Annotated in this window: 113 protein-coding genes and 1 pseudogene; 11 read left to right on the top strand and 103 right to left on the bottom strand. The window is 57.6% G+C overall.

The window, feature by feature from the left end; translation table 11 throughout:
* Nucleotide 1 precedes the first annotated feature (1 nt).
* Nucleotides 2-919 (bottom strand): dihydroorotate dehydrogenase, encoded by a 918-nt coding sequence (locus ACSEXW_RS22185; RefSeq protein ID WP_438448394.1) that lies wholly within the window; start codon nt 917-919, stop codon nt 2-4.
* Nucleotides 920-939: 20 nt separating this feature from the next.
* A complete protein-coding gene (locus tag ACSEXW_RS22180) occupies nt 940-1,716 on the bottom strand; it encodes a dihydroorotate dehydrogenase electron transfer subunit (protein WP_438448365.1) in 777 nt (258 codons plus the stop codon).
* A gap of 242 nt (nt 1,717-1,958) precedes the next feature.
* Here ACSEXW_RS22180 and ACSEXW_RS22175 point away from each other — a divergent pair, with 242 nt between their 5' ends.
* Nucleotides 1,959-2,960, top strand: a complete 1,002-nt coding sequence (locus tag ACSEXW_RS22175; protein WP_438448364.1) for an alpha/beta hydrolase — start codon at nt 1,959-1,961, stop codon at nt 2,958-2,960.
* A 71-nt stretch (nt 2,961-3,031) separates the two neighbouring features.
* On the opposite strand, the gene ACSEXW_RS22170 is transcribed toward ACSEXW_RS22175, so the two are convergent.
* The 7 genes from ACSEXW_RS22170 to ACSEXW_RS22140 form a co-directional block, all read right to left on the bottom strand.
* Nucleotides 3,032-3,877 (bottom strand): DegV family protein, encoded by an 846-nt coding sequence (locus ACSEXW_RS22170; protein ID WP_438448363.1) that lies wholly within the window; start codon nt 3,875-3,877, stop codon nt 3,032-3,034.
* A 110-nt stretch (nt 3,878-3,987) separates the two neighbouring features.
* A complete protein-coding gene (locus ACSEXW_RS22165) occupies nt 3,988-4,593 on the bottom strand; it encodes an HD domain-containing protein (RefSeq protein WP_438448362.1) in 606 nt (201 codons plus the stop codon).
* Between the two features lie 38 nt (nt 4,594-4,631).
* A complete protein-coding gene (locus ACSEXW_RS22160; RefSeq protein ID WP_438448361.1) occupies nt 4,632-5,138 on the bottom strand; it encodes a metallophosphoesterase family protein in 507 nt (168 codons plus the stop codon).
* 49 nt (nt 5,139-5,187) lie between these two features.
* Nucleotides 5,188-5,937 (bottom strand): anti-sigma factor domain-containing protein, encoded by a 750-nt coding sequence (locus tag ACSEXW_RS22155; protein WP_438448360.1) that lies wholly within the window; start codon nt 5,935-5,937, stop codon nt 5,188-5,190.
* Entirely contained in the window at nt 5,909-6,508 is a 600-nt protein-coding gene (locus ACSEXW_RS22150) for an RNA polymerase sigma factor (RefSeq protein WP_438448359.1), read from the bottom strand. The genes ACSEXW_RS22155 and ACSEXW_RS22150 overlap by 29 nt, the downstream gene beginning before the upstream one ends.
* Before the next feature lie 162 nt (nt 6,509-6,670).
* Complete coding sequence (locus ACSEXW_RS22145) at nt 6,671-7,930, bottom strand: plastocyanin/azurin family copper-binding protein (protein WP_438448358.1); 1,260 nt, start codon at nt 7,928-7,930, stop codon at nt 6,671-6,673.
* Nucleotides 7,931-7,949: 19 nt separating this feature from the next.
* Nucleotides 7,950-8,156 carry a c-type cytochrome gene (locus ACSEXW_RS22140; protein WP_438448357.1) on the bottom strand — a complete coding sequence of 69 codons (207 nt, stop codon included), beginning with the start codon at nt 8,154-8,156 and terminating at the stop codon, nt 7,950-7,952.
* Between ACSEXW_RS22140 and ACSEXW_RS22135 the strand changes: the two genes are divergently transcribed.
* Nucleotides 8,143-8,550: a hypothetical protein gene (locus tag ACSEXW_RS22135; protein WP_438448356.1), complete on the top strand. Its 408-nt coding sequence runs from the start codon at nt 8,143-8,145 to the stop codon at nt 8,548-8,550. The two genes, ACSEXW_RS22140 and ACSEXW_RS22135, sit on opposite strands and share 14 nt — an antisense overlap.
* Before the next feature lie 82 nt (nt 8,551-8,632).
* On the opposite strand, the gene ACSEXW_RS22130 is transcribed toward ACSEXW_RS22135, so the two are convergent.
* The 12 genes and pseudogenes from ACSEXW_RS22130 to ACSEXW_RS22075 all read right to left on the bottom strand — a co-directional run bounded on the left by ACSEXW_RS22130 (nt 8,633) and on the right by ACSEXW_RS22075 (nt 21,605).
* The gene (locus tag ACSEXW_RS22130; protein ID WP_438448355.1) at nt 8,633-9,355 is read right to left on the bottom strand and encodes an amino acid ABC transporter ATP-binding protein; all 723 of its coding nucleotides are present in this window, start codon (nt 9,353-9,355) and stop codon (nt 8,633-8,635) included.
* Nucleotides 9,348-10,058, bottom strand: a complete 711-nt coding sequence (locus ACSEXW_RS22125) for an amino acid ABC transporter permease (protein WP_438448354.1) — start codon at nt 10,056-10,058, stop codon at nt 9,348-9,350. Before ACSEXW_RS22125 ends, ACSEXW_RS22130 begins: the two co-directional genes overlap by 8 nt.
* A 92-nt stretch (nt 10,059-10,150) precedes the next feature.
* Entirely contained in the window at nt 10,151-11,023 is an 873-nt protein-coding gene (locus ACSEXW_RS22120) for a transporter substrate-binding domain-containing protein (protein ID WP_438448353.1), read from the bottom strand.
* A 564-nt stretch (nt 11,024-11,587) separates the two neighbouring features.
* A pseudogene (locus tag ACSEXW_RS28585) lies at nt 11,588-11,941 on the bottom strand (response regulator); the annotation flags it as partial.
* A 45-nt stretch (nt 11,942-11,986) separates the two neighbouring features.
* Nucleotides 11,987-14,926 carry an ATP-binding protein gene (locus ACSEXW_RS22110; RefSeq protein WP_438448351.1) on the bottom strand — a complete coding sequence of 980 codons (2,940 nt, stop codon included), beginning with the start codon at nt 14,924-14,926 and terminating at the stop codon, nt 11,987-11,989.
* Complete coding sequence (locus ACSEXW_RS22105) at nt 14,916-16,220, bottom strand: adenylate/guanylate cyclase domain-containing protein (RefSeq protein ID WP_438448350.1); 1,305 nt, start codon at nt 16,218-16,220, stop codon at nt 14,916-14,918. Before ACSEXW_RS22105 ends, ACSEXW_RS22110 begins: the two co-directional genes overlap by 11 nt.
* The gene (locus ACSEXW_RS22100; RefSeq protein WP_438448349.1) at nt 16,217-16,981 is read right to left on the bottom strand and encodes a response regulator; all 765 of its coding nucleotides are present in this window, start codon (nt 16,979-16,981) and stop codon (nt 16,217-16,219) included. Before ACSEXW_RS22100 ends, ACSEXW_RS22105 begins: the two co-directional genes overlap by 4 nt.
* Before the next feature lie 224 nt (nt 16,982-17,205).
* Entirely contained in the window at nt 17,206-17,943 is a 738-nt protein-coding gene (locus ACSEXW_RS22095; RefSeq protein ID WP_438448348.1) for a VanW family protein, read from the bottom strand.
* Nucleotides 17,944-18,133: 190 nt separating this feature from the next.
* Entirely contained in the window at nt 18,134-19,021 is an 888-nt protein-coding gene (locus ACSEXW_RS22090; RefSeq protein WP_438448347.1) for a TIGR01777 family oxidoreductase, read from the bottom strand.
* Nucleotides 19,022-19,139: 118 nt separating this feature from the next.
* Complete coding sequence (locus ACSEXW_RS22085) at nt 19,140-20,033, bottom strand: flagellar motor protein MotB (protein ID WP_438448346.1); 894 nt, start codon at nt 20,031-20,033, stop codon at nt 19,140-19,142.
* Nucleotides 20,011-20,814 carry a flagellar motor stator protein MotA gene (gene motA, locus ACSEXW_RS22080; RefSeq protein WP_438448345.1) on the bottom strand — a complete coding sequence of 268 codons (804 nt, stop codon included), beginning with the start codon at nt 20,812-20,814 and terminating at the stop codon, nt 20,011-20,013. The genes ACSEXW_RS22085 and motA overlap by 23 nt, the downstream gene beginning before the upstream one ends.
* A 125-nt stretch (nt 20,815-20,939) precedes the next feature.
* The gene (locus tag ACSEXW_RS22075; protein ID WP_438448344.1) at nt 20,940-21,605 is read right to left on the bottom strand and encodes a trimeric intracellular cation channel family protein; all 666 of its coding nucleotides are present in this window, start codon (nt 21,603-21,605) and stop codon (nt 20,940-20,942) included.
* Between the two features lie 91 nt (nt 21,606-21,696).
* Between ACSEXW_RS22075 and ACSEXW_RS22070 the strand changes: the two genes are divergently transcribed.
* On the top strand, nt 21,697-21,960 hold the full coding sequence (locus ACSEXW_RS22070) for a DUF2533 family protein (protein ID WP_438448343.1): 264 nt from the start codon (nt 21,697-21,699) through the stop codon (nt 21,958-21,960).
* Nucleotides 21,961-22,051: 91 nt separating this feature from the next.
* Here the strand turns inward: ACSEXW_RS22070 and ACSEXW_RS22065 are convergent, their stop codons facing one another.
* The 8 genes from ACSEXW_RS22065 to ACSEXW_RS22030 all read right to left on the bottom strand — a co-directional run bounded on the left by ACSEXW_RS22065 (nt 22,052) and on the right by ACSEXW_RS22030 (nt 27,594).
* The gene (locus tag ACSEXW_RS22065) at nt 22,052-22,837 is read right to left on the bottom strand and encodes a TIGR00266 family protein (RefSeq protein WP_438448342.1); all 786 of its coding nucleotides are present in this window, start codon (nt 22,835-22,837) and stop codon (nt 22,052-22,054) included.
* Between the two features lie 64 nt (nt 22,838-22,901).
* Nucleotides 22,902-23,525 (bottom strand): uridine kinase, encoded by a 624-nt coding sequence (gene udk, locus ACSEXW_RS22060; RefSeq protein ID WP_438448341.1) that lies wholly within the window; start codon nt 23,523-23,525, stop codon nt 22,902-22,904.
* A gap of 24 nt (nt 23,526-23,549) precedes the next feature.
* Nucleotides 23,550-23,861, bottom strand: a complete 312-nt coding sequence (locus ACSEXW_RS22055) for a thioredoxin family protein (protein WP_438448340.1) — start codon at nt 23,859-23,861, stop codon at nt 23,550-23,552.
* 23 nt (nt 23,862-23,884) lie between these two features.
* The gene (locus tag ACSEXW_RS22050) at nt 23,885-24,616 is read right to left on the bottom strand and encodes a phosphonate ABC transporter ATP-binding protein (RefSeq protein WP_438448339.1); all 732 of its coding nucleotides are present in this window, start codon (nt 24,614-24,616) and stop codon (nt 23,885-23,887) included.
* Between the two features lie 118 nt (nt 24,617-24,734).
* Nucleotides 24,735-25,400, bottom strand: a complete 666-nt coding sequence (locus ACSEXW_RS22045) for a SanA/YdcF family protein (protein ID WP_438448338.1) — start codon at nt 25,398-25,400, stop codon at nt 24,735-24,737.
* A 4-nt stretch (nt 25,401-25,404) separates the two neighbouring features.
* Nucleotides 25,405-25,896, bottom strand: coding sequence for a GNAT family N-acetyltransferase (locus ACSEXW_RS22040; protein ID WP_438448337.1), 492 nt, complete (start codon nt 25,894-25,896; stop codon nt 25,405-25,407).
* A 74-nt stretch (nt 25,897-25,970) separates the two neighbouring features.
* Complete coding sequence (locus tag ACSEXW_RS22035; protein WP_438448336.1) at nt 25,971-26,645, bottom strand: uracil-DNA glycosylase; 675 nt, start codon at nt 26,643-26,645, stop codon at nt 25,971-25,973.
* Between the two features lie 37 nt (nt 26,646-26,682).
* Entirely contained in the window at nt 26,683-27,594 is a 912-nt protein-coding gene (locus ACSEXW_RS22030) for a LysR family transcriptional regulator (protein ID WP_438448335.1), read from the bottom strand.
* Nucleotides 27,595-27,714: 120 nt separating this feature from the next.
* Here ACSEXW_RS22030 and dapA (ACSEXW_RS22025) point away from each other — a divergent pair, with 120 nt between their 5' ends.
* A complete protein-coding gene (gene dapA, locus ACSEXW_RS22025) occupies nt 27,715-28,587 on the top strand; it encodes a 4-hydroxy-tetrahydrodipicolinate synthase (protein WP_438448334.1) in 873 nt (290 codons plus the stop codon).
* Between the two features lie 81 nt (nt 28,588-28,668).
* Here dapA (ACSEXW_RS22025) and ACSEXW_RS22020 read toward each other — a convergent pair whose 3' ends face one another.
* From ACSEXW_RS22020 to murI, 8 genes are all read right to left on the bottom strand, one after another.
* Nucleotides 28,669-30,363: a M3 family oligoendopeptidase gene (locus ACSEXW_RS22020; protein ID WP_438448333.1), complete on the bottom strand. Its 1,695-nt coding sequence runs from the start codon at nt 30,361-30,363 to the stop codon at nt 28,669-28,671.
* A 12-nt stretch (nt 30,364-30,375) separates the two neighbouring features.
* Nucleotides 30,376-33,225: an Eco57I restriction-modification methylase domain-containing protein gene (locus ACSEXW_RS22015; protein ID WP_438448332.1), complete on the bottom strand. Its 2,850-nt coding sequence runs from the start codon at nt 33,223-33,225 to the stop codon at nt 30,376-30,378.
* The gene (locus ACSEXW_RS22010) at nt 33,222-33,977 is read right to left on the bottom strand and encodes an NAD-dependent protein deacylase (protein ID WP_438448331.1); all 756 of its coding nucleotides are present in this window, start codon (nt 33,975-33,977) and stop codon (nt 33,222-33,224) included. Before ACSEXW_RS22010 ends, ACSEXW_RS22015 begins: the two co-directional genes overlap by 4 nt.
* A 161-nt stretch (nt 33,978-34,138) precedes the next feature.
* Nucleotides 34,139-36,160 (bottom strand): ABC transporter ATP-binding protein, encoded by a 2,022-nt coding sequence (locus tag ACSEXW_RS22005; RefSeq protein WP_438448330.1) that lies wholly within the window; start codon nt 36,158-36,160, stop codon nt 34,139-34,141.
* A 13-nt stretch (nt 36,161-36,173) separates the two neighbouring features.
* Nucleotides 36,174-37,955, bottom strand: a complete 1,782-nt coding sequence (locus tag ACSEXW_RS22000) for an ABC transporter ATP-binding protein (protein ID WP_438448393.1) — start codon at nt 37,953-37,955, stop codon at nt 36,174-36,176.
* 404 nt (nt 37,956-38,359) lie between these two features.
* On the bottom strand, nt 38,360-39,661 hold the full coding sequence (locus tag ACSEXW_RS21995; RefSeq protein ID WP_438448329.1) for an erythromycin esterase family protein: 1,302 nt from the start codon (nt 39,659-39,661) through the stop codon (nt 38,360-38,362).
* A 103-nt stretch (nt 39,662-39,764) separates the two neighbouring features.
* Entirely contained in the window at nt 39,765-40,448 is a 684-nt protein-coding gene (locus ACSEXW_RS21990; protein WP_438448328.1) for a metal-dependent hydrolase, read from the bottom strand.
* An 80-nt stretch (nt 40,449-40,528) separates the two neighbouring features.
* Nucleotides 40,529-41,302, bottom strand: coding sequence for a glutamate racemase (gene murI, locus ACSEXW_RS21985; protein WP_438448327.1), 774 nt, complete (start codon nt 41,300-41,302; stop codon nt 40,529-40,531).
* A 174-nt stretch (nt 41,303-41,476) separates the two neighbouring features.
* Between murI and ACSEXW_RS21980 the strand changes: the two genes are divergently transcribed.
* A complete protein-coding gene (locus ACSEXW_RS21980; protein WP_438448326.1) occupies nt 41,477-41,836 on the top strand; it encodes a DUF2512 family protein in 360 nt (119 codons plus the stop codon).
* A 110-nt stretch (nt 41,837-41,946) separates the two neighbouring features.
* Here the strand turns inward: ACSEXW_RS21980 and ACSEXW_RS21975 are convergent, their stop codons facing one another.
* The 8 genes from ACSEXW_RS21975 to ACSEXW_RS21940 form a co-directional block, all read right to left on the bottom strand.
* Nucleotides 41,947-42,093, bottom strand: coding sequence for a hypothetical protein (locus ACSEXW_RS21975; RefSeq protein ID WP_438448325.1), 147 nt, complete (start codon nt 42,091-42,093; stop codon nt 41,947-41,949).
* Between the two features lie 35 nt (nt 42,094-42,128).
* Complete coding sequence (locus ACSEXW_RS21970) at nt 42,129-42,260, bottom strand: DUF4023 domain-containing protein (RefSeq protein ID WP_438448324.1); 132 nt, start codon at nt 42,258-42,260, stop codon at nt 42,129-42,131.
* Nucleotides 42,261-42,411: 151 nt separating this feature from the next.
* The gene (gene nirD / locus ACSEXW_RS21965) at nt 42,412-42,735 is read right to left on the bottom strand and encodes a nitrite reductase small subunit NirD (protein WP_438448323.1); all 324 of its coding nucleotides are present in this window, start codon (nt 42,733-42,735) and stop codon (nt 42,412-42,414) included.
* A 13-nt stretch (nt 42,736-42,748) separates the two neighbouring features.
* Nucleotides 42,749-45,235: a nitrite reductase large subunit NirB gene (gene nirB, locus ACSEXW_RS21960; protein ID WP_438448322.1), complete on the bottom strand. Its 2,487-nt coding sequence runs from the start codon at nt 45,233-45,235 to the stop codon at nt 42,749-42,751.
* A 224-nt stretch (nt 45,236-45,459) separates the two neighbouring features.
* On the bottom strand, nt 45,460-45,819 hold the full coding sequence (ymzB, locus tag ACSEXW_RS21955; RefSeq protein WP_438448321.1) for a protein YmzB: 360 nt from the start codon (nt 45,817-45,819) through the stop codon (nt 45,460-45,462).
* Nucleotides 45,820-45,899: 80 nt separating this feature from the next.
* Nucleotides 45,900-46,571: a phosphatase PAP2 family protein gene (locus ACSEXW_RS21950; RefSeq protein WP_438448320.1), complete on the bottom strand. Its 672-nt coding sequence runs from the start codon at nt 46,569-46,571 to the stop codon at nt 45,900-45,902.
* Nucleotides 46,572-46,656: 85 nt separating this feature from the next.
* Nucleotides 46,657-48,066, bottom strand: coding sequence for an amino acid permease (locus ACSEXW_RS21945; RefSeq protein WP_438448319.1), 1,410 nt, complete (start codon nt 48,064-48,066; stop codon nt 46,657-46,659).
* Between the two features lie 195 nt (nt 48,067-48,261).
* The gene (locus ACSEXW_RS21940) at nt 48,262-49,053 is read right to left on the bottom strand and encodes a class I SAM-dependent methyltransferase (protein ID WP_438448318.1); all 792 of its coding nucleotides are present in this window, start codon (nt 49,051-49,053) and stop codon (nt 48,262-48,264) included.
* Between the two features lie 190 nt (nt 49,054-49,243).
* Between ACSEXW_RS21940 and ACSEXW_RS21935 the strand changes: the two genes are divergently transcribed.
* Nucleotides 49,244-49,921: a 3'-5' exonuclease gene (locus tag ACSEXW_RS21935; RefSeq protein WP_438448317.1), complete on the top strand. Its 678-nt coding sequence runs from the start codon at nt 49,244-49,246 to the stop codon at nt 49,919-49,921.
* A 62-nt stretch (nt 49,922-49,983) separates the two neighbouring features.
* On the opposite strand, the gene ACSEXW_RS21930 is transcribed toward ACSEXW_RS21935, so the two are convergent.
* Nucleotides 49,984-51,231 carry an MFS transporter gene (locus ACSEXW_RS21930; protein ID WP_438448316.1) on the bottom strand — a complete coding sequence of 416 codons (1,248 nt, stop codon included), beginning with the start codon at nt 51,229-51,231 and terminating at the stop codon, nt 49,984-49,986.
* Between the two features lie 129 nt (nt 51,232-51,360).
* Between ACSEXW_RS21930 and ACSEXW_RS21925 the strand changes: the two genes are divergently transcribed.
* Nucleotides 51,361-51,837, top strand: a complete 477-nt coding sequence (locus tag ACSEXW_RS21925) for a hypothetical protein (protein ID WP_438448315.1) — start codon at nt 51,361-51,363, stop codon at nt 51,835-51,837.
* Between the two features lie 63 nt (nt 51,838-51,900).
* On the opposite strand, the gene ACSEXW_RS21920 is transcribed toward ACSEXW_RS21925, so the two are convergent.
* The 3 genes from ACSEXW_RS21920 to ACSEXW_RS21910 form a co-directional block, all read right to left on the bottom strand.
* On the bottom strand, nt 51,901-52,134 hold the full coding sequence (locus ACSEXW_RS21920; protein WP_438448314.1) for a ferredoxin: 234 nt from the start codon (nt 52,132-52,134) through the stop codon (nt 51,901-51,903).
* A 147-nt stretch (nt 52,135-52,281) separates the two neighbouring features.
* Nucleotides 52,282-53,934 (bottom strand): hydroxylamine reductase, encoded by a 1,653-nt coding sequence (gene hcp / locus ACSEXW_RS21915; RefSeq protein WP_438448313.1) that lies wholly within the window; start codon nt 53,932-53,934, stop codon nt 52,282-52,284.
* Between the two features lie 83 nt (nt 53,935-54,017).
* Nucleotides 54,018-54,869: an ATP-binding protein gene (locus ACSEXW_RS21910; RefSeq protein WP_438448312.1), complete on the bottom strand. Its 852-nt coding sequence runs from the start codon at nt 54,867-54,869 to the stop codon at nt 54,018-54,020.
* Nucleotides 54,870-54,983: 114 nt separating this feature from the next.
* On the opposite strand from ACSEXW_RS21910, the gene ACSEXW_RS21905 reads away from it, so the two are divergent.
* Entirely contained in the window at nt 54,984-55,661 is a 678-nt protein-coding gene (locus tag ACSEXW_RS21905; RefSeq protein ID WP_438448311.1) for a Crp/Fnr family transcriptional regulator, read from the top strand.
* Here ACSEXW_RS21905 and ACSEXW_RS21900 read toward each other — a convergent pair.
* Nucleotides 55,650-57,125 carry an aminotransferase class V-fold PLP-dependent enzyme gene (locus tag ACSEXW_RS21900; RefSeq protein ID WP_438448392.1) on the bottom strand — a complete coding sequence of 492 codons (1,476 nt, stop codon included), beginning with the start codon at nt 57,123-57,125 and terminating at the stop codon, nt 55,650-55,652. The genes ACSEXW_RS21905 and ACSEXW_RS21900 overlap by 12 nt on opposite strands.
* A gap of 411 nt (nt 57,126-57,536) precedes the next feature.
* On the opposite strand from ACSEXW_RS21900, the gene ACSEXW_RS21895 reads away from it, so the two are divergent.
* Nucleotides 57,537-58,046, top strand: a complete 510-nt coding sequence (locus tag ACSEXW_RS21895) for a C40 family peptidase (RefSeq protein ID WP_438448310.1) — start codon at nt 57,537-57,539, stop codon at nt 58,044-58,046.
* A 26-nt stretch (nt 58,047-58,072) separates the two neighbouring features.
* On the opposite strand, the gene ACSEXW_RS21890 is transcribed toward ACSEXW_RS21895, so the two are convergent.
* The 6 genes from ACSEXW_RS21890 to ACSEXW_RS21865 all read right to left on the bottom strand — a co-directional run bounded on the left by ACSEXW_RS21890 (nt 58,073) and on the right by ACSEXW_RS21865 (nt 63,746).
* Nucleotides 58,073-59,455, bottom strand: coding sequence for a sensor histidine kinase (locus ACSEXW_RS21890; protein WP_438448309.1), 1,383 nt, complete (start codon nt 59,453-59,455; stop codon nt 58,073-58,075).
* Nucleotides 59,456-59,459: 4 nt separating this feature from the next.
* Nucleotides 59,460-60,161, bottom strand: coding sequence for a response regulator transcription factor (locus ACSEXW_RS21885; RefSeq protein WP_438448308.1), 702 nt, complete (start codon nt 60,159-60,161; stop codon nt 59,460-59,462).
* A gap of 91 nt (nt 60,162-60,252) precedes the next feature.
* Nucleotides 60,253-61,065, bottom strand: coding sequence for a tetratricopeptide repeat protein (locus ACSEXW_RS21880; RefSeq protein ID WP_438448307.1), 813 nt, complete (start codon nt 61,063-61,065; stop codon nt 60,253-60,255).
* A gap of 114 nt (nt 61,066-61,179) precedes the next feature.
* On the bottom strand, nt 61,180-62,790 hold the full coding sequence (locus ACSEXW_RS21875) for an alpha/beta hydrolase family protein (protein WP_438448306.1): 1,611 nt from the start codon (nt 62,788-62,790) through the stop codon (nt 61,180-61,182).
* A 22-nt stretch (nt 62,791-62,812) separates the two neighbouring features.
* Entirely contained in the window at nt 62,813-63,451 is a 639-nt protein-coding gene (locus ACSEXW_RS21870) for an SdpI family protein (protein ID WP_438448305.1), read from the bottom strand.
* Nucleotides 63,438-63,746, bottom strand: a complete 309-nt coding sequence (locus ACSEXW_RS21865; RefSeq protein ID WP_438448304.1) for an autorepressor SdpR family transcription factor — start codon at nt 63,744-63,746, stop codon at nt 63,438-63,440. Before ACSEXW_RS21865 ends, ACSEXW_RS21870 begins: the two co-directional genes overlap by 14 nt.
* Nucleotides 63,747-63,947: 201 nt before the next feature.
* On the opposite strand from ACSEXW_RS21865, the gene ACSEXW_RS21860 reads away from it, so the two are divergent.
* On the top strand, nt 63,948-64,793 hold the full coding sequence (locus tag ACSEXW_RS21860) for a sugar phosphate isomerase/epimerase family protein (RefSeq protein WP_438448303.1): 846 nt from the start codon (nt 63,948-63,950) through the stop codon (nt 64,791-64,793).
* Between the two features lie 81 nt (nt 64,794-64,874).
* Here ACSEXW_RS21860 and ACSEXW_RS21855 read toward each other — a convergent pair whose 3' ends face one another.
* The 47 genes from ACSEXW_RS21855 to rimP all read right to left on the bottom strand — a co-directional run bounded on the left by ACSEXW_RS21855 (nt 64,875) and on the right by rimP (nt 113,666).
* Nucleotides 64,875-65,288, bottom strand: coding sequence for a YlbF/YmcA family competence regulator (locus ACSEXW_RS21855; RefSeq protein WP_438448391.1), 414 nt, complete (start codon nt 65,286-65,288; stop codon nt 64,875-64,877).
* Between the two features lie 116 nt (nt 65,289-65,404).
* Nucleotides 65,405-66,994 (bottom strand): tRNA (N6-isopentenyl adenosine(37)-C2)-methylthiotransferase MiaB, encoded by a 1,590-nt coding sequence (miaB, locus tag ACSEXW_RS21850; protein WP_438448302.1) that lies wholly within the window; start codon nt 66,992-66,994, stop codon nt 65,405-65,407.
* Nucleotides 66,995-67,204: 210 nt separating this feature from the next.
* Nucleotides 67,205-67,774, bottom strand: a complete 570-nt coding sequence (locus tag ACSEXW_RS21845; RefSeq protein WP_438448301.1) for a phosphate propanoyltransferase — start codon at nt 67,772-67,774, stop codon at nt 67,205-67,207.
* 127 nt (nt 67,775-67,901) lie between these two features.
* Complete coding sequence (locus ACSEXW_RS21840; protein ID WP_438448300.1) at nt 67,902-68,768, bottom strand: 2-oxoacid:ferredoxin oxidoreductase subunit beta; 867 nt, start codon at nt 68,766-68,768, stop codon at nt 67,902-67,904.
* Entirely contained in the window at nt 68,756-70,501 is a 1,746-nt protein-coding gene (locus ACSEXW_RS21835; protein WP_438448299.1) for a 2-oxoacid:acceptor oxidoreductase subunit alpha, read from the bottom strand. Before ACSEXW_RS21835 ends, ACSEXW_RS21840 begins: the two co-directional genes overlap by 13 nt.
* A 260-nt stretch (nt 70,502-70,761) precedes the next feature.
* Entirely contained in the window at nt 70,762-71,709 is a 948-nt protein-coding gene (locus ACSEXW_RS21830; protein WP_438448298.1) for a dipeptidase, read from the bottom strand.
* Between the two features lie 101 nt (nt 71,710-71,810).
* Complete coding sequence (gene spoVS, locus ACSEXW_RS21825) at nt 71,811-72,071, bottom strand: stage V sporulation protein SpoVS (protein WP_027084382.1); 261 nt, start codon at nt 72,069-72,071, stop codon at nt 71,811-71,813.
* A gap of 162 nt (nt 72,072-72,233) precedes the next feature.
* Complete coding sequence (locus ACSEXW_RS21820; protein WP_438448390.1) at nt 72,234-73,028, bottom strand: TIGR00282 family metallophosphoesterase; 795 nt, start codon at nt 73,026-73,028, stop codon at nt 72,234-72,236.
* A gap of 60 nt (nt 73,029-73,088) precedes the next feature.
* Nucleotides 73,089-74,633: a ribonuclease Y gene (rny, locus tag ACSEXW_RS21815; protein ID WP_438448297.1), complete on the bottom strand. Its 1,545-nt coding sequence runs from the start codon at nt 74,631-74,633 to the stop codon at nt 73,089-73,091.
* Between the two features lie 304 nt (nt 74,634-74,937).
* A complete protein-coding gene (locus tag ACSEXW_RS21810; protein WP_438448296.1) occupies nt 74,938-75,618 on the bottom strand; it encodes a regulatory protein RecX in 681 nt (226 codons plus the stop codon).
* Between the two features lie 77 nt (nt 75,619-75,695).
* Nucleotides 75,696-76,748, bottom strand: a complete 1,053-nt coding sequence (gene recA, locus ACSEXW_RS21805) for a recombinase RecA (RefSeq protein ID WP_438448295.1) — start codon at nt 76,746-76,748, stop codon at nt 75,696-75,698.
* Nucleotides 76,749-76,942: 194 nt separating this feature from the next.
* Entirely contained in the window at nt 76,943-78,187 is a 1,245-nt protein-coding gene (locus ACSEXW_RS21800; protein WP_438448294.1) for a competence/damage-inducible protein A, read from the bottom strand.
* 26 nt (nt 78,188-78,213) lie between these two features.
* Nucleotides 78,214-78,792: a CDP-diacylglycerol--glycerol-3-phosphate 3-phosphatidyltransferase gene (gene pgsA / locus ACSEXW_RS21795; RefSeq protein WP_438448293.1), complete on the bottom strand. Its 579-nt coding sequence runs from the start codon at nt 78,790-78,792 to the stop codon at nt 78,214-78,216.
* Nucleotides 78,789-80,120 (bottom strand): 30S ribosomal protein S12 methylthiotransferase RimO, encoded by a 1,332-nt coding sequence (gene rimO, locus ACSEXW_RS21790; protein ID WP_438448292.1) that lies wholly within the window; start codon nt 80,118-80,120, stop codon nt 78,789-78,791. Before rimO ends, pgsA begins: the two co-directional genes overlap by 4 nt.
* 141 nt (nt 80,121-80,261) lie before the next feature.
* Nucleotides 80,262-80,753 carry a YajQ family cyclic di-GMP-binding protein gene (locus tag ACSEXW_RS21785; protein WP_438448291.1) on the bottom strand — a complete coding sequence of 164 codons (492 nt, stop codon included), beginning with the start codon at nt 80,751-80,753 and terminating at the stop codon, nt 80,262-80,264.
* 104 nt (nt 80,754-80,857) lie between these two features.
* A complete protein-coding gene (locus tag ACSEXW_RS21780) occupies nt 80,858-81,019 on the bottom strand; it encodes a hypothetical protein (protein WP_438448290.1) in 162 nt (53 codons plus the stop codon).
* Nucleotides 81,020-81,103: 84 nt separating this feature from the next.
* The gene (locus ACSEXW_RS21775) at nt 81,104-81,970 is read right to left on the bottom strand and encodes a helix-turn-helix domain-containing protein (RefSeq protein WP_438448289.1); all 867 of its coding nucleotides are present in this window, start codon (nt 81,968-81,970) and stop codon (nt 81,104-81,106) included.
* A gap of 40 nt (nt 81,971-82,010) precedes the next feature.
* A complete protein-coding gene (locus ACSEXW_RS21770; RefSeq protein ID WP_438448288.1) occupies nt 82,011-82,772 on the bottom strand; it encodes a DUF3388 domain-containing protein in 762 nt (253 codons plus the stop codon).
* A 79-nt stretch (nt 82,773-82,851) separates the two neighbouring features.
* On the bottom strand, nt 82,852-83,724 hold the full coding sequence (locus tag ACSEXW_RS21765; protein ID WP_438448287.1) for a hypothetical protein: 873 nt from the start codon (nt 83,722-83,724) through the stop codon (nt 82,852-82,854).
* A 94-nt stretch (nt 83,725-83,818) separates the two neighbouring features.
* Nucleotides 83,819-84,079: a DUF3243 domain-containing protein gene (locus ACSEXW_RS21760; RefSeq protein ID WP_438448286.1), complete on the bottom strand. Its 261-nt coding sequence runs from the start codon at nt 84,077-84,079 to the stop codon at nt 83,819-83,821.
* Nucleotides 84,080-84,173: 94 nt separating this feature from the next.
* A complete protein-coding gene (gene ymfI, locus ACSEXW_RS21755) occupies nt 84,174-84,923 on the bottom strand; it encodes an elongation factor P 5-aminopentanone reductase (RefSeq protein ID WP_438448285.1) in 750 nt (249 codons plus the stop codon).
* Nucleotides 84,920-86,209, bottom strand: a complete 1,290-nt coding sequence (gene yfmH, locus ACSEXW_RS21750; protein ID WP_438448284.1) for an EF-P 5-aminopentanol modification-associated protein YfmH — start codon at nt 86,207-86,209, stop codon at nt 84,920-84,922. Before yfmH ends, ymfI begins: the two co-directional genes overlap by 4 nt.
* Nucleotides 86,190-87,503 (bottom strand): EF-P 5-aminopentanol modification-associated protein YfmF, encoded by a 1,314-nt coding sequence (yfmF, locus tag ACSEXW_RS21745; protein WP_438448283.1) that lies wholly within the window; start codon nt 87,501-87,503, stop codon nt 86,190-86,192. The genes yfmH and yfmF overlap by 20 nt, the downstream gene beginning before the upstream one ends.
* Nucleotides 87,504-87,602: 99 nt before the next feature.
* On the bottom strand, nt 87,603-88,409 hold the full coding sequence (gene sleB, locus ACSEXW_RS21740) for a spore cortex-lytic enzyme (protein ID WP_438448282.1): 807 nt from the start codon (nt 88,407-88,409) through the stop codon (nt 87,603-87,605).
* 167 nt (nt 88,410-88,576) lie between these two features.
* Nucleotides 88,577-91,147, bottom strand: coding sequence for a DNA translocase FtsK 4TM domain-containing protein (locus ACSEXW_RS21735; protein ID WP_438448281.1), 2,571 nt, complete (start codon nt 91,145-91,147; stop codon nt 88,577-88,579).
* Between the two features lie 65 nt (nt 91,148-91,212).
* Nucleotides 91,213-91,437 carry a YlzJ-like family protein gene (locus ACSEXW_RS21730; RefSeq protein WP_438448280.1) on the bottom strand — a complete coding sequence of 75 codons (225 nt, stop codon included), beginning with the start codon at nt 91,435-91,437 and terminating at the stop codon, nt 91,213-91,215.
* Entirely contained in the window at nt 91,434-92,168 is a 735-nt protein-coding gene (locus ACSEXW_RS21725; RefSeq protein WP_438448279.1) for a ClpP family protease, read from the bottom strand. The genes ACSEXW_RS21730 and ACSEXW_RS21725 overlap by 4 nt, the downstream gene beginning before the upstream one ends.
* 240 nt (nt 92,169-92,408) lie before the next feature.
* Nucleotides 92,409-94,085 carry a ribonuclease J gene (locus tag ACSEXW_RS21720; RefSeq protein WP_438448278.1) on the bottom strand — a complete coding sequence of 559 codons (1,677 nt, stop codon included), beginning with the start codon at nt 94,083-94,085 and terminating at the stop codon, nt 92,409-92,411.
* Between the two features lie 191 nt (nt 94,086-94,276).
* The gene (gene dapA / locus ACSEXW_RS21715; RefSeq protein ID WP_438448277.1) at nt 94,277-95,173 is read right to left on the bottom strand and encodes a 4-hydroxy-tetrahydrodipicolinate synthase; all 897 of its coding nucleotides are present in this window, start codon (nt 95,171-95,173) and stop codon (nt 94,277-94,279) included.
* Nucleotides 95,174-95,263: 90 nt separating this feature from the next.
* Nucleotides 95,264-96,481, bottom strand: a complete 1,218-nt coding sequence (dapG, locus tag ACSEXW_RS21710) for an aspartate kinase (protein WP_438448276.1) — start codon at nt 96,479-96,481, stop codon at nt 95,264-95,266.
* A 46-nt stretch (nt 96,482-96,527) separates the two neighbouring features.
* Nucleotides 96,528-97,565, bottom strand: coding sequence for an aspartate-semialdehyde dehydrogenase (locus tag ACSEXW_RS21705; protein WP_438448275.1), 1,038 nt, complete (start codon nt 97,563-97,565; stop codon nt 96,528-96,530).
* A gap of 29 nt (nt 97,566-97,594) precedes the next feature.
* On the bottom strand, nt 97,595-98,191 hold the full coding sequence (locus ACSEXW_RS21700; RefSeq protein WP_438448274.1) for a dipicolinate synthase subunit B: 597 nt from the start codon (nt 98,189-98,191) through the stop codon (nt 97,595-97,597).
* Nucleotides 98,188-99,087, bottom strand: a complete 900-nt coding sequence (gene dpsA, locus ACSEXW_RS21695; protein WP_438448273.1) for a dipicolinate synthase subunit DpsA — start codon at nt 99,085-99,087, stop codon at nt 98,188-98,190. The genes ACSEXW_RS21700 and dpsA overlap by 4 nt, the downstream gene beginning before the upstream one ends.
* Nucleotides 99,088-99,308: 221 nt before the next feature.
* Nucleotides 99,309-99,695: a dUTP diphosphatase gene (gene dut, locus ACSEXW_RS21690; RefSeq protein WP_438448389.1), complete on the bottom strand. Its 387-nt coding sequence runs from the start codon at nt 99,693-99,695 to the stop codon at nt 99,309-99,311.
* A 22-nt stretch (nt 99,696-99,717) separates the two neighbouring features.
* Entirely contained in the window at nt 99,718-101,001 is a 1,284-nt protein-coding gene (locus ACSEXW_RS21685; RefSeq protein ID WP_438448272.1) for a M16 family metallopeptidase, read from the bottom strand.
* 49 nt (nt 101,002-101,050) lie between these two features.
* Entirely contained in the window at nt 101,051-102,130 is a 1,080-nt protein-coding gene (locus ACSEXW_RS21680; RefSeq protein WP_438448271.1) for a polysaccharide deacetylase family protein, read from the bottom strand.
* Between the two features lie 170 nt (nt 102,131-102,300).
* The gene (pnp, locus tag ACSEXW_RS21675) at nt 102,301-104,415 is read right to left on the bottom strand and encodes a polyribonucleotide nucleotidyltransferase (protein WP_438448270.1); all 2,115 of its coding nucleotides are present in this window, start codon (nt 104,413-104,415) and stop codon (nt 102,301-102,303) included.
* A 227-nt stretch (nt 104,416-104,642) separates the two neighbouring features.
* Nucleotides 104,643-104,912, bottom strand: a complete 270-nt coding sequence (gene rpsO, locus ACSEXW_RS21670; RefSeq protein WP_438448269.1) for a 30S ribosomal protein S15 — start codon at nt 104,910-104,912, stop codon at nt 104,643-104,645.
* Between the two features lie 136 nt (nt 104,913-105,048).
* Nucleotides 105,049-105,993 (bottom strand): bifunctional riboflavin kinase/FAD synthetase, encoded by a 945-nt coding sequence (locus ACSEXW_RS21665; protein WP_438448268.1) that lies wholly within the window; start codon nt 105,991-105,993, stop codon nt 105,049-105,051.
* A 16-nt stretch (nt 105,994-106,009) separates the two neighbouring features.
* Entirely contained in the window at nt 106,010-106,969 is a 960-nt protein-coding gene (gene truB / locus ACSEXW_RS21660; protein WP_438448267.1) for a tRNA pseudouridine(55) synthase TruB, read from the bottom strand.
* Nucleotides 106,966-107,979 carry a DHH family phosphoesterase gene (locus tag ACSEXW_RS21655; RefSeq protein WP_438448266.1) on the bottom strand — a complete coding sequence of 338 codons (1,014 nt, stop codon included), beginning with the start codon at nt 107,977-107,979 and terminating at the stop codon, nt 106,966-106,968. The genes truB and ACSEXW_RS21655 overlap by 4 nt, the downstream gene beginning before the upstream one ends.
* Nucleotides 107,976-108,335, bottom strand: a complete 360-nt coding sequence (rbfA, locus tag ACSEXW_RS21650; RefSeq protein WP_438448265.1) for a 30S ribosome-binding factor RbfA — start codon at nt 108,333-108,335, stop codon at nt 107,976-107,978. Before rbfA ends, ACSEXW_RS21655 begins: the two co-directional genes overlap by 4 nt.
* Before the next feature lie 6 nt (nt 108,336-108,341).
* The gene (gene infB / locus ACSEXW_RS21645) at nt 108,342-111,392 is read right to left on the bottom strand and encodes a translation initiation factor IF-2 (RefSeq protein WP_438448264.1); all 3,051 of its coding nucleotides are present in this window, start codon (nt 111,390-111,392) and stop codon (nt 108,342-108,344) included.
* Nucleotides 111,389-111,715, bottom strand: coding sequence for a YlxQ family RNA-binding protein (locus ACSEXW_RS21640; protein ID WP_438448263.1), 327 nt, complete (start codon nt 111,713-111,715; stop codon nt 111,389-111,391). Before ACSEXW_RS21640 ends, infB begins: the two co-directional genes overlap by 4 nt.
* Entirely contained in the window at nt 111,702-112,019 is a 318-nt protein-coding gene (rnpM, locus tag ACSEXW_RS21635; protein ID WP_438448262.1) for an RNase P modulator RnpM, read from the bottom strand. Before rnpM ends, ACSEXW_RS21640 begins: the two co-directional genes overlap by 14 nt.
* Before the next feature lie 45 nt (nt 112,020-112,064).
* A complete protein-coding gene (nusA, locus tag ACSEXW_RS21630; protein WP_438448261.1) occupies nt 112,065-113,162 on the bottom strand; it encodes a transcription termination factor NusA in 1,098 nt (365 codons plus the stop codon).
* 45 nt (nt 113,163-113,207) lie between these two features.
* Entirely contained in the window at nt 113,208-113,666 is a 459-nt protein-coding gene (gene rimP / locus ACSEXW_RS21625) for a ribosome maturation factor RimP (protein WP_438448260.1), read from the bottom strand.
* A 279-nt stretch (nt 113,667-113,945) separates the two neighbouring features.
* On the opposite strand from rimP, the gene ACSEXW_RS21620 reads away from it, so the two are divergent.
* Nucleotides 113,946-115,193 carry a mannosyltransferase family protein gene (locus tag ACSEXW_RS21620; RefSeq protein WP_438448388.1) on the top strand — a complete coding sequence of 416 codons (1,248 nt, stop codon included), beginning with the start codon at nt 113,946-113,948 and terminating at the stop codon, nt 115,191-115,193.
* The last annotated feature ends 150 nt before the right edge of the window (nt 115,194-115,343 follow it).

Genomic DNA, 115,343 nt, shown 5'->3' with positions numbered 1-115,343 from the left:
CTTACTTCCAGCTCCATCCGGTCAGCTCGGTAATGTGATCCACTTTCATCCGGTCCAACCATTCAGGCAGCTCCTTGATGATGGCGGGGCACACGTAAGGATCCGCAAAATTCGCGGTTCCGACCATCACGGCGCTGGCACCGGCCAAATAGAACTCGATGACGTCCTCTGCGCACATTATGCCGCCCATGCCGATGATGGGAATGCGAACCGCCTGACTGACCTGATAGATCATCCGGATCGCCACCGGCTTCACGGCAGGACCCGACAGCCCGCCGGTCTTATTGGCCAGCACGGGCTTCCTGGTTTTCCAGTCGATCCTCATGCCGAGCAGCGTATTGATCATGGTAATGCCGTCTGCGCCGGCTGCCTCCACGGCCCGGGCCATGGCGACGATATCCGTTACATTCGGCGAGAGCTTCACATACACCGGCACGGAAGACGCTTCCTTCACCCGCCGGGTCAGCTCCGCTGCAACTTCCGGATCGGTGCCGAAGGCGATTCCGCCGCATTTGACATTAGGACAGGAGATGTTCAGCTCCAACGCCTTCACATTGGGGGCCGAGGAGATCCTCTGCGCCACCTGCACGTATTCCTCCACCGTGGAGCCCGCTACGTTGGCGATGATCGGTACATCATAGCTTGCTAGCCAAGGCAGCTCCTTGTCCAGGATCCGCTCTACTCCCGGATTCTGCAGGCCGATGGCATTCAGCATGCCGGAAGGCGTCTCCGCCACCCGTGGAGTCGGATTGCCGTAACGTGCTTCTCCTGTTGCCGCCTTGATGGCGATGGCACCCAACAGCGATAAATCGTAATAGTCCGCGAATTCCTTGCCGAAGCCGAAGCAGCCGGAAGCAGGGATCACCGGATTCTTCAGGCTTAAGCCGGGCAGCTCCACGGACAGGCGGGGATTGGACAATTGATCCGTCTCATAGCGGTTCACAGAACCACCTCCCCAATCGGGAATACAGGTCCATCCGTACAAACCTTGCGGTAATCTTGGCCGGACGGGTCGTCCTGAACCTTGCATACGCAGGCATAACAGGCGCCGATCCCGCAGCCCATTCGTTCTTCTAGGGAAAGGAAGCCTTTGCGCCCCTTATACTTCTCATCCAGCGCCTTCAGCATGGGGGTAGGTCCACAAGCATACAAGACGTCGAAGGACAATCCGCGGCGTTCGATCACATCCGTGACGAAGCCCTGTTCTCCCTCCGAGCCGTCGACGGTAGCCACATAGGTCTCTCCCAGTTCCCGGAACCGGTCCGCATAGAATACGTCCGCCCCGCTGGCAAATCCCAATACGTGGATGGTCCGGACTCCGCGCTCCTTCAGCTGGCGTGAGAGATAATAGAGCGGCGGTACTCCGATGCCGCCTCCGACCAGCAGAGCCGTTCCTCCTTGCGGAGCCTCTGCTACCGGAAATCCATGGCCCAGCGGTCCCAGAACATCGATAAGCTCTCCTTCAGTCCTGCGGGACAGCCAGGAAGTCCCCTTGCCCTCCGCGCGGTAGATCATCGTAAACCGTTCCCGGTCCATATCCACATCGCATATGCTGATCGGACGCCTTAGGAGAGGCTCGCTGCCTTCACCCGTCTTAATGTGGACGAACCGTCCGGGCTCCTTCATTTCAGCGGCCAGACTGCCTTCCAGCACCAGCTCAAAGATATGACGAGCCAGACTTCGCTGGCTGACCACGCGCATCAGTTCCATTCCCATGCTTGTCCCCGCTTTCGTGTGCAGAATGTGCCCGCAGGCATATCCTTTTAATAATAGGTCTTCACCATGCGGACAGCCTATGACATGTCTCACAAGTCCCAATAAAACATTTCTTTAGTCTTACAAGATTACAGTCAGATTACAGCCGGTTTACATTTTCCGACGATCGTTGACGCCAATATTCCTATGCCCCATACTAAAAGTAAGGAACCAAACAGAAGGGACATAAGGAGGGAAAACCGATGGGAATGATCCTGACGCCTGAAGCTGCCCGCGAAATTGTAAGCGTTAACAGACTGGCGAAAAAGCCGCATACCCGTATTCATCTGCTATTGGCGATCCTGCTCTCTCTCCTCTTCACCGCTGCCATGGCCGTCGTCGGCTTCCATGCCTATGTCGCCTGGCTGTTGGGACGTCCCGTCATCGCACCACTCTCCTCCAATCCCATGGAAGCGATCGGCGTGCCCTACGAGGACGTACGGTTCCACAGCAGCAACAACCGGACCACCTTGGACGGCTGGTACCTGCCGTACGCCGGATCTGCCAAGACCATCGTTTTCTCCCACGGATACGGCGCCAACCGGGAGGAAAGCTGGGTGCCGATGTACGATCTGGCCAAGGCAGCCCATATGCAGAAGTATAATGTGCTGATGTTCGACTATGGCTTCGTCCATCCCGAGCAGGTGGTGACCGGCGGCGTGCAGGAGACCTACGAGCTATTGGGCGCCATCGACCTCGCCAAGCAGAAGGGAGCCTCCCAGGTCTTCGTATGGGGCTTCTCCATGGGAGCCGGCACGGCGCTCAATGCAGCCCTGCAGGGGGCAGACATCGCCGGTATGATCCTCGACAGCACCTTCGTGCTGTCCCCGGATACCCTCTACCATAACATTCGGGAGCACGCCGATCTTCCGCGCTTCCCTTCCCTGAACCTCATCCGTTTCTTCTTCCCGCTTATGAATGGCGTCAGCTTGAAGCAGGTCCCCTATGAGAAGATGACGGAGACTTCCTTCAACTTCCCGATCTTCCTGATTCACGGAAAGAAGGACGACAAAGCCCCCTTTCAGCTGGCGCAGGAGATCTTCGCCAACCAGCAGAACGAGCCGTTAAGCAAGCTGTGGCTGCTGCCCAACGGCCATCATGAGCTCATCTACAGCGTCTACAAGAAGGATTATCTGGGGAAGACCTTATCCTTCCTGGATACCGTCTCCGCTCTCGAGAAGCCCGCCATTGCCGCAGCTCCCTGATGACAATTAAAAGCGCATGAACCGGCCTCTTGGGCCTGGCTCATGCGCTTTACTTATGAGTTCGATTTGTCTTACGTGTGGGAAACCAGGATACCGCCTTCTCCAGCATACGTCCCGATTACCGGCCCCATCTCGGACAGAATGACCTCCTTGAAGGGATAGCGCTTCAGGATGGCCTCCATCACTTCCTTGGCCCGTTCCTCACAATTGCTGTGGGCGATAGCCAGGATCCGTTTCTCGAAGTCGTGGCCGGCTTCCCCGATCTTGTCGATCATCTTCCGAAGCGCGTTCTGCGTGCCGCGGACCTTCTCCACAACCTCAAGAGTGCCTTCTTCGCTGGCCTTCATCAAGAGCTTAATATTCAGGACAGATGCGATGGCTCCGCGGACCCGGTCCAGCCGGCCGCCTTTCACCACATTCTCCAGCGAATCCAGCACGAAATAGTTCCGGACCTCCGTTATGTTCCGCTTCAGCGTATGGAGCAGATCCTGCATCGAATGCCCTTCGCGGGCCATCTTCGCCGCCTTGTATACGAGCAGTCCGAGACCCAGGGAAGCATTCTTGCTGTCGATGACGTGAATGTTCCGACTCCCCGCCCCCTCCTCTTCGATCATCTCCTTGCCCATGACCGCGTGATGGTAGGTGCTGCTCAGTGCGGAGGAGACGGCGATGCAGAGAATATCCTCATGTTCCTCGGCCCGGTTGAAATGGTCGAAGAAATCATGCGGGGAAGGGCTGCTGGTTTTGGGCAGGTCCTTCTCTTCTTTCATCTTCCTATAGAAATGCCGTAGATCCATAGCCGAAGTGTATCGGTCGTTTTCGAAGTGGACGGACAAGGGCACCAAGATGATACCAAGCTGCTCCAAGATGTGCTTCGGCAAGTCCGCGCTGCCGTCTGAGAAAATTTTAATGGCCATGTGCCCGCTCATGTCTCCCTATCTGGAATTCTTCTTCAACACCTATTATATCGGATATAGGTTGTCTTGAGAAGGAAGCTCTGTTGGAATTGTTGAATGATGTCGACAATTTAGTTCAATAGAACGGCCACCTTCTCTTTTCCGTTGCTCAGCACAAAATCCACACCCCAGCATACGGCCGCCCAGCGCAGCTTCTTGTTCAGCTTCTTGGCCGAAGCAGCCAGCTCCATTCCCTCCAGCTCGATGACGACCAACCGTTCCTCGGGTATATGCCGGACGTCCTTGAGCTTCGTCTTCTGTTCATGGCTGCGGTCGAGCACATCTGCAATGCGGAGGATCGCCGTTATCGAATCAGCTGCCTTCCGATCCCCTTCTCCCGCCCCCTCCCACTCCAGCCGACGCTTCTTCCGGTGGTTCAAGGCTGCGTAAGCAACGGTACTTCGAAGCTCCGGCTCCCAGCCCTGGAGCAGCTCATCCGTCAGGATCAGATAGCAGCTGTGCCGGTGGTGATGCTTCTCACCCACGTAATGGCCGATATCATGCAGATAAGCGGCCAGCTTCAAGCCCACGCGGTGCGATTCCTCCAGTCCGTGAAGGGACTTCAGCTTCAGGAACAAGCCATCCGCCAGCCCTGCGACATGCCGGACATGGGGACCGTCCGTTCTGTATTTGTCCATCATCAACTCCGCTGTACGGATCTCCTCCAACCCACTCAACCCGCCTTTTCTCTTCAACATGGACCCGAGTTTTCGGATCAGCTCTTATCCTCGTAGAAAACATGCCGGGCGTGAAGCCTCCCGTCCGGACCGGTCTCCAGCACCCCGTAAGAATATAGGGGCTGCCTTCTCTTGTCCGTCGGCGATCCGGGATTGAACAGCAGCACGCCGTCTCTCTCCTCCTGATAAGGGACATGCGAATGACCGAACAGGATGGCGTCCACCGCTTCGCCTGCGAAGGCTTGATAGGCCCGCTGCTCCGTCGTCCTCCCCGGCCCCGTGTCCCCGTGAATCAAGCCGATCATATGGCTCCCGGCACGGATCAGCTTCTGCAGGCCGAAGCGCCGCACGATCTCTTCGCCGTCGTTATTCCCGGCCACGCCGTCCACCGGCGCCCATTCCTCCAAGAGGTCCGCCACCTCCGGGGCGAGCCAGTCGCCGGCATGCAGAATGAGATCTGCCCCATCTAAGCCCTGCAGCAGCGCCTTCGGCAGGTAGATCCGATTCTTCGTCATATGTGTGTCCGACAGGACCACAATCTTCATGTGCGTCCACCGCCTCTGGCAATATGTTCCCCTATTACCGCTCTTTCAATCATGTGCCCAGCACCTTCCGGCCCCGCGGCTGCGTCCCCTGCCCATCGGGCTCCAAGGTCACCCCGACCGCTTCGAACGGCGGATCATCCTTCTGCACGCGGTAGATCAGCACCCCTTCGCCCTGATCGTTCACGATCAAGGTGCCTCCGTTGTGCCGGACGCCTTGATGGATGAGCCATACTTGGTAGGCCTCCGTCCCTTGGGTAGGCGATAGACCGTGCAGCGAGACCACAACCTCCTCCACATCATCCTTGCGGGTATGCCAGACCGTCCCGCCGCAGTTGGGCTTGGCGGTGTCCGTAGAACGCAGGGATAAGGTCCGGAGCACCTGCGCAGGCTCCGGCTTCACGACCGACAGCCCGTTGGTTCCCCCGGGGGCGGGACCGAACGGCAGCACAGGGGAGGTCAAGAAGAGCGCCAACACGATGCAAACTGCTGCGGTGGCGAGGAATGCCGATCTCCAGCCCCTTCCAGCCGTCTCGCGGGCCGGTTTCGGCCTAAGCGGCCGCATAGGAGGCGACTCTACAAAAATTCGGCCCATCACCTGATCCTTCAGATCGGCGGGGACTTCCACCTCATCCAGATCCAGAGGCATGATGCTCCATACCTCCTTCATCTCAACAAGCTCCTGCCGGCAGGAGGGACAGCACTCCAGATGCCGTTCGAACATCCGCTTCTCTTCCATAGAGCCCTCGTCCGACAGATAGTCCAGTAAAAGCTCACATGGATTCATCGGTTGGTTTGGCATGGGTCATCCCTCCTTTCGGTTCTTGCAGGTACTTGCGGAGCAGCTTCAGGGATTGATGCAGCCGGCTCTTGACGGTGCCAAGGGGCTCACCCGAGGACTGAGCTGCTTCACTCAGCGTATAGCCCTGCCAATACACCTGCTCAATCAGGCGAATCTGGCTGTCGGACAGCCTGGAATAAGCCTCGCGCAGTTCCTCCCGCACAAGGGTTCTCGACAGCACCTGCTCGGGCTCTTGGTCGGGCGATGCCGCCAGCTCCTCCCATGCTCCGATGTCCGCCGTCTCCGGGACGGCATGCCGGCGCTCCCTCCGGATGCAGTCCACCGTCAGATTGCGGACAATGGTCAGAAGCCAGCTGACAAACTGTCCTTTGGCGGGATCATAACCGCTCTTGGTGGTCCACAGACGGGTGAAGACCAGTTGGACGATATCCCTGGACATCTGTTCGTTCCGGGTCGCTTTTAGGGCAAAGGAATAGACCAATTTCACATACCGGTCATACAGCTCCTCCAGAGCCGGCCGGTGCTTCTCCATTACCTGCTTCATCAATTCTGCATCGGTCATGGCCTTCATTCGCTTCCCCTCTCTTTCCTTCATTTTCCTACAGGGGAAGCGGTTAACGCAACCGATTTGACACATTTTCGCCAAATATGGCACCTGAAATGCGGAATAACCCGCCGCCGGGTGGCTGAACGGGTTATACGGCAGGCTGCCTGCAGCGAGGCAGGTGACTTTTTACTTCACGATGATCTTGCCCTTCATGCTGCTCTTATGCGGTTCGCAAATGTATTCATATATGCCCGGCTTGTCGAAGGTTACCGTTTCCGACTGTCCCTTGGACAGCAGGGCGGTCCGGAAGGAGCCGTCCAGCGCCACAGCATTGTGGCGGGCACTGTCCATATTGGTGAACTTCACGGTGGAGCCTGCGGCTATGGTCAGCTCCGGAGCGGTGAACCGGAACCCGGACATATCGATGGAATACTCCTTCGGCTTGCTGCCTTCCAGAGACAAGGTATCGCCGTTCACCAGATACCACACATTGTTGACGGCTTGGCCTGACGTATCGCCGGGATGAAGATCCTTTACGTAATAGTACAGCGGCCAGCCCCGGAAGGTGGTCTGCTTCGTGCCGTCCGCGCGGACCAGAACACCAAAGTCCGATTTGGAGAGCTGCGCAGGAACCTTCAGCTTCTCCGAGAAGAAGACGGGCCAGTTCTGCAGACAAGTCCCCTGGCACGAATTCAGATCGGCCAGATCCTTCTTGAACAGGTAAAGAGCCATTCCGTTTTCGTCCGTCAGGAAAGTGCCTGTCCCTGCCTTATCGCCCCATTCCAGCCGGGGATACTTCAAGCGATCCAGCTTCCCGGCGGGCAGCTTCAACACCTCTGCCAAGGTCCCGGTTCCTTCCTTGGTCTTGGCTTCAAGGGAATCCACCAGGAAACTTGCTACATCGGCGTTGTGGAGCGCCTTGCCTTCCATGGCATGCACGACTCCAGCCTCCGCTGCCTTATGAAGCACCTGGGCATACTGGAAGTCCACATCCTGTTTATAGCCCAAGGCTTCCAAGAGGACTTTGGCCAGCTGCTCCGTGGTGATGCCGCCGTCCGGGTCGAAGACGCCGCCGCCGATGCCCTGCCAGCCCAAGTGTGGATTCGCCTTCAAGTATGCCATGACGGATTGTCCGCCTTCCCAAACGCCCGATGCATCTGCAAAGTTGTTCCTTCCCTGGAAGGCCAGAGCCTCCTGTTCCAGTCCCTTCAGCCGAAGATACAGGATGGCCGCTTGCAGCCGGGTGGTGGACTTGGCCAGATATTCCGCCGTTAGCCCGTTCCCTTCTCCCTTCAGGATGTTCAGCTCCAGTGCCAGATCCGCATCGGACACGACATCGGCTCCAGTGGCCGAAGATTCAGCTGCGCCTGCCGGAAGTGCTGCCCCCACTGTCATCATAACGGCCAGAAGACCGGCCGGGATGGTTTTGCTCCGCTTCAATTTCATATGTACATCGCCCCTTTTCTTATTTTTTTGCTGCCAGCCATACGGCCAAGGTCTCCGTTTCCGCTGCCGACAGCCTCTTTTCCTGTGCCGGCATCCGGCCGCCTCCCTTCAGAATCTGAGTGAGAATCTCATCCTTGGTCATATGTCCGCCGACCTTAGTCAGCTCGGGCCCCATCTTCCCTTCCAGATTCACGCCATGGCAGGCCATACAATTGTCTTTGTACAAGGCTTCCGCATCCTTCACAGCAGCGGTCGTTGCAGCCGCAGATGCGGTCGAAGCAGTGGCTGCAGGCTTAGCCGTGGCCGCTGCTGTCGCCGATGGCGATGCGGCGGGTGATGCAGCCGGTGCGGAGGAGACTGCCGCCGCGGTAGGGGCGGCACTGGCCGCAGCAACGGGGCTGGCCGACGGTGAAGCGCTGGCCGCTGCTGCCGGACTGGCGGAAGCAGCGGCCGACGGGACAGAAGAAGCCGAAGCGGCGGCTTCTGTGGCTGCCGGCGTATCTTTACCGCCGCAAGCTGACATCGTAAAGGCGAAGAGCGCCAAAGCGCCGAAGAGTGTCCACTTCCTGTTCCTCATCATCCACTTCTCCTTTAGGGGGAATATTGTGCTTCTGTCCTAGCTAACGCACCTGCCCGCCATAAGGTTTGAACATTCTGTGAACAAAATAAAAAGCTGCCGATTACTCGGCAGCCTCCAGCTGTTTACAAAACCTTGCTTAAGAATTCTTTGGTCCGCGGGTGCTTCGGATCCGTGAACACCTCGGAGGGCAAGCCTTCCTCCGCAATGCTCCCCTTATCCATGAAGATCAGCCGGCTGCCCACTTCGCGGGCAAAGCCCATCTCGTGGGTGACGACGACCATGGTCATGCCTTCCGCCGCCAGCCGCTTCATGACGTCCAATACTTCTCCGACCATCTCCGGATCAAGAGCGGAGGTGGGCTCGTCGAACAGCATGACGTCCGGCTGCATGGCCAGAGCTCGCGCGATGGCAATCCGCTGCTTCTGTCCGCCGGACAGCTGAGGCGGGAAGCTGTGCGCCTTATCCTCCAGGCCGACGATCCGAAGCAGGTCCATGGCGATCTTCTCCGCTTCCTCCTTGGACAGCTTCTTCAGCTTGCGGGGCGCCAGGGTGATGTTGTTCAGCACGGACAGATGCGGGAACAGGTTGAACTGCTGGAACACCATTCCCATCTTCTGCCTCAGCTTGTTGATGTCGGTTTTCCGATCCGTGATATTGATGCCCTCGAAGACGATCTCGCCGCCGCTTGGCATCTCCAGCAGATTCAGACAGCGCAGGAAAGTGCTCTTCCCCGAGCCGGAAGGACCGATGACGACGACGACCTCGCCTTTTTCGATATGAATGTTCACGTCCTTCAGAACGTGGTTCTTGCCGAAGCTCTTTTGTAACTGGTTGACCTTAATCACTGGTTTTCAGCTTCCTTTCCACCAAACCGAGCAGTTTGGACAGCGGGAATGTCAGGGTGAAGTAGATGGCGCCAGCTACAAGCAGCGGCTCGAATGCGATATACGTGGCTCCCCGGACCAGGTTGGCGTTGTACATCAGATCGGCCAGGCCGATGACCATGACCTGAGACGATTCCTTGATGATGACCACGAACTCATTGCCCAGGGTAGGAAGAACATTGCGGACCGCCTGCGGCAGGACGATGTAAGCCATCGCCATCCACTTGGGCATGCCGAGGGACCGGGCCGCCTCCATCTGTCCTTTGTCCACAGCCTGGATCCCGGAGCGGAAGATCTCCGCCACGTACGCCGCACTGTTAATGGACAAGGTCAGGACGCCGGCTGCAAAATCGCTCATGGCGAAGGTATTCTCCGGCAGTCCGACCTTGCCGCACAGCCATTCCAAGGCGACCGGCAAGCTGAAATAAATGATGAGCAGTTGAACCAGGAGCGGGGTGCCCCGGATCACTTCAATGTAAGCGGTGGCCAAGAACCGCAGTATCCGGCTGCCGGACAGCCGCATCAGCGACAGGAACATACCCGCGATGGTACCGAAGATTACGGTAAAGAACGCCAGTTTCACGGTCATGATCGTGCCGTGCACATAATTGCTTCCGTACTTGGTCATAAAGGAAAAGTCCAAGGATAAAAAGGCGGTTGTCATCATCTTCCTCCAAATCTTAGCAGCTTCCGGGTGAAACGCGAAAATAGCGGAAGTCTCCGCTATTTTCGGCCGTTCCCCTATGGTCTACAACCTTACTCCGCGCTCAGGGCGGATGCTTCTGTTACAAGCTTGTCGAGGGTCTTGTCACCCATCAGACGGTCCAAGGTCTTGTTGATCTGATCGACGAATTCCTTGTTGCCCTTCTTCACGGCAATAGCCGAGCCGGCTTTGTCCGCTTGAGGCTTCACGTTCGAGATGACCAGATCGGTGTTCTTCTTCACGTAGCCGGTTGCCACCGGGGACTCCATGAAGAGAGCGTCGACTTTCTTGCCCTTCAGCTGCATGACGAGGTCCGTGATCTTGCCGATGGACTTGATGGTGGCGCCTTCCGCCTGCTTCTTGGCCAGATCCTCTTGGATGGATGCGGTCTGTACGCCGACGGTGGCTTTCTTGATGTCATCCATGGACTTGAACTTGTCCTTATCCTCCGCACGGACCAGAATGATCTGCTCGGCATTGTAGTAAACCTTGGAGAAGTCCACGATCTTCTCGCGCTCCGCATTCGGTGTCATGCCGGAGATGACGAAGTCGACCTTGCCGGCGTCAAGAGCAGCCAGCAAACCGTCGAAGCCCATGTCCTTGATCTCCAGCTTCACGCCCATATCATTGGCGATGGTCTTGGCGATCTCAATGTCAAATCCTACAATAGTGTCCTTGCCGTCGATGTTCTTATGGAACTCGTAAGGCGCGTAGTCGGCGCTGGTGCCGATGACCAGCTTGCCGGCTTTCTTGACATCGGCCAGCTTGCCAGTGGCAGCGGCGCCGGGTGTTGCGGTTGCTGCTGCGGATACGGCGGCCGTAGGCGCTGCACCTTGCTTGGAGGAATCGTCTTGGTTCTTCTCGCCGCAAGCGGTGATGGAAGCCAGCAGCATAACTGCGGCCAGCAGGGTTGTCATCTTCTTCATGTTCGTTATGCACCTCTTTTGTATAATCATTCACTGTGACTTGTTTAGTATAAGAGACGCCGGATAAATTGACAATAGTTCAATTCGACACTATTGTGACGATATGAAGGGCTTGGCACCGTACAGGCTGCATTATCGACAGAAATTGACCGATTACAGAATAATTTGGTCCATATCCGTGTATATCCGGGAAAAAAGCTCCTCGTCATCTTCCCGAAGCCGTTTCATAAATCCGATATCCGTGGTGACGACCCGCACCGATCCGTCGGCAGCCTGTATATTGCGCATACAGGTCTTGATGACACCGAGCCGGGCGTCCGTCATGGCCTCCACCCCGTCGAAATGAAAGATGACCCGGAGCGGCTTCATGAAGAGAAACCCTTGAACAGCGGTCCGTACGGATTGGAGTCCCTCCTCCTGAATATGGGGAAGCAGGGATATGATGAAGACGCCGTTCTTGTTCTCTATGGAAAAAGCGGCGTTCTTGCCCTTGCCCGCTCCCGCAGCCGCAGCCGCTTCCGCTCCCTCCGGAACGGCGTCCGCCCGCAGGAGACCCGCCTCCTTCAAGACGTCATGGATCGTCTTCAGGATTTTTTCCATCGTGATGGGCTTCAGAATGTAATGTCTGGCCCCGCTCTGAATGGCCTCGAACACCATATTCCGCTGGTCCAGCGCGCTGATCATGATGACGTTGGCATCGGGGTAGGTGGCCAGAATCCTCTTCAGGGAGTCAATCCCGCTCATCACCGGCATGGTGATGTCCATGGTCACCAGGTCTGGACGGTGCTTGTCATATTCCTTATACCCTTCCATTCCGTTGGAAGCCTCCGCCACCACCTCGTGTCCGGCTTCCGTCAGAAGCGTCCGCAGATTGCGGCGCATTAAGATCGAATCATCCACTATCAAGATACGGGCCAATGTGATTCCTCCCTGATTCGGCGGGTCCTAAGTGAGCCGCCGTCTTTAACGTTTGGTCAATACGAAGCAGATCTTGGCCCCACCCTGGGGCGAGTCCATCCTGCAGGACCAGATCTGGGATTCCGCCATCTTCACGGAGGCCCCTTCGGTGCGGATCGTAATCGGCGGCTCCATAAGGATATAATCGGCCAGAGATCCGAACATGTTGAAGGAGTTGCCCAGGATAATATTGGAGGCCTCGGCCAGGCTGTCCTCCAGGTACCGGTCCTCCTCCTCCGAAGTTAAAGGCTCCAGTACCATATGGCGGGTCAGAACCCGGGAAAGCTGCCGGTCCATGGATAGGATGAACATGCCTTCCACAGCCCCCTTCAGCGAGACGAAGGAGGTGACCTCCATCAGCACCAGCTTCTCTTCGGGATGGCTGCCGTACTCGTCTCCGCCGTCCAGCCGGACCGAGACATACCGCTCAAAGTAGTCCTTCGCCACCTGGAGCGAAGGCTGAAGCATGGCGGGGAACTCCGTTTCGGGCATGCCGGACAGGTCCTCGTAGGGAAGGATGAAGCGGAATTCCGTGCCCTCTCCGGGCTCGGTCCGCACCTCCACGCTTCCTCCCAGCCTCTCCGTCTCCACCTTCACGGCGGATAGTCCGATCCCGCGTCCCGACAGCTCGCTCACCTCGTCCCGGGTGGAGAATTCGTCCCGGAAGATCAGCGCGATCACCGACGGGTCATCCAGACGCTCCAGCTCCTCCGGGGTCAGGATGCCCTTGGATGCCGCCTTCCTCCGGATGGTATCGGGAAGGATGCCTCTTCCGTCATCGGAGATAGACAGCATCGCATGGGTGCCCTCCCGCGTAATCCGGCAGCGGATCGTCCCGAACTCCTCCTTGCCGGCGGCAAGCCGCTCATCCGCAGGTTCGATGGCGTGATCGACGATATTGCGGAAGACATGGATGAGGGATCGGCTGAAATCATAGTATCGTTCGTTATCCGCCAGAAAATCGTCCCCTTCCACTTCGAAGGGATGGACGTATTTCTCCAGCCGTTCCGACAAGCTCTCCACATAATCCGGATAGCTCTTCAAGAGCTCCTTGAACGGCTTGTACCGGAGCTTGCGCAGGTCAGGCAGCAGCAGCTTGCACTCGTTGGGGGCCAGAAGAGCGATCATCTTCTTCTCGATGTCCACGATCTTGGACTTGTCGATCAAGAGCAGATCCTGCTGGTGGAAGAAGCTGTCGCCCAGCACGGAGCGCAGAACCTCGAAATCCTGATCCAGCCATTCCGTAAACCGGAAGGATCCGACCAGCTCCTCAAGCTGAATGGCCCCGCCGTCATCAATGCACTTGATGGCCTCCGTCAGGACAGATTCCGCTTCATGCAGATGCTCGGTTACGTGGGTTAAGCCGAACTGGGAAAAGTTGCCCTTGTACGTATGGAGATCGCGGTACAGCCGGAGCAGCAGCACCTTCGGTTCCTCACTTCCGGATACGAACTCGCGCAGCTCGGATTCCACGAACGACTTGTAATCGCGGACGCAATCGATGAAGTCCCCGTATTGGACGATGACCTTGACCACCATCTTAAGAACGTTCCGCTCGGCGTCCATCTGAATCTCCATCTGACGCTTATCGGTGATATCGGTCAGGATCGCCATCATGGCAGACCCCTGCCCGCTTCCGGCAGGGATCATTTTGTACCCGATGCTGATGTGACGCCCCTCCACCGTAATCTCCTGGGCCATCAGGCTGATATAGATCTCGCGCCGGTAGGGATCCGGCTCCAGGAAGATCTTCGCCAGAAGGCTCTCCAGGAAAGCGATCTGCTCCGGGTCGTCCCTCCCGATCAGTCGGGCGATGGAGCTCTGGCCGATACCGGCGCCGAAGATGTGCTCGCACTCTTGGCTGTATTCCTCATCCACCAGAAGATCCGATCCGAAGGTCAGGAACCCTTGGCCCGCATGGTCCAGCAGATTGCGGATCGCCCGCTCCCGGATAATCAGCCGGTCCTGGGCCTCCTGCAGCAGACGTTTGGATTCGATCAGCTCCTCATTCTGCGCTTCCAGCTCCTCGTTCTGCTCCTCCACCGTGTTCTTCTGATGATGCAGCCGTTCGTTGTATTCCTTCATCTTCTGCATGATCAGGTTCGTGGAATCCGCCAGCTCCTCCACCTCGCGGAACGGCTTCACCAGCTCGATCTGGGTGTTCATCGTCGTCTCAAAATCCTCCTGGGCGATGGCCTTCACCCGGGAATTCAACTGCTCCAGCGGCTGCATCACCCGCCGGCTGATCAGCTTGCTGATCAGATGGGTGATGAACAAGGTGATGAACACCACCAGGAGGAAGACGGCGGTCACACTGATCAGAATGCTGAAGACCAGCTGCGGAGCGATCATGGCCGTGACCGATCCCACCTCTTCCCCTTCCTTGTTGACGAGAGGATAGGAGGAGGCCACGGCATAATAATCGATCAGCCGGTTGGATTCCATCCCGAACCATTCCGACAGCCGGTCGCGGTTGTTATAGACGGTCTTGTCATCCAGCTTGACCTCCAGCAGCACAAAGTCGATGGCCAACGGCATCCGGAGGTTGTGGCTGCGGGACGGCCGGTCCTCTCCTCCGGGGTGCGGGACACCCACCTTGAACTCGCTCGGCAGATAGGTCTGCAGCTCCGCAGTCCGGTTCATCTGCTGGACCCACATTTGTCCCGCTTGGGAGTCCGGATTGAAGTCCTTCAGATCCTCGATGCCCTGCTCCAGCACGAAGGCGCGGGAGCTCATCTGCTCCGCAATGGTATGGCCGATGAAGCCGGATCCGAAGCCGGCCGCCGGACGGAAGATCAGGGCGAAGAAGAACAGGATGATCAGCGTAAAGATCATGATGTTGATGAAGGAGGAGGAGTAAATCGTTCTGCGTATGCGATTGCGTAGAGTTCTCCGATTCCGCTTCTTAGGAGCCGGAGATGCCATCAAGGGTGCTTCAGTCATCATCGGAGCCTCCACCTTCTTTCGGTTGATTATGGGACGCTGCGCCACAGCCGGCCGCAGCTTCTATCGACCCGGCAGCTTGGCAGGCTTCCAGGTTGCGGCGCGCCGGCAGGTCCTCCGGATGCTCAAGAGAGAGCCTGCTGAACCGAAGGCCGGCCTCCGCCGTGTTTCCGTCCGCATACAGACGGACCGCCTCTTCGAAGGCTACCCGGGAAGCCGCCTTCACCTTCCTCAACTCCGGAGAATCGGCTTGGTACACCTCGAACAGATTCACACTTCGGGTCTTCCCCTTCACGCGGATGCGGTCGATCCACCGGATGCCGTAATCCTCCGGCTTCTGAAGCGTCCGGTAGGTATCCTCGCTGATCAGGATGGAGGTGCCGTACAGCTTGTTCAGGTCCTCCAGACGGGAGGCCACATTGACCACATCGCTGATGACCGTGCCCTCCATCCGGTTCGGGCCTCCGACGATACCCAGCATCAGTCTGCCGGTATTCAAGCCGATGCCGGTCTTGATGGGGGCCAGCCCGCGGGAGAGGCGGCTGCGGTTAAAGCCCTCCAACCGTTCCATCATTCCGATGGCGGCGTCAAGGGCGGCGTCCGTATCCTGATGGAACAAGGCCATAATGCCGTCGCCGATATATTTGTCGATAAACCCGCCGTGAGATTGGATCACCGGCTCCATCTCCGCGAAATAATCGTTCAGAAAGTGAAAATTCGCCTCCGGCTGAATCTGCTCCGATAGGGTGGTGAACGACCGGATGTCAACGAACATGACCGTCATTCGTGTCTCCACATGGTCGCCGAGCCGAACCTCTGTAATGCTCCGCTTCCGGAGGAAGCTCAAGAACTCCTTCGGCACGAACCGCTCATAGGCTCTCGTCAGCTCCGCCTGGCGCAGCTTGGCAAGACGCTCCTCCTCGAAGCCCTTCTCCAGACTGTCCACGTTGTGCAGCATCATGCGGTTGATGCGGAGCACCTCCCGGGCTGCTTCGGCTATGGCAGGCTCCGCTTCCGCGAACTCCTCCTCGGAGAGGGTGTCCATGATGAAGCCCTCCGACATATCCTCCAGATTGGAGCGGAAATGCAGCATCGGCTCCTCGATCCGAATCCGGAGCAGGCGGTCCAGCCTCCGGACGTATGTATAGAGCACGGCCATCAAGCCGATACAGGCCGCCACGGTCCCTAAGGACGGGGAGAATCCCAGGATGAGGAGCACACAAGCTCCTCCAGGCAGCAGGAGACCGTATAAACTGCCCCTTCGGACCCTCTCTCTTATCGGATAGGTAGCCTTCATGCTCGGCCGGTCTCCTTCAGGGGAACATCAGGGAAGTGACGTCGGATCCTCTCCCCCAGTACCGTATGGTCCGCCGATAACGATGCCAAGCCGCCGGCTGATCGGATCTGCCCGATCATGGTCCGCAAGCTCTCCCAATCCCCTTCCTGCAGATCCTCCAGACCGCGCAAGGCAAACTCCACGGACAACGGCCGGATAAATAGGAGGCCTTGCAGGGCTTGTCCGGCCTGAGGAAGATGAATTCCGGCTGCAGGTCCGGGGATATTCATCACGAAGATCCCCTCCCGGTTCTCCACCGTAAAACCTCCCGACGGCGGCTGGGATAACGTCTTATCCTCTCCCGTCGGACCGGAACGGGCACCGGTATCCGAAGATTCCGGACCGGCCGGGTCCCTGCCGCTGTTCTTCAGAACCTGGGTGACGGCCTGGAGGAGCTTCTCGGCCGTAATGGGCTTGATCATGTAATGCTTGGCTCCGTTCTCCATGGCTTCGAACAGCATGTTTCTCTGGTCGAATGCACTGATGACGATAATACGGGCCTCCGGATCCTCTTGGCGGATCGCCTTCACCGCATCGATGCCGTTCATTACCGGCATGGTGATGTCCATGGTTACGAGGTCGGGCCGATTCACCCGGTACAAGCGCCTCGCTTCCTCGCCGTTGGAGGCTTCGGCTACCACCTCGTAGCCTTCCCGGGACAGGATCAGCCGTAAGTTTTTGCGCATGACGGATGAATCATCCACAATTAAGATCCGCTTCATGGTGTCCTCCTTGATGTCTCACATTGTAGGTCTATTGTACCTCTTATCCGTTGCGTCGGACAATCGGGAAATGCCGGATTATAGGATTTTTCGTCGAAAACAAACAAAAATCGCCCGATATTGGGCGATCTTCTGCGATAGCTTCTGATTCGGCTCATCCGCGGCGGATGACGCCGCTTATGGAGTACCGGCTAACGGGTGTTAGGTCCATGGACCCGCTGATATTAAGGGATGGGATATTTGACTTCCGCATGGTTCCGAATGATGAGGGCCTCCCGGATCACCTGTCCCGTTTCCTTGTTGACCGTTCGTTTCCAGATCTCGTTCTCCCGGAAATTCTTATCGCCGTCCCGGTAGAATCGGTGGTTCCGCTCCTCGATATGATAGGCCTCGGGCAGGTCGTGATCGCAATATACGACTCCCTTCAGATGCTCGCCCGTCAGCCGGAGCTTGAATTGAAACGTATGCGGCGTCGGATTGAAGAACCTGAGATCGATGTAGTTGTAGAATACACTGGCTCCGCTTCCGAACGGAAGAACCCTCCGGTCATCCGGGAAGGGGTCGAAGCTGTGATGATGCCGTTCTCTGATCTCCAGCGGCGTATGGAGGGCCAGCCAGAACAAGAGATTCGCCAGCTGGCACAAGCCGCCTCCGATGCCGGTCTTGACCTCTCCTTGGGAGAGCAGAAGTCCCTCTAGATACCCTTTGTCGGCTGTCGTCCTGCCAATCAGGTGCCAGAAGGAGAAGGTTTCGCCCGGTCGGATGACGATGCCCTCCATGGTCCCGATGGCCAGCCCCAGGTTCACGATCTTATTCTCCTGCAGCATGGGATCCGTGGAGCCCAGCTTCCTGCGAAGCAAGGATTGATGCCGTTTCACCGTATAGGGCAGAGACTCGGAGGATCGTTGGGAGGCATACTTCTCGAAGCGGTTCATGAAGCTCCTGACCAACCGAAGCTGCATGATTCGAGCCTGATAGACAAAGGGTGCTGCGGTATAGAGCTTGCGTATGGACCGATGAATGGGGGAAGCACCTCCATAATTGGGATACACTTCCATCATATCATGCCATACCGTACCGGCGGCCCCCCAATTGCAAAAAGACTGTGAAGATCGGCCGCAGCCGGACCACACAGTCCCGATCGGTTCAAGGCTATCCGTATATCTCGTGTAAGGCCTCATCCAGCTCCGGATATTCGAACCGGAAGCCCAATTCCAACAGCTTCCGCGGCACCACATGCTGCCCCTTCAAGAGCAGGTCCGACAGCTCGCCGAAGATCAGCCTCATGGCCATGGAGGGTACCGGCAGCCAATGGGGACGATGCAGCACCTTGGCCAGTATCCGGCCCATCTCGTCGTTGGTCACCGGATTCGGCGCAGTTGCGTTGACCGGTCCGGAGACTCGGTCATTCTCGATGGCGAAAATCAACAGATTCACCATGTCCCGGATATGAATCCAGGAGATCCACTGCTTGCCGCTGCCAACCCTTCCCCCGATCCCAAGCTTGTAGGGGAGTGCCATCGGAGGCAATGCGCCGCCGTCTCCGCTTAAGACGAGTCCGACTCGGATTTTAACCAGCCGTACTCCTTGAATCTGGTCTGCAGCCTGCTCCCACTTCTCGACCACCGAGGACAAAAAATCCGAGGGTGCTCCGCTATCCCGTTCATCGAACACCGCACTTTCCGAGGTTCCGTAAATATTCATTCCGGAACCGTTGACCACCACATCGGGCTTGGTCTTCATCTTCTCAACCCATCGGGCCACCCGTTCGGCCGCCTCCACCCTGGAATCCAGAATCCGCCTTTTGGCAGCGTCCGTCCATCTTTGATTGATGGTTTCTCCAGCCAGATTGACGATGGCCTGCCAGCCTCCGCCGGCATCCGGGTTCTCCTCCAACTGTGCCCAGGTAAGAAGCTCCGTCCCCTCCACCTGCTTGGAAGCGGAACGGGATACAACGGCAACCCGGTGCCCCCTATTAAGCAGCTCCCGAGCCAGATGCCGGCCGATAAAGCCGGTTCCGCCTGTAATTGCGATCTTCAACCGGAACGCCTCCTTCCTGCTTGACTTAACCTCGATGGTAGCATAAACCGAAGGCAGAAGAAAATGATCCTATTCCGATGAAAAAACCGGCATCCCCTTCGGGTGCCGGTTTCCTATTTCAATGCGTGGACGTGGACAGCTGCTTCGAGGAGACGAACCCTGGACTGAAGATGGAAACCTCCACCCTTCTGTTCTGGGCCCTACCCTCCGACGTGTCATTGGTAGCGATAGGATGGAACTCGCCAAAGCCGGTGGAACTGAAGCGCTGCTGATTCACCTTGGGGTTGCGGAACAGCTCCTTCATGAAGTTCAGAGACCGGGCGGAGCTTAAATCCCAGTTCGACTCGAAGGTCTTGGAGGTGATCGGGATGTTGTCCGTGTGACCGGACACCGTCACCTGATAATCCGGGTAGCTGACCAGGATGTCCGAGATGGCACCCGCCAGCACCTTCGCCTCCGGCTTGACCGTTGCGCTACCGGACGCATACAGCGCCTGGTCGCGGATCGTGATCATCACGTAATGCTCCCCCAAGGTGGTGTCCAGCTGAGTGTCCAGCCCATTGGTGTTAATGTATTGGTCCAGCTTCTCCTTCAGGGTTTCCAGGTTCTCCCGTTCCTGCTTCGCCTGCTCCGACATCTCCTGCTCCGATTGGGCTTCTTGATTCTGCAGGGCCTGGGCCAGCTGCTGGGCGATGGCTTCCGCCGTAATGTTATCGGTGCCCGCTGCATTCCGTTCGGCCCCTTGGGAATCCTCCCGGGTCTTCCGCTTGGAATCCGGGTCAGCGTCCTTGGTCGGCTCCTTCACGCCGAAGAACTCGAAGAAGCCCTTACCGCCGTTGAAGGCTCCGTGCATGGCATTGGAAAGCTGCTCCAGCTTCTTCTGGTCCACTTGGCTGGTAGCGAACAAGACGATGAATAAGGCAAGCAGAAGCGTCAGCAAGTCTGCATAGGGGATTAGCCAGGACTCGTCCACATGCTCCTCATGGTGTTCATGCTTTTGCTTCTTTGCCACCCGCTGCACCCTCCTTGGCTTCCAGATTGCGTTGGCTCGAAGGCAGGAAGACCAGCAGCTTCTGGCGGATGGAGTTGGCGGAGCCGCCCAGACCGAAGGTGATGAGACCTTCCACCATCATCAGCTTGATCTCCACCTCTTCCTTGGACAACCGCTTCAGCTTGTTGGCAATGGGATGCCACAGCACATATCCGGAGAAAATCCCAAACAGCGTCGCGATGAACGCCGCCGCGATGGAGTGGCCCAGCTTTTCAATATCGTTCAGGTTGCCCAAGGCTGCGATCAGACCGACAACCGCACCAAGCACGCCCAGCGTCGGTGCATATGTACCTGCTTGCGAGAAGATCTGCGCACCAACCCGGTGCCGCTCCTCCATCGCATGGATATCCTCCAGCATGACGTCCCGGACAAATTCGCTATCACTTCCATCGATCAGCATCTTCATGCCGTTCTTCAGGAACGGATCCTCGACGCTCTCCGCTGTAACCTCCAGGGCCAGGAGGCCTTCACGGCGGGCAATGGTTCCCCACTCGACGAATTTCTCGATCAGTTCCTGCTTCTCCATCCGCTTCTGGTGCTTGAAGATCAGCTTGAACAGAGTGGGCATCTTCTTGATGTCCGCCATCGGGAACGCCATACACAAGGCGGCAAAGGTTCCCAAGAAGATGATCAGATAGGCGGCAGGGTTATACAGGGCCGCCAGGTTCGCACCCTTCATCACCATCCCCAGACCGACTGCGATGACTGCGCTGACTAGACCGATAAGTGTTGACTTTTCCATCGTTCCAACTCCCACATCTTTTTCTTTTTCTTCTCTCTATATCGGATGAGAGGACGAATTTGTTGATACTAAATGTCGAATGATGTAAGTGAATATTATGCCAATAGTACCATATCAACCCACGGTCAGGGAAGCAGCAGCTTTCGTTTTGGCAATTTCCAATGATAAAAAATGGATAACATTCGCATTATGACCACAACGACGAATAATACACCCAATCTCATAGGTCCATGAACCCATCCGGTCCAGATCATAAATCCGGCGGCGATAGCCCAAACGGCATAGATCTCCTCCCGAAGAACTAAGGGCTTGCGGCCCGCCAGCACGTCGCGAAGCATCCCTCCGCCGATACCCGTCAGCATCGCGGCTACGATAATGGCGCTCATAGGCAGTCCGTTCTTCTGTGCGTACAGCGCCCCCTGGATGGAAAAGGCGGATAAGCCGATGGCATCAAAAAAAGACTCCCATGTCTTCCAGCGCATGATCCAGCGCGGCGGCAAGAAGAAGACAAAAGTGGTGGCGATCAAGGCAATGCGAAAATATAGGCCCTGCTCCCACAAGGTGGTGACCGGTTCGCCGATCAACAAATTCCGGATGGCTCCCCCGCCGAAGGCCGTAACGAGTCCCAGAACGAAAACGCCCAAGATGTCATACTCTTCTTCCATCGCTACGATGGCGCCGCTGACCGCAAAAGCGATCGTGCCGATCAAGCTGAACAGCTCCCAATTCAATGCATTCCCGTCCTTTCGAGTTGATGTGGCGCGACCTTTGACGATGTATGTCGAATCCATTGTAACTGCAACGTTTCTATAGTATCATATTTAAAACCAATTTGTTCTACCTAAATTTAAGAATTTGACCTACAGGAGGCGGTTCTCGGTCATGAACGTCCATGAAGCCATCACGAAGCATTCCAGAAAGCAGCACGAGCATCTGCAAACCTTTCAGGAGCTTGACGACGAAAGGGAACGGCTGATTCAGGAAGCAGTGGACCGGTGTGTAAGAGGGGAGCCGTTCACGACGGAAGCCATCAACCGGGTTACCGCCCGGATCATCGAACATGCCAAGAACGGGATCTCTCCCCTGCGGCAGTTCGTCTCCGAAGAGATGATCCAAGACTATATCGCCCGGCTGCAGGAGAAGTAATCGTTACCAGCCGCCAACATAAGAAGCCCCCGTATGGCTCGAGTGTCTCACTCGCCATACGGGGGCTTCTTGCTTACCTAAGCAGAGCGCATCAATCTCCGTCGAGAAGATTGCCCAGCCCGCCCAGGATGCTGCCCTCTTCCTTACGTCCGGCTCCGCCCGCCGCCGAGGTGATGCGGTCTGCCAGCCGGCTGAACGGCAGGGATTGAACCCATACCTTGCCGGGTCCACGCAGGGTGGCGAAGAACAAGCCTTCCCCGCCGAAGAAGGCGGTCTTGATGCCTTTGACGAACTCGATGTTATAATCTACGTCCCGCGTCATTGCCACGAGGCATCCGGTGTCCAATCGGATCAGCTCGCCCGGCTGCAGGATTTTCTCATACACCATACCTCCAGCATGGACGAACGCCAGCCCGTCACCCTCCAACTTCTGCATGATGAAGCCCTCGCCACCGAAGAAGCCGGTCCCCAGCTTACGCTGGAACTCGATGCCGACGGAGACACCCTTGGCCGCGCACAGGAAAGAATCCTTCTGGCACACGATCTTGCCGCCCAACTCGGAGAGATCAAGCGGAATGATCTTGCCGGGATAAGGGGATGCGAAGGAAACGTGCTTCTTGCCGTATGCCCCATTGGTGAACACGGTCATGAAGAGGCTCTCCCCGGTCAGAAGCCGCTTGCCTGCTCCCAGCAGCTTGCCCATGAAGCCCTTGTTGTCGGAGCTTCCGTCTCCGAAGATGGTCTGCATCTGGATGCCGTCGTCCATCATCATGAAGCTGCCGGCTTCCGCCACGACGCTCTCCTGGGGATCAAGCTCAATCTGGACGAACTGCATCTCGCTGCCGATGATCTGATAATCGATTTCATGTGCGTTCATGTACGGGAACCCTCCGTTACGGCTGTTATGGTATGGTACAAAATGGAACTTCCTGATCAGTATACTATATTCCGGTCTTATGGGGAATCGATTGCTCGATCCGGGAAGCCAGAAGACTGATAGCGATCTCATTCTCCCCGCCCTCGGGAACGATCAGGTCCGCATAGCGCTTGGAAGGCTCAATGAAGGCCTCATGCATCGGCTTTACGGTATCCAGATATTGGGCGAATACCGATTCGATGCTCCGTCCCCGTTCCTTCAGATCCCGGGCGATCCGGCGCAGCACCCGGACGTCGGCATCCGTATCCACGAACACCTTGATGTCCATCTCCCCGCGAAGCGGTTCATCCGCCAGCAACAAGATTCCCTCCAGGATAACGACGGGCTTCGGCTCCAGCCGGACGGTCTCCTCCAGCCGGATATGCTCCGAGAACGAGTAGACCGGCACGTCTACGCCGACGCCGGATCGAAGCTGCCTCAGATGCTCCAGCAGAAGCCCGTTGTCGAAGGAATTCGGGTGATCGTAATTGACCGACGCCCGCTGTTCCAGCGTCAGATGGGGCTGGTGCTTATAATAGGAATCCTGTGAGATCAATGCCACGTGCTGCGAGCCGATCCGTTTGACGATACGGTGCGCGACGGTTGTTTTGCCGGAGCCGGTGCCCCCGGCGATGCCGATGACAAGCATGGTCGTCCTCCCTGTTCCATCCATTCATAGGTGTAGTTTCTTGTAGTAGAAGTATAATTCATCCGCCCCGCCGATGCGGTAGCGCAGCTCCAGCGGCCCGCCATCCCGGACGAAGCCGGCGCAGGGGACGGACCGGATCTGCCAGGACCGGACCAGGCCGGGTGCCAGATTCACGTTGCAGGAGTAGAATGCGAGGCCGGGAAGCAGCAGCTCCACGGCTTCCAGCATTCTCGCCGTCAGCTTGCAGGTCCCGCAGGTCGGCGTGTGAAAGAAGACGGCGAAGACTTCTCCCCGCCTCGCCGCGGCCTCGACTTCCACACCGGTAAGCTCCCGCATGCCCATTCCGCCCCCCTACTGCGTCAGCTGAAGACCATGTCTCTTTCCCTCGGAGTCAGGCGGCGCCCGTTGATGTCGAGGACAATCCGGCCGCCGTTCAAGCCCCAGATCCGGCTGGCATACCGTTCCGCCAGATCCAGATTGCTTAGGGAGCAGAAGACCGTACCGTTATCCCGCGTGCTTACGGACCGCAGGTCCTCCATGACCCGGGCTTGAGCGTCGGGATGAAGACCTTTCATCGGTTCGTCAGCGAAGATGACCTTGGCTCCCTTGATAAGAGCCTTCGCGATGGCAACCCGCTGCTTCTCTCCTCCGGACAGCTTGGCTACCTTGTCCCGTCCCTTGTCCAGAAGCCCCACCTTCTCCAGATAGTCCATGGCGAAGACGTGCTCGTCCTGGGAGACGGTCCGGGTCAGCTTCCGGAACCAGTTCATGTGTTGATACCGGCTGTCCAGCACATTCTTCAGGGCGTCCTTGTTCGGATCCACATCCGGATTCTCGTTCAGGAAGCCCCATTCCCTCTTCAGGCGGTACGCCTCAAAAATATTCAGGGACGTGATGTCCTGATTGTTGTAGATATATTGTCCTTGATCCCATTTCTCCTGCTTGGCCAGACAGCGCAAAAGCATGGTTTTGCCTGAGCCGCTGGCACCTACGATGGCGATGAATTCCCCATCCCCCGCCTGGAAGCTGATCTTGGAAAGAATGTCTTGTCCCTCTTTGCTTTTCTTGGTCAGATTGCGGACCGTGATCATGGACTTTCCACCTCTCGTTTACGTTTCTCCCATCCGCTGTCCAAATTATAGCATATCCGGGCGCTTACACAGAAATGGCTCCTCTGAGCCGTCATCACCGAAGATCAGAAGGCTCCGATCAGGGCTTGGCCGTGGATCGGCCGTCGCCGGTAATGGGCACCTTGTCACCCAGAATGGCCGGCTTCGGCCTCAGGATCCGGGCATACACGAAGTCCTTGTTCCGGGCCAGGAATTCACGGGCTTTGAACTTCTCCATATTCTGGTACCCGCTCTTGTCCGCGGCTACGCCGTAAGCGTCGATCCCGAGGCTCCGCGCCACATAGACCGCCCGCTTCAGGTGGTAGCTCTGGGTGACGATGATGACCTTCTTCACGTCGAAAATATGCTTCGCCCGGTACATGCTCTCGTAGGTGCTGAAGCCGGCATGGTCCATAAAGATGTTCCGCGCCGGCACCTTATGCTCCGTCAAGTATCGCTTCATCGTGCCGGTCTCGTCGTAGTCCACGCTGCCGTGGTCGCCGCTCACCAGAAACTTGGGCGCCCGCTTGGCATTATACAGCTCCAGCGCCGTATCGAGACGGTCTCCCAGCATATCCGACACCTGCCCGTTGGCGCGGACGGAAGCGCCCAGCACCAGAATCGCATCGGACGAAGGCGCCTCCTCCGGGCGAACAATAAAATCGGAGGCCGTGTTGGAAACGTGCCGGTCGATGACTATGGCCGAGCATAAGACGGCAACCCCAAGCAGCAAGGCACCGAGCAGCAGTCTCCGCAGGAATCGCATAGGGTTACTCCAGGATCAATTGGTAGAAAAGGACGTCCTGCCAGCGGCCGAACTTGTGTCCGACCTCCTTGAAGCAGCCCACCAGCTCGAAGCCGAATTTTTCATGCAGCTTCACGCTGATGTCGTTGCCTGCGGTGATGCCGCCGATGACGACGTGATGGCCAAGCTCTCTCCCGCGCTTCAGAATCTCCTCCATCAGCCGGTTCCCGATGCCTTGCCCCCGGTAAGTCGCATCGATGTAGATGGAGAGCTCCGTCGACTTGATGTAGGCCAGCTTCTCCCGGAACAGAGACAAGCTGCTGTAGCCCGCCACCTTGCCGTCTACTTCGGCGACGATAAGCGGGTGGATGCCGCCGTATTTGCGGAACCACTTCTCCCTTTCCTCCAGCGTCTGCTCCTCCAGATCGAAGGTGGCGGTGGTGTTGCGGATTGCTTCGTTGTAGATGGCCAGCATGGCCGGCAGGTCTTCCAATGTGGCTTCACGGATGATGATCATATTCGGATCTCCTTATGATGGTATGTATATATGAGTGCATGCGGATGACGGAATCAAACGGCTCGAAGCCGCCGTTATAGATCCGGAACCGTCCAATCGATCTCCGGTATACCATGACGCTTCAGGAACGCATTGGTCCGCGAGAACGGCTTGCTGCCGAAGAAGCCCTTGTTCGCAGCGAAGGGGCTCGGATGCGCCGACTGGATGACCAGATGGCGGCTCTCCGTAATCAGCGGACGTTTCTCTTGGGCGTTCTTCCCCCAGAGAATGAAGACCACAGGCTGCTCCCGCTCGTTCAAGAGCTCGATCACCCGGTTGGTGAATGCTTCCCAGCCCAGGCCCCTATGGGAATTGGGCGTATCCTTGCGGACCGTCAGGACGGCATTCAGCATGAGCACCCCCTGCTTCGCCCAAGCTTCCAAGTACCCGTGGTTCGGGATCGGGCTGCCCAGGTCGTCGCGGAGCTCCTTGTAGATGTTCTGCAGAGACGGCGGAACCGCGATCCCCGGCTTCACCGAGAAGCTCAGGCCATGGGCCTGGCCCGGACCGTGATACGGATCCTGTCCCAGAATGACTGCCTTCACGCCGGCATAATCCGTCAGATGGAAGGCGGAATAGATCTCGTACATATCCGGATAGACGGTAACGCTCCGGTACTCGTCCGCCAGTCGGTTCCGCAGCTCCTGATAATACGGCTTGCCGAATTCCGGTTCCAGCACCGGCGCCCAGCCGTTATGCAATACTGCCATTTCCTGACACACTCCTGTCCGTTATTCCTTCTCTATCTTACATGAAACCGGCCGGTTCATCATCCGGAATTTTTCCGTGCCGGAACCATTCGATCAAGGTCTGGAGCGGCTTCGACATCCACTTCTTCGGATGGACGAAGAGCTGCAGATCAAGCCTCACGTCAGGATGGGGAAAAGCAAGCCCCGCCAGCTCTCCGCGCCGGATCTCATCCTCAACCGCCATACGCGGCAGGATGGCGATGCCGAGCCCGGAGCGGACGCAGCGCTTCACCGCCTCCGGATTGCCCAGCTCGAAGCCGATCCGGCAGGGAATGCCGCCCTCCTTCAGGGCGCGCTCCAGCATGGTCCGGTAGTTGCAGCTCTCTTCGGGCATGACCCAGACCGCATCCTTCAGATCCGACAGCGCAGGAGGCGCGTCCCGGTGAACGAACGGATGGTCGGTCGGAGTGATGAGAAGCAGGGATTCCTGCTCCAACGTCTCGCAGGTCAGAGCGCCTTCCGCGGGCCTGCCGTTGTCCAGGAGAAGAGCCACGTCCTGCTCGCCCTCCCTCACCTTCTCCAGAATCTTGGATTCCGGCCCGGGCTGGAGCCGGACCGTCAGATCGGGGAATCTGCGCCTGAGCCGCTTCAGGAAGGGCGGCAGGTAGTAAGACGCCAAGGTGTCGATGGTCCCAATCGTCAGAGTCCCTCCCGTCTGGCTTCCCACCGTCTCCATCGATTCATCATAGAGATCCAGCATCCGGCCGGCCAGCCTCAGCAGCTCCTCTCCGGGCGCCGTGAGACGCAGCCCCTTGCCGTACCGCTCAAATAGCTGCACGCCATAGGCGTTCTCCAGCTTCTGGATCTGGGTGGTGACGCTGGATTGAGCATAGCCCAATTCCTCGGCCGCTTTGGTGAAGCTGCCTCGCAATGCAACCTCCCGAAAAGTCTGGAAATAAGTCAAATCCATGGCTCGACCTCCTTGTGTCATCAAAATTATTGATGTTCATTATCTAATATTATAGATAACAGCGATGGAAGAATCCATGTTAAAGTAGTGACAGGGAAGAAAATAAGGGAGGAACAAGACATGTTGGACGAACGTCAGTTGAAAGGAATCCACGTACCCGTTGTTACGCCTTTTCTGCCGGACGGGTCCGGGCTTGATTCGGTATCCTTCCGCACCTATGTCAGATCCCTAATGGAGCAGCCCATCGATGGTATCGTCATCAACGGTACCACCGGGGAGTCCCCGACCGTAACCTCAGAGGAAGTGGAAGCGATGTTCCACATCACTCGGGAGGAACGGAAGGACCCGAATATCGCTATTATCCTGGGGACAGGAACCAATAATACCGCCAGCACCGTCGCCAAGACCGAATGGGCCGGCAAGCTGGGAGCCGATGCCGTCCTGATCGTCGTGCCATATTACAGCCGGCCGTCCCAGGAAGGCATCTATCAGCACTTCCGCCGGGCTGCCGAATGCGGCGTACCCGTCATCGCTTACGATATTCCGGGTAGAAGCGGAGTCGGCCTGACGCTGGAGACGGCGAAGCGCATCCTCGAGCTGGACGGCGTCATCGGCTTGAAGGACTGCTCCGGCGGAACCAAGCTGGTCACCGGCTTGGCCTCCACCGGCAAAGCGGTCCTCTGCGGGGAAGACGGAGCATTCCTCGAGATGCTCGCCGCGGGAGCCGCAGGAGGAATCCTGGCTTCCGCCAGCGTGAAGACCGGTGAGTTCGCCGCCATTTACCGGCTTGCCCGGGAAGGCCGCACGGGCGAAGCGGAGCAGCGCTTCTCCGCGCTTCAGCCTATGATCAAGCTGTTCTTCCGCGAGACGAATCCGACCCCGCTGAAGTGGATTCTGGCCCATCAGGGCGTTCTCGCTTCCGATGCGGTCCGCCTGCCGCTGGTCGGCATTACCGAAGCTTTGCAAGCCGAGCTTGCCGCCTTGGAGCTGTAAGATCCTGATGGACACCAAAAACCCGCCCTTTCCAGTTGTCTGGTAGGGCGGGTTTTTGGTGTTCCTGCTATCTTCGCAAGCTTACAGCGCTTTATCGTCCACACCGGCCAGCCAAGCATCAATGACTCCGATTACCTCACGGACGCAGCCTCCATCGAAGGGAGACACCAGTCCGGCGACCCGGACCAGCTCGGTGAACGACTTGCTCCCGCCTTCCTTGCAGAGCCGGAGGTAGTCCGCCCACGCCCGCTTCGGATCCTCCTGGGCCCTCGCCCAGAATTGGAAGGCACAGATTTGGGCCAGAGTGTAGTCGATGTAATAGAAGGGGCTCCTGAAGATGTGGCTCTGCTGCTGCCAGAAGCCGCCGTTCTCGAGGAACTCATTGCCCGTGTAGTCCAGATGGGGCATATACTTGCGCTCGATATCACGCCATACCTGCTTACGCTCCTGCGGCGTCAATTCCGGACGCTCGTACATGGCATGCTGGAACTCATCCACCGCCACGCCGTAAGGGATGAAGAGCAGCGATTCGCTCAGATGGTTGAACTTGTACTTCGACGTGTCCTCCTCGAAGAACAGCTCCATCCAAGGCCAGGTCAGGAACTCCATGCTCATGGAATGAATCTCGCAGGCCTCGTAGGTTGGGAAATGGTATTCCGGCGGCAGGAAGCCCCGGCTGGAGTAGACCTGGAACGCGTGCCCCGCTTCATGGGTGAGCACGTCGATATCACCGCTGGTGCCGTTGAAGTTGGCGAAGATGAACGGCACGCCGTATTCGGGCAGAGTGGTGCAATAGCCGCCGCCAGCCTTTCCCTTCTTGCTGGCCAGATCCAGAAGGCCCCGATCTCGCATCACCTTGAAGAATTCCCCTGTCTCCGGAGACAGCTCGTTATACATCCGTTCTCCCCGCTCCAGAATCCAGTCCTCTCCGCCCTTCGGCGCCGCGTTGCCCGACGGGAAGCTGAACTTGTTGTCGTAGTAGTACAGCTTATCGACGCCGATCCGTTCTTGCTGGCGCTCCTTCAGCTTCGTGGCCACGGGAACGATCTGCTCCGCCACTTGCCTGCGGAATGCCGCGACTTGCTCCGGGCCGTAGTCGGTCCGGCTGAGACGGGCATAAGCCAGCTCCGTGAACGTCTGGAAGCCCAGCTTGCGAGCGATCTGGGTGCGGATTTGGACCAGACGGTCGTATAGGTCATCCAGCTGCCCGGCATGCTGCTCCAGGAAGCCGAACTTGGCATCCGCCGCAAGCTTGCGCACCTCGCGGTCGGTAGAGATCTGATAAGGCGTCAGCTGGGATAAGGTCAGCTCCTCCCCATTGAAGGGAATTTTGGCGGAAGCCATGAGCTTGACGTATTCGCTGACCAGCTTGTTCTCCAGCTGAAGGTCCTCCAGCACCTCCGGCTTGAAGATGGATAAGGACAGCTCCGCCAGACGGAATAGTTGGCTCCCCCACTTCTCCTCCAGCTCCTTGCGGTACTTGGACCCGGTCAACGTGCGGTAATAGTCGGTCAAGAGGCCTGTATACACCGGCTCCGCATCGTCAAAGAACGCTTTCTCCTGCTCATAGAAAGGATCCTGTGTATTGACGGTATGGCGGATATAGACGATCTCGCGGACGGTCTCGAAGCCGTGACGATAGCGGTTCAGCTCATCCAGCACGGCATTCTGCTCCTCAGCGGAGCCGCTTGCCTCGAATCGGGCCAGCAAGTCCGCGAATCGGGCTTTGACCTCTTCCATATCGGGGCGTACATATGCGAATTCTTCGAATTTCATCGTAAATTCCTCCTATTGATGATGGATGTAAGATGACAAGTCCACTTTCTGCTCTCCCCTGTATTCCTCCCAGAGGAAGGAATACAACTCCAGCCTGCCGCGGGCGCACAGGTCCGGATCCGGCTCGGGCAGATTCCCATCGAGCAGCACACACAGGCGCCTGGAGAACGTCACAAGCTCCTGCGTTTCCTTCACCGGTCGTCCTGAGCTTGCCTTCAGCTGTTCCGCCAAGTGACGGGAAACGGTGTGGAGGATGTCGCGGCCGAGCTCCAGCACCGGTACATACGCCACATACGCCTCCTCCCTTCCAGACCGGATACAGGCGAACCAAGGGCGGCCGTCTGACCGGCGGATGTGCTCCTTGTACCACTCCTCCCGGAAATAACGGAGCAGCCTCTCTTCCGCTGATTCTTCAGGCGCGCGCTCCAAGGAATCGGCGAGCCACTGGAGATTGGCGGAACGGGAGCCTGGACCACCGAAGCCGTCCAGCCATTCCTTCAGCCGCCGGCCCAGATCGCTCTGTGTGCAGGCCACAACCGGAGTCTTGACGGACGGCTGCCGGGTCCCCGGAGGATAATAACCCGTGATCCATCCAACCGCATAGGACAGCAAGCCGTGGAGGTCGTCCCGAAGGATTCCGGTTTCAGCCGTCCTTCGTTTCCGCAGCGTCTTGCGCGGGAGGAAGCTTGGCCGGATCCGATAATGATCATAGACCTGCCGGTCAATGGCAATCTCCAGCTCGGCCAGCCGGTCCTGCCTCCTCTTCCGCCTCTCCACCCACAGGGGGTAGGCGGATTCCAACGGAAATCCTCCCTCTGGAAGACGGAGCAGGGGGTGCTCCTGGAAGTTCCAGGACCGCTCCGATTCGTCCCAATCCTCACGGGCCAGCTGTACGCAGTCACGTCCCATTCGCGCCAGCTCCGGATCTTGCAGAAGGGCCAGGTCGACGGGCAGCCGTCCCACGTCACCCGGTTGAATGTTCAGCGTCGGATTGGACTGCAGCAGAAGCTCCCCGGCAAGTCCCGAGTTCAGATAGGCCAAGGTGGCAAACAAATCGGGCTCCTCCGTAAGAGGGAACAAGCAGGAGCCTCCGTTGTCGAACAGGAAGCCCGGCTCCAGCAGCCGGAAGCCTGGCTTGCCTGTGGCGACCGTAGACCACGTCAGACCGGGTCTTCCATAGTAGGCTTCATTGCGCAGATTCGAGCGGGGGTCCTGGCGGATCTGCCGCCCGTTGTCCGCCCATTCCACGGCATAGTAATGGTTGCCGAACCAGCGGCGGCCTCCGCCGCCCTTGGCATAAGGACGCCAGGTTCCGTTTCTGCCCGATAGCTCTGTGGACGCCGGAGAGCCGTAACCGCGGAGCCCTGCCGGAATCTCGTGCCAATACCGGACGTAGCGGGCGTTATCTCCGGTATCCATTCCTTTCTTGACGGCAAAGTACCGGCTTAACGAAGGGAGCGATCCATACATGCCGCTCCAGCCGGGAGGTATGCTGTAAGCGATCCGGCAGCCCGGCAGGACACCGAATTCCGCTTGGCGGACGCGAAACCGGATGCCTGGCCTCCGTTCTGCGTAGGCCCGTTCCTTCGCCTGAGGCGACGGCTCCTCCGTCAATTTCCAGAAAACCCCTTCCGCATTCTCCCTCGGTTTTCCCTTGCGAAGCACTACCGTGACGGATTGCACCACCTCCCCGCCTATATCCTGGAACGCACGGGGCCCCAGATGCAGGGTCGTCAGCAGCTCGGCCCTCTCCAGAATATGCCGTCTGAGCGTTTCGTAGGCCGTGAGATACATCCATACGTGCTGGTTGATGGCGGCATGATAGCCTCCCGGTCTAAGGAGCTCCAGGCATCGCTCCAGGAAGGCGGCGAAGAGATCATTCCTGGAGCTGGGGTACGCCTTGTCCAAATATTCGGCAAGCACCGGCCCCATGTTCCTGCGCCCGAGATAGGGCGGATTCGTAAGGACGGCGTCGTAACCGGGGGTTAGGAGGCTCCATCCCGGCCCCATGCCGGAACCGCTGTTCTTCCACAAGCTGCCCAGCTCCCGGTTCTCTCCATCCAGCACTTGAACGGGCAGATCCCAGTCCTCCGCCCACACGGTGGGATCGATCCGCACTGCCTTCAGCACCAGCACGAACCGGCAGAGCCTTACGGCGACCGGATCGATATCCAGACCGCACAGATTACGGGTCAGAATGGTTCGGACCGCCTGAGCGGCAGGCATTCCTTGGGCCAGATGGACATCCAGCAGCACATCGAATGCAGCGGCAAGCACATGCCCGCAGCCGCAGGACGGATCGAGAATACGCCAATGCTCCGCCGCCGGCCGACCCGGCCGTTGCTCTCCTTCCATGCCGCCGAACGAGGCCTCCCGGTCAAAGAAGGTCCATTGGGGGAGGGGCTGAGTCAAGGTCTCTCCCCCATCCAGCGCTAATCGCCCGATTGCGTTCTCCGCCATATACCGGGCGATCCAGTCGGGGGTGAACAGCTGGGTCACCGCCGGAAGATCAGAGGACTCCACCTTGAAGCCCCGCTTGAAGCGGGAATACAACACGCTCTTCCGTTCCTCGAGCATGTATTGGTACAACCAGCCCGCAAGCTCAGGCCGGTCACGCCAATCCGAGTGCGGGATCGCTTCCAACAGATCCAGAGCGCTGCGGCGGACTTCCTCCTGCAATCGCACCGTTCCGCCCTTCTGCCAACGGCTGATCCAAGCGGCAGTAGCACCAGCCTTCAAGCCTCCGCTCTCCATCACCACATCCGCGAATGCAGTCGCCAGCTCCGCCGGCGAGCGGAAGCCTTCACGGGCGAGAAGCCGGCTAAGCGCATGGGAGACCTTCCGGTATAGAGACCGGTTCATCGGTCCACTCCGGCTCCGAATACGGCGTCGCCCAGAACCAGTCCGATGGAATCCCGGATGACCAGCCCGGCGTACCGGTCATAGGGGGTCTCCGTCTTATTGAGCAGCACCAGCTTCTCCCCCCGGTAGTAACGGACGAGTCCCGCCGCCGGATTCACCGTCAGAGAGGTCCCTCCGACGATCAGCATATCCGAAGACTGAATCTCCTCCATCGCCTCGGACAAGACGTCCGAATCCAGGTTCTCCTCATACAGTACGACCTCCGGCTTGATGATGCCACCGCAGACCGTACATACCGGAACGATGGCGACGGAATCCAATATATCCGACAGCACATACTTGGCTCCGCAGGAGACGCAGGAATTGCGGTAGACGGAGCCGTGCAGCTCCAGCACATGCTCGCTTCCGGCCATCTGGTGCAGACCGTCGATATTCTGCGTGATGACAGAGGTCAGGCGGCCTCTCTTCTCGAGCTCGGCAAGAGCACGGTGGGCCCGGTTGGGCCGTGCGTCGGGATACAGCATCTTCGTCTTATAGAAGGCGTAGAACTCCTCGGGATGAGCATAGAAGAAGCTTCTGGACAGCATGACCTCAGGCGGGTGAGCCCCCTGGTTCTTCGTCTGGTATAAACCCGTTTCGGACCGAAAATCCGGGATCCGGCTCTCCGTCGAGATGCCGGCCCCACCGAAAAATACGATTCTGCGGCTGTCCTCGATCCACCTCTTAAGCTGTTCCGCAGGGCTGATGCTCATATGGCCGACCTCCTCTAACGCGCTGATGGGTTCATTATACCATAACTTTCCGGCTAACCCGTTCTTGCCGAAGCCATCCGCAAGGCAAAAAGCAAGGCCCGCATGGGAAGCCCGAAACCGGGCACCTTGCGGGCCTTGAAGTGCCGCAGGCGATGCCGGCTTCAAGCCGTCAGTACCGCCGACCCGTGCTGCAGCTGATACATGGCGTAATACTTCCCCTGCTGTTCCATGAGCCGGTCATGGCTGCCGCGCTCCACGATCCGGCCGTGATCCAGCACCAGAATCTGATCTGCCTGACGGATGGTGGATAGACGGTGGGCGATGACGAAGGTGGTCCGCCCCCGCTTCAACACGTCAAGCGCCTGCTGGATCAGGGCTTCCGTCTCCGTATCGATGCTGGCCGTTGCTTCATCCAGGATGAGTATGGCCGGATTGAAGGCCAAGGCCCGAGCGAAGGAGATGAGCTGTCTCTGGCCGGCGGACAACGTGCTGCCCTTCTCGATGACCGGCTCGTCAATGCCTCCGGGGAGCTTCATGAACATCTCGTAAGCCCCCACATCCTTCAGGGCTTGGATGACCTGCTCCCTGCTGATGGACGGATCATCCAGGCTGACATTGGAAGCGATCGTCCCGGTGAACAGGAACGGATCCTGCAGCACGATGCCCATATGCTTGCGAAGATGCTGGCTGGGCAGTTCCCCGATGTCCCGTCCGTCAATCCGGATGCTGCCCTTCTCGATCTCATAGAATCGGAACAGCAGGTTTAGGATCGAGCTCTTGCCTGAGCCCGTATGTCCCACCAGCGCTACCGTCTGTCCTTGTTCGGCCTGGAAGCAAATGTCCTTCAGCACCCATTCGTTCTCCTTGTAAGCAAACCACACCTTGTCGAACTCCACGGTCCCCTTGTAGCGGGGCATGGTACCCGGCTCCACCGGAACGCCTTCCTCATCCAGAAGCTGGAAGACCCTCTCTGCGGATACCCGGGCCGACTCCAGATTCGTCAGCTGATTCACGATGCCGACGATAGGCTGGAACATCCGGTTCATGTAATCTACGAAGGCGTATAACACGCCGACCGACACGAACTGCCCCAAGGTGCCTCCCCAGAACAGCCAGATGACCAGCAGGAAGGTCAGATTCCGGATAAAATTGACCAGATTATGGGACGTGAACGAGTTCAGATTCAGCATCCGGGTCTGATAATCATAGAGCTCCTTGTTATGGGAGTCGAATTCCTCCTGCGTCTCCTTCTGTCTGCGGAAGGCTTGGATGATCGCCATCCCTTGGATGGACTCATTAATCATGCCGTTGATGTCCGACAGCTTGCTCCGGATCGCCTTGTTATACCGGCCGGCCACCCGGCGGTAGAAGGCAATCCATAGGACCAGAATCGGCACCATGGGAACGGCGAACCAGAACAGCCGGACATCCAGCAGATACAGCGCGCCGAGAATCGCCGTGATGTACACGATGCCGGAGAAGAAGTTGGCCAGCACCGCCACGAACAGCTCCCGAACGGCCTCCGTGTCGTTGGTGATCCTGGAGACGACCTTGCCGGCGGGAAGGTTGTCATAGTAATGGACCGGAAGCCTCTGGATATGAGCGTACACATCCTCCCTCATCCGCTGGACGATCCGGTTCGCCGAGGTCTGGAGCAGCAGCCGCTGCCCATAGGTGAAGAGCGCTCCGATCAGTAGGAGTCCGAAATAGAAGCCGGCCATCCGCAGCAAGCCGGGAAACTCCGGCTTGTAGAACCGGTACAGCTCTTCCCGGGTCAAGCGGACGGCCGGGTATGACGCAAGGCCTCCGTCGCTGCTCTTCACGGTCAACCGGCCGTCGGCAAACGTCTTCTCCCCCTTCTCCCGGACTTCGCCGGTCACCCAATAATAGTCTCTTCCGGTCTGGAGCACCGTTGCCGCTTCTCCTCTGGCCTCCCCATCCGCGTAATGGTCGTCCCGTTTGTAGAAGGCGCCGCCGTAAGAAACCGCGAATGCCCCCGGCTCACCGGAGATCCGGTACCACGGCTGCTCGATGCCCAGAATGTTCCGGTCGATCATCCGTTTGGCGATCAAGGGTCCGGCCATCTCCGTGCTTACCGCCAATGCCAGGCACAGCAGTGCCAGCAAGATCGTATTCTTATAAGTCCACGCGTAGCGCAACAATCGTTTGCCTGTGGTTGGCATGCTATCCACCGCCTTATCGGTCCGGACCGCTTCGGTCCGGCACTCTATCTTCTTCCAACTGCGACTCCAGCCGCTGTCGGTCGTGCTGCTCCTTATACCAGCCGTCTTGTGCGATCAGCTCGTCATGGGTTCCCCTCTCGATGACCCGGCCATCGTCCAGCACCAGTATCAGGTCGGCGTGCTGCACGGCGGACAGACGGTGTGTCGTAATCAGGGTGGTCTTGCCCGCCCGCTCCGTCCGGATGCCCTCGATGATCTCCGCTTCCGTACGGCCGTCAACAGCAGACAGCGCGTCGTCCAGCAGCAGGATCTCGGGGTCCGCGATCAGAGCCCTGGCGATGCTTACCCGCTGCTTCTGTCCGCCGGACAGCGCGACTCCCTTCTCTCCGACCAAGGTCTCCAGACCGTCCGGCAGGAAGCGAATGTCCTTGGAGAAGGACGCACGCTCCAGGGACCGCTCCAGCTCATCCTCCGTAACGTCCCGCTTGGAGCCGAAGAGGATGTTCTCCCGGATCGTCCGGGAGAACAGAACGGGCTCCTGGGGCACGTAGCCGATCCAGCCGAGCAGACGGTCCATATCCAGCCGGTCAACCGGCACCCCGGAGACGGCCACCTCTCCTTGCACTCCCGCATATTCCCGGAGCAGCTGCTTCAGAAGCGTCGTCTTGCCGCTTCCCGTTCGCCCGACGACCCCCAGCGTCTGACCCCGCTTCAGCGTGAAGGTGACACCGGACAGGTTATCGACGGCGGAGGACGGATACCGGAAGGTGACATCCCGGAAGGCAATGGAATCCGGACGCTCCGCTTGGATAGGATGCTCGGCTTCCGATACGTCCGGCTGATGATTCAAGGTCTCGTTCACCCGATCCAGCGAAGCGTTGCCCCGCTGCATGACGTTGATCAGTTCGCCGATGGCGAACATGGGCCAGATCAGCATCCCCAGGAAAACGTTGAAGGAGACCAATTCTCCCAGTGAAATCTCACTGTTGAAGACCAGATATCCGCCATAGCAGATGCCGATGATGTAGCTCAAGCCGACCAGCACCTTGGCTAAGGGCTCGAATACGGCGTCGATCCGGGCGACGGCCAGGTTCTTGCCCAGCACCTCCTGGGTCTTGCCGTGGAACCTAGCGGTATGGGCCTCCTCCTGAACGAAGGCGCGGATGACGCGGACGCCGGAGACGGACTCTAGCACCTGATCGTTCAGCTCGCCGAACGCGTCCTGGGCACTCATGAAGCGCTCGTGGATCTTCTTGCCGAAGTGCTTCATCAGCACGGCCATGACAGGAAGCGGAAGAAGAGCAGCCAGCGTCAGCTTCCAGCTGATGACCCCGGCCATCACAATCAGAAGCGTGCACATGAAGACGGTGGAGTCGATCAGCGTCAGTATACCGAAGCCCGCCGTGGCGGATACCGCCCACAGATCGTTGGTGGCGCGGGCCATCAGGTCTCCCGTCCGGTTGCGCTCATAGAAGGCGGGCGACATGCGAAGGAAGTGGCCCATGAGCCTGTGGCGAAGCTTCCGCTCCAGCACGATGGCCCCTCCGAACAATTGGTAATGCCAGATATAATTCATGAAGTACCCGAAGACGGTGATTCCCACCCAGAGAGCGATGATCTTGGCAAAGCCGCTTCCGTCCAGGGTGCCTTGGTGGATCCCGTCAATGGAAATGCCGATCAGCTTGGGCGGAATGACCTCGATCATGCCGGACAAGGCCAGCAGCACCACCGCAACGGTGTACCGCTTCCATTCCATGCGGAAGTACCAGCCCAGCTTGCGGAACACGATGAACACGTTCATTACCCCTTTCCCGGTCCGAACCTTATCTATGACGTCGGCCATGCCACGACATAGAAACATATGTTCGCAACTTCTATTTTATGTCATTCAGCCTTCCTTTGTAAACCATCCTTTTCCAACTTTTTGCTACCCAACGCAAAAAGGGACGCACGAATACTCCCGTAATCGTGCGTCCCACGTCGGCTCATCATCTATCAGCCGCGCCAGTTGCGGATTACGTCCCATATCGTCCGGCTCAGGCCGGTAAAGCCGCTGTCGGCCCGCATCATCTCGCGCATGGGACTCCTCCTCTTCAACATCTGCTTCCACCGTTATCCATACCGGTACCTTGCCACTTTATCACCAGCCTCAGGTCCATGCAATGGGAAAGATGCGTCTATACCCATTCTTTCCGGCAGCTAGACCAAGGCGGGCTCCCGCTGCTGGAGGAAGCTCAGAGCCTTCGTCTCCTCCAGGTACAGCAAGGCGTCGTAGCGCTTGGACAGCGAAGTGGGCACGTAATTGCCCCATTCGCTCTGGGGACGGTACACAACCCCGATGGCACGCTGACCCCGCGTGTCCTCGAAGAGGCTCGAGGAGCTCTCGCCGAACAGCAGCAGCTTGTTGCCTCCCCCCGCCCGGTGGAGAAGCTCGTCCCAGCTGTTCTTCCAGGCTTCAGGCACGGGCATGGTCTGAACCGGAGCTCCCCAGGAGGAGCCGGCCAGCACGCTGCCGCGGTAGGTGCTGAAGCCCACGGCGAAGGAACGCTCGAACCGCTCCCGGACCAGCTGGCCCACATTCACCATCCCGTCCTCCAGCATGTCGGTTGCACGGGCATCCCCCACATGGGTGTTATGTTCCCAGATCACCGCCTTGGCCTCCGGCCCGTGGTACTCCATCAGCTTTGCCAGCACCTCGGCCATATGTTCGTCCCGGATGTTCCAGGACTCCGCATCCCCACCGACCATCGTCCGGTAATAATGCTCGGCGTTGGCCGCAACCAAGGCGTTGATCTCAGCACTGAAGGCCGCATCCCCGCCGGCTCCCGCCGCTTCCATCCGCACCCGTTCGCGGCGCAGTCTGCCAAGCAGGTCCACCACCTCGTCCTCGCAGGAGGCATCCAGATAAGCGGTGGATACGGCGTACCGCTGCTCATCCCGGCCGTAGCCCTGGAAGCACTCGAAGGCCTTCTCAGCAGCCGCGGTTAGCGCCTCGTCGCCCTTGCGCCTTACATACCCCAGCACCTCATCGATGGATTCCCAGAGGCTGTATACATCCAGGCCATAGAAGCCGACCTGCTCCTCCGGTTTCAGCTTCTTGTTCCAATCCCGAAGCCATACCATCAGCTCCGCCACCTCACGGTTCGCCCACATCCATGACGGCCAGCGGCGGAAGGAGAGCGACAGAAGCTCCTCCGCCGTCACCGCTTCGGCCGTCTCGCCCTTCACCCAACGGTTCAACTCATAACAGGAGGGCCAGTCGCCCTCCACGGCGATGAAGCGGAAGCCTTTTTCCCGGATGAGACGCTTGGTTAGCTCCGCCCGCCAGGTATAGAATTCAGAGGTCCCGTGGGACGCCTCCCCCAGCATGACGATCCGGGCGCCTCCCGACGCTTTCACCAGCGGATCCAGATCCTCCGCCTTGTCCAACGGCTTCGCCGTTTCCTTAATAACCTCCACCAGTTGTTTCTCGCTGCCTGTTTCGGACACCGGCTTGCGCATGGCGTCAACCTGCCTTTCCTGTCTCCAAGAAATTGGGAGCCTAAACAAAAAAGGAAACCCCTGTTAGGATTTCCTTCTCCGGCATGCCGCCATCCGCTCGAATCTAGACTTCCAGACTTTCCCCTGCCGCCAGCGTACAGGCGCGGATTCCCTTCGCCTCACACAGCTTCACGAATGCATCTCCATCCTGCCGGATCATCGGGAACGTGTTGAAGTGGAGGGGAATCACAACGCCCGGACGGAGCCACTCCGAGGCAATCGCCGCCTCCTCTGGTCCCATGGTATAGTTATCCCCGATCGGAAGCGCAGCCGCATCCAGCTTATGCAGCTCGCTGACCAGCTTCAGGTCGCTGAAGAGAGCCGTATCTCCCGCATGATAAAGGGTCTTACCGCCCATGGTCAAGAGAATGCCGGCCGGTTCTCCTGCATACAGGAGCTTGTCTCCGTCCCGTACGGAATTGCTGTGCCAAGCGGGCATGAGCTTCACCCGGAAGCCTTCGAACTGGTGGGAGCCCCCCAGGTTCATGCCATGGGCTTTCACGCCCTTAGAGGAGCAGAACACGGCCAGCTCATGGATGGCCACCACCGGGCAATCATTCTTAGCCGCAATCTCCAGCGTGTCGCCGAAATGATCGTCGTGCCCATGGGTCAGGAGCACCGCATTCACCTTCAGCTCCGCCGCTTGCACCGCCGATTGCGGATTCCCCGACAGGAAGGGATCGATAACCACCCGGATCCCGTCATGCTCGACGAGCAGGGATGAATGTCCCAGATAAGTGATGTTCATAAGGAAAAAGACCTCCCGGACCGTTAGGATTTACCATCCTTATTGTACAAGAAGGCTCCTTCAAATGCCAAACGGTCCGATTACAGGATCAGGCTCCGGGCCTGCTCCAGCGCCGCTTGGAACACGAGCAGGTCCGTCTCCCGGCATCCCGACGACTCGAACAGCACCCTTCCGGAGCCTCCGCCGCTCAGCCCTTCCCGGTCCAGCACGGAAGCCAAGTGCTTCACTGTGCCTTCGGCACCGTCGATAATGTCCGTACCGGGAGAAAGCACCTTCCGGAACACTTGGCTGAACAGCGGGAAGTGTGTGCAGCCGAGAACGGCCGTCCCGTAGTTCGCCAGCTCCAGCTTCGACAGCTCCTGCCTGAGATACGCCTCGGCCTCGGAACCTTCGAACATCCCGCGCTCGGCCAGCTCTACCAGCCCGGGCAAGGCTAGGGAATCCACGATATGCTTGCGGTCCACTGCGGATACCAGCTCTTTGTATTTCGTTTCCTTCAGCGTGAGGCTGGTGGCGCAGACCAGGACCCGCTTCTCATGGGTCTCGTTCTTCAGCACCGCCGGCTTCACGGCCGGTTCCATTCCGATAATCGGAAAATCATAGGTCTTCCGAAGCTCCGCCGCCGCTATGCTGGTGGCCGTGTTGCAGGCGATGACCAGAGCCTTCATGTCCAGCTCCAGCATCCGTTCCACACCCTCGAATATGAAGCGGCGGACCTCATCCTTCGGCTTCTCGCCGTAGGGCACATTCCGCGTATCCGCAAAATAAACGTAATCTTCTCCAGGCAGACGGCGCAGCGCTTCAGCTAGAACCGTAACGCCGCCCACACCCGAATCCATGACTCCGATGCGCATGCATAACCCACCCAACAGCCAGCTATTAGTATGAATACCTTCCTGATTGTAGCAGGTTTCCTGCCAAAAAACTACGCACCGGCCGCCCGTCTTCCCATGCATAAGCCCGGTCCGGCATTGAGACCCTATAACACAGACCCTGTTTATGCCATTCCTATACAAGGAGGTTCAACCATGACAAGCTTCGTGTTCAAGCTGATCATAAACCCTGTTGCCTTATGGCTGTCAGCACTGCTGTTCGACGGACTGGAGTTTGGCCGATGGACCCAGCCCATCATCCTGGGAGCCGTCATCGCCGTGGCGGGCATTGTACTGGAGCTTCTGTTCCTGAAGCGCGGCACCCTCTGGATCAGCACCGTGCTGGATTGGGCAGCCGTTACCATGCTGGTGTACTACATCACCCCAATGTTCGACGGTGCCGTCTCCAACTTTACGGGGTCCCTGCTGACCGGTTTGCTGTTCGCCTTCGTCGAGTACTTCCTGCACCGGTATCTCATCTCCGCCGGATTGACCCAGAAACGGGAGAGGGCCTGACCGGTCACGTAAGCATACGACAGCGACAGACCCTGGCACCATCAAGTCATGGAAAAACGCCTGTTCCCTCTTCCGGGGACAGGCGTTTTGTACAGGCCGGGCCTGGCCTGTTACATGGGATTGTTCTGCTTGTTGATCTTATTCAGAGAGGGCACATAATCCCCCGCTTTCTCCGCCTTCAAGGTGTTGACGCCCTTCTCATCGTGGAATTTATTCTCCCGGATGATTCGGCTGCGGTTTCTCGGCTTGTTCTCCATGGTATCACCTCCCGGAGACCCGAATGAAAGATGGACTACGGATTGTTCGTATGCAGCTTGTTGGGCAGCTTCTCGGACGGCTGGCCCTTGCCCTGGGTTCTGCGGTTCTTCTCGTCCTTGGCTTGGGTGTCATGCAGCTTGTCCAAGAATTCACTGGTGCTCTTCATGACCGTTCCCTCCTCTCGCGCCGGGCGCATAGCCAATATAAAAGCCGGGCGCCCCTACTCTGCCGAACCGTGGCGGTCACGATCCGGCAGATGTAGTATGCGCCCGGCAGGCAGAAGCAAATGATGGGGGATGCTGGGTCCTTCCGGTTCGTTAACCGGCCAGGAAGACCGTTCCGTTCTCGATCTTGACCTCCAGGGTTCGGACGGCCCCCGTATCAGGCTCCTGTACCAGACCTGTAGGGAGATGAATCTTCCAGTCATAGAGGGGATCGTACAGGTATTCTCCGCTGACCATCCCTTCGCTCAGGACGCCTCCCTTGCGGTGGGGATTCTTGTTCTCGAGAGCGAAGATCCGGCCGTCCGACAAGCGGAACACCGCCGCCTCCAGACCGTTCACGCGCACCCGGACGCCGATCCTTGCCGGGAACCGCTCCAGAGTGCCTACCGGAATATATGCTTGGGTCCATTCGTTCATCTTCAACACTCCTTTAGTTCGAAGCTGCGGCCTGGGCCGGTGCGTGATGGGCTGCGTCGGTTTCCGGACGGACGGTTTCGTACAGCTTCTCCTGAAGCTCCGGACTGCGGACGACCTCCTGCCAAGGATCCTTCAGCTGGCTCAACGCCAGCTCCACCCGCTCGTTCAGCACTTTGCGGTTGGCCGTATCCTCCACCACTTTCAGGCGTATATCCTCCAGTCCCACACGCTCCACCCAGTCGCTGGTCCGTTCGCCGAACTTCCCGGTCTCGCGATAGTATTGGATGTAGGCGCCGGTAATCTCCATCAGCTCCTCATCCGTCTTCACCTTGCATAACAGATCCGCTCCGCGGAGCTTGATGCCGCCGTTGCCGCCCGCATAGATTTCCCATCCGCCGTCGTTGCCGACGATGCCCAGATCCTTCGTTCCGCTCTCCGCGCAGTTGCGGGGGCAGCCGTTTACTGCCATCTTGAATTTGGCCGGCATCCACAGACGCTCGAATTTCTTCTCAAGCTCAATGCCTACCGTGATGGAATCCTGGGTGCCGAACCGGCAAAATTGGGAGCCGACACAGGTTTTCACCGTCCGCAAGGATTTGGCGTAGCCATAGCCCGAGGGCAGACCCAGCTCCTCCCACACCTTCGGGAGGTCCTCCTTCTTCACACCCAGGAGGGCCATGCGCTGACCGCCGGTATATTTCACCATCTTCACGTCGTACTTCTCGGCAACCTCTGCGATCTTGCGCAGCTCCGCCGGATTCGTCACGCCGCCGTAGGTCCGGGGAATGACGCTGAAGGTGCCGTCCTTCTGGATATTGGCATGCAGGCGCTCGTTCACGAACCGGGACTCCTTCTCATCCTGGTAGGTGGCGGGCCGCAGCATGCCCAGATAATAGTTCAAGGCCGGGCGGCACTTGGAGCAGCCTTCCGTCTGGCTCCACTCCAGGACATGCATGACCTCGCGGACAGTGCTCAGGCCCTTTTCTTCGATTGCGGCCACGATCTCGTCCCGGCTGAGCGTTGTACACCCGCAGATGCCCTGCTTGCCGCTTGCCGCGGCATCATAGCCGTCTCCCAAGGTATGGGCCAATAGCTGCTCCACCAGACCTTTGCAGCCGCCGCAGGAGCGGGTGGCCCCTGTGCAGGCCTTGATCTGATCCACGGTGGTCCAGCCTTGCTGGCGGATGCCCTCGACGATCGTTCCCTTCGTGACGCCGTTGCAGCCGCACACGATGTCCTCGTCCGACATGGCTTCCACCGAGCTCTTCTTGCCGCCGCTTCCGCAGCAGCCGCCTCCCATAAGTGCCGCGTGGATCTCCGCCGTCATCACAGCGCGTTCCTTCACCCACTTGGCCAGCGGAGCAGCGTCCCCGACATCGCCGAAGAGCACGCCGCCTACAATGATATCGCCCTCCAGCAGAATCTTCTTGTAGACCTTCTTCCAAGGGTCATGCAGCTTCAGCGCCATCAGACCTTCCCGGTCCTGGAACTCTCCCGCGGAGAACACATCCACTCCCGAGATCTTCAGCTTCGTCGATACGGTAGAGCCCGTATACGGCTCCGTCTCTGCGCCGCACAGATGCTTCGCAAGGACAGCCGCCTGCTCGAACAAAGGGGCTACCAGGCCGTAGCAGATGCCCCGGTGCTCATTGCATTCGCCTACGGCATAGATGCCGGGTGCGCTGGTGCGCATATAGTCGTCTACCACGATGCCCCGGTTGACCTGGATGCCGCTGGCTGCCGCAAGCGCCGTATTCGGCTTGATGCCTGCTGCCATGACGATGAAATCCGATTCCAGCGTGCTGCCGTCGGCAAAGCGGAGACCGGTAACCCGTTCACCGCCCAGTATTTCCGCTGTGCTGGCCGGCATTTTGAACTTCAGTCCCTGGGATTCCAGCTCCGCCTTCAGCATGGCCGCCGCCGCAGGATCCAGCTGACGCTCCATCAGATCCTCCATGAGATGGACCACGGTGACCTCCATCCCCAGCTGCTGAAGCCCACGCGCCGCTTCCAAGCCGAGCAGACCGCCTCCGATCACCGCCGCTTTGCGGTAGGTGCGGGCCGCTTCCATCATCCGCTCGCAATCCTGGATGTCGCGGAAGCCGACGATGCCTTCCTTATCCGAACCCGGTACCGGCAGGATCAAGGGGGTGGAGCCGGTAGCCAGGATTAATTCGTCATAAGCAAGCTCCAATCCGCTGTCGGTATGAACCATACGCTGTTCGGTGTCAATCCGGGTAACGGTGGTGCCCGCATGCAGGCGGATCTTATTCTCCGTGTACCAGGACCAATCATTCAAGACGATGTCCGGAAGCTCCTTGCTTCCTTCCAGGACATAGGACAGCAGGATCCGGTTGTAGTTGGGGTGCGGCTCGCTGCCGATGACCGTGATCTCGTACCGGTTCGGATTCAGCTTCAGCAGGTGCTCCACCGTTTGGATTCCGGCCATGCCGTTGCCGATAAGAATCAATTTTTGCTTCGCGTTCTGGGTCGTCGTCATGGGATTCCCTCCTGATCGTGATCGGCCGCCTATATGTGAATGGATTCACTTAGTAGGTTGAGTAGGCTCCGCTCTTCTCTATGCCTTCACTTTACCTTCCGGAAGAGTGACGTTTTGTGAAACGAATCACATTGTTTGTGTCCAAATGGTGAACCGTTTGTCTGCCAAAGAAAAAAGGCTTTCCTCCTAGGAAAGCCCGAGCTTGGTCTGACAAGGCACCGTTGTTAGTGGAGCTTGGCGCCGTTCATTTTGGTGATGACGTATTGTGCTCTGCCGGTCTGAAGCCGCATGGAGGAGTCCTCCCAATGGCCCTCCCAGCGGTTGGACAAGGCAATCTCGAACCGGTCTCCGGGCAGCGGAGCCTGCCCGGCACTCGTCCTGACTGTCCCTTCTCCATGCAGGATAATCTCCTCGGGAGCGATGTAATCGTCATACATGCTGGACGGCTGGCCGGATACGCTGACCTCCTTCAGATGCAGCGTCAATACGTCCGTATCCCCGATCTCCTCTTTCTCGATACGGAGCGGCTGGTTCCGGCAGCTGTTCAGCCAATCCAGTACCGGCTCCAAATGCGAATCTGCCATAAGTTGTCCCTCCGAATGCGGATAGTTGCGGGATGCCCCGGTTGCGGTCTCCCCTCTACTATGTCATATTCCGGACCGTTCTATCCGCGGGAGTAGAGGCGGAGCGGAATGACCCACACCATGAGCCATAGAGCACCGGCTGCCAAACCCGCCGCCGCGTCGCTGGCATAATGGACCCCCAGATAAATGCGGGACACTCCCATGGACAGGAGAAACACCGCGACCCCCAGCCATAAGAGGGCGGAATACCGCCTGATCCCAGCCGGTCCGTACTTCAGAAGCCCGTAAGCCAGCATTCCGTAGAAGACGACGGACACCATAGCATGTCCGCTGGGGAAGCTGTAGCCGACCGTCATCACACCATGCACCACGGAGGGACGCTCCCGTTGGAACAGCTCCTTCAGCAGGTGGTTGACCCACCATCCGCCAGACAAGGCCGCTGCCCAGACCAGCGCCGCCTTCCAGCGCTTCCGGCGAATCAGGAACGGCGCAACGATCAAGAGCAGGAGATATTCGCAATATGCCGACCCCAGGAAGTCCATCCCCTTGGCCCAGCCTGTCCACACAGGCCCGCGCCATTTCAACGTCCAGTCATAGACGGCGGCATCCCAGTCCGAGGCCCAGGCATACCATTCAGCGGATACCTTATGCCGGAACAGCCGATAGGCCGTATAAGAGAGCAGGATCAGCAACACCGGGATGAAGCACACTCGGGCTGCATCCCTGCTAAACCGGGAACCGTTCCTTTCCATGGAACCCCTCCTTCACCTCCCTTATTATAGACAGCCGATGCCGTGAAAAAAAGCCGCCGGGCGTGAACAGCCCGGACGGCTTCGATCAGCGATCCGCCGATTGGAGCGGATCTTGGTTTTTGCGGACCATCGGGTAGAAGAAGACGCCTGTCACGAACAGTCCCAACCCCAGGAAGAAGGTCTTCGGGTCCGAAGTCCCCACTTTGATGATGTACACGGAGTACGCCGTGGCCAAGAGGGCAATGATTCCGTCGACCACGCGCCCCTTGCGCCCCGTATAGGTCTCGCCCGTGAATACCAGCTTCAGCTGGAAGACGGAAGCCAGGATATAAGGCACCAGATATGACAGGGTGGCGACGGTGGTTACGAAGGAGAACGCCTTCGAGATCGGTCCCGAGATGGTGGAGAAGATGAAGGTCTGGGCCGCCAGATTCGTGACGATCAGGGATACGACCGGAGCGCCGTGCTTGTTCTCCTTGCGGAAGGATGGCAGGAACAGCCTCTGCCGGGCCGCCTGGTACGGCACCTCTGAGCTCAGCAGGATCCATCCGATGGTGGAGCCGGTCAAGGAGATCAAGCCGAGTCCCGCCATGACATAGCTGCCGGAGCTGCCGATGACGTGAGACAAGGCGTCCACCAGCGGCTTCTCCGATTGAACGAGCTGGCTGTGCGGCAGAGTTCCCATGACCAGAGCTGAGATGCCCATGTAGATGGCGAGTGCAATGGTCAAGCCCAAGATCGTCGCCACCTTCACGTGGATCTGCTTCTTGGCCCGGGACGAGAAGATGACGGCGGACTCCACGCCTACGAAGGCCCACAGGGTGGCGACCGCAGCCGCGTTTACCTGTCCCAGAATGCCCAGGCTGCTTCCCTCCACATCCACCGTGCCGGCGAACGGAATCATATTGCTCTTCTCGAAGGTAAACAAGCTGATGACGATGAAGAAGAGGAAGCCGGCAACCTTGGCAGCGGTCGCTGCAAAATTCAGCTTGCCGGCGCCTTGGATACCGCGAAGAATAATGAAGTGCATGCCCCACAGCAGTAAGGTACAGACGATAAAGGTAAGCAGATTTCCCAGTGCAACGGAAGCGCCACCGATGTTGAACAGCTCCTTGCTGCTGGACATAGACGGGAAGAACGTGGACAGATAGCTTGCAAAGGTGGTGATGATGGCTACGTTGCCGGTCCAGTTGGCGACCCAATAGCCCCAAGCCACGGAATAACCTGCGAAGACGGATGCCTCGGAGCCCTCGCGGAACAAGGATTTGGCGTACAGCTGGATGCCGCCGGCCAGATCGGGCCTGCGGGTGGCCAGGTTGCCGAAGACCAGAGCCAGCATAAGAACTCCGGCTCCCGTCACCGCCCAAGCCAACAGCGTTCCTCCGGGACTTGCCACCTCCGCCAGAGAACGGGGAAGCATGAAGATTCCTGAGCCAACCATATTGCCGACAACCAATGCCGTAAGAAGCCAGACGCCTAGATGCTGATTCTTCACAAAAAAACGACCCCCACACGTTTATACGTTACCAGAGTAAAGAGCAAATGTTGAAATGCCCTAACTTACTATACTGACCTCTGGTTAATTAGGCAAGACCAGATTGTCGAAGGTTCGTGTATTTTGTGTGAAATAGGCATCTTCCATGCATAACCAGCTCTGCTCGGCTACTCTGTCCCACTCCTATTCCGGCGTCTATCCGGGCAATCTTGCTGCTATCCGGATCCGGCGGTAATCGATGACCCAGCATCCGTTGCGGAACAGCCGGTCTGCTGCCAGTGCGCCGATCTCGCGATAGACGGATTCCCGGTCTCCCGCAGGAACACCCTTCAGAAGCGGTCCTCCGAACGTGTCCAGCCAGTGACTCAAGCCATCCGCTCCATCCTGCATCGGGGTGGGCCGATCGAACAAGACGGCGGATTCCACCTGGAAGCCCGCCTGCTCCAGCAGCGTGGCGTACTCCCCTATGGACGGAAAATACCACGGCCCTGACGGTCCCTCCGCTTGAACTCCATACCGCTGGAGCAGAACCGTCTGCGCCGCCTCCACCAGAACCCGGCAGTTGCCTTGGCCGCCGAACTCTGCCGCGAAGCGTCCTCCGGGCTTCAATGCGCCGGCAACGCTGTCGGCCACTCCGGAGGCGTCCTTCATCCAATGCAGCGCCGCGTTGGAGAATACGGCATCATAGCGGCCCCCGTCATCCGGCTGGAACCGTTGGCCGTCTCCTACCCGGAAGCGGAGACCAGGATATTTGGCCTGGGCCGCCCTGATCATCTCGGGGGAAGCGTCAAGGCCTGTGACCTCTGCCCCGCTCTTGGCAATCTCCGCCGCCAGATCCCCGGTGCCGCAGCCCAAATCCAGAATCCTCTCCCCCGGGCGGGGGGCCAGCCAATCGAGAACGCCCCTGCCCAGCTCCGAGACCATGCCCAGCTTCCCGTCATACAAGACGGGGTTCCAAACCATACCCTTCCGATCCTCATTTGCCATGCTGCATCCTCCTTCCGGTTTCTTCCATCATGACAGATTCGGGGTTATATTTGAAATATATAATAACGATATTGTTTATAGTTATTTCCTATAACCATTCCAGGATCCTTCTTGTGCATCCCCCTCTTTCGTATTACAATAAGCACGTAATTATTCCTAAGATCTTATCGGACCGGATAAGGAGTTTCCTATGAATTACATCGTTTATGACTTAGAGTTTACGGTGATCCGCAAGCAGGAGTGGCTGGCCGAGATCATCGAGATCGGTGCGGTCAAGGTAAAAGATACGGAAGGCAAGCTGCAGATCGCTGAGACATTCCAGACCTTCGTCAAGCCCCTTCGGGACTCTTCCTTCACCGCCCATACGACAAGCTTTACAGGGATCACCCTGCAGGACATCCAGAATGCGCCTTCTCTCTCCAGCGCCATCGAAGCCTTCCGACAGTGGATCGGCGATGAGCCCTATTATATGTGCGCTTGGGGCCCGGATGACAAGTATCAGCTGGTGAAGAGCTGCAATGAGCATAAGCTTCCTCTCGATTGGATCCGCAACCACAATGACATCCAGAAGCAATTCTCCCGCAAGCACAGCACAGAGACGACCTTCCGCCAGATCGGTCTGAAGCGGGCCCTGGAGATGCTGGAGATTCCCTTCGAGGGCTCCCACCACCGGGCCGTGGATGATGCCGTGAATACGGCCAAGGTGTTCATCGCCGCTTTCGGCGACTTGACGCTGGCCGAGAACAACGCGGCTGAGGAGTCCATCTATACCACCCATACAGTCTATGAAACCGGGGATAACGAGCCGAACCTGCCCTTGGGCAACTTGGCCGAGCTGCTCAAGCGATCCCTGGACGACAAGAAGTAGCAGCCTTAATCGAACAGAAGCCTCCGAGCTGCGCAATGCGCAAGCCGGAGGCTTCTATTCTTTTAGGTGGATGGATCCTCTACAGGCAGCGGCAGCTTCGGATCCGTCAGCCTGGCCTCATAGAGAGGCTGCACCCATCGAATGAAGAAGAGATACGCCGTGACCAGACCGATTCCCGCCAGAAGAAAGGGATACCCGTAGTGCCTGCCCGACAGCAGAACTCCGGTCCCGTAAGCCGCAACGGAGGATCCGAGGCTTCGCAGAACCATTCGCAGGCCGGCGAAGGCATCCCGCTCCTCCTCCTCAAGAGCCGACATGGAGTGCGTGAGAATCAGGTTGTTCAGCATGATGAAGGCTCCGCCTCTGCCCAACAGAAGCAAGGAGAACAGCCCTACCGGCATAACGGCCGACAGGAACAGGCTGATTCCAATGTTCGAGAGGAAAACCAGACGGTAGGTCCGCCGATGGCCCAGCCTCTCCACTAACGGCGGCATGATGAAGGAGGCAAGAAAGAGGACCACCCCATGGACGGTCAGCAAGAGCGACGTCTGCGTATCTGTCCACTCCAGCCTGAATTTGACGATGACATTGATGAACGGATCGATCAGCGCCGCCGACGTGCCCACCAAAAGATTCAGTACACAGAACAGCCAGACGGCCTTCCCCGGAAGCCTCCGCTTGCCTCTACTCCCGGAAGCGGCGGAGCCAACTTGCGAAGTTTCCTTGGGGAGCAGCAGCCCTCTTGAGATGCCCCCCGCCAGCATGAAGACGGCCGCCGTTACGATGGCTCCCTGATAATCCGTGGTCCACCCTCCGATCCAGCGGGGCAGCAGCCCTCCGGCCAACGTCCCGACACCGGTGAAGAGGGTGAATACGGCGAACAGCATGCTGAAGCCTTGGGTCTCTTCCTTCTTCGACTTGCTGTAAGAGTATAACAGCTGAACCTCGGTGGTGATCAGGAGAGCCACTCCCGATGACTGGAGGAATTGAGCGGCGTACATCGCTTCTAGTCCTTGACCGAAACCGAATACCGCATATCCCGCCGACATGAGGAGCAAGCCCAGAACCAGCAAGTTTTTCCTCCCGAGACGGGATGCCAGCATACTGCAAGGGATCGAAGCCGCCCCTGAGACGATGATGCCGAAGGAGGCCACGGCGCCGATCTGCGCCTCATTCAGTCCTGACGCCAGCAGATGCAGATTCAAGAGTAAATTAAAGATACCGATGCTGATTCCCATCATGGACTCCGTCAGCACGAACCAACGAACCCCTCTGGAGAAATGCAGCAAATCCGAGATATATTCTTTCATAGGAACGGATTCTGCCTTTCTTCGAGCAGCCTGCCCGATGCAACCTTACAGAAAAATGGGACGTCTACTAGTTTACATGGAAGGGCAAGGATTGAACAGATTTTTTTAACCATAGGTTGGAGGTGCGCCGTGTCATTGTTTACCGTTCGTCTCCGGGTGGGAATCGCCCTGTTTCTCCTTATTCCAGCCGCGATCACAGGCTGCGCCCTTGATAAGCCCGTCGCGGGTGACAAGCTCTATATCGCCGAGGGCTACAAGGATAGTCTCACCGCCATGGAGCTGACTGAAATTTCGGGCTTTCCCTACTTCACCCCGCCCTATATCTCCATCGCCGAGGACAAGAATCACAGCCAGTATGCCGTTCTCTTCTACCGGACAGGTGAGATCCGCAAAGTGCCTCTTCCCCGCACGCTGGAACAGATCCTGCAGGTTTTGTCCCAAGAAGGCATCTCCCTTCAACTCCAGTCCAACGAGTTCCATAACCTTCATCTGCTTGAGATCCGTGAACGGCTTACCTGGTCCTACGACGATGGAACCCATAAGCTGTACCTGGATCCCGAAGGGAATCCCATAGATCCCTTTGCCGCTCCCCCCTCTTCCCCATAAAAAAACAGCCCGGAGGAATTCCTCCGGGCTGTCCGTCAACCGCACGGTTGCGGTTGGTATATATTATGCGAATGCTTTGTCAGCGATCTTGATGCACTCCGTCGGGCAGCCTTCAGCCGCTTCGGTCAATACTTCTTCCAGGTCGGCGGAAATCTCGGTTACGCCCTTGTTGTTGTCGCCGCCGAAGATCACTTCAGCCAAACCTTCGCCGTCGAAATCGAAAATCTCGGGAGCCGTTGCTCCGCAGGAGCCGCATGCGATACATTCGCCTTTATCAACAACTGTATATTTCGCCATAATCCTTATCCTCCTCTAAGTTCCGTAACTAGTCTAACCTCCTTCAGTTTATCTCAAACCTGTGAAAAAATAATCCCCCCTTACGGGGGGATTCGTTACAAGATTGTGGACGATCTCTGTAAAATCTATGACAGATGAAATCGGTTATCAGCCGGCCATGAAAAGGTTGACATCATCTTGAACATTGCCGATTCCGGCGATGCCGAAGGTCTCCACCAGCACCTTGGCCACGTTCGGGGACAGGAACGCCGGAAGCGTCGGTCCCAGGTGGATGTTCTTCACACCCAGGTACAGTAGAGCCAGCAGAACGATGACTGCTTTTTGCTCATACCAGGCGATGTTGTAGGAGATCGGAAGCTCGTTGATATCGTTCAGCTCGAACACTTCCTTCAGCTTCAGCGCGATGACGGCCAATGAGTAGGAATCGTTGCACTGGCCGGCGTCCAGCACGCGCGGAATGCCTCCGATGTCGCCCAGCACCAGCTTATTATACTTGTACTTGGCGCAGCCTGCGGTCAGGATGACGGTGTCATTCGGCAGTGCGGACGCGAAGTCGGTGTAGTAATCGCGGCTCTTCATGCGGCCGTCGCAGCCTGCCATGACGAAGAAGCGCTTGATGGCCCCGGACTTCACGGCACCGACGACGGTATCGGCCAGGCTCAGTACGGTCTCATGGGCGAAGCCCCCAACAATCTCGCCGGTCTCGATCTCTACCGGAGGCTGGCATTGCTTCGCTTGTTCGATGATGGCGGAGAAGTCCTTGGCACCGCCGTCTTCACGGTCGGCAATATGCTGTACGCCCGGGTAGCCGGACTGGCCGGTGGTGTACATGCGTCCGACGTAGCTGGCCTTCGGCGGCACGATGCAGTTGGTGGTCATGAGAATCGGTCCATTGAAGCTCTCGAACTCCTTATCCTGCTTCCACCAGGCGTTGCCGTAGTTGCCGACGAAGTGGCTGTATTTCTTGAAGGCCGGATAGTAGTGGGCCGGCAGCATTTCGCTGTGGGTGTAGACGTCTACGCCAGTGCCTTCGGTCTGTTTCAGGAGATCCTCCATATCCCGCAGATCGTGTCCGGAAATCAGGATGCCCGGGTTCTTGCCTACGCCGATGTTGACCTTGGTGATCTCGGGATGACCGTAGGTGGAGGTATTGGCGGTATCCAGGAGCGCCATGACGGTTACGCCGACCTTACCCGCTTCCATGTTCAGAGCGACCAGATCGTCGGCGGACAGGGTGTCGTCCAGAGTGGCCGCCAAGCCTTTTTGGATGAAGGCGTTGACGCTGTCATCGGCATAGCCCAGCTGGAACGCATGCTCGGCATAAGCCGCCATTCCCTTTAAGCCATAGGTCAGCAGCTCCCGCAGGGAACGCACGTCCTCGTTCTCCGTCGCCAATACGCCCACTTCCGCTGCCTTGGCATCCAATTCCTCTTCGCTGTCGGCGAACCATTCAGCCGCCTCCGGCAGCGGGCCGGCGAACAGCACGCCTTGGGCCTCCGCCGCTTTCTTCATCTCGGCACGGAGTGCCAGACCTTCACGGACCCGGTCAATGAATACGACGCGGTCGAAGTTGGCGTTGGTAATGGTGGCGAACAAGCCGTCCATGACGAATTTGTCGGCTGCCTTCACATCGGCGCCCGCTGCGCGGGCCTTCACGCTGTAGTAGGAGATGCCCTTCAATACGAACATCAGAAGATCCTGCAGATTGGCTACGTCGCTGGTCTTGCCGCATACGCCTTGGATGGTGCAGCCGGTGCCTTTAGCCGCTTCTTGGCATTGGTAACAGAACATTTGAGACATGGTGAAGGTTCCTCCCTGATCATATGAGATTGGATTTATGGGTTCAAGCGATTGCTAACGATTGTCTGTTGCCTAGGGGTCACTTATTGGACCAGTTGGCCGTCTAAGCCGACGGTAACCTCACGGTAAGGCACGATGGTGCCCGATTGGAGCATGGCCTGCTTCACCGCTTGCACGATGCCGCCGCAGCACGGCACAACCATCCGCACCACTGTAATGCTCTTGATCTCATTCTTCGCCAGAATCTCCGTCAGCTTCTCGGCATAGAACGCATTGTCGTCCAGCTTCGGACAGCCGATGACGGTGATGTGGTTCTTGATGAAATCCCGATGGAAGTCTCCGTAGGCAAATGCCGTGCAGTCCGCCGCTACCAGCAGATTGGCATTCTGGAAGAACGGCGCGGCCGGGCTGACCAGATGAATCTGGATGGGCCACTGCTGAAGCTCGGATTGCGGCTTGCCGGAGAATGCCGCCTGCGGGGCTTCGGCCATTACCGGGTCCGGACGGCTTGCCGGCCGTTCGATCTTGGCCGACATGGAGCCCGGGCAGCCTCCCATCCCGTGGCTGTGGCCATGGGCATGGCCGTGGTGGTGATGGTGACCATGGGCATGGGGCTCCGGCCGTTGAACGGAGCCGGGCTTTTGTCCGCCGGCCACATAACGGGCCAGCGCCTCGTCCGCATCGGTCCGCCGCTGCATCTCAGAAACCCGCTTCTCCACCGCAGACTCATCGAAATCCTCGGCTTCCCGCTGGATGATCTCGATGGCGCCGGTCGGACAATTCGGCAGGCATGCGCCTAATCCGTCGCAGTAGATATCGCTAACCAGCTTGGCTTTGCCGTCGATAAGCTCCAGTGCGCCTTCAGCGCAGGCTGTAATGCAGACGCCGCAGCCGTTGCACAATTCTTCGTGGATATGAACCATGCTGCGTATCATATCGTTCATCCCTTTCGTTCGCGCTTTACGTTATGGGGTCATTATAGTAGACTGGGCAAGGAGAGAACGGTAACCGATGTTACCGATCCGAATCGTTCACAGAGGTGTCATAATTTGAACATCGATACGTCGGTCCTGAAGAAGAATCTGCTGTTCCGCACCAAGTCCGATGAAGAGATCCTAAGCCTGCTGTCCCGGATTCGGACCATCATGAGATCCTGCGGCAAGAATGAACTGATCGTGACCGAGGGGGAGCCTGCAACCTTGATGGGGCTTGTCCTGTCCGGCACCGTCGAGGTGCAGAAGATTTTCTCCACCGGCAAGACCGTTACGGTGTCCCGCTTCTCGGGGGGCTCCACCTTCGGGGAGGCCGTCATCTTTTCGAAGACCAATGTGTACCCCGCCACCGTCGTTTCCGTTGAACCCTCCACCATCCTCCTCTTCCCTAAGCAGGAGCTGCTGAAGCTGTTCACGCTGGATATGGAGATCATGGGCACCTTCATGCAGAACATGTCCGAGCGGCTGGTGCTGCTGAACCAGAAGATCGAGATTCTGTCCCTGGGCACCCTGCGCCAGCGGATCGCCCACTACCTCTTGAAGGAATCCAAAAAACAAAAAACGGAAAGGATCACCCTTCCGTTCAATAAACGCGTATGGGCCGAGCACTTGAACAGCGCGCGGCCGTCCCTCTCCCGGGAGCTCATCTATCTCAGAGACAATGGCTACATCGAATTCGAGGGCGATGTGATCCAGCTGCTGAAGGTGGATGCCTTGGAAGCCCTATTGGAATAGCTCCGGACCGGGAATCAGGTCCGGCACCGCCCCCGCCGCTTCATCCCGATGCCGGTATTCCCCGGTTGCAGGCTCCCACAGGTAATCCCCGGCCCACTCCCTTCCATACCGCGCGACGGCCTCCACCGCACACCCGATCTGGTCCGCCTCCTCTACGGTCATAACCGGATGGAGCGATACACGGACCCATCCCGGCTTCCATGCGGAGCAGCCCGCCTTGATCTGCCCGGACAGCTTATAGGAGGCCTCCGGGCCAATTCCGAACAGATAGTGGCCATAGCTGCCGGCACAAGAGCAGCCGCCTCTCGCCTGAATGCCGAAGCGGTCGTTCAAGAGCCGCGTTGCCAGCAGGTGGGGCAAGCCGCCTATGGTCATCGAGACGATGGCCTTCCTCTCCCGGTTCCGCTTCTCCAGGATACGAACGTTCGGCACGGCCTCCAGCCGTCTCCACAGCACGTCCAGTAGCATGAGCTCCCGGATGGCCATCCGGTCCGGACGCATATGCTCCTTCAGCCGGATGCACAAGGCCGTCCGGATGGTCTGCAGGAAGCCCGGTGTGCCTCCATCCTCACGCTCCTCCAGATCCGCCACGTACAACCGCCCTCCCCACGGATCCGTCCATTGGACCGTTCCGCCTCCGGGGTGATCGGGTATTCCGCTCCGGGCCAGCCGGGAATCGAACACCAGCACCCCGTTGGTGCCGGGCCCTCCCAGGAATTTGTGGGGAGAGAAGAGGACGGCGTCCAGCTTGGCAAGAGGATCCGCGGGATGCATATCGATGGCGGTGTAAGGGGCTGATGCGCTGTAATCCGCTACAATAATTCCCCCATGTGCGTGCATGATGCGGGCCAGCTGGGGGATGGGCGTCTCGATGCCCGTCACGTTGGAGCATGCGGTGAAGGCTCCGATCTTGCAGAGCCGGTGCGGGTATTCCTTCAGCAGCTCCTCCAGATGCCGCGGAGATACGCGTCCGTCCCGGTCCGGCGGGACGATAACCACTTCGCCTATGGTTTCCAGCCAGGAGATCTGATTCGAATGATGCTCCATATGAGTGATGAAGATCAGCGGCCGTTCCTCCTCACGCAGAGCCACCCTCCCCTTCGCCCATTCGGGCAGACGAAGTCCCATCATCCGCTGTAGCTTGTTGACGGCACCGGTCATTCCCGTCCCGCAAGCGAGCACCGCATCCAGCGGTCCCGCTCCCACATGCCGCTTAATAAGCGCCAGGGCGGACTTGTAGGCGGCGGTCATGGCTCCTCCCGTATAGTTGCTTCCCGTATGCGTATTCCCTACGCAGGGTCCGACCGTCTCCGCCATATACGTTTCGATCGGGCGGTACAAGCGCCCGGTGGCGCACCAGTCGGCATACAGCAGACGCTTCTCGCCGCATGGCGTTCGGATGCGCTCATCAAGGCCGATCACATTCCTCCGGACGGCGCCGAACAGCCGCTCCAAAGCGTCCATCCCTTCCTCTTCCCCGCGCCCCTGCTCCTTCCCCGCGGTAAGCTCTTCGTCCGTTGCTGGATACACCGGTGGATTCCGTCCGTCACGCATGCTCTGCATGGGCTATTGCGCCGCCTTTCGTTTCCGATATCCCTCATCCTCTCTCAATGTATGCAGGGAAGCCGGAATAGGCGAAAGCGGAGTTTTTTGAATGCGCTATCATATACGCCGTTCCTTTGTCAACCCAAAATCACCTTAAGATTTCTCATGGTTTTCTAATAATCAAGGCTCATGTCAGAGAGAGCCTGCGGTTCAGGCGTCTCTGCCAAATCCATGAAATTTGCGGTCTGCTATACTGGGTTCAGGCAAGACAACCCGCAAGCCGCGCAGCCAACACGCTCGGTCAAGCAAAACTACAAAGGAGGCTACACCATGAACTTCAAACAACACATCCTTCGCCCTTTTGCCACCGTTGGTCTGGCCACCGCCCTCGCTTGGACGGGGCTGGCCATTACAGCTCCCGCTCCTGCAGCAGCAGCTGCAATTGAAATTAACGCATTATCCAAGGCAGACGCGATCATCGCCACCGGCAACAAATATTTGGGGACTCCCTACCAATTCGGCGCCCCTTCCGGCGTAACCAGCGTATTCGATTGCTCCTCGTTCACCCAGTATGTCTACAAGAAGAACGGCATCTATCTGCCGCGCAGCTCTAGAGAGCAGGCTACGAAGGGCTATTATGTGTCCCGCAGCAACCTGCGTAAAGGCGACCTGGTGTTCTTCTCCACCCGCAGCTCCGGCGGCAAAATCGCCCACGTCGGCATCTACGCCGGTTACGGTAAAATTCTGCACACCTTCGGTGCAGGCGGAGTCCGCTACTCCAGCCTGGGCTCCGACTGGTGGAGCTCCCACTACATCACCGCCCGCCGCGTGATCAACTAAAACACTCCCCATTAAGAGCCGTCCCATCAGGGACGGCTCTTGGCGTTCATCTTCAGCCGGGCGGTCATCAAGGTCCCTTGACCCAACCGGCTCCGCACTTCAATGCCGCCGCCATGTTCTTCGACGATCTTCTTGGCGATGGATAAGCCTAAGCCGCTGCCCCCGGTCTTCCGGTTCCGCGCCTGATCCGCCCGGTAGAACCGGTCGAACAGCTTGCCGAGATGCTCCGGAGCAATGCCCTCTCCCCGGTCCTCCACCTCTAGAACGGCCTCCTCCTCTTCGGCACGTAAACGAACGGTTACCGCTTCGGTGCTGTACTTCATCGCATTGTCCAGCAGGATGATCAGGAGCTGCTTCAGCTTCAACGGGTTGCCTAAGACTACCGCGTTCCTCGCAGACTCATCCGCCTCGAGCTCCACCGTCCTGCCGAAGGTCCGGGACAGCTCGCCGGCGGTCCGGGCGATCAGCTTCCACAGCTTGACCGTCCCCAGCTCGGTCCGACCCGTATTTTCTTCCGTGTCTGCCAGCAGGAGCAGCCCCTCCACCAGCTCCTTCAACCTCACGGCCTCCTGCTCGATGGCCTCCACCGCCTCCTCCCGGAGGGCGGGATTGTCGCCGCCCCAACGGCGGAGCAGCCCTGCATAGCTGCGGATGACGGTCAGAGGGGTCCGCAGCTCGTGGGAGGCATTCTGAACGAAATGACGCTGCCGCTCATAATTGTTCTCCAGCCGGGCCATCATCCGGTTGAAGGTTTGGCCCAGCCTGCCGAATTCATCCTTCTCTCTCGTGTAATCCGGAGCAAGCCGGTCGAAGCTGCCGCTTCGTTCGATCCGCTCCATCGTTCCGGCCAGCTGCGCCACCGGCTTGAAGATCCATCGGACATACGTAACGGCAATCAGAACGGAGAACAGAAGCCCGATTACAAAGCCGGAGCCCAGAGTCAAGAGCAGCAGCCGCAAATAACCCCGGAACAGGCTGAACGACCGGGTCAGCTCCAGCACTCCGACCTGCTGCCTCTCCGGGAGCATCAGGATCGGCACTTGAATGGAGATGACCCGGACCGAGCCTTTGGCAATGATCCGCGTATGGTATTCCTTCCGGTAGACGGGAATTAATTGCTCCAGCTCCAGATCCTTGCGCACCTCCGCATGGATCTGTTGATCCGGACCGATGATCCGGAGCATCATGTGGTCCTGCATGAACTCCTCCAGCAGATCGGGAGCGGCCCACATGGCTGGCTGCCGCACCTCCGGCTTGCGGAGGATGGTCTGGGCCCGGTTCCAGAGGAACCGGACCTCGGCGTCCGTGGTGGTCCGGACGAAGAAGACATAGATCAGGAGCGTATAGAACGTGAGGATGGCGGCCAAGCCCGCCATGGTGAAGATCAGGATCCGGGCTTTAAGGGTCATGGCATCAAGCCTCCTCCGCTCCACGGAGGCAGTATCCGATCCCTCGCACCGTATGGATCAGCTTCTTTTTGGCCCCCTTATCGATCTTCTGCCGGAGATACCGGATATAGACATCCACCAGGTTGGTTTCCCCCGCAAAATCAAAGCCCCACACCTCCGACAGCAGCCGTTCCCGGGAAAGCGGAATGCCCGGATGACGGAGCAGATGGATCAACAGATCGAACTCCCGCGGCGTCAATTCGATGGGATTGTCGTCCCTCGTGACGGTCCGGCTCTTCAGATCGGCGGTCAAGCCGTCGAATGTAAGGCTGATCTCGCCTTCGTCGGCACTTGCAGCAGTCCGTGCCGTACGGAGCATCGCCCGGATCCGGGCGGAGAGCTCCTCGTAATCGAACGGTTTGGTAATGTAATCATTCGCTCCCAGATCCAGTCCCTTCACCTTATCGGACAGTGCATCCCTTGCCGTCATCACCAATACCGGCACCCGGGGGTTCTGTTCACGAAGCTCCGCCAGAAGCTCGAAGCCATCCTTGCCCGGAAGCTGCAGATCCAAGAGAATACAGCTCCAATCCCCCTGCAGCGCCAGCGCTAGCCCCTCGCCGCCTTCCTCCGCCCATTCCACGCCGTAGCCTTCATGCCGAAGCTCCAGCTCCAGCACCCGGGCGATCCGCTGCTCGTCTTCGATGATCAGGATCCGGTCGGCCACCCTATTCGCCTCCGCGGTTTTTCTTCTAGTGTGGCTCATCCGGGCATGAAAAAACCAGCCGCCCCGCACGATGCGGAACGGCTGGCGCCGATTAGCCCGCCGCTTCCAGCGAGCTTATAGTGGATTCGATCTCTTCTCTCGTAACGGTGCTCAACAAGGAGATTGGATACTCCAGCGACTTGCGCATATAGTCCAGCGCCTCATTCCGCTGTCCCATAGCCTCAAGGACCAAGCCGTAGTTATAATAAGCCTCCGGGAAGGTCGGCTTCAGCTCCTCCAGCTTCTTGTACAGCGCAAGCGCCTCCTCGTACTCTCCCCGAAGGTAATGGGTCTGCCCCAGATTATCGATGATGACGCCGCCGGACTCATTGAATTCATAGGCTTCCCGATTGAAGGCCAACGCCTTGTCCAGGTCCCCCGAGAGAATATAATAATAGCCCAGCGTCCCATAGAGGTTGGTGTTCTTGAACTCCTCGTACAGCTTCTCCATCTTGGCCGTCGCTTCCTCGAGTCTCCCCTGCTTCCAGAGGAGCAGCGATGCATTGGACTCCAGCCCCATCTCTTCCTCCCGGCTCAGCTTGAAGCCGCGAGCGCGCTGAAGCATCTCTTCCGCCAGCTCCAGCTTGCCCAGCTTCAGCAGCAGGAAGGAGTAGCCGATCAGGTACTGCGGCTTGCAATCCTTCCGGACCGCGGCTTTATTAAGCCATGTCAGGGCTTCCTGCATCTTGCCCTGCTGATAATTAACGTTGCCCAAGTAGGCGTAGATGGAGGTCAGGCTGCGGGAGCCCCACCAGACGATGAATAGGATAAAAGCCGCAACGCCCAGCCAGACGTTCGTCTTCAGAAGAATCCATAAGACCAGAATAGGGATGGCTACTTTCAAGAGACCTGTTATCAGCTTCATGGTGATTCGCTTCCTCCTCGGCGCTTCTCGCCGCGTCCTACGGCTCTTGGCCAGGGGACGCAGCGCTACTATCGTACCACATTTTTGAAGCAGCCGCTAAGGGGAGGAGGGCTGTCAGCGTTTTTGTACCCAATCCGCCACATCCCGGATCAGCTCCGGCGACACGTGGGCGGGAGCCGAGTATTCGGCCGGCAGCGAGGCCCCTTCCCCTTCGGTCAGCATATGATTCAGCTTCGGGTACAGACGGAAGGTGACATCCTTGCGTCCCTCCAGCGCCTTGCGCCACAGCTCCAGATGATCCGGCGTCACCTGATAGTCCCGTCCTCCTTGGACGATCAGGAGCGGTCCGGGAATCGACCGGGCATCCTCGGCTGCATGGGTATTCCGAAGATCCATCCAATAGAAAGGACTTCCCAGAGCATACTCCTTCGGAGGCTTCCGGGGATCGAAATCCTTGCTCTGCAGAAGGGCAGCCTGACCCTGCATAAAAGCAGCCTGCTCCTTCGGCAGCAGTCCCTGTCCGCTCAAATACGCGTATTGGTCCGCCAGGACCTCCTCCAGCGGCTTGGCCGGACCCGAGAGCACGATGCTTCCGGCGATCCGGCTGCCCGTATCCGCCTTCTTGATTCTCGGGATCATCATCCCGCCCAGACTGTGCCCCGCCACATAGATGCGGGCCGAATCGATCTCGCTGCGAGTGCCGAGCAGCTTCACCGCTTCCACCGCGTCCGCGACGGTCTCCTCTTGAACGGTCATCTGGGGCAGCAAGGCGCTCTTCAGGTTATGCTCCTTGGTCCGCTTCTCATAGCGGAGCACAGCGATGCCTTGTGCGGACAAGCCTGCAGCCAGATCGCGGAAGGGCTTCAGCGCCATCACGGAGCTGTCCCGGTCCGACGGTCCGGAGCCGTGAACCAGAACAACGGCCGGGAACGGCCCCTCGCCGGCGGGAAGGGTTAAGGTGCCGGGAAGCTGCCACGGCGCTTGGCCCAGGACCACCTCCACCTCGCGGTAGCTACCGGGCCGGTCGTAATCCGCAGGGCGGTACAATGCCTCCAGGGGGTTGGCGGGGAACCATTGGAAATCATCCACCTGCCCTTGACCGTTGAGACGGATGGTCAGGTCCAGCTGCGTCTGCGGTCCACGATATCCCAGATGCACGGAACGGTGGACCGCATTGGCCTCCGCACGGGATGCGCCCGGCACCGGAGACAGCTTGCCGAACTGCTGCTCGGCGGCCGTCCATACCGTTGCGGCCATCGGATCCGGCAGCAGCTTCCTAAGCTCGTCACTCATCCGGGCTAAGGCCCCCGCTCCATCCTTCAGCTGCAGGAAGCTTGCGAACTCCCGGGCCGCCCCTGTCTCATTCATCCGGAACATTCCCGGACTCTCTTCCTGTACGCCCAACCAATCCCGGGCCACATCCGCGGGAATCATGGTTCGGTTCCCTTCCAGCTTGACCGGCGACGCCAGCCGTACCTTCTCCCCGTTCCAATCGATCTCCTTCGAGCCGATTGGCAGCTCGATCCGAAGGTCGCCCTTGGTCCAGACGGCCGTATCCCGATCCTCCAGCCATCCGACCGCCGCCCCGGTCTGCTCCCCGAGGACGCGCAGCGGATAGTACACCCCCTCTTTCGTCGAGCCCTCTGCGTTCGCTGTACCGGCCCATGCCGGCCCTGCCATTGCGAGCACCAAGCTCCACATTCCCAGCTTTTTGATTCCGTTCATCGTCCAACCTCTCCTTTGTCTCTTATTTCACCCGCCGGAACAACAGGTACGAATACAGCACCGGGACTGCAACCGCTACAACCAGTGCCGTCAGGGACACCCCTTGAGACCATCCGGAAGGCAGCGCCACACTGAACGCGATGACGGCACCTGCCGCAGTCCAGATCGGCGCCGCCATCCTGTGGGTTCCGCGCCAGACAGTCTCGTTGGCCAGCGTCCAAGGCGTCCGGATGCCGAAGGTGTAGTTGAAGCGGATCTGGCCCATATAGTTGCCCAGGACCATCAGCAAGAGTCCCATACCCAGAGAGCTGACCCATTGCGGGCTGACCTGGTAGCCCAGATTGTACGCCACCATGAACAAGCCCGTGAAGGAGATGAACAAGGTGACCGCCCAGCGGAAAATCCGGTACGCCCGCTCGAAATAGGCGAAGGCCTCTTTCCGGGGATCGAAGCCCCGGGTTGCTTTGGTCAAGATCGGCAATCCGGCTCCCAGTAGGGCCAGCATCAGGATCGCCCAAGGACGCTCCATCGTCCGGTCCACACCGCTGCTTGAGAAGTGGGTGCCCATCCGCTCTGGCAGCTCCCGGTACAGCAGGACAGCGGCTGCCGCCGGCAGCAGGCCGATCAAGATCATGATCAGATCCGTTCTATTCCATTTCATCGGAATCCTCCTCCTTAGGTTGGGATTGGTCCTCCGCGGGTTCTCCCATCAAGCCCAGCAGCCAGCCCATAACCTCTTGAACGACCGTCGTGTTAAGCGAATAGACGATATGCTGGCCGCGTCTCTCATCGAATACGAGACCTGCCTGCTTCAGCGCATTCAAGTGGTGGGAGATGCTCGGCTTGGTCATGTGGAAGTGATCGGCGATCTCTCCTGCCGTTCGGTCCCCTCCGCGCAGGAGCTTCAAGATCTGACGCCTTGTCGGATCGGACAAGGCCTTGAAGGACTCATTCATGGCAATCCCCTTTCGTTTAGATATTTAGATAATTATCTAAATATCTAACGGATAGCTCCATCCTATTCCTTCCCCTTCTCTTTGTCAAGCTGCTCGACACAATTGCATACGAATACGCCCACATCGGACCTGTTCCCTGCCCGGGGACTCTTTTATAATAGGAGTACGTGCCTTACCATCCTATTAGTCGGGAGAGATGACATGCGCTTGTCCAACAAAATCGGAGTGATCGTGGATAGCTTCGGCCTTGGTGTTCGACCCGGGCTGTTGAAAGCCAAGGAGGTCGGAGCCGACGGCGTTCAGCTCTATGCCGTCGAGGGCGAGATGGAGCCGGAGCGCTTGGATCCTGCCTCCCGAAGGGAGCTTCGGTCGTATATCGGCTCGCTCGGCCTGGAGATCTCGGCGCTGGTCGGGGATCTCGGCGGTCACGGCTTCCAGGACCGGGGCGCCAACCCGGCCAAGATCCAACGCTCCAAGCGGATTCTGGAGCTGGCCTTGGAGCTGGGGACCCGCGTCGTCACCACCCACATCGGCATCGTACCCGAGGACCGGAACGGCGAAGTATACCACGCCATGCAGGCGGCGTGCGAGGAGCTGGCCGGTTATGCCCACCGGAACGGCGCCTATTTCGCCATCGAGACGGGGCCGGAAACGGCCGCGCATCTGAAGAGCTTCCTGGACACCTTGGGCTCAAAGGGCGTGTCCGTCAATTATGACCCGGCCAACCTGGTTATGGTGACCGGAGATGATCCCGTTCAGGGAGTCTACACACTGAAGGACTACATCGTACATACCCACGTGAAGGACGGGATCCGCCTGACCGCGACGGACCCCCGCAACATCTACGGCGCCCTGGGCTATGAACGGGTCCGGGGGGAGTATTACAAGGAAGTTCCCTTGGGAGACGGCAGCGTGGACTTCCCCGCCTATTTCGCAGCCTTGCAGGACATCGGCTACAGCGGCTACCTGACCATCGAACGAGAGACCGGAGACCGGCCGGAGCAGGATATTCGGCGGGCCGTGGACTATATCAAGCAATTCCGATAACCCCGGAACGTCAAAAAACCGCCCTTCGAACTGCTTGATGCAGCCGAAGGGCGGTTTACGTCTTACGCAGATCGAGCGGTGTCAGTCGCAGCGGCTGACTTCCGCCGTCCCCTGCTCAACCTGGATCTTCTCGGATACGGTATCCCGCACCACATTCATCACGAGCTGAAGCATATAGTTCAGATCGCTCTGGGTCTGCTGGAATTCCGCCACGATGGGAATGGAGTCCAGCTCGTCCTGCAGCGCATGGATCTCGCTGTCGATCTTCTTGACCATCTCCGGGTTCTTGAAGGTCTGCTCAAAAGCCACCGCTTCCTTCTGCTTCTTCTTGATGGCGCTGATCAAGCTCTGGACGTGTTCATTGATGGCGATCTGTTTCTCCGCTTTCTTATAGATGTCCACCTCGGCGGAAGTCGTGATCAGCTGGGCCAGCTCCTTCGCCTTGGCGATAATGTCCGCCCGAACGATGGATTCGGTAACGGTGTAGTGCTCCATCCCGCATTCCAGCCCGTTCAGCTCCGCGTAGCACGGCTTGCCGTCCTCGTGGTCATGGTCATGATGCTGTGACATGGATCGATGTCCCTCCTTGGTTGACTATTGATGGCCTAGCGTTATTGTACGGCTTCGGGCACGCCCTCGTCCACTAATTCGGCTCTCAGCAGCCAGGATTGGGGCTCGGTGATCTTCACCCGGACGAATGTGCCGATCAGCTCCTTCGGTCCGGTTAAGTGCACCAGCTTGTTGGTACGGGTCCGGGCAGCCAGCACATCCGGGTTGGTCTTGCTCTCCCCCTCCACCAGCACCTCCACGGTTTGCCCTCTCATCCGTTCGTTGCTTGCCTTGCACAGCTCGGTCATCACGTCGTTCAGACGCTTCAGACGCTGCTTCTTCACCGGCTCCGGCACATCATCCGCCATGGAAGCCGCCGGCGTCCCTTCGCGGGGTGAATAGATGAAGGTGAAGGCCGCGTCATATTCCACTTCCTTGACCAGCGACAGCGTCTCCTCGAACTGCTCCTCGGTCTCACCCGGGAAGCCAACGATGATGTCCGTCGTCAGGACCACGTCAGGGATGGCTTCACGGATTTTGCGCACCAGCTCTAGATACTGCTCTCGCGTATATTTGCGGCTCATGGCCTTCAGCACCGCCGTGCTGCCGGACTGGACGGGGAGATGAATATGCTCCATCAGGTTGCCCTTCTTGGCCAGAACCTCGATCAGCCGGTCGTCAAAATCCCGCGGATGCGAAGTGGTAAACCGGACCCTCGGGATATCGATCTTGCGGACATCGTCCATCAGATCCGCAAAGGAATAGTCCAAGCCTTCGAAATCCTTGCCGTAGGCGTTTACATTTTGACCTAGCAGCATGATTTCTTGGAAGCCCTGGCGCGCCAGCTCACGGACCTCCGCGATGACGTCCTGGGGCATCCTGCTCCGCTCCTTGCCGCGGGTGTATGGGACGATGCAGTAGGTGCAGAACTTGTCGCAGCCGTACATGATGTTGACCCAGGCTTTGATGCCCTCGCGCTTCTTCGGAAGGTTCTCGATGATATTCCCTTCCTGGGACCACACCTCCACCGCCATCTCCTTGTTGAAATAAGCTTCCATCAGGAGATGCGGCAGACGGTGAATATTGTGGGTGCCGAATATGAGATCGACGAAGGAATACGTCTGCAAGATCCGGTTGACTACGGTTTCCTCCTGGGACATGCAGCCGCAGACACCCAGGATCAGATCCGGCTTCTGGGTCTTCAGCGTCTTCATGTGTCCCAACTCGCCGAATACCTTGTCCTCCGCATTTTCCCGGACCGCACAGGTGTTCAACAGAATGATGTCGGACTGGCGGCGGTCGTCGGTTTCCCGGTAGCCCATCTCCTCCAGCAGACCCTTCATCGTTTCGGTATCGTGTTCGTTCATTTGGCAGCCGTAAGTATAGATGGTGTAATACTTGCCCTTGCCCATCTCCCGGAGCTCTTCGGGAACGCAGCTCTCGTACTGCACTTGAATCTCTTCCTTGCCGCGGCGCTTGCCTTCCTTGTAGCTCGGCTCTGCCAAGATGCTGATATTCCGTCCCTTGACGCGGAGCTTCTTGCCGAACTCATCGTCCCGAAGCACCTTGACCTCTGATAGATTAAAATATTGGGAGTAATCCTTGCCCGAGTCGGATTTTAAGTCCGATGAGCTTTGGTTCCCCTTCTTCATGGACGCACATCCTTTCTAGCATTTCCTTTTCGAGAATAGGTTGAAAATCCATTATATGATTATAACATTTCGAAATAAGGTTCGCTACGAGAAGGACGGGACAAAAAAAACAATGCCCCGCCGGTTCTTCAGAACGTCAGCGGGACACCGTATGCGTGGGTGGTTCACAAGAAAAGCGGGTCACCGAAGGTGCCCGCAGGGTTGGATGGCTTACAGCAGAACCTCGGCCATATCCCCGTTCTTCACGGCGGCGGCGTTGGCTTCGTCTGTGTCGATATGCATGTCAAGCGCGAAGGAATCGGATACGCGGGCAACCACGTTCTCGAAAATAACCGGACGTTCGCTGTTCACGCGAACGGACAGCAGCTGCTTGTCCTTGATGCCCCACTTCTCGGCGTCAGAGGTGTGGAAATGGATGTGACGGGCGGCAACGATTACGCCGTCCACGGCTTCGACTTCGCCGGCCGGGCCGACGATCTTGATGCCCGGAGTGCCGTCCGTGTTGCCGGACTCGCGGACCGGAGCTGCCACGCCCAGAGAGAAGGCGTCTGTTCTGGAAATTTCGAGCTGTGTTTTATTCCGGGCCGGGCCCAGAATCCGAACTTTATCGAACTTGCCCTTCGGGCCGATGACGGCGACGGTCTCTTCCGCGGCGTACTGGCCGGGCTGGGAAAGATCCTTGAATACCTTCAATTCGTAGCCTTCGCCGAACAAAACGTTAATGTGCTCCTTGGACAAGTGAATGTGGCGTGCAGATACGCCTACGGGTACCATTTTCATGTGAACGGTCTCCTGCCTTCCGACTGTATTCATATTTTTGCTCACCTGTTATACTCACCCACATTATAACAAGAACAAAAGGAAAAGGCATATGTTTTTTACACATATGCCACGATGATTTCACATCTTATTTAAATTCTGCCACCAAACGTTCAAATTCACTCTCAGAAATTTGAAGATTTTGTTTGGAGAGGGACTCCTGCTTGAAGCCCGGCACCTGATCCTCGTAGCTTGGCTTGCTGGTATCCTGATAGATCAGGCCTGTCAGCATGCCGCCGGTTTCCATCAAGCGGGTCATGGCTTGGATCCGGTTGGACGAATCGTAGCCCTCCTCTTGGTCCAGATTCACGATGTTATCCTTGAACCAGTCGTAGGTGTTAATTTTGTTGAAGGTTACGCAAGGGCTGAATACGTTGATCAAGGAGAAGCCCTTGTGCTTGATGCCCGCTTCGATCAGCGTCGTCAGCTGCTTCAGATCGCTGGAGAACGATTGGGCGACGAATGTGGCGCCGACCGACAGAGCCATCTCCAACGGGGACAGCGCGGACTCGATGGAGCCCTGCGGGGTGCTCTTGGTCTTGAAGCCCGGAGCACTCCGTGGGGAGGTCTGGCCTTTGGTCAAGCCGTAGATCTGGTTATCCATGACGATATACGTGATGTCGATGTTGCGGCGGATCGCATGGACCGTATGCCCCATCCCGATGGCGAAGCCGTCGCCGTCGCCGCCTGCGGCGATGACGGTCAGCTCGCGGTTGGCCATCTTCAGGCCTTGGGCGATGGGCAGCGAGCGCCCGTGCACGCCGTGGAAGCCGTATGCATTGATGTAGCCGGAGATCCGGCCGGAGCATCCGATACCGGAGACGATAGCCAGGCTTTCAGGCTCGAGGCCCGCATTGGCAGCCGCTCTCTGGATGGCCGCCTGGACGGAGAAGTCTCCGCAGCCGGGACACCAGTTCGGCTTCACGTTGTTGCGGAAGTCTTTTAATGTTGCCATGCGATCAACCCCTTGCAATGTTTGTAGATTTCGGCGGGAAGGAACGGATTGCCGTTATATTTGAGCATGCTCTCGATCTTGTCGGCATGCCCCAGGTTCAGCTTGATAAGAGATGCCAGCTGGCCGGTGGCGTTGTTCTCCACCACAACCACTTTACGGGCTTGATTCAGGTAAGGCGCCAGCTCCTCGGACGGGAACGGATGCAGCTGACGGACCGTCACGTGGTTCGTCTTGATGCCTTCCGCTTCCAGGCGGGCGCGGCCTTCATCGATGGTTCCGCCGGTGGACCCCATGCCGATGATCAGCAGGTCCGGAGCGGCATGCTTGGCGTCGGCTTTGATCGCGTTCGTCACCTTCACGTGCTTCAGCTTCTCCATCCGCTTATCCATCATCTTCTGACGGTTAACGGGAGATTCGGACGGGCGGCCGGTCTCGTCGTGCTCGACGCCGGTCACATGGTGCAGACCGTGCTTGGTGCCCGGAATGACGCGGGGCGAAACTCCGTCTTCGGAGAAGGCGTACCGCTTGAACTGCTCATTCTCCGAGAGCTCCGGAGGATTCGAGATCAGCTTGCCGCGGTTGATGACGATCTTGCTGTAGTCCAGAATCTCCGAGGATTGTTTGCCCAGGGACAGCTGCAGGTCGGTCAGTAGAATGACCGGGCATTGATGCTGCTCCGCCAGGTTGAACGCCTCGACGGTATCATAGAAGCACTCCTCGATGGTGCTGGGGGCCAGGACGATCTTCGGGATCTCGCCATGGGTACCGTAGATCATGGCGAAGACGTCGGATTGCTCCTGCTTCGTGGGCAAGCCGGTGGACGGGCCGCCACGCTGCGTATCCACGATAACGACCGGAGTCTCCGTCATACCGGCCAAGCCGATGGCTTCCATCATCAGGGACAAGCCGGGACCGGCAGAGGCGGTCATGGCACGGGCGCCGCCGTAATTGGCCCCGATGGCCATGGTTACGGCCGCAATCTCGTCTTCGGTCTGAATGACGGTTCCGCCCAGCTTGGGCAGAGCCTTGATCAGGTATTCCATGATTTCGGAGGCCGGCGTGATCGGGTAAGCGGGCATGAAGCGGCAGCCTGCAGCCACTGCACCCAGGCCGATTGCATCGTTGCCGATGATGAACATCTTCTGCATGCCGTCCGCAGGCTCCAGCCGGAATTCCTCCAGCGGGCCGCCGGCTTGGGCAAGGACGAAGTCGGAGCCCTGCTTGACGGCCTCGATGTTCTTCTCCACCACTGCCGGACCCTTACGGCCGAACTCTTCCTCCACCGCTTTATTGAAGACTTCCAGCGGCAATCCCAGAAGGGCCCAGGATGCGCCGGAAGCCACCATGTTCTTCATTAGGGAAGTCCCCAGGTCTTCCGCCATCTTCGTGATCGGCACGGCGAACAGACGGGCCTTGACGCCCTCCGGCACCACGGGGTTGAACTTGGCGTCCGCCACAATGACACCGTTCTCACGAAGCTCATGGGCATTCACATCGATCGTTTCTTGGTCGAATGCAACGAGTATATCCAAGTCGTCGGAGATAGCCCGGATGGGTTTGGTGCTGATCCGGATTTTATTGTTGGTATGTCCGCCTTTGATCCGGGACGAAAAATGGCGGTATCCGTATAAATAGTAGCCGAGGCGGTTCAGAGCCGTGGAGAAAATCCGGTCGGTACTCTCCACACCTTCACCCTGCTGGCCTCCGATCTTCCAGGACAATTGACTGATCACGACGCCCACTCCTTAGATGGTGAAAATGAAAACGCAGTATTTTCCTTCACATAAACGACAACTTTAAGGTTCATCCAAATTTTATGCCTTCGCTACTAAAAAGGCAAGCAAATTTGACGAAATTGTTACATTCCCATTTTCGATGAAATTCATACGGGAATGCGATCAATCTATCACAATAGTATCTGCCAAAAATATAGAAAAAATACCCCGTTCTTCGGAACGGGCTCAGTATGCCCTATTCCGAACGGGGTATTCCTTTAATCTCCGTCGTCATCCGGCAAATTCTCCATGAAGAAGCGGTGCCAGTTGCCGGACAGGAAGCCCTCCGCTTCCTCAGCCGTGTACCGCTTATGCAGCTCATTCGCCAATCGCTCATAATGCGCCGGATGCTCCAGTCCCGGGATGTGGTAATCGATCCCGTCGAAGTCGGAGCCGAAGCCGACATGCCGGACGCCCCCCAACCCGCAGATATGGTCGATGTGCGTGAGAATGTCCTTCACGCCGGGCTCCGACGTCTTGACGAACCAGGGCACGAAGGTGAGGCCTGCGATTCCCCCTTGGACAATCAAGGCTTTGATCTGGTCATCCGTCAGGTTGCGGGGATGGGAGCACACCGACTGAGCATTGGAATGGGAGGCCGCCAGCGGCTTGGTCGACAGCTCGATCAGCTCCCAGAAGCCCTTCTCGCCCAGGTGGGAGACATCGAGGATCAGCCCCAGCTTGTTGCATTCCCGGACCAGCTGCTTCCCCTTCACCGTCAAGCCGCCCTTCCGCGGCTCCATCACCCCGTCGGCGGCCCAATTGGATTGGTTCCACGTCAGCCCCATCATCCGGACTCCCAGATAGAAGGCCGTCCTCAGATAGACCATGCTGCCCTCCAGGCCGTCCGCCCCTTCCAGAGTGAGCATAGCCCCTAGTCTTCCCATGGCCGCCGCCGACTCCAGATCCTGCTTCGTCCGGACGAACTGGACGTTATTATGGACCGCGATCTTCTGATGGAACAGATCGAACCCCTCCAGCAGCCTCTCGAACGTGATCCTCTGGCGGTCCGACAAGTACACCGCGAAGCATTGTAGCACCATGCCGGCCCGCTGCAGCCGGGGATAGGACACATCCGCGTACACGCTGTCCTGCCGGAAGTCCATCTCGGGATGAAGCGCCATCTTGTCCAACAGATCGCAATGTGCGTCTATCACTTTCACCATGGAATTCCCCCCTTTTCTTCCCATTCTATGCAGACACGCAAAAAAACCTGTCTACTTCATAGCCGTAAACAGGCGGCGTGCCAAATGTTCCGGGTACCTGCTCACCGGGGTTCAACGATCAGCTTGATGGCGGTCCGGTCTTCCCCGTCGATGACGATATCTGTAAAAGCCGGTATGCATATCAAATCCACCCCGCTGGGAGCTACGAATCCGCGCGCAATTGCAACCGCCTTAACCGCCTGGTTCAACGCGCCGGCACCGATCGCCTGCAGCTCGGCTGCCCCCCGTTCCCTTAAGACGCCTGCCAGCGCACCTGCTACGGAGTTTGGATTGGATTTTGCTGAAACTTTTAATACTTCCATGAATGGTACCTCCTCGAGGAATAATGGATGGATTCCAATACCCATCTTATTCCGGGAGCTTTCCAAACATTCCTAAGCCCTGATAAGGTCTTAGGACCAGCCTGCAACAGTAAAAAATAACAAGCCCGTGCGGGTTGCACAGGCTTGTCGTTAATGGCTTCCTCACTCGCTGATGTAGTTGTCCTCATCCGTCCGGATGAGCCGCGTGGACTTGGCCAAGCCGGTCTGATCATCCAGCTCGATCAGGAAAGCATGGAAGTGCCACTTTCCCTCGTCCACGATAAACCGGGAGGGCATCTGGGTCAGGAAGCGGTGCATCACACCGTCTCGTTCCATGCCCAGGATCCCGTCCCGCGGACCAACCATTCCTACGTCCGTCAGATAAGCCGTACCACCCGGCAGGATCCGGTTGTCATTGCTCTGGACATGGGTATGGGTCCCCACGACGGCGGATACCTTCCCGTCCAGATACCAGCCCATGGCGATCTTCTCCGAAGTGGCCTCCGCGTGGAAATCCACGAAGATGTACTTGCTCTTGGATTTCATCCGCTCCAGGATCCCATCCACCGTCTGGAATGGGCAATCCAGAGGCGGCAGGAATGTGCGGCCTTGGAGGTTAATGACCAGAATTTCTTTTCCTGCGGCCTTTACCGTCGTATACCCATTGCCGGGTGTCCCCACCGGGAAGTTGGCCGGACGGATCAGCCGGGGCTCGTCATCGATGAAGTCGAAGATGTCCCGGTTGTCCCACGTGTGGTTGCCCATGGTGATAGCATGAACGCCCCAATCGAACAAGTCCTTGGCGATCTGATGGGTAATGCCTCGCCCGTGTGCGGCGTTCTCCCCGTTCGCTATGATGACGTCAGGCCGGTACTTGGACTTCAGACCCGGCAGCACATCCTTGACCGCTTTGCGGCCCACCGAGCCTACAATATCGCCGATGAATAACAGTTTGATGGGAATTCCTCCTTGAAAAAGAAAGGAAAGTGGCCGATTGCAGCCACTCCCCTTCGGTTCTTATTTGGCATATTCGACCGCGCGTGTTTCCCGGATGACCGTGACCTTGATATGTCCCGGATAATCCAGTTCGCCTTCGATCTTCTTCGTGATGTCGCGGGCCAGTCGGAAGGATTCGGTGTCGTCCACCTTCTCCGGCTGAACCATGACGCGGATTTCGCGGCCGGCTTGGATGGCGTACGATTTCTCGACGCCCTCGAAGGATTCGCAGATCTCCTCGAGCTTCTCCAGACGCTTGATATAGGTCTCCAGCGTCTCGCGGCGCGCTCCCGGACGTGCGGCGGACAATGCATCTGCCGCTCCGACCAGCATGGCAATGACCGATGTGGCTTCGCAATCCCCATGGTGGGATGCGATGCTGTTGATGACCACCGGGTGTTCCTTGTATTTTTTCCCGATTTCTACGCCAATTTCAACGTGGGAGCCTTCCACTTCATGATCGAGCGCCTTCCCGATGTCATGAAGCAGACCGGCACGTTTCGCCAATGTAACGTCTTCTCCCAATTCTCCCGCCATAAGACCGGCCAAGTACGCCACTTCCATGGAATGCTTGAGGACGTTTTGGCCATAGCTTGTACGAAACTTCAAACGGCCCAGAATCTTGATCAAATCCGGGTGCAGGCCGTGAACGCCAACCTCGAATGTGGCTTGCTCGCCGTATTCGCGGATGCGTTCGTCCACTTCCTTGCGGGATTTCTCCACCATTTCTTCGATGCGGGCCGGATGGATCCGTCCGTCGGCCACCAGCTTCTCGAGAGAAGTGCGGGCGATCTCGCGGCGGATCGGATCGAAGCCGGACAGGATGACCGCTTCCGGCGTGTCGTCGATGATCAGGTCAATGCCCGTCAGCGTCTCCAGTGCGCGGATGTTGCGGCCTTCGCGTCCGATGATGCGGCCTTTCATTTCTTCGTTCGGCAGCGTGACGACGGATACCGTAGTCTCGGCGACGTGATCGGCGGCGCAACGTTGGATGGCAAGCGTGATGATCTCTCTTGCCTTCTTGTCGGCTTCTTCCTTGGCTTGCGTTTCGATTTCCTTGATCATCTGTGCGGTCTCGTGGCGCACCTCTTGCTCTACATTGGTCAAGATGATGGTGCGTGCCTCTTCCATTGTAAGAGCGGAGATCCGTTCGAGCTCCATCACCTGATCACGGTACAGCTGGTCGATCTGAGCTTGGGTTTCTTCAATGCGCTTTTCTTTGCTCGCAACCTGCTCTTCCTTGCGCTCGAGGGAATCGATCTTTTTATCCAGCGTTTCCTCTTTTTGCAACAATCGCCGTTCTTGTCGTTGAATTTCGTTACGACGTTCACGAATGTCTTTTTCAGCTTCGGTGCGGAGCCGGTGGACCTCGTCCTTGGCTTCCACAACCGTTTCCTTCTTCAGTGCTTCGGCTTCCTTCTTGGCGTTCTCCATAATCTGCTCGGCAGCCTGCTCGGCACTGGAAATCTTGGCCTCAGCAATTGATTTGCGGATAAAGAAACCGATAAACCCACCAATGGCAGCAGCAGCGAGCGAGATTAGGATCCAGATGACACTTGTTGGCATCTACGTCACCTCCTCGATGTTTCTCCAAGGTGTTTGCTTGGGAATATTCGGTTTTCATTCCGTGGTTTTACAACCTGCAGTTTCATACGTTATCGGTATTGCGCAAAGCTTGGTCTTACGGGCGTCAGACGTTGATGAATTGGCGAAAAGCTTTTGCATATCTAGGATAAAAATATACATGAACATTTTATCTTTTGTCGAAGAACATTGTCAAGCTATTGTCAACCAAACCCATCCAGCTGTCGAAACGATTAAGGACTGCACACGTTTTCTAATATGTTAATCGCATTAATTATTAACCTCATTAAAAGAAGGATTCATCCTCCGTATCCCCTAAATCCGCCGTCTGGGCCACTTCCTTCAACACCCGGTTCACGAGCTCGCTGGAATACCCCCGCCGGAGCAGAAACGCCATCACCTTCCGTTTCTTCTCCAGTCCTTCCCCGCCAGTGATGTTCCATTTCTTCCTTCCGATCTCCAGTGCCGCCGAGTATTCTTCTTCAGGATCGATGTCGCCGAAGGCTTGTGAGATCACCGTATCGTCCACGCCCTTCTGAGACAGCTCCATCTCCACCCAACGGCGGCCTTTCTTCTGGCTCATGATCCGGTGCTCCGTCCACAGCTTGGCGAAGGCCCCGTCATCGAGTACCCGCTCCTCCTGCAGCCGCTTGACCGTCTCTCCGATCCATTCGCCTTCGTAGCCCTTCTCCTTCAGATGGAGCTCTACCTCTTTCTTGGAACGGGGACGACGTCCCACGTAGCGGATCGCCTCCATGTAAGCCTGATGCCGTTCATCGTCCCGAAGGATCTCTTCGAGCTCCTCCCGCTCTACTTGCTCTCCCTTGATCAAGCGGTGCTTGATCATGATATCCTCATGGACCGAGAAGGCATAGCTGCCCTCTATAAAAATATTATAACGCCGTTTGTTCCCCTTCTGGCGTTCGACCATCGTAATGGACCCCGACGCCATATTCTCCTGCTCCATAATGAACCTCCCGACCGAATATCTGCACATGATTAGAAAGAAAGCACCCTAGCGATTAGGGTGCCTTCCGGTATGGATTATTCGAAGTTTAACAGAGCTGCTTCTTCATCCTCGTCATCCTTGTCCGCATCCGGAGAAACATGGGTGATCAGATTGCTGGACTCCCGGATCTTCTTCTCGATGGAGTCGGAGATGTGCGGGTTCTCCTTCAGGAATTGCTTGGAGTTCTCACGTCCCTGTCCCAGACGGTCACCGTTGTAGGAGAACCAGGCGCCGCTCTTCTGGACGATCTCCATCTCGGTGCCGATATCGATAATGCTTCCTTCCTTGGAGACGCCTTCGCCGTACATGATATCAACCTCGCACTGCTTGAACGGAGGAGCCACCTTGTTCTTCACCACTTTGATCCGGGTCCGGTTGCCGATCATGTCGTTGCCCTGCTTCAGGGTCTCGACCCGGCGGATATCCAGTCGAATGGTGGAGTAGAACTTCAGCGCGCGGCCGCCCGGTGTGGTCTCCGGATTGCCGAACATGACGCCGACCTTCTCGCGAAGCTGGTTGATGAAGATGGCGATAACCTTGGATTTGTTGATGGCGCCGGACAGCTTACGAAGAGCCTGGGACATCAAGCGGGCTTGAAGACCCACGTGGGAATCTCCCATCTCTCCTTCGATCTCGGCCTTCGGCACGAGGGCAGCAACGGAGTCAACGACGATAATGTCCACGGCGCCGCTCCGAACGAGGGCTTCCGCGATCTCCAGCGCTTGCTCGCCCGTATCCGGCTGGGAAAGCAGCAGTTCATCTATGTTGATGCCGAGCTTGCTAGCATAGAGGGGATCCAGAGCGTGCTCCGCATCGATAAAGGCGGCTTGTCCGCCGGCCTTCTGTACCTCAGCGATGGCATGAAGCGCGACGGTGGTCTTACCGGAAGACTCCGGCCCGTAGATCTCGATAATACGGCCGCGCGGAAATCCGCCTACACCAAGAGCGATGTCCAATGCAAGGGAGCCGCTGGGGATGGTCTCTACCTGCATATGGGTGGACTCTCCCAGTTTCATGATGGAGCCTTTGCCGAATTGCTTCTCAATATTGCGTAATGCCATTTCCAACGCTGCTTTCCGATCTGCCAACCGACTCACTTCCCTTTTTACGATTATAGTATATATGATAACTTGTTTTTCGGTTTTTGCCAAGAGTTTTTCGAACATACATTCGCATACCCGGCGAATAAAAAACCGTAACCAAAGAAGTTATCCTTGTTACGGTTCTTCCGCAAACCTTATGCCTATTATAGCCCCGAATCCGCTGGACGCGCAACTCTATTCTACTTCAGACGCTTCCAGAGCTGATAGAAGGCAAGCTTGGCCGCACGCAGCTTCACCATGTCCCTATTTCCCGACAGCTTGGACTCCATCACTTCCGCAGGTCGGCCCTTCTCGGCCAGCCCGATGAAGACGGTGCCTGCAGGCTTGCCCTCGGAAGGGCCGGGTCCGGCTACTCCGGTAACGGACAAGGCGTAGTCCACGTTCAGCTCCTGAAGCAGATTCTCGGCCATCAATCGGGCCGTCTCGGCGCTGACGGCGCCGGGGGCTCCCTCTCCCTCCAGAACCTCCATCGGCACCTTCAGAAGCCGGTGCTTCAGTTCGTTGGAGTAGCTGATGATTCCGCCCTTGAAGACGGAGGAGCAGCCGGGAACCGACGTGATCAGATCCGACAACAGTCCCCCGGTGCAGCTCTCCGCCACCGCCGCCGTCCTGCCGCGTTCCTGCAGGAGACGGACGACGACGCGCTCCAGCCCCACGTCCTCTTCCGCGTAGAGGTACTGACCCAGCCGGCTTCGGATGATCTCCTCCGTGGGCTGCATCTTGGCTTCCGCTTCCTCGGTGCTGTGGGCCTTGGTCGCAAGCCGGATCGTAACCTCTCCCTCCTTGGCATAAGGAGCGATGGTCGGATCCTCCTGGCTCTCGATGAGATCCAACAGCTCATGTTCCAGGGTCGATTCGCCGATTCCGCAGAACTTCAGCATCTTCGAGTGAAGGGGGACGGCGTCCGTCATCACACCTTGGAGCCAGGTCTTCGCGTAAGTCTGGAACATAGGCTTCATCTCACGAGGCGGTCCCGGCAGCAGAATGTAATGGCGGCCTCCGGAGCTGATCCCGACCCCTACCGCTAACCCCGTGTCGTTCGGCAGCGGATCACCGTCCTCCAGCATCAAGGCCTGGCGCGCATTGCTCTCCACCATGTGGATGCCACGGGACGAGAACACGTTCCGGATCCTCTCCATAGAAGGCTCATGGATGGAGAGCGCCTTGCCCAGGAACCGGCCCAGCACATCCTTAGTCAGATCGTCCTGGGTGGGCCCCAGGCCTCCGGTACATAGGATAAGCTCCGCTCTCTTCGACGCCAGCTCCAGAGCCTGCAGCAGCCTTGCTTCGTTGTCTCCGACCACGGTCTGGAAATAGACGTCCACTCCCAGGGCCGCGCATTCTTGCGCCAGAAACTGTGCGTTGGTGTTGACGATTTGCCCGAGCAGCAGCTCGGTTCCGACGGCAATGATTTCGGCTCTCATTCCCTGCCCCCTTACCCCAATGGGGATTACTTGCTGTAATTAATGAGATTCTTATTCTTCACGAAGTAATCGACCCCGGAGTAGATGGTGATGACGGCTGCCACCCAGCTCGCCCAGTAATCGAACTGGAAATTGACGAAGTGGAACGGGAAATTGTTCAAGAGAAGCGCGATGATCGCCGTAATCTGGGTTGCGGTCTTCCACTTTCCCCATTTGCTGGCTGCCATAACTTTGCCCTCCAGCAAGGCAATCTGCCTTAAGCCGGTCACCGCAAACTCTCTGCTGATGATCACGATGACGATAAATGCGCCGACCTTGTCCATCTCAACCAAGGATACCAATACGGCGGTAACCAGCAGCTTGTCGGCCAGAGGATCCAAGAGCTTGCCCAGGTTGGTGACCATCTTGCGGCTTCGCGCAATATACCCGTCCAAGCTGTCCGTACTGGCGGCAATGATGAAGATAAGCGCTGCGATGACCTGGTTGTAAGAGATGATGAAGTTATCGATCTTAAGATCCGGCAGCGGCATTTTCACCAATAGAAAGAACATGATCAGCGGCACAAGGAAGATCCTTGCCAGAGTAATGCGGTTGGCCAAATTCATGCGATCGCCTCCCCGGCAAGATCAAATTCGAAGGAATGGGTGATCCGAACCTTCACGATATCGCCGATTCCCGCCTTGGCTCCGGAAACGAATACTTCTCCGTCAATCTCCGGCGCATCGTATTGGGAACGTCCAATATACACGTCATTGCGTCCGTCGTAACGCTCCAGCAGCACTTCGATTTCTTCGCCGACGCGGCTCCAGTTGCGCTTGTTGGAGATCTCGCGCTGCAGCTCCATCAGCTCGTTGGCCCGCGCTTCCTTCACTTCATCCGGGACTTGGTCCGGCAGCCTGGAAGCGGGCGTATCCTGCTCCTGGGAATAGGTGAAGACGCCCAGCTTGTCGAATTGGATGTCCTCGACGAACCGCTTCAGGTTCTCGAAATCCTGCTCGGTCTCACCCGGGAATCCGACGATCAGGGAGGTGCGGAGCGCAACGCCCGGAATCCGCTCCCGGATCTTGGCAACCAGCTCGCGAATGTCACGCTGGCGTCCGGGTCGTCTCATCCGCTTCAGGATGGAGTCCTCACTGTGTTGGAGCGGCATGTCCACGTACTTGCAGATCTTCGGGTTGTCCGCGATGACGTCGATGAGCTCGTCGCTGAAGAAGCCCGGATACGCATAATGCAGCCGCACCCACTCGACGCCCGGCACCCGCGTCAGACGGTCCATGAGCTCCGGGAGCTTAAATTGACCGTCATACAGATCCGTACCATAGTTGGTGGAGTCCTGGGCGATCAGACTGATCTCCCGGACCCCTTGGGAGGCCAGCTGCTCCGCTTCGGCCAGGATGGATTCCATGGTCCGGCTGCGGAAGGCGCCTCTCATAATCGGGATGCTGCAGAAGGTGCAGGCGTTGTCACAGCCTTCGGCAATTTTCACGTATGCCGTATAACGGGGAGTGGCCACCCTCCGCGGAAGCGCCTTATCATAGTTAAAGACCGGATTCCCGACATAGATCGGGGTTTTGCCGGCCAAGGCTTCATCGATAATATCGTTGATCTTGTCAAAATCGCCTGTGCCGACGATACCGTCAATCTCCGGCATTTCCTTCAGAAGCTCGTCCTTGTACCGCTGAGTCAGGCAGCCTGATACAATCAGCGCCTTCAGGCTTCCCGTCTCCTTCAGCTCCGCCAGATCCAGAATCGTATTGACGGATTCCTCCTTGGCGGCGTCGATGAATCCGCAAGTGTTGACGATGATGACCGTCGCTTCTTCCTTATCGTCCACAAGGGAGTACCCGCGTTCGTGAATCAGACCTGACATGATCTCCGAGTCCACCAGATTTTTATCGCAGCCTAGGGTTACTACCTTGATTTTCTCCGACATTTCCTGCAATCCCCCAATTATCATAACCTATCATTTAAAGAGTATAATACAACGGCATGTGGAGTGTCAAAACGATAAAAACCCCTTGCGGCTTGCCGGAGGAAGCGCACAAAGGGCCCGGTTGGTGGGGATTTCTCCCCGTTATCGGAAGTTGATGAATTGGAGCTCGATGGGCAGATCGGCGCCCTTTAGGAGCTGGATGATCTTCTGGAGATCGTCCCGGCTCTTGCCGGTTACACGCAGCTGATCGCCTTGAATCTGGCTCTGGACCTTCAGCTTGGAGTCCTTGATCAGGGTATTGATCTTCTTGGCCATATCCTGACCGATCCCCTGCTTCAGCTTGATCTTCTGGCGTACGGTGGCACCCGATGCCGGCTCTACCTTGCCATATTCCAGGTTCTTGATGGAGATGCCCCGCTTGGTCAGCTTCGACTGGAGGATATCCATCACGTTCTGAAGCTTGAATTCATCGTCGGAGGACAGGGTAATGTCTTCCTTGTCCAGCTCGATGCTGGATTTGCTGTTCTTGAAGTCGAACCGGGTGTCGATCTCCTTCTGCGCCTGGTTGATGGCGTTGTTCACTTCCTGCATGTCTACTTTGGATACGATGTCGAATGAGTTGTCCGCAGCCATGATTCTGCACGTCCTTTACACAAATTTCCTTCTCACAGTATATCAAGATTCGCATGCAAAGAAAAGGCACCCCGGTTCGCGGAGTGCCTCATCTCTCTTCTAGTCTAACGGTTACGGACGGGCTCACGGAACATATCGAGTATTCCCAGTACGATATGGGCCAAGCCGAATCCGAATATGCCGTAGCCCCAGGCGTCGGGTGTCAAGTACCAGCCCAACAGGCTGACAACGATGCCAAGGCCCGTTACAATCCAACTGATCGTCATACAGGCGTACCTCTCTTCCGGTATATGTCATGATGACTTTATCTTCTCCGGAAAAGAGGCTATGTATTCACTTTAACGCTGAAGTTATTGCAATTTCCCAGCAGCCTGGATCTGAACCCGCTTCGGATTGGACAGTTCACCCAGCGGAATGGCCACTCCATTCACCGTAAGCTCAACGGCGGTCGGAAGGCCAATGTTGAGATAAACCGGTTTATCCGATTCCCAGGTCTTGGGGGATCCTAGCTTGGCCAGAGAGCCCTGCTCGATCATCTCGTGCGTGAACAGCTCTCCCTTGGGCGTCACCTTATCAATCTGGAACCAGCAGTCCGCTCCAGTCAAGCGCATCGCCACGGTGAGCTTCTCCGCTTGGGTGATCTCGTAGTAGTCAATCCCTTTCTCGTTCTTCAGGAACTTCAGCTCGGGGACGACCGGCTTGGGCGTTTCCGCGGCGGCCTTAACGGCCTGCTTGGTTTCCAGCGGAGCCGGGGGCGCCGGCGTATCGGAAGCCACCCGTTTGGTGATCGGAGCGGTTTGATCCTCTTGAACGGTCTTGCCTTCTCCGTTGTAATTTTTGTAGGCAAAATAATAGATCAAGCCCACGATCAGGAGGAAGAAGGAAACCAGCATAACTCCCGTGGCGAATCGGCTCCACTTGTCCGAGCGTTTGCTTACGGTCCGCTTGGGCGCAATCGTCTCGGTCACCGGCTCCGGAGTGACGTCCGGGATATCGTTGCGGTACAGCTGCAGCACCTCGTTCGGGTCAAGCCCCACTGCCTCCGCATAGCTCTTGATGAATGCGCGGACATAGAAGTTCCCGGGCAGCGCATTGTAGTTTCCCGTCTCGATGCACTCCAGGTACTTCTTCCGGATCTTGGTTGTCTCCTGCAAATCCTCCAGGCTGATTCCTCTATCGAGTCTCGCCTTCTTCAATAGTTGGCCCAAATCGGACAAAGCGTGTCACCTCCGACATTTCATGGAACCGGAACGGCCATTAATACCCTTCATAGGAAGACGGGATGTCGAGCACAATCTCCTCATCCGGGCTATTGCGGAGCTCGATGATGTAATCGAATGTGCTGTAATCGTATTCCGATTCCCTCACGAAGATATCCGGATGCTCGATGACCTTGGTGGAGGGGGCGTTCATAATTTCTTGGAGCAGGCTGTGGTGCTTTTCGTTGGACCGGATCGTGGAGACGATGCCGTCGATGATGAACAGGTTGTTCGGGTTCATCTCATCCTCGGACAGCTGGCTTCTTACGGTCTGCCGGAGCAAGGTGGAGGACACGAAGGTCCAGCGTTTGTTGGCACAGACGCTGCCTGCTATTATCGATTCGGTCTTGCCCACGCGCGGCATCCCGCGGAGTCCCACCACTTGGTTGCCTTCCTTCTTGAATATTTCGCCGAGGAAATCTACAAGCAGACCCAACTCGTCCCGGGTGAACCGGAAGGTTTTGCGGTCATCGGAGTCTCGCTCGATGTACCGGCCATGACGGACGGCAAGGATGTCAACCAGCTTGGGAGCCCGCAAAGCCGTTACGGTTATATTATCCACCTTTTTCAGCATTTTACCCATAATTTCTATTTTTTCATCGTCGTCGGTCTGAAGCAGCATCCCCCGGGTGCGGTCCTCCACCCCGTTGATGGTCATGATGTTGATCTCCAGCATCCCCATCAGGGAAGCGATGTCACCCAGCAAGCCCGGACGGTTCTTATGTATCTTGTATTCCATATACCATTGGTTCCTGGCCATGTTGATCCTCCATCCCCTATACGTAACGTACTAGTTAGACATTCTACAAGTTTCGCTATATTCCTTCATTACCTAGGGATTATTTCCTGGTTACAGCCAATTCTTGGTCCGAATAGGGCAGTTCTCCGCCGGACCAGCTCTGATCCAGGGCCGCGGCCATTGCATTCCGCACGATCACATCCCAATGGTACGTGTAGACCGTACCGGCCGACAAGTCCATGATGGGAATTCGAAGCGTCTTCACCTTCGCCAGCTCTGCCTCTTCCAATGGAACGTACAGCGCCAGCCATTGGGCTGGAAGCGCCTGCGCCTGATAGGTCAGCTGCGGGAACCAGGTGTCCCCGGGGTAGATGTCCCTTTGCACAATGCGGTCCGTTTCTTCTGAAGGAGCCCACACTACGGGCACCGGCGAAGAGGTTCTTGTCACCCACAGCACGTTCATGCCGTTGGCACGCTGCAGCTGAACCCAATCGTTCCATGCGGTCGTTTTTTTGCTTTCATCCAGATTGCGCTTCAGTACGTGGGCAGGCAGCGGACCGCTTATCTCCGGCTTGGACCGGCCGTTCCCCAGCAGAACCACTCTCTTCCCGGTCTGGTCCTTCGCCAGCTCCGCTGCGGGTTGGACCAACTCGTTGCCGACGGCAATAATGCTGTCTATGGACGGGTTCCGAAACCGGGCCGCCAGGTCCTCCGAGTCGCCTTGGGCATCCGGCACGAACTCCAAGGCAAGCTTCTGCTCCTTGGCCAAGGTTACAGCAGCCGAGCGGATGGACTTCTCTTCCTCCTCCGACAAGCTCGGCGCCGTCACGACCAGGAGGGATTTCTTCGAGGATAAGGTTTGGGCATCTATAGCAGGGAGGGTCCGTCCGCAGCCCGCAACGAGCAGCATCGCTCCGGCAGCGGCGGCCCAGATGTAACGTATGGGTGGACGGATGGTTCGATTCCGGTTCATCTTATGTACGGGCCCCTTTGTCGCGTGATCTTCATCTCTGTAGTATACCATGCGAACAACAGAAAAGCCCCCTGGAATCGGAGGCTTTTTCCGTTTATTTCTGGCCGTCGCTGACCATTTTGACCATCAGCTTCGCAATGGTTTTCTGATCGTTCTGGTCGGCTACATCCCACAGATCCTTCAGCACCCGCTCTTGCGGGTTTTCCGGATCGATCTTGTTGGAGAGGAAATCGCCGATTTTGTAGGCAAGCTTGTTGATTTGATCGTCGGACAGGCCGATGTTTTCCGCTGCTTGAACCCGGTCATGCAGGAAGTTCTTCCATGTGTCAAAGGAAGTGAGTACGGTGTTTGCCATGATGCGGCCTCCTTTAAGAAATAGGATTGGAACATCCGTATTATTTGCTTCCCAGACCAGGGCTATACCCTATAGGGGGATCAGGAAAAATCCTTTAGGTCAGCCAGCCTCCGTTGGGACTGATCACCTGACCGTTGATATAACCGGATTCAGGCAGAGCCAGGAAGTAAATCAGCGAGGCAATCTCGTCCGGCTGGCCCAATCGCCCGGCCGGTATGTCGTTCTTGATGGCCGCCAGCTCCTCCCCGTCGAAGCCGGACATCATATCCGTGTCCACTGCGCCGGGGGCGACGGCATTGACGGTGATGCCGGAAGGGGCCAGCTCCTTGGCCAACGCCTTGGTGAAGGCGTTGATGCCGCCTTTGGACGCGGAGTACGCCACCTCGCATGATGCCCCGGACATGCCCCAGATGGAGGATACGTTAATAATCCTGCCGTATTGGGATCGGATCATCTCGGGCAAGAAGGTCTTGGTACACAGGAAGGTTCCCTTCAGGTTCACATCCATGACCAAGTCCCATTCCTCCTCGGATGTATCCGTAAGCAAGCCATAATGGGAGATGCCTGCATTGTTGACCAGGATATGCGGAAGCAGTCCCCTGGAAGCCAGCTTCTCCCGCGTCCGCTCCAGCTGGTCCCGGTCCCTTAGGTCGGCCGCGATAGTCATGGCTTGGGCTCCCTTGGCAAGACACCGGCGCGCCACCTCGTTAGCGGATTCATGGGAGTTCTGATAATGGATCACGATATTCATGCCGACGCTGGCGAACCGCTCGGCAATGGCGGCACCGATCCCGCGGCTGGCCCCCGTGATCAGTACCGTTTGTTGGGGAAATGGAACCGTCAAGCCTGGCCACCGCTCCTCACTATGGAAACGGACATCCGCTCCCAGTCGAAATGTTCCTTCAGTCTGGCGTTCACATCGTTCAGCGTCAAGCTCTCGTAGACCTGGGAGCTCTCGAACAGGTCGGTGTCCCGGAACGCATACTTCGTAAATTCATTGGCGAGTGATTCCGGTGAATTCATGAGACGTAGGAAGCCTCCGAGCTTCTTCCGGCGGCTGCGCTCGAAGGTTTCGGCCGGTATGCCGGATTGCTTCATGTTCTCCAGTGCACTCTTGATTCTGGCGATCAGTTCATCGGGATCACGGGTGTCCCCGCCCACGACGGAGAAGGAGTAATCCGAAGCAAGGTTGAATTCGGAGCCGAAGCTGTCCGAGATCAGATTGTCGTCGTACAGCTCCTGGTACAAGGCCGAGCTGGGACTGAACAGGCAGTCCAGCATCACCTTGGTAGCCAACTCCAGCTTCAGCTGCTCCTGGCCCTTCTTGCCCGATGGAGCTTCCTTGAAGCCGATCATCACCTTAGGCAAGGATACGGGCAGCTCCGCAACCCGGTGCTTCTGACGGACCTCCGCCGGCTCGGCCTCGAAGAACCGCTTGATTTCCCCTTGAGGGGCAAAGGATTTGGCCGCTTGGTTGCTGCGGATCAGCTCCATAACCTGCTCCGGATCGACGCCTCCCACCACGAAGATCATCATATTCTCCGGATGGTAGAAGGTATGGTAGCATTCGTACAAGGTTTCCTTGGTGATCTCTGCGATGGAATCCACCGTTCCGGCAATATCGATATGGACGGGATGAACCTGGTAAAGGGCTTCGATCAATCCGAAGTATACCCGCCAGTCCGGATTGTCCCGGTACATCTTGATTTCCTGTCCGATGATCCCCTTTTCCTTCTCCACGTTCTCATCGGTGAAGTATGGATTTTGGACAAAATTAATTAATGTCGTTAAATTATCTGTCAGATACTCCGTTGCCGAGAACAGGTACACGGTCCGATCGAAGCTCGTAAAGGCATTGGCGGAAGCCCCCTTCGAGGCGAACCGGGCGAACACGTCCCCTTCCGGTTCCTCGAACATCTTGTGCTCGAGGAAATGGGCGATGCCGTCGGGCACCTTCACAGGCTCCTTGCCGGGGACCTGAAAGTGGTTGTCGACCGAGCCGTACCGGGTGGAGAAGGTCGCATAGGTCTTCTGGAAGCCGGGCTTCGGAAGAATGAAGACCTTCAAGCCGTTAGGCAGCGTCTCCGTATACAGCGTTTCGTTCAGATGCTCAACCTTTTTCGCTTCCATCGGTTGTGCCCCCTTTCCGGCCGGTTAAGAAATACACGGTATCCAATTGAACCTTGTCGGCGATCCGCTTGATGTCGTCCACGGTGACCCGCTCCACCTCGTCGATCAAGCCGGAGACGGTCCTCTCATGGCCGGTAAGGATACTATTGAAGTCGAATCCGACCATCTCAAAGGCCGAATCTTCGATTTCCTTCAGCTGGTTGCGGATCATCGCCAGGGTCTGGCTGTATTCCACCTCGCTGATCGACCCCATTTTCATGGCATCGAGCTGCTCCCGGATGATGGCAACGGCCTTCTCGTAATTGGCGATCTCGATGCCGGATTGAATCGTCATGATCCCCTTATGTCCATCCAATCTGGAGGAGGCATAATAGGCCAGGCTCGCTTTTTCACGCACATTGGTAAACAGCTTGGAGTGGGGATAGCCCCCCAGGATGCCGTTGTAGACCAGCGCCGCGGCATAATCGGGGTCCGAGTAGGTCGTATTGGTCCGGAGACCCATGTTCAGCTTCCCCTGGTTCACCTCCAGCTCCTCCACCACGGTCTGTACCTGCTCGACGTGGCGGCTGACGTTCTGCATGGCATACCCTCCGGCCTCGGAGCCGCCCAAGCGGAATGCGCCCTGCACCAGCTGCTTGACCTCCTCCAACGTGGTGCGCCCCACCACATAGATGTCAATGGGGCTGGATGCCAGCCACTCTGTGTAACGGGAATACAAGCTCTGCGGAGTTATCGCGTCAATCTCGTCCCGCTTGCCCAACGGATGAAGGCGGAATGGCTCGTTCTTGCACATTTCTTCGATGCAGCGCTCGGCCGCATAACGGATCTTGTCATTGATGATGGCTTCGAGACGCTTGCGGAGGGTCCGCTTCTCCGCCTCCACGTATTTGGGGGAGAAGGCGCCGTTCTCCAGCAGGGGGGCGGTTAAGGCATCGCCCAGGAATTGAAGACCTTCCTTCAGCAGGCCCGAAGCGCCGCTTACGTAGCGGTCATCAATGATATCCATCCGGAATTGAACGATCTGGTGATCGCCCCTCTTGTAAATATCGAATCCGAAGCCGGCCCCGTACAGGTCATCCAGCTGCTCGCGGAAGGCTTTGGTCTCGGGCAGCTTGGCCGTGCCCCGGCGTAATACGAACGGGATCAAGGCGGTAGGGGTTACGCTGTCCTCGGTCAACGGCGTACCGATATAAGCGGAGATGGCGTAGGTCTTGAAGCGGTCGGTGGGCAGTACATGCAGCCGGATCCGGTTCAAGCGCTCACGTTGAAAGACGGGGTTATGCAACGGCATCATGCTCCTTCCTCTTTCGAATGATTCCATTATATTCCTACACAAAGAGAAGAAGCAACCGGAGCACTGCTCAAGGATGCTTCTTCCGTCAGGCACAAGGCGTCATTTGCAGAAGATATGCTTGCCTATGGTTTTGACCTGCGGCCTGGACCAGATCCACTTGGAGGTGGCGGTCTCCGGGTTGAAGTAGTAGATGCAGCCTCCGGTCGGGTCCCAGCCGCTCAAGGCATCATTGACCGCCTTTTTGGCCCGGTCATTGGGGGTCAGCCAGATCTGGCCGTCCGCCACCGCCGTGAAGGCACCGGGCTGGAAGATGACACCGGACGCAGTGTTTGGGAACGACGGGGAATTAACCCGATTCAGGATCACCGCTGCCACCGCCACCTGCCCTTCATAGGGCTCACCGCGGGATTCACCGAATACGGCGTTGGCCATGATGCGGATGTCATTGTCCGACATGCCTCTCCGGTTGGAAGGCGTCAAGGGAGTGGCGCTTCCCGTAGAGGTTTCCGTGACGCTGCCGCCTCCCCCTCCAGTGCTTCCTCCACCGCTGCCTCCAGCGGTAGTGTTGGGCTCCGTAGGCGCCCAGCTCTTGGTGGCTTCCCAGAGCCGCAGCTTCGTCTTGGGACCGGCGACCCCGTCCACCTTCATGCCGAATTTATACTGGAAATCCTTCACGGCCCGCAAAGTCTGATACCCGAACGAGCCATCTATCTTGCCGTTGTAATAGCCGAGGAACTTCAACCGGCCCTGCAGCTCATACACATCATCACCCGCAGCGCCGTAGCGGATGGTCTGCTTGCTGAATACCTCCTTCACCGGCGCCGGATGCCCCGCCTTCTTCCACTCCATGCCCGCAAACAGAATGGCGACGAACAGGACCGTAAACGCGATCAGTCGTTTGTTCATGGATTGCCTCAACCTTTCTCCTAGGTGTAGGTCGTGTATACGGGTATTATTTGAAAGCATGGGGGGCTTTATGCTTCATGATTGGCAGTCAAAGGGTTCCATGCATAACCGCCTATACGACCAAAATAAAAAGCACCCCGGTCGAAGGGGTGCTCGTGGCGTCCGGATCAGCTGATCCGGTTCATGGCATGGAATTGCTCGGGGCTGACCAGAACCTCCCGGGGCTTGCTGCCCTCATAGGGACCAACCACACCCTTGGCCTCCATGGCATCGATGAGGCGGGCGGCTCGCGTATAGCCGACCCTCATTCTTCGCTGCAGGAGGGAGACGGAAGCCTGCTTCGCCTCCACGACGATCTGGACCGCTTGGTCATACAGCTCGTCCTCGAAGCTCTCGTCCTCTTCCTCGTGCTCCTCCACCTCCGGGACCATATCCTCCTTATACTCCGCTTGGCCTTGATTGCGGCAGTATTGGACGACATGCTCCACCTCTTGGTCGGAGAGGAAGGCGCCTTGGACCCGGATCGGCTTCGAGGCGCCGACCGGCAGGAACAGCATATCGCCCCGGCCCAGCAGCTTCTCGGCTCCCACCATATCCAGGATCGTCCGTGAATCCACCTGGGAGGACACACCGAAGGCGATCCGCGAAGGAATGTTGGCCTTGATGACGCCGGTGATGACGTCAACCGAAGGACGCTGGGTTGCGATGATCAAGTGGATGCCTGCCGCACGGGCCATCTGAGCCAGACGGCAGATGGAATCCTCCACGTCGCCTGCCGCCACCATCATCAGGTCCGCCAGCTCGTCCACCAGGACGACGATATAGGGAAGCGGAGGCTGGGGATTCGGATTGTTCGGATCCGTCAGCATGGCATTATAGCCTTCGATATTCCGAGTGCCGCTCTTGGAGAACAGCTCGTACCGTTTCTCCATCTCTACGACGATCTTCTTCAAGGCCAAGGATGCCCGCCTCGGATCGGTAACGACGGGAGCCAGCAGATGTGGGATGCCGTTGTAGACGTTCAGCTCCACCATCTTGGGGTCGACCATCAAGAGCTTGACCTCATCCGGCTTCGCCTTATAGAGAATGCTGGTAATGATGCCGTTGATACAGACGGACTTGCCGGAGCCTGTGGCCCCTGCCACCAGCAGGTGGGGCATCTTGGCCAGATTGGCCACGATGGGCTGGCCCGCAATGTCCCGGCCCAAGGTAATAGTCAGCTTGGAGGCCGACTCCTGGAAGACATGATTCTCCATGACCTCACGAAGCGTTACGACCGAAACTTCGGAGTTCGGCACTTCAATGCCGATGGCCGATTTGCCAGGGATCGGCGCTTCCATCCGGATGTCCTTGGCCGCCAAGGCCAAGGCGATATCATCCGTCAGACTGACGATCCGGCTGACCTTCACACCGACGTCTGGCTGAATCTCATACCTGGTAACCGCAGGTCCCCGGACGACCTCCAGAACCTTGGCCCGGACGCCGAAGCTCTCCAGCGTAGCCTCCAGCTTGCGGGCATTCGCCTTGTAGTCGGAGGAGTCCGAGCCCTTGCCGTTGGCCGCGGGGCGGGACAGCAGATTCAAGGACGGCAGGACGTAAGGCTTGACCGGCTTGGGAGGCGCTGCGACCAGCTCTTCGCCAAGTGGCTCGTCCGTCTCGCGTTGAGCGGCAGCAAGCAGCGGAACAGAGGGCTCCGCAGAGGGCGCGGAGTCCAAGAAACCCTCCGCCAGCTCCCCGAAGCTCTCGGGGATCGGATCCAGGTGGTCTTGGAAATCCCGCACCACCGGTATGGAGGATTCCTCCTCCATGGCCGGACGAATGGGCCCCTCCTCTTCCAGCTCTGAGTCAAAGGGTGCCCTGCCTTTTCTAGAAGAAGGAGTGACCAGAACCTGGAGATCCTCCTCGTCCTCCTCCGGATCGAAGGCATTATAAGCCGGTTCGGGTTTCTTCTTCGGAGACTGTAACAGCTGGAAGATGGCCGGTTTCCGGCGCTCCCGGTTCTGCACCGGAAGGTACGGCTCCTCCTCTCCGTCTTCGTCGTCTTGCGGCACATAGACCTGCCGCTTGGAGACCCGGTTCGGCTTCGCCGCCTTGCCGCCGCCGAAGAGCTCCTTCAGCCTCTGCCCCAAGCCCACCTTCACATCCGAGGCTTGTCCCCGCATCCGGGCCATGACATCGATGACCGAGATGCCCGTCACCAGCAGGAAACCGATGGCGAACAACGTCCAGACCAAGAGATTCGAGCCCAGATTCCCGAACAAAAAATACAGCATGGCATAGAGCAGCGCTCCCACCATGCCCCCTCCGATCTCATTCTGGAGGATGCCTGCCGTGCTTCCGGTCAGACTGAAGCCGTCCGATATGTTCTTCCAGGTCTCGCTCAGAATAAAGGACGGAACGCGAAAATCCTCGTTCGGATCCAGAATCTCGAACATGGTCATGTGGTTCTTCAAGACGAAGCCTAGGAGGATCAGGAGAAGCCCTGTCCGGCGGGCCGTCCACTCCGTGGGCCATGCCCGCTTCACCATGGCGTACAATCCGACATAAATGGCGACGATCGGCACCACAAAATCCATCTGTCCGATCAGAAACCGGAACATGTAAGTAAATGCGCGTGAAACCGAGCCGTCCCGGGAAAGCGTAATCACCGAGAAGGCAATAATGATGATGCCGTACAGCTCGAAGCGCAGCGTCGCTTTGACCGCCTTCGAGTGTTTGCTTGACCTTTTCCTTGCCATTCCAGCACCCCCAACGTGAGAAGATTATACCATATTGGGGGCGGACTGGCACTATGCCCGCCGGCTTACTTCAGGATCGGCTGGAACTCCAGCAGATTCCCCGGTGCGTATGCAGGGTTCAGATAATCGTTGGCGTCACAGCTCAAGAGTCGGACAATCCGGGCTTGCCCTCCCTCCACCATCTCCACCTGCATGCTGATCCCGTTCAACGAGAGCTCCATGTATTGGGGCTGGAACGTGTCATAGCCCTCGAAAATGGTCTCCTCCGGGATAATGGAATGAATGGTCATTGGACCATCCCTCCGTTGTGCTGCTTCTTGCGCTCGTCCATCCGGCGGTTCAATTCCGCGATGGCCTCCCCGATGCCGCCCAGCTTATCGATGAGCCCATGCTTCACCGCATCGGCTCCGATCACCGTCGTGCCGATATCCCGGGTCAGCTCGCCGGTAGTAAACATCAGCTCCTTGAACTTCTCCTCGGAGACCTTGGAGTGACGGGTCACGAAGCGGATGACCCGCTCCTGCATTTTGTCCAAATATTCGAAGGTCTGGGGTACCCCGATCACCAAGCCGTTCAAGCGGATCGGGTGGATCGTCATGGTGGCGGTCTCTGCGATGATCGAACAATCCGCGGATACCGCAATCGGAACCCCGATGCTGTGTCCGCCGCCCAAAACCAGGGTTACCGTAGGTTTGGAGAGGGTTGCGATCATCTCGGCGATTGCCAGTCCGGCCTCCACATCTCCGCCCACTGTGTTCAGAATGATCAGAATGCCCTCGATCTTCGGATTCTGCTCCGCTGCCACCAGCTGGGGGATCAAATGCTCGTATTTGGTCGTTTTATTCTGGGGAGGAAGGACGATGTGCCCCTCAATCTGACCGATAATGGTCATGGTGAAAATGTTGGACTCCCCCGTCGCGGCAGGTTGGGTCTGGCCCAGCTGGGTGATGTTCTCCACGATGGGGTTGCGCTTCTCCTCACCGTTGCCCGGAGTCATAGGTTGTTCCGATTTGTTAGCCATCCTAGGTTTGCCTCCTCTATAGAGCCTATGACGGCAGCAAGGCTCGCCTCGCTCCGTCAATCGTGATCAGTGCTGTAGATTCCCGACTTCGGGAATGTACAGGATAAGGTCCACCATAGTATGGTTTGGCACCCAGCCTTTCATGCATGATCAGGGACCGACGTTTCCGGGCATAAGAAAACCCCGGGGGTGCGAGTCCCGGGGCATGTTTTCAGCGACTAGGTGTGCGAGGGAAGTCTCTTACACTTCCATGATGATCGGAAGGATCATCGGTCTTCTTCTTGTTTGCTCGTATAAGAATCGTCCTAGTGAGTCTTTGACATGGGTCTTAAGCGATGCCCATTCGTTCACATTCTCGCTCATCAGCTTCGTCAGGGTGTTGGAGACGATCTTGTTCGCCTCCTCCAGCAGCCCTTCGGACTCCCGGACATATACGAAGCCGCGGGAGATGATGTCCGGACCGGACACAATCTTGCCGTCCTGCTTGCTCAGAGTAACGACCACAACCAGAACGCCGTCCTGGGACAGCAGCTTCCGGTCACGCAGCACGATGTTGCCTACATCGCCTACGCCCAGGCCGTCGATCAGGATGTTGCCGCAGGAAACCTTGCCGGCTTTGCGGGCCACTCCGTTCTGCACTTCAACGGTCTCGCCGATATCGCAGATGAAGATGTCCTCGCGGTCCACGCCCACCATCTCGGCCAATTGACCGTGCTGACGCAGCATGCGGTATTCCCCGTGAATCGGCATGAAATACTTCGGCTTCATCAGGTTCAGCATCAGCTTCAGCTCTTCCTGACTGCCGTGACCCGACACGTGTACCCCGGATACGGAGCCCGGTCCGTAGATCACGTTCGCCCCAAGGCGGAACAGCTCGTCCACCGTACGGCCCACATACTTCTCGTTGCCCGGAATCGGGGTTGCCGCAATGACTACGGTATCTCCCGGTAAAATATCCACCTTCCGGTGAGTCGAACGCGCCATACGGGTCAGCGCGGACATCGGCTCACCCTGGCTGCCTGTCGACAGAATAACCACACGATCGGCAGCCATCTTATTCACTTCTTCCGGTTCGATCAGCATGCCGTCCGGAATCCGGAGATAGCCGAGCTCGGATGCGATGCTGACGACGTTCACCATGCTGCGTCCGATGACCGTAACTTTCCGCTTCGTCACTTCAGCCGCATCGAATACTTGCTGGATCCGGTGGACATTGGAGGCGAAAGTCGCCACCACCACCCGCTGCCGTGCCTTGCGGAATACCTCTTCCAGCTCCGCTCCGACACTGCGCTCCGATCCGGTATATCCGGGACGCTCCGCATTCGTGCTGTCCGACAGAAGCATCAGCACACCGCGGTTGCCGATCTCCGCCATCCGGAACAAGTCCGCGTACTGCTCGTTCACCGGAGTCTGGTCGAACTTGAAGTCTCCCGTATGGACCACGTTGCCTTCCGGGGTTTCCACGCAGATCCCCACGGAATCCGGAATACTGTGGTTCGTCCGGAAGAAGGTCGCCTTCAAGCCGCCCAGCTGCAGCTCCGATTCGGCGTTGATGAGAATCCGCTTCGTATCGCCGAGAAGCCCCGCTTCCTTCAGCTTCGCTTCCACGAGGCCTAAGGTCAGCTTCGTTCCGTACACCGGCACATTCAGCTGCTTCAATACGTAGGGCAGGCCGCCGATATGATCCTCATGGCCGTGCGTCAGCAGAATGCCCCGTACCTTGTCTTTATTATCGATCAAGTAGCTGATATCGGGAATGACAATGTCGATGCCGAGCATATCCTCCTCGGGGAACTTCAGACCCGAATCAATTACGATTATGTCGTTCGCATATTGAACCACATACATGTTTTTGCCGATCTCGCCCACGCCGCCTAGAGCGAAGACCAATAATTTGTCGTTATTCTTCTTGGACAAGTTGTCTCCTCCTGTTCATAAATTGACGACGATCTTATTAAGCCCATCAATAAGAAACCGCACCAGTCACTTGACAACATTATACAGGAACAAACTCTTGAAAAACAAGTTTAAACTCATTACAATCATTTTCCCCAAAAAAACAAAACCGATGCCGCTTACAACGGCATCGGTCAGGATGGCAATAAAAATTAGACCTGGTGCGACTGGAGCAATTCCTCAATAAACCTTCCTTCGGCTTCATTCACCGGAACCATGGGCAGCCGGAGGCCTCCCACCGGGATCCCACTCACGTTCAGAGCATGCTTCACCGCTGCCGGATTCGGTACCCGATTGGGGCAATGGAACATGCCGCGGAACACGGGGAACAGCATCTGATGCAGCCTGCGAGCCTCGGCCGGGCGGTCATCCGCGTACGCCTCGATCATGCTCTTGATCTGCGCGCCGACAATATGTCCCGCTACGCTGACGACTCCATAGGCTCCTATGGAGAGGAACGGAAGAGTCAGGGAGTCATCTCCGCAGTATACCCGGAAATGCTCGGGACCCTGCGACACCAGGGTCGTGATATGATCCAGGTCGCTATGCGCCTCCTTGGAGGCGACGATGTTCGGAAATTCCCGCGCCAGCCGCAGCGTCGTGGCCGTATCCACATTGATGCCGCAGCGCGAAGGAATGTTGTACAGCATGATCGGCAATCGGGTGGACTGGGCCACCGCCTTGAAGTGCTGGTACAATCCCTCCTGCGAAGGACGATTGTAGTATGGGGCTACCAGAAGTACCCCGTCTGCCCCTGCTTTCTCTGCCGCCTCGGTTAAGTGAATCGTGTGGGCCGTGTCGTAGGAGCCCGTTCCGGCAATCACTTTGGCCCGTCCTCGGACCAATCGGACTACGGATTCGAACAACCCGCTTTTCTCGCTGTCGGTTAAGGTCGGCGATTCTCCCGTCGTCCCACAGACGACCAAGGAATCGCAGCGCATCCCCTCGATCAAGTGTTCCACCAGCGCCTCCAATTGCTCTTCGCTGACTTGAAGCTGTTCGTCAAAGGGGGTAACCATTGCCGTTACGAGTCTGCCAAAGTTGGCCACCGTAAAAACCTCCCGGTTTCTCTACAGATTGTGAAAGCTATCGATCTGGGATAGGTCCAGATATTTCATTCTATTCCGATTGGCGCCCGTTTATTTGTCCAATGAGAATCGTTTGTGTAGGGCTCTGACCGCCTGGGCCATATCCTTGCCGTGCACCAATACCCAGATAGTGGCATTGGAATCGGCGGATTGGAGAATGGCGATGTCCTCCTGGGTTAAGGCTTCCACAATATGGGCCATAATGCCGGGAACACCGTGGATTCCGCCGCCGATAACCGATACCTTCGCACACCCGGGGGCCAGCCTCGGCTCGTATCCCAGCTCCGCTAATAGGCGTGCGGCACGGTCTCCTTCGGAATCGAACACGGTATACATGACTCCGGATGGATTCACATTAATGAAGTCGACGCTGATCTGATGATCGGCCATAGCCTTGAACACCTTCAGCTGCATGTCGAAGCTTCCGTCCGTGTTTGGCACCGTGATTTGGGTCATATAAGGAACGTGCGCAATTCCGGTCACATGCCGGTCGCGCACTTCATTTCTTTCCTGCTTCAGGGCGTCAAAGTTCGACACCAGCGTTCCCTCATCCTCCTCGAAGGTCGAACGTACGCGAATAGGCAGGTTCGCCTGCATCGCCACCTCGACTGCGCGGGGGTGAATGACTTTGGCGCCGTTGTGCGCCATATTGCAGATCTCCGAGAAGCTAACCTGCTCCAATCTCTTCGCATTCTCTACGATCCGGGGATCGGCCGTGAGAATGCCTCCGACATCGGTGAAGATGTCGACGATTTCCGCTTTTAGAGCCACGCCCAGTGCCGTTGCGGAAGTATCGCTTCCCCCTCGGCCGAGAGTCGTCGCATCGTCCAAGGCGGTCTTTCCTTGAAACCCTGTCACAATCACCACATGATCTTTATCCAGCAGCTCCAGAATTCGGGTAGGACGGATTGATACGATATGGGCATTGCCGAAATCATCGTTGGTCAGAATACCGGCTTGCGCGCCGTTCAATACGGAGGACCGGATGCCCTCCGCATTCAGCTGGCTGCAAAGCGTCGCTGCGGAGATCGTTTCTCCGCAGCAAAGCAGTAAATCGCGCTCTCGCGCCGGCAGGCTGTCCCCATTCTGGCGGATCAGGTCCAAGAGGGTATCCGTAGCATACGGCTCCCCCTTGCGTCCCATGGCCGAAACGACGACGACCAGCTTGTATTGATCGGCTAATGCTTTGCGGATATGACGGATAACGTGAGTTCTGGCTTCAACAGTGGATAAGGACGTACCTCCGAATTTCTGTACTAAGATCCGCATGTGCATGCGTCCCTCCCTTATAGCCTCCTGAACAATCACTATCCTCTTACTTGCCTTGAACCAGACATTCTCCGATTTGAACGGCGTTCCAAGCTGCGCCCTTCAACAGGTTGTCGGACACAATCCACATGTTGAGCGCACGCGGATTGTTCAGATCGCGGCGTACCCGTCCGACGAAGGTTTCGATTTTGCCGGCGGCTGTGGTGGCCAGCGGATATTTTTGCTCCGCCGGTTCGTCCTCGAGCACGAGGCCCGGGGCTTCAGCCAGAAGCTTGCGAACCTCTTCCATCTCGAAGTCGCTCTTCAGCTCGACATAAACCGACTCGGAATGTCCGTATACAACCGGGATCCGTACGCAGGTTGCCGTGACCTCGATGGACTCGTCGCCCATGATCTTCTTGGTCTCGCGGATCATCTTCATCTCTTCGTTGGTGAAGCCGTTGTCCAAGAACTTGTCGATCTGGGGAATCGCGTTGAAGGCGATCTGGTGCTTGATCGGCAATGCTCCGACGGGCAAAATATCCGGATTGGCCGAGTTGCCGGCCAGAACTTCGCGGGATTGGCGAAGGGTCTCTTCGATGGCCTTGGCGCCTGCACCGGACACCGCCTGATAAGTGGAGACAATGACTTTGGAGATGCCGTAGCGGTCATACAGAGGCTTCAATGTAGCCACCATCTGGATCGTGGAGCAGTTCGGGTTGGCGATGACACCCTTGTTCTCGAAGATCTTCTCCGGGTTGACTTCCGGAACGACCAGCGGAGTTTCCGGGTCCATCCGGTAGGCGCTGGTGTTATCGATACATACCGCACCCGCCTTCACCGCATGGGGAATCAATTCTTTGCTGACGTCGCCGCCTGCGGACAGGAACACGATCTCCACACCCTTGAAGCTCTCCGGGGTGGCTTCCTCGATCACGACGTCCCGATCCTTGAAGCGTACGGTTTTACCGGCGGAGCGCTTGGAAGCCAAGAGCTTCAGTTCTTTCACAGGAAAGTTGCGCTCGGCGAGCAGACGGATAATCTGCTCCCCGACAGCGCCGGTAACCCCGACTACTGCTACGTTGTAAAGTCTCTGTTCTGCCATCGATAGCTCTCCTTTTTGATTGCACAAATTCAATACTTAAACCGTTCGATCACCATCGGTTGAAGCTGCTTCCCTTGTATCGCCGCTTCGCAGGTTTCCATGATGAGATCCATCCGGGCCACCAGAGAATTGGGCTTCGCGCTGGGAGCATCCTGACCGTACGGTACGAAATAAATGTTCTTCGCCACCAGCAGCCTGGCGATATTGGCCGCATTCAGACCGAGTCCGTCATTAGTGGAGATCGCCAGCACCAAGGGCTTCTGATTGCGCATCTGCGCTTTGGCTGCCATCAAGACGGGGCTCTCCGTCATAGCATTGGCCAGCTTGGCGGTCGTGTTGCCCGTACAGGGCGCAATGACCATCACATCCAGCAGCTTCGAAGGGCCGAGCGGTTCTGCATCTACAATTGTAGAAATAATATCATTCCCGGTGATATCTTTCAACTGTTTTTGCCAATCTTCCGAACGCCCGAAACGGGTGTCCGTGGTTAACAGACTATAGGAAGCGATGGGAATGACCTTGGCCCCCGCATCGACAAAACGCTGAATTTGCGGCATGGTTTCGGCAAATGTGCAATGCGAGCCCGTCAATGCGAACCCTACCGTTTTCCCTGTCCAGAAGCTCATGAGCCGTTCCTCCCTTGTTGGTAATCCTCCATCAGCAGCTCGCTGACGGTATGTGCAATGATGCGGCCGGCCGTCTTCGGAGCGACAATTCCGGGAAGCCCGGGAGCAAGCATGGCTTTGATCCCCCGCCGCTCGGCGAACCGGAAATCCGTACCGCCGGGGCGGGATGCCAAATCTATGATTAACGCCCGGTGCGGAATCTGGGCGATAACCTGGGAGGTGACCACCATGGACGGAATGGTATTGAACAGGAGGTCCACATCCTGCACCTGGCGGATCAGCTCCTTCGTGTAGAACGGCTCGAAGCCCATCTCCAAGGCGCGGGCGAAATGCTCCGGCTTCCGCACGCCCGCCTTCACCCTCGCTCCGAGTCCCTTAAGCGTCCGGGCCAGGGTCAATCCGGTGCGCCCCAAGCCCAGCACCATGCTGACGGAGCCGTGAATGGTGAAGTCCGTGTGCTGGATCGCCATCATGACGGCTCCCTCCGCCGTAGGAATCGAATTGTAGATGGCCACGTCGTCCCGTTCGAAGAGCTCGATAAGCGCAATGCTGTATTTATTGCATATCGTTTTGAGATACGGCTTCGCCATTCCGGTGAACACCCTCGCATGCTTAGGCAGCGCAGCGACATGTTCTTCGGTCAAGATCAGCTCCTCCGAGGAAAAGATGGACTCCACCTTCCCCTTATCGTCCGTTCCAACAGCCGGAAGCAGAACGACGTCTGCCTGGGCGAATGCTTCCGTATCCAGCTTGATCCTGGTCACTCCGTTCAATGGTGTCTGTAAATTGTCAAATCCGATTAGCTGTACGGTGGCATCCAGCTCCAGCAGCCTCCCGATCACCTCCAATTGCCGGGCATCACCGCCTATGAAGACGGCTTGCATTCCAGTGAGCATCCCTGCACACCCCTTTCAGGTCTTGTCGATAACTCATAGTATGCCAGGGGTCAATAATGGGTTACAGCCCAGCTCCATCCTCCCATTATGGAAAGAAGGACGAACCATTCGAAAAGGCCTTTTCCAAAAGCCAGGGATCCGGCTTAAGAAAAGGCCTTGAAAAAAGAAAAACGCGGGAGCTTCCGCCCCCGCTTCTGATGATCAATCCGGAGTCCCGTTGCTTAACGGGTTCCCGTATGCCCGAAGCCTCCTGCTCCCCGATCCGTGTCGGACAGCTCCTCCACCTCGGCAAGCTCGATTGCGGGAAGCTGCTGGATCACCATCTGGGCAATCCGTTCATTCCGGCAGATGGTGAACGGTTCCTGTCCCAGGTTAATGAGCAGCACCTTCACTTCGCCACGATAATCGGCGTCAATGGTGCCCGGGGTATTCAGGCAAGTAATGCCGTATTTGAACGCCAAGCCGCTCCGGGGACGGATCTGTGCCTCGAGTCCGGCCGGCATGGCCATGGCAAAGCCGGTCGGAACCAGCTTCCGCTCTCCGGGGTGCAGGATCAGCGGCTCCGTCACGGCAGCATGCAGATCGAAGCCGGCTGCCAGCTCCGACATGCGCCGGGGCAGGAGCACGTCCTCATTCCCCGGGAGTCGTTTCAGTTGAACCGTTTGAAGCAAGCATATCCCTCCTAAAGCTCTGGATCGAGTCGCTCGATTGACCTACCATGGCCAAGGCGAAGGAATGGGCGAACACTTCCTTGGTCAGCTCACGGATTTGGTCTTGCGTTACGGATTCGATCCGTTGAATGATTTCGTCCATGGTATAATGCTTACCCAGCAAGAGCTCGTTCTTGCCCAACCGGTTCATCCGGCTGCTAGTGCTCTCCAAGCTTAAGATCAGGCTGCCCTTGAGCTGCTCCTTGCCCTTGCGGACCTCCGCATCGGTCAGACCGTGATGGAGCACCTCCCCCACTACCTCCATCGAGACCTTGAGCACTTCTTCCGTCTGCTTCGGCGCCGTGCCGGTGTAGATGGTGAACATGCCATTATCCAGGTAAGAGGTATGATAGGAGTATACGGAATACGCCAGACCGCGCTTCTCGCGGATTTCCTGGAACAGTCGGGAGCTCATCCCCCCGCCGATGGCGTTATTCAATAGTATCATGGCGTACAGCCGGTCGTCGCGGATGGAACAGCCGGGTAAGGACAGGCAGATATGGTTCTGCTCCGTCTTCTTCTCATGGAAGATCTCCCCGGAATAAAAGGACGGCGGGGTCACAGGAATTTCCGGACCTTGGTTGGAGAAGCCGCCGAAATGCTTCTCGATGAGAGGCATGATATGGTCATCGATATTTCCGGCCAGACTTACAACGGTATTGCTGACGGTATAGTACTTCTTCATGTAGCTTCGCAGATCGTCCGGCTGGAAGCGATGCAGGTTCTGCTCGAGTCCCAGGATGGTTTGCCCCAGCGGGTGTTCCCTGTAGGCGGCCTTGGCCATCAGGTCATGCACCAGATCATCCGGAGTGTCCTCATACATGGAGACCTCCTCTAAGATCACGTTGCGTTCCTTCTCCATCTCCTCCGGATCTAATCGGGAATTGAAATACATATCCGCCAATACGTCCATGGCCATGGGAAGATGCTCATCCAGAACCTTGACATAGTAGCAGGTATATTCTTTGGTGGTGAAGGCATTCACGTTGCCGCCGATGCCGTCGAACAGCTCCGCGATATCTTTGGCCGAATACCGGTCCGTTCCTTTGAACAGCATGTGCTCGATGAAATGGGAAACCCCATTCCGGTCGGTCTCCTCATTGCGGGATCCCGTCTTGACCCAGATGCCGAAGGATACGGAACGGCAGGTCGGGATCTTCTCAAGCACTACTCTTAACCCGTTCGGGAGTACGTAGTGATTCAATGTGTTTCCTCCTGGGAGTTGATGTCAGCTTACATACCTATATAGTCTATCACTTGCGGAGTTGGGTTTCCAGTTCAGGAACCCTTTCGGGTGAAATTAATTCGCTGACGGTGCCCAACGCGTAGCCTTTTTTCTTCGCGTCCCGGATGATCGCTTCGATCGATTCCGAAGAGGCATGGGTCGGGTGCATGAGAATCATGGCTCCCGGCTCCAGGCGGGACGTAATCTTGCGGATGACCGCAGCCGGCTCCGGCTTCATCCAATCCACCGTGTCCAAGGTCCAGAGGATGGTCCGCAGCTTCAACTGATGGGCGATGTCCACCGTCTCCTGGTCGAAATCTCCGGAGGGCGGGGCGAACAGCCGATTTTTCACTCCGATCTGCTCCAGCAGCTTCTCCGTCTTGACGATCTCCTGCTCCGCTTGGCCCCGCGGCAGTTGGCTCATGTTCTTGTGGGAATAAGCGTGGTTGGAGAGCTCATGCCCTGCTTCCCCGATGGCCTTGGCCTGCTCCAGATGTCCCTTCAGCCACGTACCGTCCAGGAAGAAGGTGGCGTGTACATTCTCCTTCTTCAGCACATCCAGCATCTTCGGCAAAAATTCATCTCCCCAAGCCACATTAATCATAAGGGAGATCATCTTCTTCTCCGGGTTCCCGCGATAGATAGGCTGGGCCCCTAAGTCATCCAAGCCGGTCTTGGGCGGTACCTCCCGGTAGATATAGGTCAAGGGAGTCCCCTGCGGAAGCTGACCGGCCAAGCGGTAGGTCTTCTCCACATCCAACTCTCTTCCGTTCAACCCGGGAATCGCCTTCCATATCGGGTCCACTCTCGCATTCACCGGCTGGATCCGTAACTTCACCGCTTCCTCCTGCAGCTGCTTCAAGAGCTCGCCTCCGGTAGGGACGGACGCAGGAGCTCCTCCGAGCCGGGCCATGACGGGTACGGCCTCCGGAGCTTGTCCCGCGCCCGCGCTTCCCCGGGTCTCCTTCTCCTGCAAGAGACGTACAGTCCCGTCCTTTACCTGATTCAGGTACCGCTCCACCATCGGCGTATGGCTTGTCCCCCAGATCACAAAGGCCGTCACCAAATAGGTTAAGGCCCGAATCTTCATCTGTTCCGTCTTTTGCATGTCCTTACACCCCGGTATCCGCTTTTTTCTCATATTATGCCATGAAGGACAAGGATATACCCGGATATACCCGGATCTGTGCCGAACTTCGCATAGAACGGGACCTGGTCGGGAAAGTGAAAAAAAGCCCCAGCAGGCATCAGGCCTGCTAGAGCTTGGAACAGATGTAATCAGGATTCGGTCTTGGCGGCTGCTGGAGCGGCCGGCATGGTGGCTTTGCGGGACAGGTTCACGCGGCCTTGATTGTCGATCTCCGTAACCTTGACTGTGATCTTGTCGCCGATGGCAACCACGTCCTCCACCTTGGCCACCCGTTCGGTGGACAGCTGGGAGATATGGACGAGGCCTTCCTTGCCCGGGAGCACTTCCACGAATGCGCCGAACTTCTCGATCCGCTTGACGGTTCCCAGGTACGTCTCGCCTACGACTACCTCGCGGACGATGCTCTCGATGATCTCGCGGGCACGCTCATTCGCCGCTTGATTGCTCGAAGCGATGAAGATGCTTCCGTCCTGTTCGATGTCGATCTTGACGCCGGTTTCTTCGATGATCTTGTTGATCACCTTGCCGCCAGCGCCGATTACCTCACGGATCTTGTCCGGATGGATCTGCATGGTGATGATCTTCGGAGCATATTGCGACAGCTCCTTGCGGGGCTTGTCGATGGTAGCCAGCATCTTGTCCAGGATGAACATGCGGCCCTTGTTCGCCTGCTTCAGGGCTTCCTTCAGGATCTCGCGGTCAATGCCGTCGATCTTGATGTCCATCTGGATGGCGGTAACACCCTTGGAAGTACCGGCAACCTTAAAGTCCATGTCGCCCAGGTGGTCTTCCATTCCCTGGATATCCGTCAGAATGGAGACATGCTCGCCGTCCTTGATCAAGCCCATGGCCACGCCGGCCACCGGAGCCTTGATCGGTACGCCTGCATCCATAAGAGCCATGGTGCTGGCGCAGATGGAGGCCTGAGAGGTGGAGCCGTTGGACTCGAGCACCTCGGATACAACACGGATGGTGTACGGGAATTCCTTCTCATCCGGCAGCACCATCTCCAGGGCGCGTTCACCCAGTGCACCGTGGCCGATCTCGCGGCGACCCGGCGGACGGAGCGGACGGGCTTCGCCTACGCTGAACGGAGGGAAGTTGTAATGGTGCATGAAACGCTTGCGCTCCTCCAGGTCAATGCCGTCCAAGAGCTGCTCGTCGCCGATAGAGCCCAGCGTGGCGATGGACAAGGCTTGAGTCTGGCCGCGGGTAAAGAGTGCGGAGCCATGGGTGCGGGCCAGCAAGGACGTCTCGCAGGCGATCGGCCGGATCTCATCCAGGGCTCGTCCGTCCGGACGGACCTTATCATGGGTGATCAGACGGCGTACTTCTTCCTTCACAATGTCGTACAGCACTTCCTTCACATCGCCGATCTTGGAGGCTTCCTCCGCATAGACGGCCTTGAAGTGCTCCACAGTCTCCGAGTTGATGGCTTCGATGGCGTCATACCGGGCCTGCTTCTCCGGAATTCGGACCGCCTGCACCAGACGCTCGGAGGCATATGCGCGAACGTCCGCATCCACAGCCGAATCGGCTGCGTGAAGCTTCACTTCCATCTTGGGCTTGCCCACTTCCTGGACGAACTGTTCGATGCCTTCGCAGATCTTCTTGATGGACTCGTGGCCGAACATGATGGCTTCGAGGATCACGTCCTCCGGCAGCTCACGGGCTTCGGCCTCCACCATCATAATCGCGTCCTTCGTACCGGCTACGACCAGGTACATGTCGCTGATGTTGGATTGCTCAACGGTCGGGTTGATTACGAACTCGCCGTTGACGCGGGCTACAATGACGCCGCCGATGGGCCCGTTGAACGGAACGTCGGAGATGGCCAAGGCACAGGATGTGCCGATCATGGCGGTAATCTCCGGAGAGTTATCCTGCTCCACGCTCATGACAAGATTGACGATCTGCACGTCGTTCCGGAAGCCTTCCGGGAACAGCGGGCGGATCGGCCGGTCCGTCAAGCGGCTGGCCAAGATCGCCTTTTGAGTCGGACGGCCTTCGCGCTTGATGTAGCCGCCCGGAATTTTGCCTACGGCATACAAACGCTCTTCATAGTTAACCGTGAGTGGGAAGAAATCCAAATCCTTGGGGTCCGGCGATGCCGTAACCGTACACAGCACAGCCGTGTCGCCGTAGCGCGCCATAACGGCCGCGTTCGCTTGCTTTGCCAGCTTGCCTGTTTCCAGCACGAGGGTACGTCCGCCGAGTTCAATTCGGACACTTTTCTGTTCCATACCTGCCTCCTGAGAGATCGTTGATTTCATTGAAATCCATATGTAACGCCGGCTCGTCCGGTTAACACCGTCTTGCAGGCGCGGGATGCGTAGTATTTCAACATGATGTATAGTATTTCCTGCTTTTCCTCATCTAATCGGTCGGAAATAGGGAAAAAGCAACCAAATCTTCTCCATGCATCGGTACCAGCACGGTAGAACAATGGTTGCTTTCCCATCATCTAACCTTATCTACGAAGACCCAGCTTCTCGATGAGTGCGCTGTAACGTTGAACGTCCTTGTTTTTCAGGTACGTCAGCAGCTTACGGCGTTGTCCGACCATCTTCAGAAGACCACGACGAGAGTGGTGATCTTTCTTGTGAACACGCAAATGGTTGGTCAAGTTCACGATGTTTTCCGTCAGGATAGCGATCTGAACTTCCGGAGATCCGGTATCGGATTCATGAACCTTGTGGTCCTGAATCAGTTGAGTCTTGCGTTCTTGAGTCAATGCCATCCTATTCACCTCCTGATCTTATATATCCCCTGTAGCCCAGAAACCGCCGGTGTTACGAGTATCCGCGCTAAGGTTCCCATCGCCGCGCCGAGAGGCGCTTCATGGCGACAAGAGACAGTATATCACATGCTGGACATCAATGTAAATGTTCGTCCAACATTTCTTTTCCCCGGAGCATATCCGAACGGATCTGCTCCACCAATTCCGCTGCAGAGACGAATTTGCGCTCGTGGCGGATGAAGCCGATAAACCGGACCGTCACGGTTTCCCCGTAGATCATCTCAGAGAAATCGAACAGATGGGCCTCCAGAGTCGTCTGCCCGCCCTCCTCCGCGAAGGTGGGCTTCCATCCGATATTCATGACTCCGCCGTAACGCTGCCCCCGCACGACAGCCTCCACGGCATACACACCGCGGCCGGGAATCACATAAGCGTCCGCCGGATCCAGGTTGGCCGTCGGGATGCCGATGGTCCTTCCCCTGCCCTCGCCGGTGACCACCTTGCCCCGGAAGGAGAACGGCCGTCCGAGAAGACGCGCTGCCTTCTCCACTTGTCCGTTCAGAAGGCATTCGCGAATCAGGGTGCTGCTGACCTTCTCGCCGCCCATGTGAATGGGACGGACCACCTCGACGGCGAAGCGGCCTTTGGCCAGTGCGACCAAAGTATCCGCGTTGCCCTTCCCTTGATAGCCGAAGGTGAAATCGAAGCCGATCACTACGGTCTGGACTTGGAGCCCTATTAAGATCCGCTCGACGAATTCCTCAGGCGGCAAGGCTGCGAACTCGCGGTCGAACTTCACCACGTAGGCGTGCGACATGCCGAGAGCCTCGAAGGCCTTCAGCTTCTCCTCCAGCGGGGTGATGGATTCTTCATATTGGGACAAGCCCAGAACGACCCGCGGGTGCGGCTCGAAGGTCATGACCGCGGCAGGCAGATGAAGCTGCTCACCAGTGTTCAACGCACGCTGGAGCACCTCCCGGTGTCCCGTATGGATCCCGTCGAAGTCTCCGATGGCCAGAACCTGGTGTTCCCCAGGAAGGTTAGAATATTCTGTATTAGCCGAAATGGTATATGCCTGCATGTATCTCCCCTGCCCATCAAGCCGGATCGTGTTCCTGCTCCGGCACAAACACTTTTTCAGGGCTTAAGGTCCTGCCGTCCTCGTGAAGACGGAACAGGCCCAGAAACCTCTCTTCATCATATAACCGAACCAGCCCGGCCATCAGCCCGGGAAGGTCATGGCGTACCAAATCGGGTCCCGCCGGTTCGGGGAGACGCAGCTTTTTGCCTTGCAGGGCATGAAGCGCCATGGTCTTATCCGCCGAATACCGGGGGATAAACGGAATGGCGTCATCGGAGGGCACCGTTAAGCGTGCAACGACCTCTTCGCCGGCGGCCGCCGCCTCTGCAAGCTCCTCCAAGGTAACGCACTGCTCCCGGGTGAACCCGCCGGTCGAAGTGCGGATCAGCTCCCCCATGACGGCCGGATAGCCGAGGGCTCTTCCGATGTCCACGCACAAGGTCCGGATATAGGTTCCCTTGGAGCAGCTGACCCGGAACTCGATCTCCGGATTGGCCGTTTCCAGAGACATCCGTACGGCTTGGATCGCGTATATGGTGACCGCGCGCGGCTTGCGCTCCACGATCTCGCCTTTGCGGGCCAGCTCGTACAAGCGTTTGCCATCCACCTTGACCGCGGAATACATGGGCGGGACCTGCTGGATTTCTCCAGCGAACGATTCCAGAACGCTTAATACTTGAGCCGGATCCAGAGACACCGATTCGGAGCGCTCCACCACCGTTCCGGTCATATCCTCCGTATCCGTGGCCAAGCCGATGATAAGCTTCGCTTGGTATTCCTTGGGCATTTCCTGTATGTATTCGACCAGACGTGTTGCTCTTCCGATGCACAACGGCAGAACGCCGGTAACGGCCGGATCGAGGGTCCCGGTATGGCCGATGCGTTTGATTCTAAGAATGCGTCTTGCTTTGGCGACGACATCATGGGAAGTAAAGCCCTGGGGCTTCCATATGGGTATGATCCCTTCCACTTTCATCCGAGCGCTCTCTCCACTTCTGTCAACACCTGTTGGACCGCTTCCTGCAAAGTGCCTTGTACGGTGCAGCCAGCTGCCCGGATGTGGCCGCCTCCTCCGAATCTCTGGGCGATGGCCGACACGTCCGCCAGACCGGCGGAACGGAGACTGACCTTGTAGAGGAGGTTCCCCGATTGCTTGAAGAGCAGCCCTACCTCCACCCCCTCAACATTACGGGGATAGTTCACCAGCCCGTCCATATCTCCGCCGTCCGCTCCCGCTTCCCGGATATCGTCCAAGGATACGCTCATCCAAGCGATTTTCTTATCCGACGTGAAGTTTAAGTTCGACAGCGCTTTCCGCAGAATCGAGATATGGGAGAAGGTGAGCTTCTCCAGCAATTGGTCCGCAAGCTCATTCCCGTTGACTCCTTGGCGGAGCATCTCGGAAGCGATCTGCATGACCTTGGGCGTCGTATTGGAATACCGGAATCCTCCCGTATCGGTCAAGAGTCCGGTGTAGATACAGGTTGAAAAAGGTTTGGTCCATGGCAGCGCCATCGTAACCGTGAGATCGTAGAGGACCTGGGCCGTTGCAGCCGCCTCCGGATGGATCAGGTTCGCCGTTCCATACGCGTCATTGGTCGGATGATGGTCGATATTAAGCAGAGGGACGGCGTCCGGGAACCATTCCCTGACCCGTCCAATCCGCTCGTAATCGGCGCAATCCACTGCAATGACCGCTTGAAACTCCGGCTTGTCCTGGCTGCCCCATGCGCTGTAATCGCGAATGTCGGCATAACCGGGTAGCAAGCTGAATTTGGCAGGCACGGCACCTTCATTCATCATGATATAGCTCTTGCCCAACTGTTCCAGCATATGGCCGACTGCCAGGGTGGAGCCGATGGCGTCCCCGTCGGGATTGACGTGGGACACCACCAGAAAGCGATCCTGATTCAGGATGAACGCTTTAGCCTCCTCCAGCTGACGGACAACCTCCGGACCGTAATCCGATGGGTTACCGAGGATCATGGATGATTCTTCTCCTCGTTGTTGATTTGGCTGATCAGCTCATTGATCCGGCTGCCGTAGGCAACGGAGCTGTCGATCAGGAAGATCAGCTCCGGTGTTATACGAAGACGGATCCGCTTGGACAACTCGGAGCGGATGAACCCTTTGCCGCGGCCCAAGGCACGAAGCGTTTCCTCCCGCTGCTGCTCCGAGCCCATAACGCTCAGATACACCTTGGCTTGGGAGAAATCGTTCGTCACTTCAACGCCGGTGATGGTCGTAAAGCCCATCCGGGGGTCCTTAAATTCGGTTTGCAGAATTTGGCTGAGCTCTTTCTTGATCTGCTCGCCAACCCTGCCGGTACGAATTTTGGCCATAGCCTATCACCTCTCCACGGTTTCCATGATGAATGCTTCTATAATATCTCCTTCTTTGACATCAGTAAACCGTTCCAGCGTGATTCCGCACTCATAGCCTTGAGCCACATCCTTGGCGTCGTCCTTAAACCGCTTCAAGGAGTCGATCTTGCCTTCGTGAATGACGATGCCATTGCGGATCAGCCGTGCTTCGGCAGAACGGGAAATCTTGCCGGAGGTGACCATACAGCCTGCGATTGTACCGACCTTGGATACCTTGAAGGTATTCCGGACTTCCGCTTGGCCGATAACCGTTTCCTTGAATACCGGATCCAGCAAGCCCTTCATGGCGGACTCGATCTCATCGATGACCTGATAGATAATCCGGTGCAGACGGATGTCAACCTTTTCCTGCTCCGCAGTAGCCATGGCTGCCGGCTCCGGACGTACGTTAAAGCCGATAACGATGGCATTGGAGGCAGAAGCGAGTGTAACGTCGGACTCGGTTACCGCACCAACACCAGCATGCAGGATCTTCACCCGCGCGCCTTCCACTTCGATCTTCTCCAAGGAGCCGCGGAGGGCCTCGACGGAGCCTTGAACGTCGCCCTTGATGATGATGTTCAGGTCCTTGATCTCGCCTTCCTTGATCTGCTTGAACAGATCGTCCAGGGTGACACGGGTGTTGGCGCCCATGTCGGCCTGGCGCTGCTGGATGGTCCGCTTCTCGGCGATCTCGCGCGCTTTGCGCTCGTCTTCGAAGGCCAGGAACATGTCACCGGCCTGCGGAACCTCGGTCAGACCCGTGATCTCAACAGGAGTCGACGGACCTGCTTCCTTCAGACGCTTGCCCTTGTCGTTCACCATGGCGCGAACGCGGCCGAAGGTGTTGCCGGCGATGAAGGAATCGCCCACTTTGAGCGTACCATTCTGGACCAGCACCCGTGCAACCGGGCCCTTGCCTTTGTCCAGCTCAGCCTCGATGACGGTACCGCGCGCCCGCTTGTTCGGGTTCGCCTTAAGCTCTTGAACCTCGGCTACGAGGAGGATCATCTCCAGCAGGTTCTCCAGACCGGTTCGCTGCTTGGCGGAGATGTTAGCGAAGATGGTCTCGCCGCCCCATGCTTCCGGCACCAGCTCGAACTCAGTGAGCTCTTGCATGATTTTGTCCGGATTAGCGCCCGGCTTGTCGATCTTGTTCACCGCTACGATAATCGGCACCTTGGCGGCCTTCGCGTGGGCGATGGCTTCCTTCGTCTGAGGCATAACGCCGTCATCCGCCGCAACCACCAGGATGGTGATGTCGGTTACCTGCGCGCCGCGGGCACGCATGGAGGTGAACGCTTCGTGGCCCGGCGTATCGAGGAAGCTGATCTTCTTGCCGTTGATCTCCACTTGGTATGCGCCGATATGCTGGGTAATCCCGCCTGCTTCGCCCTCGGTCACGTTGGTGTGACGGATGGCGTCCAGGAGGGTGGTCTTGCCGTGGTCGACGTGACCCATGATGGTAACGACCGGAGGACGCTCCATCAGATCGGCAGGATCGTCGTTCTCTTCGATGGCTTCAATGTTCGTCTCGTCCACCGGAATCTTGAGCTCCACTTCCACGCCGTAATCGCCGGCCAGAAGCTGGATGGTATCCAAGTCGAGCTCCTGGTTGATGGTAGCCATCACGCCGAGGAACAGAAGCTTCTTGATCAGATCGGAAACGTCTTTATGCAGGAGCTTGGCGAACTCGCCGACGGTCATGGTGCCGCGCACGATGACTTTCTTCGGCGTATTGTCTACCTTCTCTTTGCGAACTTGGGTTTGGGGCTGGTTACGGCCCCTTCCGAACCGGCTGTTCTTATCGTCGGAGCGCTTCGGTGCCGGCTTGCCCTTCTTGCCGCCGCCTACCTTGGCTGCGCCTGCTGCGGGCAGATCCAGGACAAAGTCGTCATTGGCCGATACGTTTGTTGGCACCCGGATCGGCTTATCCTGAACCGGCTTGCCGCCGGAGCGGTCGTTGCGGGAGTAGTCGCCGCGCGCTTTGTCGCGATCGGAGCCTCTACGGGCCGGCTGGGACGACGGAACCGGCGCGCCTGCGGATTGCAGAGCGGATGCCATGGCGCCCAAGCCAGGACCGCGGTCGTCACGGCGTTGGAAGCCGCCTTGGCCTCCCTGGCCGCCGCCTTGACCGTCGCGGCGCTGGAAGCCGCCTTGGCCCCCTTGGCCGTCACGACGCTGGAAGCCGCCTTGGCCTCCCTGACCACCTTGGCCTTCACGACGCTGGAAGCCGCCTTGGCCCCCTTGGCCGCCGCCTTGACCTTCACGGCGCTGGTAACCGCCTTGGCCTCCTTGGCCGCCGCTTTGACCTTCACGGCGTTGGTAGCCCCCTTGGCCCCCTTGGCCGCCGCCTTGACCTTCACGGCGCTGGTAGCCGCCTTGGCCTCCTTGGCCGCCGCCTTGACCTTCACGGCGCTGGTAGCCGCCTTGGCCTCCTTGGCCGCCGCCTTGACCTTCACGGCGCTGGTAGCCGCCTTGGCCCCCTTGGCCGCCGCCTTGACCTTCACGGCGCTGGTAGCCGCCTTGGCCCCCTTGGCCGCCGCCTTGACCTTCACGGCGCTGGTAGCCGCCTTGGCCTCCCTGGCCGCCGCCTTGACCTTCACGGCGCTGGTAGCCGCCTTGGCCTCCCTGGCCGCCGCCTTGACCCTGACCGTCGCGCTGCTGCGGCGCCGGCTCGGAAGCCGCTTTGGGCGCTTGCTGGTCCGCTGCCGGTGCTGCGGACGGCTGGCGCTCCGCACGCGGCTGCTCGGTAGCAGCTACCGGTGCCGGCTTGCGCTCGGACGGAGAGGGCTGGGTGCCGGCCGCTACAACCGTGCCGTTGTCGCTGGTGCGTTTGGCAGCGGCATTAGCTTTGACGTCCTTGAAGAACTGCTCTACGGCCCCGACCATGTTCGGCTCCAGTACGCTCATATGATTGTTTACCGAAATTCCTTGTCGTTTAAGAATAGTAATAATCTCCTTGCTGCTCATATTTAGGTTTTTCGCATACTCGTAAACCCTAAGCTTATTATCCTGTTTGTCTTGTTTGGTCAATTTCCTTCCACCTCCGCAGGTTTTACCTGACACTGGGCGATCCTGTTCGCGAATCCTGCATCCGTCACCGCCAGGACTACCCGTTCCACTTTGCCGATGGCCGATCCAAGCTCGAACCGGCTCCCTTGCTCTATAAGAGGGACGTTGTAAAACGAGCACTTATCCCTGTACTTCTTCTGCGCGTTGGCCGCCGCATCCGACGCCAGCAGCACCAGCTTCGCCTCTCCCGACCGCACCGCCTTCATAACGGTATCGTCTCCAGTGACGATCTTGCCGGCCCGCATCGCCAAGCCCAAGGTAGACAGCCAATTATTCTTCATCATCGTCATCATCCGCTTCCTTCAAGGCGAGGAACTCATCCTCGACCCGGATGAAATCCTGCTCCAGCTGATCGTAAATCTCCGGACTAACCGCTTGCTTCAGGGCCCGGTCGAACGCTTTGCTCTTCTTGGCCAGCTTGAAGCAGGAGGCTTTGCCGCACAAGTATGCGCCGCGGCCCGATTTTTTGCCGGTCAGATCAATCAGGATGTGCTCATCGGGAGTCCGGACGACCCGGATCAGCTCTTTTTTGGCCTTCATTTCTTGGCATGCCACACATTTCCGAAGCGGAATTTTCCGTGGTCTCATTCTACTCTCACCCGCTTAAACATTGAACTGTTCTACGCCATTCGGTCAATCGATGCTGACGGAATCCTGGTGCATCAGCTCCGTCGTCGTCTTCGGACGGCCATACTCCTGCTCCGCCTGGGATTCGCTCTTAATGTCGATCTTCCAGCCGGTCAGCTTAGCGGCCAGACGCGCGTTCTGGCCCTTGATGCCGATAGCCAGCGACAGCTGGTAATCCGGCACGATGACCCGGCACATCTTCTCGCTCTCGAATACGTTCACTTCCACGACCTTCGAGGGAGACAGGGCGTTAGCCACGTATTCGTCCACATTTTCGGACCAGCGCACGATGTCGATCTTCTCGCCCTTCAGCTCCGTCACGATGGTCTGCACGCGCACGCCCTTGGGACCTACGCAGGAACCGACCGGCTCTACCTCGGGATTGCGGGAATGAACGGCGATCTTGGAACGGAAGCCGGCTTCCCGGGCTACGGAACGGATCTCGACGACGCCGTCGTAAATCTCGGGAACCTCCAGCTCGAACAGGCGCTTCAGCAGTCCGGGATGGGTCCGGGACAGGATGATCTGCGGTCCCTTGGTGGTGTTCTCCACCTTGGTGATATAAGCCTTCACCCGGTCGCCGTGGGTAAACTTGTCGTTCGGCATCATCTCGTTCAACGGAAGCACGGCCTCCACCTTGCCCAGGTCCACGTACAGATTGCGCAGATCCTGGCGCTGGACGATACCGGTGACGATGTCTTCCTCTTTGTCGATGTAGGCATGGTAGATCAGCCCCCGCTCCGCCTCGCGGATCCGCTGGGTGACCACCTGCTTCGCCGTCTGGGCCGCGATCCGGCCGAAATCCTTCGGAGTCACTTCGATCTCCACGATGTCCTCCAGCGTGTAGTTCGGGTTGATCTCCCGTGCAGCCTCCACCGAAATTTCCATGCGGGGGTCCAGTACGTCCTCCACGACGGTTTTCCTTGCATACACCTTGATCAGGCCGGTGGTCTTGTTGATGTCCACGCGAACGTTCTGGGCCGTATTGAAATTCCGCTTATAACCGGAAATCAGCGCTGCCTCAATCGCCTCAATCAGGATGTCCTTCGCAATGCCTTTTTCTCTCTCCAGTTCCGACAGGGCTTCGATAAAATCAGCGTTCATGGGAATGGAATTCCTCCTTTCAAATATCCACAACGGGTGTGATTGCTAGAATACGATAGCCAACCGGGCGCTCGCCAGCTTCTCTGCCGGCACGGTTACGCTCTTCTTACCCGTGTTCACGGTGAACGTCTCTCCGTCGAATGCCTCCAGAAGCCCTTCGAACTCCTTCTTCCCGTTTACAGGTTCATAGGTTGTGAGAAATACGTGCTTCCCGACCGCCTTACGGTAATCCTCCGGCTTCTTCAGGGGACGCTCTGCCCCGGGGGAAGATACCTCCAGGAAGTAAGCAACCGGAATCGGGTCATTTTCATCCAGCTTGGCGCTCAGGAATTCGCTGACGCGGCCGCAATCGTCAATATCGATGCCGCCTTCCTTATCCACATAGACGCGGAGGAACCAGTTGCTGCCTTCCTTCACGTACTCGATGTCCACCAGCTCGAATCCGTTCTCGTCCAGGAACGGCTTGACCATTTCTTCCACGGCGGATTTAATCTGCGAGCTCAATGTATTACCCCCTAATATAGGTATGTAGTGTTGGGTTCAGAACCTGAAAAGCCGTAAACAAAGAGTAAAGAGTGGGTCGCCCCACTCTCCAATTCTGCACAGTATCAACATCACAAACATTAGTATAGCATAAATCCGTATTTTTTTACAATAGGCCCCTTGAAAAGTCCTTCCAGCTCAAGGGATGTGTTTTTTTTGTAAAGCAGCTTGAACCTCTTCCTAAAGATGGATAGGATTAGGATCAATTCCGACGAAAAAAAGGAGGCGTTGTTCGCCGTGATGGAACGCTTCAGAACCCATTCCAAGATCCTGCTTGTCGTCTTGGGCATGCTGGCTCTAAGCCGTATGATTCTGTATATGGAAGCCTATCTGGGCAGCAACTTGTTCAGCAATTACAGCTCACCCCGCGAATACGTCCAGGCCGGCACGCCGGAAGAGCCCTATCCGCAGATGAAGCTGCCCCGGGCATTGGAGGAATCACGGCCGGTTCATGTAAGGGACTTGTTGAAGTTCGACACGTATTCTTATATGAAGATAACCGAACGCGGCTACGACCGGTTCTCCATGGACCAGCCCCATCCGCCTGCAAACTGGGTATTCTTCCCTCTGTATCCGCTCACCGTCGCATCCGCTGCCAAGCTGCTTCCGTTCTGGGATACGCTGACGGTTGGGATCGTCCTCTCCCATGTGTATTTATGGCTGGCTTTATCCTTCATATATAAAATCGGCCTGGCCATGGGATGGAACGATAAACGGACCCGCTCGGTGATCTTCCTGGTGCTTCTCTACCCGGCCTCCGCTTACTATTCCCTCATGTACACGGAGAGCCTCTTCCTGCTGCTGTCCGCCGCGACGATTTATTTCTCCATCACCCGACGCTTCGGAGCGGCGCTTCTAATTGGCGGCCTGTCCACGGTGACCCGGGTCCCGGGGTTCGCCAACCTGGTGTTCGCGGCAGGGAGCCTGATTTTGGCCAAGGGCTTCAAGTGGTCCTGGCGCGATTTGAAATACGCGGGCTTCTTTCTTGCTTCCTTGCTGCCGTTGATTGCATATTTCGGCTACCTGAAGAGGCTTACCGGGGATTTCCTGGCAGCCGTTCATGAGCAGGCCAATTGGGCCAGGGAAACCTCATTTCCCTTCCAAGCCTATTGGCACTTTATTCGGAAGCCCTATTTCTCCTTAGGCGGCGGATGGGATAACGGGGTTATTTCATTTACTATGACCACCTTCGTCCTGACGGTGTTCGCAGCGGCGTTCCTCCTTCAGTTCCGCAGATTCCGCAGAGAGCCGTCGCAGCTCTTGTTTTTTGCATACGGCGCCCTGCTGATCACGGTTCCGTTCTCCAGTTCGCCGGAATACCTGACCAGCGTCGTCCGGTATATGATGGTCAGCCTGCCGCTGTACTTCTATCTACAAGAGCTGGGGGAAAAGCATGACCTCGTACGATATGCCACCATCGGTTTGTTGGGCGCCCTGCAGGCCATCATCACGATCGGGCTGATCAATGACTACACCTTCGTGATATAAGCATGGATCAGTCATAACCACCGGCTTAGCCGGTGGCTTCCATTAGCCCTATAAGGGCATGTTACTAGCCGGCGCCTAAAGGCGCTCTGAAATGGCTGCCAACCGCGTGGGTTCACGGGCGAGCCCCTGAAAAGGGGCCTCGTTACCTGC

Origin of the sequence: Oryzibacillus soli (genome assembly GCF_051594765.1) — a bacterium.
GTDB lineage: Bacteria > Bacillota > Bacilli > Paenibacillales > NBRC-103111 > Paenibacillus_AR.
Note: the sequence above shows the minus strand (reverse complement) of the source record. Positions and strands in the feature narration are given on the sequence as shown.

Coding starts and splice junctions, on each gene's coding strand:
- ACSEXW_RS21640 (WP_438448263.1), bottom strand. CDS start 111,715: ATGATGAAGAATAATTGGCTGTCTACCTTGGGCTTGGCGATGCGGGCC.
- ACSEXW_RS21770 (WP_438448288.1), bottom strand. CDS start 82,772: ATGGCCAGGAACCAATGGTATATGGAATACAAGATACATAAGAACCGT.
- rny (WP_438448297.1), bottom strand. CDS start 74,633: ATGCCAACAAGTGTCATCTGGATCCTAATCTCGCTCGCTGCTGCTGCC.
- ACSEXW_RS21890 (WP_438448309.1), bottom strand. CDS start 59,455: ATGACCCTTAAAGCCCGGATCCTGATCTTCACCATGGCGGGCTTGGCC.
- ACSEXW_RS21765 (WP_438448287.1), bottom strand. CDS start 83,724: ATGAACCGGAATCGAACCATCCGTCCACCCATACGTTACATCTGGGCC.
- ACSEXW_RS21865 (WP_438448304.1), bottom strand. CDS start 63,746: ATGAATGAGTCCTTCAAGGCCTTGTCCGATCCGACAAGGCGTCAGATC.
- ACSEXW_RS21735 (WP_438448281.1), bottom strand. CDS start 91,147: ATGGCAAGGAAAAGGTCAAGCAAACACTCGAAGGCGGTCAAAGCGACG.
- rbfA (WP_438448265.1), bottom strand. CDS start 108,335: ATGGCCAAAATTCGTACCGGCAGGGTTGGCGAGCAGATCAAGAAAGAG.
- rpsO (WP_438448269.1), bottom strand. CDS start 104,912: ATGGCATTGACTCAAGAACGCAAGACTCAACTGATTCAGGACCACAAG.
- ACSEXW_RS22045 (WP_438448338.1), bottom strand. CDS start 25,400: ATGCGATTCCTGCGGAGACTGCTGCTCGGTGCCTTGCTGCTTGGGGTT.
- ACSEXW_RS21975 (WP_438448325.1), bottom strand. CDS start 42,093: ATGGAGAACAAGCCGAGAAACCGCAGCCGAATCATCCGGGAGAATAAA.
- ACSEXW_RS21855 (WP_438448391.1), bottom strand. CDS start 65,288: ATGGAGCACTACACCGTTACCGAATCCATCGTTCGGGCGGACATTATC.
- ACSEXW_RS21785 (WP_438448291.1), bottom strand. CDS start 80,753: ATGGCTGCGGACAACTCATTCGACATCGTATCCAAAGTAGACATGCAG.
- dut (WP_438448389.1), bottom strand. CDS start 99,695: ATGTCGGAGCTGGCAGCCGGCTTCGATCTGCATGCTGCCGTGACGGAG.
- ACSEXW_RS22005 (WP_438448330.1), bottom strand. CDS start 36,160: ATGCCAACCACAGGCAAACGATTGTTGCGCTACGCGTGGACTTATAAG.
- ACSEXW_RS21680 (WP_438448271.1), bottom strand. CDS start 102,130: ATGCAAAAGACGGAACAGATGAAGATTCGGGCCTTAACCTATTTGGTG.
- ACSEXW_RS22035 (WP_438448336.1), bottom strand. CDS start 26,645: ATGGCAGTATTGCATAACGGCTGGGCGCCGGTGCTGGAACCGGAATTC.
- ACSEXW_RS22040 (WP_438448337.1), bottom strand. CDS start 25,896: ATGATCATCATCCGTGAAGCCACATTGGAAGACCTGCCGGCCATGCTG.
- dapG (WP_438448276.1), bottom strand. CDS start 96,481: ATGCGGATCTTAGTACAGAAATTCGGAGGTACGTCCTTATCCACTGTT.
- sleB (WP_438448282.1), bottom strand. CDS start 88,409: ATGAACAAACGACTGATCGCGTTTACGGTCCTGTTCGTCGCCATTCTG.
- yfmF (WP_438448283.1), bottom strand. CDS start 87,503: ATGATGCCGTTGCATAACCCCGTCTTTCAACGTGAGCGCTTGAACCGG.
- miaB (WP_438448302.1), bottom strand. CDS start 66,994: ATGAAGAAGGGGAACCAAAGCTCATCGGACTTAAAATCCGACTCGGGC.
- ACSEXW_RS22050 (WP_438448339.1), bottom strand. CDS start 24,616: ATGATCACGGTCCGCAATCTGACCAAGAAAAGCAAAGAGGGACAAGAC.
- ACSEXW_RS21895 (WP_438448310.1), top strand. CDS start 57,537: ATGAACTTCAAACAACACATCCTTCGCCCTTTTGCCACCGTTGGTCTG.
- ACSEXW_RS21910 (WP_438448312.1), bottom strand. CDS start 54,869: ATGATACGCAGCATGGTTCATATCCACGAAGAATTGTGCAACGGCTGC.
- ACSEXW_RS21830 (WP_438448298.1), bottom strand. CDS start 71,709: ATGGTGAAAGTGATAGACGCACATTGCGATCTGTTGGACAAGATGGCG.
- ACSEXW_RS22150 (WP_438448359.1), bottom strand. CDS start 6,508: ATGAAGGCCATGACCGATGCAGAATTGATGAAGCAGGTAATGGAGAAG.
- ACSEXW_RS21725 (WP_438448279.1), bottom strand. CDS start 92,168: ATGGCTAACAAATCGGAACAACCTATGACTCCGGGCAACGGTGAGGAG.
- ACSEXW_RS21935 (WP_438448317.1), top strand. CDS start 49,244: ATGAATTACATCGTTTATGACTTAGAGTTTACGGTGATCCGCAAGCAG.
- ACSEXW_RS22055 (WP_438448340.1), bottom strand. CDS start 23,861: ATGCGGGAGCTTACCGGTGTGGAAGTCGAGGCCGCGGCGAGGCGGGGA.
- hcp (WP_438448313.1), bottom strand. CDS start 53,934: ATGTCTCAAATGTTCTGTTACCAATGCCAAGAAGCGGCTAAAGGCACC.
- ACSEXW_RS21840 (WP_438448300.1), bottom strand. CDS start 68,768: ATGGCAACATTAAAAGACTTCCGCAACAACGTGAAGCCGAACTGGTGT.
- nusA (WP_438448261.1), bottom strand. CDS start 113,162: ATGAACGCTGATTTTATCGAAGCCCTGTCGGAACTGGAGAGAGAAAAA.
- ACSEXW_RS21700 (WP_438448274.1), bottom strand. CDS start 98,191: ATGAGCTTCTGGACAGGGAAAACGGTAGGGTTCGCATTGACGGGCTCG.
- ACSEXW_RS21800 (WP_438448294.1), bottom strand. CDS start 78,187: ATGAGAGCCGAAATCATTGCCGTCGGAACCGAGCTGCTGCTCGGGCAA.
- ACSEXW_RS21900 (WP_438448392.1), bottom strand. CDS start 57,125: ATGGACGCTTTGGAGCGGCTGTTCGGCGCCGTCCGGAGGAATGTGATC.
- ACSEXW_RS22065 (WP_438448342.1), bottom strand. CDS start 22,837: ATGAACGCACATGAAATCGATTATCAGATCATCGGCAGCGAGATGCAG.
- ACSEXW_RS22075 (WP_438448344.1), bottom strand. CDS start 21,605: ATGGATTCGACATACATCGTCAAAGGTCGCGCCACATCAACTCGAAAG.
- ymzB (WP_438448321.1), bottom strand. CDS start 45,819: ATGGCAGATTCGCATTTGGAGCCGGTACTGGATTGGCTGAACAGCTGC.
- yfmH (WP_438448284.1), bottom strand. CDS start 86,209: ATGGAAGCGAAAAAGGTTGAGCATCTGAACGAAACGCTGTATACGGAG.
- ACSEXW_RS22095 (WP_438448348.1), bottom strand. CDS start 17,943: ATGCAGCTTCGGTTGGTCAGGAGCTTCATGAACCGCTTCGAGAAGTAT.
- ACSEXW_RS21880 (WP_438448307.1), bottom strand. CDS start 61,065: ATGAAGCTGATAACAGGTCTCTTGAAAGTAGCCATCCCTATTCTGGTC.
- ACSEXW_RS22145 (WP_438448358.1), bottom strand. CDS start 7,930: ATGAAATTGAAGCGGAGCAAAACCATCCCGGCCGGTCTTCTGGCCGTT.
- ACSEXW_RS22110 (WP_438448351.1), bottom strand. CDS start 14,926: ATGATGACTGAAGCACCCTTGATGGCATCTCCGGCTCCTAAGAAGCGG.
- nirB (WP_438448322.1), bottom strand. CDS start 45,235: ATGACGACGACCCAGAACGCGAAGCAAAAATTGATTCTTATCGGCAAC.
- motA (WP_438448345.1), bottom strand. CDS start 20,814: ATGGAAAAGTCAACACTTATCGGTCTAGTCAGCGCAGTCATCGCAGTC.
- ACSEXW_RS22070 (WP_438448343.1), top strand. CDS start 21,697: ATGAACGTCCATGAAGCCATCACGAAGCATTCCAGAAAGCAGCACGAG.
- ACSEXW_RS21780 (WP_438448290.1), bottom strand. CDS start 81,019: ATGACGATCAGTTGGATTGTAACGGGCCTTGGCATCGTTGTCAGCCTG.
- ACSEXW_RS21940 (WP_438448318.1), bottom strand. CDS start 49,053: ATGGCAAATGAGGATCGGAAGGGTATGGTTTGGAACCCCGTCTTGTAT.
- ACSEXW_RS22020 (WP_438448333.1), bottom strand. CDS start 30,363: ATGAAATTCGAAGAATTCGCATATGTACGCCCCGATATGGAAGAGGTC.
- murI (WP_438448327.1), bottom strand. CDS start 41,302: ATGCGCATCGGAGTCATGGATTCGGGTGTGGGCGGCGTTACGGTTCTA.
- ACSEXW_RS21950 (WP_438448320.1), bottom strand. CDS start 46,571: ATGGAAAGGAACGGTTCCCGGTTTAGCAGGGATGCAGCCCGAGTGTGC.
- rimO (WP_438448292.1), bottom strand. CDS start 80,120: ATGTCGGAGAAAATCAAGGTAGTAACCCTAGGCTGCGATAAAAATCTG.
- ACSEXW_RS22170 (WP_438448363.1), bottom strand. CDS start 3,877: ATGGCCATTAAAATTTTCTCAGACGGCAGCGCGGACTTGCCGAAGCAC.
- dapA (WP_438448334.1), top strand. CDS start 27,715: ATGTTGGACGAACGTCAGTTGAAAGGAATCCACGTACCCGTTGTTACG.
- dpsA (WP_438448273.1), bottom strand. CDS start 99,087: ATGCTCACTGGAATGCAAGCCGTCTTCATAGGCGGTGATGCCCGGCAA.
- ACSEXW_RS21860 (WP_438448303.1), top strand. CDS start 63,948: ATGCGCTTGTCCAACAAAATCGGAGTGATCGTGGATAGCTTCGGCCTT.
- ACSEXW_RS22125 (WP_438448354.1), bottom strand. CDS start 10,058: ATGACAACCGCCTTTTTATCCTTGGACTTTTCCTTTATGACCAAGTAC.
- ACSEXW_RS21920 (WP_438448314.1), bottom strand. CDS start 52,134: ATGGCGAAATATACAGTTGTTGATAAAGGCGAATGTATCGCATGCGGC.
- spoVS (WP_027084382.1), bottom strand. CDS start 72,071: ATGGAAGTATTAAAAGTTTCAGCAAAATCCAATCCAAACTCCGTAGCA.
- ACSEXW_RS21995 (WP_438448329.1), bottom strand. CDS start 39,661: ATGCGCAAGCCGGTGTCCGAAACAGGCAGCGAGAAACAACTGGTGGAG.
- ACSEXW_RS21730 (WP_438448280.1), bottom strand. CDS start 91,437: ATGACCATTCATTCCATTATCCCGGAGGAGACCATTTTCGAGGGCTAT.
- ACSEXW_RS22120 (WP_438448353.1), bottom strand. CDS start 11,023: ATGAAGAAGATGACAACCCTGCTGGCCGCAGTTATGCTGCTGGCTTCC.
- ACSEXW_RS21665 (WP_438448268.1), bottom strand. CDS start 105,993: ATGCAGGCATATACCATTTCGGCTAATACAGAATATTCTAACCTTCCT.
- pgsA (WP_438448293.1), bottom strand. CDS start 78,792: ATGAATTTGGCCAACCGCATTACTCTGGCAAGGATCTTCCTTGTGCCG.
- ACSEXW_RS21980 (WP_438448326.1), top strand. CDS start 41,477: ATGACAAGCTTCGTGTTCAAGCTGATCATAAACCCTGTTGCCTTATGG.
- ACSEXW_RS21870 (WP_438448305.1), bottom strand. CDS start 63,451: ATGAAATGGAATAGAACGGATCTGATCATGATCTTGATCGGCCTGCTG.
- ACSEXW_RS21990 (WP_438448328.1), bottom strand. CDS start 40,448: ATGAACATCACTTATCTGGGACATTCATCCCTGCTCGTCGAGCATGAC.
- ACSEXW_RS21845 (WP_438448301.1), bottom strand. CDS start 67,774: ATGAAAATGGTACCCGTAGGCGTATCTGCACGCCACATTCACTTGTCC.
- ACSEXW_RS22155 (WP_438448360.1), bottom strand. CDS start 5,937: ATGCCAAACCAACCGATGAATCCATGTGAGCTTTTACTGGACTATCTG.
- rnpM (WP_438448262.1), bottom strand. CDS start 112,019: ATGAGACCACGGAAAATTCCGCTTCGGAAATGTGTGGCATGCCAAGAA.
- ACSEXW_RS21620 (WP_438448388.1), top strand. CDS start 113,946: ATGGAACGCTTCAGAACCCATTCCAAGATCCTGCTTGTCGTCTTGGGC.
- ACSEXW_RS22175 (WP_438448364.1), top strand. CDS start 1,959: ATGGGAATGATCCTGACGCCTGAAGCTGCCCGCGAAATTGTAAGCGTT.
- ACSEXW_RS22105 (WP_438448350.1), bottom strand. CDS start 16,220: ATGAAGGCTACCTATCCGATAAGAGAGAGGGTCCGAAGGGGCAGTTTA.
- ACSEXW_RS22100 (WP_438448349.1), bottom strand. CDS start 16,981: ATGAAGCGGATCTTAATTGTGGATGATTCATCCGTCATGCGCAAAAAC.
- ACSEXW_RS21930 (WP_438448316.1), bottom strand. CDS start 51,231: ATGAAAGAATATATCTCGGATTTGCTGCATTTCTCCAGAGGGGTTCGT.
- ACSEXW_RS22030 (WP_438448335.1), bottom strand. CDS start 27,594: ATGGATTTGACTTATTTCCAGACTTTTCGGGAGGTTGCATTGCGAGGC.
- pnp (WP_438448270.1), bottom strand. CDS start 104,415: ATGGAACAGAAAAGTGTCCGAATTGAACTCGGCGGACGTACCCTCGTG.
- ACSEXW_RS21705 (WP_438448275.1), bottom strand. CDS start 97,565: ATGGCAGAACAGAGACTTTACAACGTAGCAGTAGTCGGGGTTACCGGC.
- ACSEXW_RS21875 (WP_438448306.1), bottom strand. CDS start 62,790: ATGAACGGAATCAAAAAGCTGGGAATGTGGAGCTTGGTGCTCGCAATG.
- ACSEXW_RS21655 (WP_438448266.1), bottom strand. CDS start 107,979: ATGATCCTCGGTAACCCATCGGATTACGGTCCGGAGGTTGTCCGTCAG.
- truB (WP_438448267.1), bottom strand. CDS start 106,969: ATGAAAGTGGAAGGGATCATACCCATATGGAAGCCCCAGGGCTTTACT.
- ACSEXW_RS21810 (WP_438448296.1), bottom strand. CDS start 75,618: ATGGAGCAGGAGAATATGGCGTCGGGGTCCATTACGATGGTCGAACGC.
- ACSEXW_RS22010 (WP_438448331.1), bottom strand. CDS start 33,977: ATGAGCATCAGCCCTGCGGAACAGCTTAAGAGGTGGATCGAGGACAGC.
- nirD (WP_438448323.1), bottom strand. CDS start 42,735: ATGAACGAATGGACCCAAGCATATATTCCGGTAGGCACTCTGGAGCGG.
- udk (WP_438448341.1), bottom strand. CDS start 23,525: ATGCTTGTCATCGGCATCGCCGGGGGCACCGGCTCCGGCAAAACAACC.
- ACSEXW_RS22180 (WP_438448365.1), bottom strand. CDS start 1,716: ATGGGAATGGAACTGATGCGCGTGGTCAGCCAGCGAAGTCTGGCTCGT.
- ACSEXW_RS22160 (WP_438448361.1), bottom strand. CDS start 5,138: ATGAAGATTGTGGTCCTGTCGGACACACATATGACGAAGAATCGGATC.
- ACSEXW_RS21970 (WP_438448324.1), bottom strand. CDS start 42,260: ATGAAGAGCACCAGTGAATTCTTGGACAAGCTGCATGACACCCAAGCC.
- ACSEXW_RS21760 (WP_438448286.1), bottom strand. CDS start 84,079: ATGGCAAACACCGTACTCACTTCCTTTGACACATGGAAGAACTTCCTG.
- ACSEXW_RS22015 (WP_438448332.1), bottom strand. CDS start 33,225: ATGAACCGGTCTCTATACCGGAAGGTCTCCCATGCGCTTAGCCGGCTT.